105 protein-coding genes (1 of these 105 running past the window's edge) are annotated in these 110,867 nt (G+C 71.5%); 42 read left to right on the forward strand and 63 right to left on the reverse strand.

Annotated elements, in window-relative coordinates; genetic code table 11:
• Both FOF48_RS16995 and FOF48_RS17000 read right to left on the reverse strand, forming a co-directional pair.
• Window positions 1-677: HAMP domain-containing protein (locus tag FOF48_RS16995; protein ID WP_370456590.1), on the reverse strand; the 677-nt coding region annotated here is incomplete at its 3' end.
• A 338-nt stretch (window positions 678-1,015) separates the two neighbouring features.
• Complete coding sequence (locus FOF48_RS17000; RefSeq protein ID WP_143902942.1) at window positions 1,016-1,915, reverse strand: hypothetical protein; 900 nt, start codon at window positions 1,913-1,915, stop codon at window positions 1,016-1,018.
• A gap of 349 nt (window positions 1,916-2,264) precedes the next feature.
• Between FOF48_RS17000 and FOF48_RS17005 the strand changes: the two genes are divergently transcribed.
• A complete protein-coding gene (locus FOF48_RS17005; protein WP_143902944.1) occupies window positions 2,265-3,008 on the forward strand; it encodes a hypothetical protein in 744 nt (247 codons plus the stop codon).
• Between the two features lie 59 nt (window positions 3,009-3,067).
• Here the strand turns inward: FOF48_RS17005 and FOF48_RS17010 are convergent, their stop codons facing one another.
• Both FOF48_RS17010 and FOF48_RS17015 read right to left on the reverse strand, forming a co-directional pair.
• Window positions 3,068-4,054, reverse strand: a complete 987-nt coding sequence (locus FOF48_RS17010) for an alpha/beta hydrolase fold domain-containing protein (RefSeq protein ID WP_143902946.1) — start codon at window positions 4,052-4,054, stop codon at window positions 3,068-3,070.
• Window positions 4,055-4,149: 95 nt separating this feature from the next.
• Window positions 4,150-4,887 carry a MerR family transcriptional regulator gene (locus FOF48_RS17015; RefSeq protein WP_143902947.1) on the reverse strand — a complete coding sequence of 246 codons (738 nt, stop codon included), beginning with the start codon at window positions 4,885-4,887 and terminating at the stop codon, window positions 4,150-4,152.
• Window positions 4,888-5,256: 369 nt separating this feature from the next.
• Between FOF48_RS17015 and rsgA the strand changes: the two genes are divergently transcribed.
• Window positions 5,257-6,348, forward strand: a complete 1,092-nt coding sequence (gene rsgA, locus FOF48_RS17020) for a ribosome small subunit-dependent GTPase A (protein WP_143902949.1) — start codon at window positions 5,257-5,259, stop codon at window positions 6,346-6,348.
• A 37-nt stretch (window positions 6,349-6,385) separates the two neighbouring features.
• Here the strand turns inward: rsgA and FOF48_RS17025 are convergent, their stop codons facing one another.
• Together FOF48_RS17025 and FOF48_RS17030 are read right to left on the reverse strand one after the other, a co-directional pair.
• On the reverse strand, window positions 6,386-6,946 hold the full coding sequence (locus tag FOF48_RS17025) for a hypothetical protein (RefSeq protein ID WP_143902951.1): 561 nt from the start codon (window positions 6,944-6,946) through the stop codon (window positions 6,386-6,388).
• A gap of 93 nt (window positions 6,947-7,039) precedes the next feature.
• Window positions 7,040-7,645: a TetR/AcrR family transcriptional regulator gene (locus FOF48_RS17030; RefSeq protein ID WP_143902953.1), complete on the reverse strand. Its 606-nt coding sequence runs from the start codon at window positions 7,643-7,645 to the stop codon at window positions 7,040-7,042.
• 144 nt (window positions 7,646-7,789) lie between these two features.
• On the opposite strand from FOF48_RS17030, the gene FOF48_RS17035 reads away from it, so the two are divergent.
• Complete coding sequence (locus FOF48_RS17035; RefSeq protein WP_143902954.1) at window positions 7,790-8,539, forward strand: SDR family oxidoreductase; 750 nt, start codon at window positions 7,790-7,792, stop codon at window positions 8,537-8,539.
• A gap of 19 nt (window positions 8,540-8,558) precedes the next feature.
• On the opposite strand, the gene FOF48_RS17040 is transcribed toward FOF48_RS17035, so the two are convergent.
• Together FOF48_RS17040 and FOF48_RS17045 are read right to left on the reverse strand one after the other, a co-directional pair.
• Window positions 8,559-8,792, reverse strand: a complete 234-nt coding sequence (locus tag FOF48_RS17040; RefSeq protein ID WP_143902956.1) for a hypothetical protein — start codon at window positions 8,790-8,792, stop codon at window positions 8,559-8,561.
• Between the two features lie 28 nt (window positions 8,793-8,820).
• Window positions 8,821-9,663, reverse strand: coding sequence for a 2-oxo acid dehydrogenase subunit E2 (locus FOF48_RS17045; protein WP_143902958.1), 843 nt, complete (start codon window positions 9,661-9,663; stop codon window positions 8,821-8,823).
• A 124-nt stretch (window positions 9,664-9,787) separates the two neighbouring features.
• On the opposite strand from FOF48_RS17045, the gene FOF48_RS17050 reads away from it, so the two are divergent.
• On the forward strand, window positions 9,788-10,738 hold the full coding sequence (locus tag FOF48_RS17050; RefSeq protein ID WP_143902960.1) for a DUF1684 domain-containing protein: 951 nt from the start codon (window positions 9,788-9,790) through the stop codon (window positions 10,736-10,738).
• Window positions 10,739-10,818: 80 nt separating this feature from the next.
• Here FOF48_RS17050 and FOF48_RS36770 read toward each other — a convergent pair whose 3' ends face one another.
• Window positions 10,819-11,691, reverse strand: coding sequence for a hypothetical protein (locus tag FOF48_RS36770; protein ID WP_235685895.1), 873 nt, complete (start codon window positions 11,689-11,691; stop codon window positions 10,819-10,821).
• Window positions 11,692-12,076: 385 nt separating this feature from the next.
• On the reverse strand, window positions 12,077-12,655 hold the full coding sequence (locus FOF48_RS17060) for a type 1 glutamine amidotransferase domain-containing protein (protein WP_143902963.1): 579 nt from the start codon (window positions 12,653-12,655) through the stop codon (window positions 12,077-12,079).
• A gap of 165 nt (window positions 12,656-12,820) precedes the next feature.
• Here FOF48_RS17060 and FOF48_RS17065 point away from each other — a divergent pair, with 165 nt between their 5' ends.
• Entirely contained in the window at window positions 12,821-13,987 is a 1,167-nt protein-coding gene (locus tag FOF48_RS17065) for a sorbosone dehydrogenase family protein (RefSeq protein WP_143902965.1), read from the forward strand.
• An 8-nt stretch (window positions 13,988-13,995) separates the two neighbouring features.
• Here the strand turns inward: FOF48_RS17065 and FOF48_RS17070 are convergent, their stop codons facing one another.
• A complete protein-coding gene (locus tag FOF48_RS17070; protein ID WP_143902966.1) occupies window positions 13,996-14,799 on the reverse strand; it encodes an ABC transporter permease in 804 nt (267 codons plus the stop codon).
• Window positions 14,796-15,566, reverse strand: coding sequence for an ABC transporter ATP-binding protein (locus FOF48_RS17075; RefSeq protein WP_143902968.1), 771 nt, complete (start codon window positions 15,564-15,566; stop codon window positions 14,796-14,798). Before FOF48_RS17075 ends, FOF48_RS17070 begins: the two co-directional genes overlap by 4 nt.
• Window positions 15,567-15,746: 180 nt before the next feature.
• Here FOF48_RS17075 and FOF48_RS17080 point away from each other — a divergent pair, with 180 nt between their 5' ends.
• Genes FOF48_RS17080 through FOF48_RS17090 form a run of 3 tightly spaced genes read left to right on the forward strand, consistent with a single transcriptional unit; the run spans window position 15,747 to window position 19,562 of the window.
• A complete protein-coding gene (locus FOF48_RS17080; RefSeq protein ID WP_143902970.1) occupies window positions 15,747-17,336 on the forward strand; it encodes a sodium:proton antiporter in 1,590 nt (529 codons plus the stop codon).
• The gene (locus tag FOF48_RS17085; protein ID WP_143902972.1) at window positions 17,333-18,469 is read left to right on the forward strand and encodes a cyclic nucleotide-binding domain-containing protein; all 1,137 of its coding nucleotides are present in this window, start codon (window positions 17,333-17,335) and stop codon (window positions 18,467-18,469) included. Before FOF48_RS17080 ends, FOF48_RS17085 begins: the two co-directional genes overlap by 4 nt.
• A gap of 31 nt (window positions 18,470-18,500) precedes the next feature.
• Window positions 18,501-19,562 carry an SDR family oxidoreductase gene (locus FOF48_RS17090; protein ID WP_143902974.1) on the forward strand — a complete coding sequence of 354 codons (1,062 nt, stop codon included), beginning with the start codon at window positions 18,501-18,503 and terminating at the stop codon, window positions 19,560-19,562.
• On the opposite strand, the gene FOF48_RS17095 is transcribed toward FOF48_RS17090, so the two are convergent.
• From FOF48_RS17095 to FOF48_RS17115, 5 genes are all read right to left on the reverse strand, one after another.
• Entirely contained in the window at window positions 19,549-20,097 is a 549-nt protein-coding gene (locus FOF48_RS17095; RefSeq protein ID WP_143902976.1) for a hypothetical protein, read from the reverse strand. The genes FOF48_RS17090 and FOF48_RS17095 overlap by 14 nt on opposite strands.
• A gap of 72 nt (window positions 20,098-20,169) precedes the next feature.
• Window positions 20,170-21,342 carry a tetratricopeptide repeat protein gene (locus FOF48_RS17100; protein ID WP_143902978.1) on the reverse strand — a complete coding sequence of 391 codons (1,173 nt, stop codon included), beginning with the start codon at window positions 21,340-21,342 and terminating at the stop codon, window positions 20,170-20,172.
• Between the two features lie 51 nt (window positions 21,343-21,393).
• Window positions 21,394-23,109: an aldehyde dehydrogenase gene (locus FOF48_RS17105; RefSeq protein WP_143902980.1), complete on the reverse strand. Its 1,716-nt coding sequence runs from the start codon at window positions 23,107-23,109 to the stop codon at window positions 21,394-21,396.
• Between the two features lie 85 nt (window positions 23,110-23,194).
• Window positions 23,195-25,501 carry a M56 family metallopeptidase gene (locus FOF48_RS17110; RefSeq protein ID WP_255442294.1) on the reverse strand — a complete coding sequence of 769 codons (2,307 nt, stop codon included), beginning with the start codon at window positions 25,499-25,501 and terminating at the stop codon, window positions 23,195-23,197.
• Between the two features lie 5 nt (window positions 25,502-25,506).
• A complete protein-coding gene (locus FOF48_RS17115; protein WP_143903246.1) occupies window positions 25,507-25,887 on the reverse strand; it encodes a BlaI/MecI/CopY family transcriptional regulator in 381 nt (126 codons plus the stop codon).
• A 253-nt stretch (window positions 25,888-26,140) separates the two neighbouring features.
• On the opposite strand from FOF48_RS17115, the gene FOF48_RS17120 reads away from it, so the two are divergent.
• Window positions 26,141-26,593, forward strand: coding sequence for a hypothetical protein (locus FOF48_RS17120; RefSeq protein WP_143902982.1), 453 nt, complete (start codon window positions 26,141-26,143; stop codon window positions 26,591-26,593).
• Window positions 26,594-26,691: 98 nt separating this feature from the next.
• Window positions 26,692-28,047, forward strand: a complete 1,356-nt coding sequence (locus tag FOF48_RS17125; RefSeq protein ID WP_143902984.1) for a hypothetical protein — start codon at window positions 26,692-26,694, stop codon at window positions 28,045-28,047.
• A 12-nt stretch (window positions 28,048-28,059) separates the two neighbouring features.
• On the opposite strand, the gene FOF48_RS17130 is transcribed toward FOF48_RS17125, so the two are convergent.
• From FOF48_RS17130 to FOF48_RS17175, 10 genes are all read right to left on the reverse strand, one after another.
• Window positions 28,060-29,727, reverse strand: coding sequence for a phospholipase D-like domain-containing protein (locus FOF48_RS17130; RefSeq protein ID WP_235685585.1), 1,668 nt, complete (start codon window positions 29,725-29,727; stop codon window positions 28,060-28,062).
• Window positions 29,727-29,963: a chaperonin gene (locus FOF48_RS17135; RefSeq protein WP_143902986.1), complete on the reverse strand. Its 237-nt coding sequence runs from the start codon at window positions 29,961-29,963 to the stop codon at window positions 29,727-29,729. Before FOF48_RS17135 ends, FOF48_RS17130 begins: the two co-directional genes overlap by 1 nt.
• 626 nt (window positions 29,964-30,589) lie before the next feature.
• Window positions 30,590-31,042: a hypothetical protein gene (locus tag FOF48_RS17140; protein WP_143902988.1), complete on the reverse strand. Its 453-nt coding sequence runs from the start codon at window positions 31,040-31,042 to the stop codon at window positions 30,590-30,592.
• The gene (locus FOF48_RS17145) at window positions 31,039-31,695 is read right to left on the reverse strand and encodes an anti-sigma factor (protein WP_143902990.1); all 657 of its coding nucleotides are present in this window, start codon (window positions 31,693-31,695) and stop codon (window positions 31,039-31,041) included. The genes FOF48_RS17140 and FOF48_RS17145 overlap by 4 nt, the downstream gene beginning before the upstream one ends.
• Before the next feature lie 84 nt (window positions 31,696-31,779).
• Window positions 31,780-32,394: a sigma-70 family RNA polymerase sigma factor gene (locus FOF48_RS17150; RefSeq protein WP_186001949.1), complete on the reverse strand. Its 615-nt coding sequence runs from the start codon at window positions 32,392-32,394 to the stop codon at window positions 31,780-31,782.
• Window positions 32,395-32,457: 63 nt separating this feature from the next.
• On the reverse strand, window positions 32,458-33,549 hold the full coding sequence (locus tag FOF48_RS17155) for an Immediate early protein ICP0 (protein ID WP_143902992.1): 1,092 nt from the start codon (window positions 33,547-33,549) through the stop codon (window positions 32,458-32,460).
• 173 nt (window positions 33,550-33,722) lie between these two features.
• Complete coding sequence (locus tag FOF48_RS17160) at window positions 33,723-34,247, reverse strand: hypothetical protein (RefSeq protein WP_143902995.1); 525 nt, start codon at window positions 34,245-34,247, stop codon at window positions 33,723-33,725.
• Window positions 34,247-35,146, reverse strand: coding sequence for an oxygen-dependent coproporphyrinogen oxidase (gene hemF / locus FOF48_RS17165; RefSeq protein ID WP_143902996.1), 900 nt, complete (start codon window positions 35,144-35,146; stop codon window positions 34,247-34,249). The genes FOF48_RS17160 and hemF overlap by 1 nt, the downstream gene beginning before the upstream one ends.
• Window positions 35,147-35,189: 43 nt before the next feature.
• Window positions 35,190-35,924 (reverse strand): hypothetical protein, encoded by a 735-nt coding sequence (locus FOF48_RS17170; protein ID WP_143902998.1) that lies wholly within the window; start codon window positions 35,922-35,924, stop codon window positions 35,190-35,192.
• 100 nt (window positions 35,925-36,024) lie between these two features.
• Entirely contained in the window at window positions 36,025-36,318 is a 294-nt protein-coding gene (locus FOF48_RS17175; RefSeq protein ID WP_143903000.1) for a DUF3467 domain-containing protein, read from the reverse strand.
• Window positions 36,319-36,367: 49 nt separating this feature from the next.
• Here FOF48_RS17175 and FOF48_RS17180 point away from each other — a divergent pair, with 49 nt between their 5' ends.
• A complete protein-coding gene (locus FOF48_RS17180) occupies window positions 36,368-37,210 on the forward strand; it encodes a carboxylesterase (RefSeq protein ID WP_255442300.1) in 843 nt (280 codons plus the stop codon).
• On the opposite strand, the gene FOF48_RS17185 is transcribed toward FOF48_RS17180, so the two are convergent.
• Window positions 37,164-39,281 (reverse strand): ATP-binding protein, encoded by a 2,118-nt coding sequence (locus tag FOF48_RS17185; protein WP_161664989.1) that lies wholly within the window; start codon window positions 39,279-39,281, stop codon window positions 37,164-37,166. The genes FOF48_RS17180 and FOF48_RS17185 overlap by 47 nt on opposite strands.
• 222 nt (window positions 39,282-39,503) lie before the next feature.
• Between FOF48_RS17185 and FOF48_RS17190 the strand changes: the two genes are divergently transcribed.
• From FOF48_RS17190 to FOF48_RS17200, 3 genes are read left to right on the forward strand one after another with little or no spacing between them, the layout of a single operon-like run.
• On the forward strand, window positions 39,504-40,232 hold the full coding sequence (locus tag FOF48_RS17190) for an ABC transporter ATP-binding protein (RefSeq protein WP_143903004.1): 729 nt from the start codon (window positions 39,504-39,506) through the stop codon (window positions 40,230-40,232).
• Window positions 40,229-42,769 (forward strand): FtsX-like permease family protein, encoded by a 2,541-nt coding sequence (locus FOF48_RS17195; protein ID WP_143903006.1) that lies wholly within the window; start codon window positions 40,229-40,231, stop codon window positions 42,767-42,769. Before FOF48_RS17190 ends, FOF48_RS17195 begins: the two co-directional genes overlap by 4 nt.
• 3 nt (window positions 42,770-42,772) lie before the next feature.
• Window positions 42,773-43,972 (forward strand): lipocalin-like domain-containing protein, encoded by a 1,200-nt coding sequence (locus FOF48_RS17200; RefSeq protein WP_143903008.1) that lies wholly within the window; start codon window positions 42,773-42,775, stop codon window positions 43,970-43,972.
• A gap of 1 nt (window position 43,973) precedes the next feature.
• Here the strand turns inward: FOF48_RS17200 and FOF48_RS17205 are convergent, their stop codons facing one another.
• On the reverse strand, window positions 43,974-44,390 hold the full coding sequence (locus FOF48_RS17205; protein WP_143903009.1) for a Dabb family protein: 417 nt from the start codon (window positions 44,388-44,390) through the stop codon (window positions 43,974-43,976).
• A gap of 111 nt (window positions 44,391-44,501) precedes the next feature.
• On the opposite strand from FOF48_RS17205, the gene FOF48_RS17210 reads away from it, so the two are divergent.
• Window positions 44,502-44,909: a helix-turn-helix domain-containing protein gene (locus FOF48_RS17210; protein WP_143903011.1), complete on the forward strand. Its 408-nt coding sequence runs from the start codon at window positions 44,502-44,504 to the stop codon at window positions 44,907-44,909.
• On the opposite strand, the gene FOF48_RS17215 is transcribed toward FOF48_RS17210, so the two are convergent.
• Complete coding sequence (locus FOF48_RS17215) at window positions 44,845-45,738, reverse strand: NmrA/HSCARG family protein (RefSeq protein WP_143903013.1); 894 nt, start codon at window positions 45,736-45,738, stop codon at window positions 44,845-44,847. The genes FOF48_RS17210 and FOF48_RS17215 overlap by 65 nt on opposite strands.
• A gap of 76 nt (window positions 45,739-45,814) precedes the next feature.
• Between FOF48_RS17215 and FOF48_RS17220 the strand changes: the two genes are divergently transcribed.
• Window positions 45,815-46,432 carry a TetR/AcrR family transcriptional regulator gene (locus tag FOF48_RS17220; RefSeq protein WP_143903015.1) on the forward strand — a complete coding sequence of 206 codons (618 nt, stop codon included), beginning with the start codon at window positions 45,815-45,817 and terminating at the stop codon, window positions 46,430-46,432.
• A gap of 65 nt (window positions 46,433-46,497) precedes the next feature.
• The gene (locus tag FOF48_RS17225; protein WP_143903017.1) at window positions 46,498-47,481 is read left to right on the forward strand and encodes an SDR family NAD(P)-dependent oxidoreductase; all 984 of its coding nucleotides are present in this window, start codon (window positions 46,498-46,500) and stop codon (window positions 47,479-47,481) included.
• A gap of 6 nt (window positions 47,482-47,487) precedes the next feature.
• Here the strand turns inward: FOF48_RS17225 and FOF48_RS17230 are convergent, their stop codons facing one another.
• A complete protein-coding gene (locus FOF48_RS17230) occupies window positions 47,488-47,904 on the reverse strand; it encodes a nuclear transport factor 2 family protein (RefSeq protein WP_143903019.1) in 417 nt (138 codons plus the stop codon).
• 242 nt (window positions 47,905-48,146) lie between these two features.
• Here FOF48_RS17230 and FOF48_RS17235 point away from each other — a divergent pair, with 242 nt between their 5' ends.
• The 6 genes from FOF48_RS17235 (at window position 48,147) to FOF48_RS17260 (ending at window position 54,957) form a co-directional block, all read left to right on the forward strand.
• Window positions 48,147-49,466 carry a leucine-rich repeat domain-containing protein gene (locus FOF48_RS17235; protein ID WP_143903020.1) on the forward strand — a complete coding sequence of 440 codons (1,320 nt, stop codon included), beginning with the start codon at window positions 48,147-48,149 and terminating at the stop codon, window positions 49,464-49,466.
• A gap of 196 nt (window positions 49,467-49,662) precedes the next feature.
• The gene (locus FOF48_RS17240; RefSeq protein WP_143903022.1) at window positions 49,663-49,890 is read left to right on the forward strand and encodes a hypothetical protein; all 228 of its coding nucleotides are present in this window, start codon (window positions 49,663-49,665) and stop codon (window positions 49,888-49,890) included.
• A gap of 210 nt (window positions 49,891-50,100) precedes the next feature.
• Complete coding sequence (gene glpK, locus FOF48_RS17245) at window positions 50,101-51,585, forward strand: glycerol kinase GlpK (RefSeq protein WP_143903024.1); 1,485 nt, start codon at window positions 50,101-50,103, stop codon at window positions 51,583-51,585.
• 74 nt (window positions 51,586-51,659) lie between these two features.
• Window positions 51,660-51,971, forward strand: a complete 312-nt coding sequence (locus FOF48_RS17250) for a 4a-hydroxytetrahydrobiopterin dehydratase (RefSeq protein WP_143903026.1) — start codon at window positions 51,660-51,662, stop codon at window positions 51,969-51,971.
• Entirely contained in the window at window positions 51,968-53,224 is a 1,257-nt protein-coding gene (locus FOF48_RS17255) for a hypothetical protein (RefSeq protein WP_143903028.1), read from the forward strand. Before FOF48_RS17250 ends, FOF48_RS17255 begins: the two co-directional genes overlap by 4 nt.
• Window positions 53,225-53,415: 191 nt before the next feature.
• A complete protein-coding gene (locus FOF48_RS17260) occupies window positions 53,416-54,957 on the forward strand; it encodes a hypothetical protein (protein WP_186001951.1) in 1,542 nt (513 codons plus the stop codon).
• A gap of 73 nt (window positions 54,958-55,030) precedes the next feature.
• Here the strand turns inward: FOF48_RS17260 and FOF48_RS17265 are convergent, their stop codons facing one another.
• The 8 genes from FOF48_RS17265 to FOF48_RS17300 all read right to left on the reverse strand — a co-directional run bounded on the left by FOF48_RS17265 (window position 55,031) and on the right by FOF48_RS17300 (window position 64,013).
• Window positions 55,031-56,431 carry a family 2B encapsulin nanocompartment shell protein gene (locus tag FOF48_RS17265; protein WP_143903031.1) on the reverse strand — a complete coding sequence of 467 codons (1,401 nt, stop codon included), beginning with the start codon at window positions 56,429-56,431 and terminating at the stop codon, window positions 55,031-55,033.
• A 33-nt stretch (window positions 56,432-56,464) separates the two neighbouring features.
• A complete protein-coding gene (locus tag FOF48_RS17270) occupies window positions 56,465-57,862 on the reverse strand; it encodes a family 2B encapsulin nanocompartment shell protein (protein ID WP_143903033.1) in 1,398 nt (465 codons plus the stop codon).
• 53 nt (window positions 57,863-57,915) lie between these two features.
• The gene (locus FOF48_RS17275; protein ID WP_143903035.1) at window positions 57,916-60,180 is read right to left on the reverse strand and encodes a family 2 encapsulin nanocompartment cargo protein terpene cyclase; all 2,265 of its coding nucleotides are present in this window, start codon (window positions 60,178-60,180) and stop codon (window positions 57,916-57,918) included.
• Window positions 60,181-60,400: 220 nt separating this feature from the next.
• Window positions 60,401-60,793 carry a cell envelope biogenesis protein TolA gene (locus FOF48_RS17280; RefSeq protein WP_143903037.1) on the reverse strand — a complete coding sequence of 131 codons (393 nt, stop codon included), beginning with the start codon at window positions 60,791-60,793 and terminating at the stop codon, window positions 60,401-60,403.
• A gap of 166 nt (window positions 60,794-60,959) precedes the next feature.
• The gene (gene dapE / locus FOF48_RS17285; protein ID WP_143903039.1) at window positions 60,960-62,048 is read right to left on the reverse strand and encodes a succinyl-diaminopimelate desuccinylase; all 1,089 of its coding nucleotides are present in this window, start codon (window positions 62,046-62,048) and stop codon (window positions 60,960-60,962) included.
• Between the two features lie 45 nt (window positions 62,049-62,093).
• On the reverse strand, window positions 62,094-62,729 hold the full coding sequence (locus FOF48_RS17290; RefSeq protein WP_143903041.1) for a dimethylsulfonioproprionate lyase family protein: 636 nt from the start codon (window positions 62,727-62,729) through the stop codon (window positions 62,094-62,096).
• A gap of 79 nt (window positions 62,730-62,808) precedes the next feature.
• Window positions 62,809-63,636, reverse strand: coding sequence for a 2,3,4,5-tetrahydropyridine-2,6-dicarboxylate N-succinyltransferase (locus tag FOF48_RS17295; protein ID WP_143903043.1), 828 nt, complete (start codon window positions 63,634-63,636; stop codon window positions 62,809-62,811).
• 14 nt (window positions 63,637-63,650) lie between these two features.
• A complete protein-coding gene (locus tag FOF48_RS17300) occupies window positions 63,651-64,013 on the reverse strand; it encodes a hypothetical protein (RefSeq protein ID WP_186001952.1) in 363 nt (120 codons plus the stop codon).
• A 197-nt stretch (window positions 64,014-64,210) separates the two neighbouring features.
• Here FOF48_RS17300 and FOF48_RS17305 point away from each other — a divergent pair, with 197 nt between their 5' ends.
• From FOF48_RS17305 to FOF48_RS17315, 3 genes are all read left to right on the forward strand, one after another.
• Window positions 64,211-65,671 (forward strand): aminotransferase class I/II-fold pyridoxal phosphate-dependent enzyme, encoded by a 1,461-nt coding sequence (locus tag FOF48_RS17305; protein WP_143903044.1) that lies wholly within the window; start codon window positions 64,211-64,213, stop codon window positions 65,669-65,671.
• Between the two features lie 57 nt (window positions 65,672-65,728).
• Window positions 65,729-66,448, forward strand: a complete 720-nt coding sequence (locus tag FOF48_RS17310; protein ID WP_143903046.1) for a glycosyltransferase family 2 protein — start codon at window positions 65,729-65,731, stop codon at window positions 66,446-66,448.
• 256 nt (window positions 66,449-66,704) lie between these two features.
• Window positions 66,705-67,739, forward strand: coding sequence for a rod shape-determining protein (locus tag FOF48_RS17315; RefSeq protein WP_014400170.1), 1,035 nt, complete (start codon window positions 66,705-66,707; stop codon window positions 67,737-67,739).
• Window positions 67,740-67,784: 45 nt separating this feature from the next.
• On the opposite strand, the gene FOF48_RS17320 is transcribed toward FOF48_RS17315, so the two are convergent.
• The 7 genes from FOF48_RS17320 to FOF48_RS17350 all read right to left on the reverse strand — a co-directional run bounded on the left by FOF48_RS17320 (window position 67,785) and on the right by FOF48_RS17350 (window position 77,234).
• On the reverse strand, window positions 67,785-70,151 hold the full coding sequence (locus FOF48_RS17320; protein WP_143903048.1) for a hypothetical protein: 2,367 nt from the start codon (window positions 70,149-70,151) through the stop codon (window positions 67,785-67,787).
• A 135-nt stretch (window positions 70,152-70,286) separates the two neighbouring features.
• Complete coding sequence (locus FOF48_RS37115) at window positions 70,287-71,111, reverse strand: c-type cytochrome (RefSeq protein ID WP_235685584.1); 825 nt, start codon at window positions 71,109-71,111, stop codon at window positions 70,287-70,289.
• A gap of 23 nt (window positions 71,112-71,134) precedes the next feature.
• Window positions 71,135-72,253 carry a metallophosphoesterase gene (locus tag FOF48_RS17330; protein WP_143903050.1) on the reverse strand — a complete coding sequence of 373 codons (1,119 nt, stop codon included), beginning with the start codon at window positions 72,251-72,253 and terminating at the stop codon, window positions 71,135-71,137.
• Window positions 72,254-72,265: 12 nt separating this feature from the next.
• On the reverse strand, window positions 72,266-73,576 hold the full coding sequence (locus tag FOF48_RS17335; RefSeq protein ID WP_143903052.1) for a cytochrome-c peroxidase: 1,311 nt from the start codon (window positions 73,574-73,576) through the stop codon (window positions 72,266-72,268).
• 150 nt (window positions 73,577-73,726) lie between these two features.
• Entirely contained in the window at window positions 73,727-74,755 is a 1,029-nt protein-coding gene (locus FOF48_RS17340; RefSeq protein WP_143903053.1) for a hypothetical protein, read from the reverse strand.
• A 199-nt stretch (window positions 74,756-74,954) separates the two neighbouring features.
• A complete protein-coding gene (locus FOF48_RS17345; RefSeq protein WP_143903055.1) occupies window positions 74,955-75,797 on the reverse strand; it encodes a hypothetical protein in 843 nt (280 codons plus the stop codon).
• 51 nt (window positions 75,798-75,848) lie between these two features.
• Complete coding sequence (locus FOF48_RS17350) at window positions 75,849-77,234, reverse strand: DUF2156 domain-containing protein (RefSeq protein ID WP_143903057.1); 1,386 nt, start codon at window positions 77,232-77,234, stop codon at window positions 75,849-75,851.
• A 203-nt stretch (window positions 77,235-77,437) separates the two neighbouring features.
• Here FOF48_RS17350 and FOF48_RS17355 point away from each other — a divergent pair, with 203 nt between their 5' ends.
• Both FOF48_RS17355 and FOF48_RS17360 read left to right on the forward strand, forming a co-directional pair.
• Window positions 77,438-78,151, forward strand: a complete 714-nt coding sequence (locus tag FOF48_RS17355; RefSeq protein WP_143903059.1) for a hypothetical protein — start codon at window positions 77,438-77,440, stop codon at window positions 78,149-78,151.
• Window positions 78,148-78,732 carry a hypothetical protein gene (locus FOF48_RS17360; protein ID WP_143903061.1) on the forward strand — a complete coding sequence of 195 codons (585 nt, stop codon included), beginning with the start codon at window positions 78,148-78,150 and terminating at the stop codon, window positions 78,730-78,732. The genes FOF48_RS17355 and FOF48_RS17360 overlap by 4 nt, the downstream gene beginning before the upstream one ends.
• A gap of 61 nt (window positions 78,733-78,793) precedes the next feature.
• Here FOF48_RS17360 and FOF48_RS17365 read toward each other — a convergent pair whose 3' ends face one another.
• The 3 genes from FOF48_RS17365 to FOF48_RS17375 form a co-directional block, all read right to left on the reverse strand.
• Window positions 78,794-79,678 carry a biosynthetic peptidoglycan transglycosylase gene (locus FOF48_RS17365; RefSeq protein WP_235685583.1) on the reverse strand — a complete coding sequence of 295 codons (885 nt, stop codon included), beginning with the start codon at window positions 79,676-79,678 and terminating at the stop codon, window positions 78,794-78,796.
• 13 nt (window positions 79,679-79,691) lie between these two features.
• Window positions 79,692-80,396 (reverse strand): CHAP domain-containing protein, encoded by a 705-nt coding sequence (locus FOF48_RS17370; RefSeq protein WP_143903063.1) that lies wholly within the window; start codon window positions 80,394-80,396, stop codon window positions 79,692-79,694.
• A 155-nt stretch (window positions 80,397-80,551) separates the two neighbouring features.
• Complete coding sequence (locus FOF48_RS17375) at window positions 80,552-81,394, reverse strand: hypothetical protein (RefSeq protein ID WP_143903065.1); 843 nt, start codon at window positions 81,392-81,394, stop codon at window positions 80,552-80,554.
• A 297-nt stretch (window positions 81,395-81,691) separates the two neighbouring features.
• Between FOF48_RS17375 and FOF48_RS17380 the strand changes: the two genes are divergently transcribed.
• Window positions 81,692-84,244 (forward strand): M1 family metallopeptidase, encoded by a 2,553-nt coding sequence (locus FOF48_RS17380; protein WP_143903067.1) that lies wholly within the window; start codon window positions 81,692-81,694, stop codon window positions 84,242-84,244.
• Window positions 84,245-84,263: 19 nt separating this feature from the next.
• Window positions 84,264-85,622 (forward strand): phosphoenolpyruvate kinase, encoded by a 1,359-nt coding sequence (locus FOF48_RS17385; RefSeq protein WP_186001953.1) that lies wholly within the window; start codon window positions 84,264-84,266, stop codon window positions 85,620-85,622.
• On the opposite strand, the gene FOF48_RS17390 is transcribed toward FOF48_RS17385, so the two are convergent.
• The 5 genes from FOF48_RS17390 to FOF48_RS17410 form a co-directional block, all read right to left on the reverse strand.
• Complete coding sequence (locus FOF48_RS17390; RefSeq protein ID WP_143903071.1) at window positions 85,614-86,699, reverse strand: zinc ribbon domain-containing protein; 1,086 nt, start codon at window positions 86,697-86,699, stop codon at window positions 85,614-85,616. The genes FOF48_RS17385 and FOF48_RS17390 overlap by 9 nt on opposite strands.
• Before the next feature lie 144 nt (window positions 86,700-86,843).
• Window positions 86,844-87,917, reverse strand: a complete 1,074-nt coding sequence (locus FOF48_RS17395) for a DUF2804 domain-containing protein (protein WP_143903073.1) — start codon at window positions 87,915-87,917, stop codon at window positions 86,844-86,846.
• 94 nt (window positions 87,918-88,011) lie between these two features.
• A complete protein-coding gene (locus FOF48_RS17400) occupies window positions 88,012-89,184 on the reverse strand; it encodes an ABC transporter permease (protein ID WP_143903075.1) in 1,173 nt (390 codons plus the stop codon).
• The gene (locus FOF48_RS17405; RefSeq protein ID WP_143903077.1) at window positions 89,181-89,915 is read right to left on the reverse strand and encodes an ATP-binding cassette domain-containing protein; all 735 of its coding nucleotides are present in this window, start codon (window positions 89,913-89,915) and stop codon (window positions 89,181-89,183) included. Before FOF48_RS17405 ends, FOF48_RS17400 begins: the two co-directional genes overlap by 4 nt.
• Before the next feature lie 15 nt (window positions 89,916-89,930).
• The gene (locus FOF48_RS17410) at window positions 89,931-91,493 is read right to left on the reverse strand and encodes an alpha/beta hydrolase (RefSeq protein WP_370456591.1); all 1,563 of its coding nucleotides are present in this window, start codon (window positions 91,491-91,493) and stop codon (window positions 89,931-89,933) included.
• A gap of 87 nt (window positions 91,494-91,580) precedes the next feature.
• Between FOF48_RS17410 and FOF48_RS17415 the strand changes: the two genes are divergently transcribed.
• The 5 genes from FOF48_RS17415 to FOF48_RS17435 all read left to right on the forward strand — a co-directional run bounded on the left by FOF48_RS17415 (window position 91,581) and on the right by FOF48_RS17435 (window position 95,452).
• On the forward strand, window positions 91,581-92,426 hold the full coding sequence (locus tag FOF48_RS17415) for an LEA type 2 family protein (RefSeq protein WP_143903079.1): 846 nt from the start codon (window positions 91,581-91,583) through the stop codon (window positions 92,424-92,426).
• Window positions 92,427-92,525: 99 nt separating this feature from the next.
• Window positions 92,526-92,918, forward strand: a complete 393-nt coding sequence (panD, locus tag FOF48_RS17420) for an aspartate 1-decarboxylase (RefSeq protein ID WP_143903081.1) — start codon at window positions 92,526-92,528, stop codon at window positions 92,916-92,918.
• Window positions 92,919-93,034: 116 nt separating this feature from the next.
• The gene (locus tag FOF48_RS17425) at window positions 93,035-93,472 is read left to right on the forward strand and encodes a hypothetical protein (RefSeq protein ID WP_143903083.1); all 438 of its coding nucleotides are present in this window, start codon (window positions 93,035-93,037) and stop codon (window positions 93,470-93,472) included.
• A gap of 37 nt (window positions 93,473-93,509) precedes the next feature.
• Window positions 93,510-94,142: an EcsC family protein gene (locus FOF48_RS17430; protein WP_143903085.1), complete on the forward strand. Its 633-nt coding sequence runs from the start codon at window positions 93,510-93,512 to the stop codon at window positions 94,140-94,142.
• Between the two features lie 770 nt (window positions 94,143-94,912).
• A complete protein-coding gene (locus FOF48_RS17435) occupies window positions 94,913-95,452 on the forward strand; it encodes a MarR family transcriptional regulator (RefSeq protein ID WP_143903087.1) in 540 nt (179 codons plus the stop codon).
• Between the two features lie 96 nt (window positions 95,453-95,548).
• Here FOF48_RS17435 and FOF48_RS17440 read toward each other — a convergent pair whose 3' ends face one another.
• Both FOF48_RS17440 and FOF48_RS17445 read right to left on the reverse strand, forming a co-directional pair.
• Complete coding sequence (locus tag FOF48_RS17440; RefSeq protein ID WP_143903088.1) at window positions 95,549-97,261, reverse strand: carboxypeptidase regulatory-like domain-containing protein; 1,713 nt, start codon at window positions 97,259-97,261, stop codon at window positions 95,549-95,551.
• A 6-nt stretch (window positions 97,262-97,267) separates the two neighbouring features.
• On the reverse strand, window positions 97,268-98,131 hold the full coding sequence (locus FOF48_RS17445; RefSeq protein ID WP_143903090.1) for a deoxyribonuclease I: 864 nt from the start codon (window positions 98,129-98,131) through the stop codon (window positions 97,268-97,270).
• A gap of 231 nt (window positions 98,132-98,362) precedes the next feature.
• Between FOF48_RS17445 and FOF48_RS17450 the strand changes: the two genes are divergently transcribed.
• The 6 genes from FOF48_RS17450 to FOF48_RS17475 all read left to right on the forward strand — a co-directional run bounded on the left by FOF48_RS17450 (window position 98,363) and on the right by FOF48_RS17475 (window position 103,069).
• Window positions 98,363-99,100 (forward strand): hypothetical protein, encoded by a 738-nt coding sequence (locus FOF48_RS17450; protein WP_143903092.1) that lies wholly within the window; start codon window positions 98,363-98,365, stop codon window positions 99,098-99,100.
• Entirely contained in the window at window positions 99,097-99,702 is a 606-nt protein-coding gene (locus FOF48_RS17455) for a hypothetical protein (protein WP_255442308.1), read from the forward strand. Before FOF48_RS17450 ends, FOF48_RS17455 begins: the two co-directional genes overlap by 4 nt.
• Before the next feature lie 118 nt (window positions 99,703-99,820).
• Entirely contained in the window at window positions 99,821-100,465 is a 645-nt protein-coding gene (locus FOF48_RS17460; RefSeq protein WP_143903094.1) for a hypothetical protein, read from the forward strand.
• A 124-nt stretch (window positions 100,466-100,589) separates the two neighbouring features.
• A complete protein-coding gene (locus tag FOF48_RS17465; protein WP_143903096.1) occupies window positions 100,590-101,339 on the forward strand; it encodes a putative metal-binding motif-containing protein in 750 nt (249 codons plus the stop codon).
• Window positions 101,340-101,446: 107 nt separating this feature from the next.
• Entirely contained in the window at window positions 101,447-102,418 is a 972-nt protein-coding gene (locus FOF48_RS17470) for a hypothetical protein (protein ID WP_143903098.1), read from the forward strand.
• 114 nt (window positions 102,419-102,532) lie between these two features.
• Window positions 102,533-103,069, forward strand: a complete 537-nt coding sequence (locus FOF48_RS17475) for a Uma2 family endonuclease (protein ID WP_143903100.1) — start codon at window positions 102,533-102,535, stop codon at window positions 103,067-103,069.
• A gap of 16 nt (window positions 103,070-103,085) precedes the next feature.
• Here the strand turns inward: FOF48_RS17475 and FOF48_RS17480 are convergent, their stop codons facing one another.
• The 3 genes from FOF48_RS17480 to FOF48_RS17490 are packed head-to-tail and all read right to left on the reverse strand — an operon-like array spanning window position 103,086 to window position 107,232.
• Window positions 103,086-103,934, reverse strand: a complete 849-nt coding sequence (locus FOF48_RS17480; protein ID WP_143903102.1) for a hypothetical protein — start codon at window positions 103,932-103,934, stop codon at window positions 103,086-103,088.
• Between the two features lie 41 nt (window positions 103,935-103,975).
• Window positions 103,976-104,797, reverse strand: a complete 822-nt coding sequence (locus tag FOF48_RS17485; protein ID WP_186001954.1) for a hypothetical protein — start codon at window positions 104,795-104,797, stop codon at window positions 103,976-103,978.
• Window positions 104,794-107,232 carry a TonB family protein gene (locus FOF48_RS17490; protein ID WP_143903104.1) on the reverse strand — a complete coding sequence of 813 codons (2,439 nt, stop codon included), beginning with the start codon at window positions 107,230-107,232 and terminating at the stop codon, window positions 104,794-104,796. The genes FOF48_RS17485 and FOF48_RS17490 overlap by 4 nt, the downstream gene beginning before the upstream one ends.
• A 118-nt stretch (window positions 107,233-107,350) precedes the next feature.
• Between FOF48_RS17490 and FOF48_RS17495 the strand changes: the two genes are divergently transcribed.
• A complete protein-coding gene (locus tag FOF48_RS17495) occupies window positions 107,351-108,238 on the forward strand; it encodes a hypothetical protein (protein ID WP_143903106.1) in 888 nt (295 codons plus the stop codon).
• A gap of 37 nt (window positions 108,239-108,275) precedes the next feature.
• On the opposite strand, the gene trxA is transcribed toward FOF48_RS17495, so the two are convergent.
• The 4 genes from trxA to nadE form a co-directional block, all read right to left on the reverse strand.
• Window positions 108,276-108,659 carry a thioredoxin gene (gene trxA, locus FOF48_RS17500; protein ID WP_143903108.1) on the reverse strand — a complete coding sequence of 128 codons (384 nt, stop codon included), beginning with the start codon at window positions 108,657-108,659 and terminating at the stop codon, window positions 108,276-108,278.
• Between the two features lie 10 nt (window positions 108,660-108,669).
• Window positions 108,670-108,993, reverse strand: coding sequence for an FKBP-type peptidyl-prolyl cis-trans isomerase (locus tag FOF48_RS17505; protein WP_143903111.1), 324 nt, complete (start codon window positions 108,991-108,993; stop codon window positions 108,670-108,672).
• 180 nt (window positions 108,994-109,173) lie between these two features.
• Window positions 109,174-110,319, reverse strand: a complete 1,146-nt coding sequence (locus FOF48_RS17510; RefSeq protein WP_235685581.1) for a hypothetical protein — start codon at window positions 110,317-110,319, stop codon at window positions 109,174-109,176.
• Window positions 110,320-110,510: 191 nt separating this feature from the next.
• On the reverse strand, window positions 110,511-110,867 hold the 3' portion of the coding sequence (gene nadE, locus FOF48_RS17515; protein ID WP_143903113.1) for an NAD(+) synthase. Its footprint extends 1,536 nt past the window's final position; only the last 357 of its 1,893 coding nucleotides appear in the window; its start codon lies off the right edge, out of view; the stop codon is at window positions 110,511-110,513.

The following is a 110,867-nucleotide window of genomic DNA, read 5'->3' on the forward strand; positions in this document are numbered from 1 at the left end:
GTGAGGTTGCCGGCGAGGACGTTCACGTTGTCCGTGAGGTCCTTCCACACGCCGGACACGCCCTTCACGTCCGCCTGTCCGCCCAGCTTGCCCTCCGTGCCCACCTCCTTCGCGACGCGCGTCACTTCCGCGGCGAAGCTGTTGAGCTGATCCACCATCGCGTTCACGGTGGTGCCGATGCGGAGGAACTCGCCCTTCACGGGCTGGCCGTCGATCTCCAGCGCCATCTTCTGGGTGAGGTCGCCTTCGGCCACCGCCACCAGCACGCGGGCGACCTCCGTGGTGGGCTGCACCAGGTCGCCGATGAGGGCGTTGATGGACTGGACGCTGGTGGCCCAGTCGCCGCGCACGTCGCCCAGCGTCACGCGCTCGCCCATGCGGCCCTCGCGGCCGACGACGCGCTCCACGCGGACGATTTCGTGGGTGAGCGTGGAGTTGAGCGTCACCACGGCGTTGAACGCGCGGGCGATCTCATCCATCACCACGTCCTGCGCGCCCGACGGCAGCCGCACGGAGAAGTCACCGGCCTGCACCGCTCGGAGCGCCGCCAGCAGCTGCTGGAGCGGTGAGGGCCCGCCGGCGCGAAGGCCGTCGCCGGAGCTGGCGCGGCCCCGGGCGGAGGGACGGCGGGTGGGCGCGGGCTCGGCGGTGGCACGGGAGCTCCCAGTGGCGCTCACCTGGTTGGCCGCGGTGTTGCCCGGCGTCCGGACCGAGGGATGGCCTGCTTCCCGAACCGCGTCTGCCCTCGCTGTCTTCTGGCCTGGGGCGCGCTTGCGAGGAGCTGAGGAGTTGGAAGCCTTGGTGTCGTCCACGAGTGAAACCCCTGATCGGCGAAAGCGTTGCGACTGGCGCTGGGAGAGCAGCCCGCGATCTCAGGAACGTCCAATGAGGTCGCGGGTTTGTCGAATGCAAAGCCGGGGCGTGAAGAGCCCTTGTGTCGGGCACTGAACGCCGCGCCTGGATGCAGGACTCGCCATCCCCGGAAGCCCGGGTTGAAACCATCCGAATAACAGTTTCAGGGGGGCGTGGCCGTGCAGGGAAACCCGTCGCACCCCTGCACATACAGCGCTCGCCCCGAGAGCCGCCGGGCAGGCGCGCGCGTCCGTGCGGGCAGCGGCTCACGGGTCCCCGTGCGGACCTCGACGCGCAGCGCGGCCGGCGACGGAGACTCCGGGGAAGCGGACGCGCCGCAGGCCAGCAGGACCTGATCCTCGGCGTCCAGCCACCACAGGAACTCCACGGCGCAGGGGGCCTCCGCGCGGACGAGCTCCAGGGTGCGGGCGTCGTAGATGATGAAGCCTCCACCCCACTCCACCGCCGCCAGCACGCCACCGGGTCCCACGGAGAGCCGACCTCCAGGCCCCGGCACCTGCGCCTGCCCCAGCACCTTGCCGTCCGGTGCCACGGAGATCAGCTGCCCGGTGGCATCGAGCGCGACGACGCCGCCCGCGTGACCGATGAGCCATTCGGGCGGAGCGATGTCGCCCACCGTCTGGAGCACGCCGTCCTGCTCCCGCAGCAGGTGACCTCCCGCGGCGACCCAGAGGTGGCTGTCTCCGTCGAAGGCGAGCGCGGTGACGCCGGGGACGTCCAGCCGCGCGTGCGTGCCGTCCTCGCCGCAGACGGCGACGACGCGAGGGCCGAACACCGCCGCCCGCGACGCATCCGGCGCCACGGCCCAGCCCAGCCGCGTGACCCCGGCCAACCGCCGTGAGAGGCAGTCGTTGAGCGAGCCCAGGTGTGCGTCACCCGAGGGTGAGGCGATGAGGTACGGCAGGCTGGTGGTGGCGACGTAGAGGAGCAGGCCCAGGCCCGCGGCGATGACGAGCGTGAGCGGCCAGACGCGGGCGACCGCGCTTCGCGTGAGCCACGCGCGCTTCCGGCCCGCCAGCAGCAGCCCTTCCCGTCCGACCACGCACGCTCCCTTCTGAAGCGGAGGACAGCACAGAACCGGCGCGAAGGCTCCCCGCCGCGTGGAGGAGGCCCGTCCGCTGGACAGCACCCGACACCGGCCGCCCTGGCCCGGGGCCTGCAATCCGGGGAGGGCATGCCATTCCCAGCTCGATTCCGCCGCCGGGTGCGGCACCGGGGCCTCGGAGTGTGCGGGCTGGGCCTCGAGCGCGAGCGTGCAATCCCTGCCATGCGCGCTTCGGCCCACGGGCGTCCCTCCAGGCTATCGGTTGTGCGCCGTGGGTTGCCCTGTCGGGTGAAGCCCACACCTTTACGCCTCTAGGGATTCAAGAGACGGGAAAGGACCTCCAGACATGCGACGCTCCATCACCGCGGCGGCATTGGCTTTCAGCTTTCTGCTCTCCACCAGCACGTTCGCCCAACAGGCGGGCGGCGGGTCGAGCGCTGGGACGACGTCCGGCTCCACGGGCAGCTCGTCGGGGACGACCACCACCGGTCAGACAGGCAGCACGGGCACCACCGGTACGGGCTCCACGGGCACGGGCACTGAGACAGGCAACACCGCGACCGGCACGGGCGGCTCCGGCACCGGCGTGAACACGACTCCGGGCACCACGGGCACCGGCACCACCGGCACGGGCACCACCGGCATCGGCGGCTCCGACACCAGCGGCGTCGACACGGGCTTGCCGCCGAGCACTGGCTCCAGCTCGAGCACCTCCTCCGGCACGGGTACGTCCACGCCGCCGGCCTCGGGGAGCAGCACGGGTACCTACGGCGGCTCGGGCACCAGCAACGGCACCAGCACCGGGACCACCGGGACCTACGGCGGCTCGGGCTCCAGCACCACGGGCAACACGGGCACCAACGGCAGCACCGGCACCTACGGCGGCACGGGCACCGGCACCACCGGCTCCACCGAGCCCGGCACGGAGGGCAGCGGCTCGACCAACGTCAACCCGGGTGGCACCGGTACGGGAGGCACCGGCACCAGCGGCGTCGGGGGCTCGGGCACCGGCGGCTCCAGCGGCACCGTGGGTGGCACCAACAGCAACGACACCAATGGGTCATCGACTGGCACCACCGGCGGTCAGTAGGACCTGAACGCGTTCCGCCTGCCTCCGCTTGAAGGGGCAGGCGGAGCCCGTCACCTCCATCACGTCGCGCGCTTGCTCATCGCACCGCGGGCAAACATCCTCGCGAGCCACGCGTCGCGCGTCGCGAGGCAGGCCCGCGCCACGTCGGATTGTGGGGCGATGTCATAGAAGCCGTGGAAGGCTCCGCCCCAGACGTGCAGCTCGCACTCGCCCCCTGCCGCCAGGATTCCGCGCGCGTATGCGACGGCTTCATCTCGAAACGTCTCCGCCGCGCCGACGTCGATGAAGGTCGGTGGCAGCCCCCGGAGCTCCGTTGCTCGCGCGGGCGCCGAATACGGAGACACGTCAGGTCCCCCGCAGCGGTCCCCCAGCACCGCCCGCCATGCGGTCACGTTGCTGGTGCGGTCCCAGATGCCGACGCCGTCGTACCGATGGGCGGACTCGGTCTCATCGCGGTCGTCCAGCATCGGGCACTGAAGGAGCTGGCCCAGCAGCCGAGGGCCGTTCCGATCCCGGGCCAGCAGGGTGGTCCCCGCCGCGAGGCCGCCACCGCCGCTCCCGCCGAAGATCACGAGCTGGTTCGGATCAAACCGCAGCAGGTCGGCGTGCGCCGCCATCCACACCAGCCCCGCGTAACAGTCCTCCACCAGGGTGGGCGCCGGATGCTCGGGCGCCAACCGGTATTCGACCGTCACGCAGACCGCGTCATGACGAAGCGCCCAATCCACGAGCGGCTTCGCCCCCGCGAAGCGGGTCCCCATCACCATCCCGCCGCCATGGATGTGATAGATCGCGGGACCTGGAACCGTGTGGTCTCTTCGGGCAATGACCGAGACGACGATCTCGGCGCCCTGATACCCGGGGATGCTGTAATCCATACAGCGGACCTCCGCATCTCCGATCAGGTCCTCCCGGGTGACGCGGCTCAACCCGCGGAAGTGCTCGAGCTGCTCCAGCGTCATCTTCAGGGGAACAAATCCCGCCAGCGAGGGCAGGAGGGCGGCCAGCTGGGGATCGAAGTCGGGCGATGCGTTCGGGCGATTCATGGGAGTTCCTGGGTGTGGGTTCACGCCGAGTGCTGTGCCCCGACCGGGAAGTGGGCCCGGGCGGGGCTGACTGGCTCGCGTCACCCGTCCTTAGCTCACCCCGGCGCATCCAGGCAGGCCATCGCGCGGCCCACGTACTCCATCAGCTTGGGGTCGCGGCCCTGGCGCTCCGCCAGCTGGGGCTCCTGCTGGTGCATCGTCTCGAGCGACTTCGCGATGCCGGGGTTGCCGCCCGTGAAGGCGCGGACCAGCTCGCGCCAGCGCGTGGCCAGCGCCTGCACTGTTTCGGACGCGGGGTCCGTGCCCCGCTCCATCTCCTCGCGCATGCGGGCGATGAGGCGGGGCCACTCGGCCTCCACCTCCTGGATGGCGTCGTCGCCCATCCGCTGGCGGCGGGCCTCCAACTCCTTCAATTGCTCCGGGGTGTAATACTTCTCGAACATGGTCATGGCCTCGATGGTCTGAAGGAAGGCGTCGGCGGAGACGGGCTCCGCCGCGCGCAGCTGTCGTGCGATGGCATCCAGGCGGTCGCAGAGCTGGCGCTGCTCCGCCAGCTGCTCCCGGGCCCGCTGGAGCCGCAGCTCCACCACGCGCAGGGCGGAGAAGTCCGCCCGGCCCAGCGTCCCGGCGATCTCCTCCAGCGAGAACCCGAGCTGCTTGAGCGACAGGATGTGACTCAGGCGGGCGATGTCCGCCGCCGTGTAGAGCCGGTGCCCCGACGCCGTGTGCGCCGAGGGTTTGAGCAAGCCAATCTCGTCGTAGTGGTGCAGCGCTCGGACGGACAGCCCCGTGCGCCGGGCCAGCTCCCCCACCTTCAGTTCCGTGTGCTGCATGCCTCACCCCTCTCCAGCCACCGTCGTTCGCGTGACTGGATGTGATGGGTACAACCTCACGTCGCGTGAGGTTCAAGGGGGAAAAAGCAGGGGGCGTCCACGGGGGTCGCCAACCGTCGACTGGAGTTGATAGGGTCCCGGACCGGTCCGGCGATGAACGCCGGGGTCCGCGCCCCTCCAGGAGGTCGTCCAGATGAACCCGCCCCTTGTCGCCGTCGCGGTCCTGTCCGCCCCTCGGGCGCTCCTCCGCTGAAGCCGGTCGCGGTCGCATCCTTCCGTCGCAGCGCGAGCCCCGTTTCCTTCCGCCCGGCGCCCCCGGAGTCTTCTTCCGGCCACGCCCCAGGCACCGCTCTGCCCGGAGTTCCTTCCGTGTCACTTGAAACCCTCGGCTGGGGTCCCGATTTCGACCTCGCGCTGTCCCAATCGCAGCCGTCCTCCACTCCCTCTCTCGTCCCCGGGCGCGTCGTGCGCCAGCAGCGGGGACTGCTCACCGTCCAGACGCAGGGCGCCGCCTTCCTCGCCCGCGCCGCAGGACGCCTCCGGCATCAGGCCGTGGACGCGGAGGCCCTGCCCACCGTGGGCGACTGGGTCCTCTTGCAGCCCCCCGCCTCCGGTGACGGCGAAGCGCTGATGCACACCGTGCTGCCCCGGCGCAGCGTCCTGAAGCGGCGCGAGGCCGGCAGCGAGCACGACGGCCAGCTCATCGCCGCCAACGTGGACGTGGTGTTCCTCGTGGTGGGGCTGGACGGCAACTTCAACGCGCGCCGCATCGAGCGCGCCCTCACCGTGGCCTGGAACAGCGGCGCCACGCCCGTCGTCATCCTGAGCAAGGCGGACCTCGCCAGCGACGCGGACGAGCGCGTCCGGGAGGTGGAGGCCCTGGCCCCCGGCGTGGACGTGCTCGCGGTGAGCGCGAGGACGGGCCTGGGCGTCGAGGCGGTGCGCGCGCGGATTCCGGCCGCGAAGACGGGCGTGCTGCTGGGCTCGTCGGGCGTGGGCAAGTCCACGCTCGCCAACCGGCTGCTGGACGCCGCGCGGCTCGTCACCCAGCCCGTGCGGCCCGAGGACGACAAGGGCCGCCACACCACCACACACCGCGAGCTGTTCGTGCTGGAGCACGGCGGGCTCATCATCGACGGGCCCGGCATGCGGGAGCTGGGCCTGTTGGGCGGAGAGGACGAGGGCCTGGCGAGCGCCTTCGCGGACCTCTTCACCCTGGCGGAGGGCTGCCGCTTCAACGACTGCGGCCACCAGGCTGAGCCGGGCTGCGCGGTGATGGCGGCGGTCCAGGCCGGGACGCTCTCCGAGGAGCGGCGCGCGAGCTTCGCGAAGCTCCAGCGCGAGCAGGCCTTCCAGCACCGTCAGGCGGACGCCAACGCGCAGCGCCAGCACAAGCGCATGCAGCGCACCCAGTCGAACGCTGGGTGGGCTCGCACACGCGCGAAGCGCCGCGGCGAATAGACAGACGCGCCCCCGTCCGCGCCGCGGCCGGGAGGCGTCAGAGGCCGGGATTCGTGTCCGGCACCGCGCCAGACGGAGGGAGCGGCGGCGGGGTCGGCGTCCCGGGCCCCGCCGGAGCGCCCTCCTCCGGGCCGGCTTCCTCATCCGGCACGCGGGCCGGCGACCCGTCACGCCGGCCCGCTCCGTGCGGCATGAAGGACGTCGCGCCGTCCGCGACACAGGCATACGCCACCGAGCGCGAGCCCGCCGCGAGGCCGGTGATCAGCCCGCCCGCCGCCGCGCAGTTGCCGCGCTGCTCGTCCGTCCGGTTGCCGCCAGCGCACACCGCCGCGCCCACCAGCGTGCCGGCGACGATGAGGCCCGCCTGGATGAAGAAGTCGGCGGCCGTCGTCCGGCTCTGCGCCCACGCCACGCCGTTCTCGCACTCGCTGCCGGGGGCCTTCGTCAAGGGCACCAGCCCCGCCACCGTGAACCACTGCCGCTCCTGGTGGACCGTGGGCTCCGGCCTCAGGTTCGTGACGATGCTCGTCCGATAGCAGCCCGTCTGCCCCAGCAGCAGCGCCGCCATCGACGCCGCGACCCCGTGTGCCTTTCGCATGACCACCCCATCCCGATGAATGGCCGCGTGGATTCCGGCCCTGCCCCGTGCCTAGCCCGAAGGCGGGGGTCGCAGGAAGGGGGCGCGCCCGCTTCAGCGACGGCGCTTCGCGCTCACGGGCAAGGCCCCCAGCGCCGTCTCCACCATGCCGCGCAGCGTGGGCTCGTCCATGCCCGCCTTGCCCACAGCCTCCAGGCCCCGGAACACCGCGAGCAGCATCGCCCCCCACTTCCGAGGGTCCACCTGGGGCGCCACGTCCCCGTGCGCCTGGGCCTGCTCCAGGCAGCGCACGAACGCGGCCTCCAGCCCCTGGAAGGTCTTCAGCGCCCGCTCCGCCACGGCCCCGTCCCGCGCCGCCAGCTCCGCGGTCCCCCGCGCCAGCAGGCACCCGCGCCGGTTCGCCTGCGCCGCCGACGCGGTGGCCGCGCCCAGCAGGTACTGGCGCAGCCGCTCCAGGGCCCCGGCGTCCGGGCCCTCCAGCGCCTTCTTCACCGACTCCACCGAGCTCACGCAGTACGCGTCGAAGACCTTCAAGAAGAGCTGATGCTTGTCGCCAAAGGCCCCGTAGAGGCTGCCCTTGCCCAACCCCGTGGCCTGCATCAAGTCATCCATGGAGGTCGCCGCGTAACCCTTGCTCCAGAACTGCTCGCGCACCGCGCGCAGCACCTGGGCTTCATCGAATGTTCGGGGCCGAGCCATGGAGCGAAATTAAAAGTTATTGACCGTCCGGTCCACCATTCTTAGATATGGACCATCAAGTCCATAACACCTCGCTGGAGCGGGGAGCGGATGGGCAGGCGCATCGCGGGACCCACGGCGTTCACGGGGACAAGGAGCAGGACCATGGGCAGGCTCGACGGGAAGGTGATTGTCGTCACGGGTGGAACCACGGGCATCGGCTTCGCCTCCGCGAAGCGCTTCGCGCAGGAAGGGGCGAAGGTGTTCCTCACCGGCCGCCGGCAGGCGGAGGTGGACCGGGCGGTGAAGGAGCTCGGGCACGGCGCGGTGGGCTTGCGGGGGGACGTGTCCGTGATGGCGGACCTGGACGGGCTCTACGCGCGGGTGAAGGAGGAGGCGGGGCACCTCGACGTCGTGTTCGCCAACGCGGGCCTGGGTGAGTTCGCGCCGCTGGGCGCCATCACGGAGGCGCACTTCGACCAGACCTTCAACGTCAACGTGAAGGGCACGCTGTTCACGGTGCAGAAGGCCCTGCCGCTCCTGAAGGATGGGGGCTCGGTCATCCTGACGGGCTCCACCGCGGGCTCGGACGGCTCGGCGGCCTTCAGCGTCTACGCCGCGACCAAGGCCGCCATCCGCTCGTTCGCGCGCACCTGGGCCACGGACTTGAAGGCGCGCCGCATCCGGGTGAACACGCTCAGCCCGGGCCCCATCGACACGCCGGGACTCAACGGGTTGGCGCCCGACGCGGCGGGGGCGAAGCAGCTCAAGGAGTACCTGACGGGCCTCATCCCCCTGGGGCGCATGGGGCAGCCGGACGAGGTGGCCAAGGTGGCGGTGTTCCTCGCCTCGGAGGACAGCAGCTTCGTCAACGGCGCGGAGCTGTTCGTGGACGGCGGCGCCGGGCAGGTCTGAGGCCCGCGCCAGGAGGGCTTCAGCCCTCCTTGTCGCCGTCCGGGGTGGACGCGGCCAGCTTGCGCAGCCTCGCGGCGAAGGGGCTCTCGCCGTTCACGGGCAGGGGGCCGCCGGCCATGCGCTGGCGGCGGTCCATGGCGAGGGGGCCCTCCGGAGGGCCTTCCAGGGCTTCCTTCTCGAAGCGATCCTGTCCGCTCAGCACGCGCCCCACGGGGCGGGACGAACCGACACGGCGAAAGGGATCCACGGACATGGCGTGACCTCCGGATGACGGCCCTGTTCTACCGCGCTTCGCCCCCGGGTGCATCCCACCCCTGGGGGGCCTCCAGCGCCTCGCCGATATGGCGGAGCACCCGGGCGGCCAGGTCCACGTCGATGACGCGCGCGTCCCACGTGCAGGTGAGCGTCAGGACCTTGCCGGGGACCAGTCCGCCGGCCTCCACGACGGGCACGTCCCGCACGCGCCCGGGGGCCAGGAGCAGCGGCACGCGGGTGTAGGGCACCATCGCCACGAAGCCCTGCTCCAGCCCCAGCGAGCCCAGGTTCGTCACCGCCACGGAGCCGAACGGGTCGAACGGCATGCCCACCCGGCGCAGGTCCACGTTCAGCCCGTACCAGACGAAGGACAGCAGCCGCAGCGCGGAGCCCATCAGCCAGCCGGGGAGCCGCGACGAGCGGCGCTTGCCCCGTTCGATCTCCACGTCCGCGCGGGCGCGGACCCGGGACACCCTCGACTCCAGCGCGTCCGCCAGGGCCTCCAGCGGCATCGCGTCCGCGCGGTGCACGGTGGCGGTGGTCAGGTCCACCCGCGACGCGCCCGTCGCCGGCTGCACCACCAGCACGCAGACGCCCACGTCCTCGCGCAGCCAGGGCCGCTGGCCGCGCAGCACGACGTTGGCCTCCGGGTAGCGGCGCAGCGCGTCCGCCGCGGCCTTCGCCACCAGGTGCGTCACCGTCAGCCGGCGGCCCGTGCGCGTGCGGTGCGAGGCCATGAACGCGAGCGCCGGCTCCATGCGGACGTCCAGCGACGCATAGGCGGTGGGGTCGCGAGGCGAGCGCCACGTGCCCAGCGCGAGCTTGCGGAAGGCACTGGCCGGGGGCGCGGGATGGAGGTCCAGGTTCACGGGTGGTCCAAGCCTTCGCACGCGGGCGGACACGGCGCAACCCGGGGACGCTGCGCCCGGGGGGCGGCCCCTGTTAGACACCCGGGCGCCGGTTCCTTCCCTCCCGCGCTTCGAGGCACCCCCCATGAGCACCCTCGCCCTGGTCCTGTCCCTGGCCCTCCAGGCCGCGCCCCCCGCGAAGCCCCCTCCCAAGCCCGCCGCCCCCGCGGCGCAGAAGAAGGCCGCTGAAGCGAAACCCCAGACGGCGGCGCCCGAGGACGTCGCGGCCTCCACCCAGGCGTGGCACGCCGAGCGGCTCCAGCGGCTGACGGCGGAGGAGGGCTGGCTGACGCTGGTGGGGCTCACCTGGCTGAAGGAGGGCGAGCAGACGGCGGGCTCCGCGCCCGGCAGCGCCGTGCCGCTGCCCGCGCCGGTGGCGGCCCACGCGGGCACGTTCGTCCGTCAAGGAGACACCGTGAGCTTCAAGCCCGCCGACGGCGCCGCCTTCACGCGCGAGGGCCAGCCCTTCACGGGGGGCGCGCTGAAGACAGACGAGAAGGGCGACCCGGATGTGCTGCGCTCGGGCACCGTGAGCTTCCAGGTCATCCGCCGCGGAGACCGGCTGGGCGTGCGGGTGAAGGACTCGCAGGCCCCGGCGCGCAAGCAGTTCCACGGCATCCCGCTGTACACGCCCGACGCGGCGTGGCGGGTGGAGGCCCGGCTGGTGCCGAACGGCGAGGCGCGCACCCTCAGCGTGCCCACGGTGCTGGGCACCCAGGAGCAGATGCCGTCCCCCGGCGCGCTCGTCTTCACGGTGGCGGGCAAGGAGTACCGCCTGCTGCCGGTGCGGGAGGAGGGCTCGGACGAGCTGTTCATCATCTTCGGCGACGAGACGAACCGCGACGCCACCTACGGCGCGGGCCGCTTCCTCTCCGCGCCGCTGCCGGACCCGAGCGGACGCGTCGTGCTGGACTTCAACCGCGCCTACAATCCGCCGTGCGCCTTCTCGCGCTTCGCCACCTGCCCGCTGCCCCCGCGTGGCAACCGGCTGGCCCTGCGCGTGGAGGCCGGTGAGCAGCGCGCGGGAGACCACTGACACCCCCCGGAACGCCACCGCCCGCTCCCCTGCTGGAGGGAAGCGGGCGGCGCGACGGCGTCCAGGGCCGGGCGCGGACCTCAGAGCTGGATGGTCTTCTCCAGCTCCGCGAGCCGGAAGCGCGCCATGGCCAGGTTCGCGCTCACGCGGTACAGCGCGATGTAGAGGAACAGGCCCTCGCGCGTCGCGAGCGGACGGATGATGTGGTACTGCTCGCCCAGGGTGATGAGGATGTCCTCGATGCGGTCCTTGATGCCCAGGGCCTTCATCGTCTTCATCTTGGCGCGCACCACCTCCGTGTTGCCCGCGGCCGCCGCCTCGATGTTGAACCCCGCGGCCCCCACGCTGCCCAGCGTCATCCCGCTGCTGGCGTCCGCCAGACAGACCGCGAACGCACCGTCGATCTTCAGAGCTTCTTCCAGGGCCTGCTTCACGTTCGCCATTGCTTCACTTTCCGGGAGGAGTGGAGGAATCGGAGTGGACTGCGACTGCGGGACCGCGGCTTGCGGCGCGGGTGTGGCGGAAGTCAGTTCGTCCAGGTCGAACGTCAGCTGGCTGGAGTAGGAGCGCGGCTGCGGCACGAAGAGGGCCTGCGCCTCCGTCAGCGCCAGCAGCGCGTCCAGCTGCGTCCCCAGGTGCCGGCACAGCAGGTCGCGCAGCGCGTCCCGGGCCACCAGGCCCCACGCCACCAGCGTCTCGCAGAAGTTGCCGCCGCTCTTGCGGCACTCCGCCATCACCTGCTCGACGTCTTCCCGGCTCACCAGCCGCGCGTCGATGAGCGCCGTGGAGAAGCTGCGCGCGCCGGGCCCCGAGAGCACCGTCCACGCCACCTTGCGCTCCACCACGAAGATGCGCCCGGACACCGTGGTGGACTTCACCACCACCTCTCCGCCCAGCTTGCTCTCCAGGGCCTCGTTGAGCACCGCCCGGACAACCTGACGGGGCTGGGACATGGCGGTTCGGGGGGCCGGATTCATGAAGGGGTCCGCCGGGACCGCCGGGTTCGGCGCGGTCCCTTCTGGGTCGCAGTGGCCTCGAAGAATAAACAACAACACTGAATAATAGCAACTCAGTTGCAAAATTCAGGGATAAATTGACTCTCCTGGGGTTGGAGAAACCCACTAAAGACGCATCGCCGCCTGCTGTGCAAGGGTAAGAGCATCAGAACAATTCCATACGAATGAAAATATTTAGAATGACAGGGGACGCGCTGCCCCTTCACCCCCCTACCCGCTGGGGAGGGGAGGGCGAGGTGGGAGGCCGCGCCTGAAGGGAGAAAGCCCTCGAAGCGCGCGGGGCGCCCCGAGGGCCTGGCGGCGGCCGGAAGGTGCCTCTTGCTCAGTGCACGGGCGGGGCGCGATCCGCGGTGGCTTCGGGAGCCAGGGGCGACTCCAGGCGGGGGGCGATGCCGTCCTTCAGCTGGCGCAGGAGCGCGGCGGTGAAGGCCTGCAGGTCATCTGGCTTGCGCGCGGTGATGATGTTGCCGTCCTCCACCACCTCGCGGTCCACCCAACGCGCGCCCGCGTTGATGAGGTCCGTCTTGATGGAGGGGAACGAGGTGACGGTGCGCTCGTCCGCGATGTCCGCCTCCACCAGCATCCACGGCGCGTGGCACACGGCGGCGATGATCTTGTCCGCCTTGAAGAAGTCGCGCACGAAGCCGACCATTCCAATGTTCATGCGCAGGTGGTCCGGCGAGTAGCCGCCGGGAATCACCAGCGCGGCGAAGTCCGCGGCCTTCACGTCCTTCACGGCCTTCTCCGTGCGCAGCTCCGCGCCGCGCTTGCCCTTGAGGGTCTTGCCTGCCTCCACGCCGATGACGACGGGCTCGTGGCCCGCCTGCCTCACCTTGTCGAAGGGGACCTGGAACTCGGAGTCCTCGAAGTCATTGGCCACGATGAATGCGATGCGCGCCATGGAACGGCCTCCCGCTGGGCATGGATGGTGGTGAACCCGCCCGAGCAAGGTGCCCACGACGGGGGCCGGGACAACGCCATCCAGGACCGCATCCCCCGCGCGGACATGCCCGCCTGCCCCCCTTCCAGGTCGGTGGCCCGCGTTCACCAACGCTAGATTGCGGCCATGCGCTCCCACCGCCTGCTCCTGTCCGCCCTCGTGGCGCTCACCGCCTCCGCCACCGCCTGCCGCAAGAGCCAGGCGCAGGGGACGGCCTCCTCCGCGGACTGCCTCCTGGTGGAGGACGGCTGGGGGCAGGACGGCGCCGTGCCGCTCACCGTGGACGTGGTGGCCGAGGGGCTGGAGGTCCCCTGGGGCGTGGCCTTCCTCCCGGACGGCGACGCGCTCATCACCGAGCGGCCGGGCCGCGTGCGCCTCTTGCGCGGGGGCCAGCTGCAGGCGAAGCCCGTGGCCACGCTGCCCATCGCGAGCAGCAGCGAGGGCGGCCTGCTGGGCATCGCCGCACACCCGGACTTCGCGACGAACCGCCAGTTCTACCTGTACGTCACCACCGACGTGGACGGGAAGGCGCAGAACCGGGTGGAGCGCTGGACGCTGGGCGCGGAGGGCACGGGCGCGGCCTTCGAGCGCGTCATCCACGGCGGCATCCCGTCCGCGACGTACCACGACGGCGGCCGGCTGCGCTTCGGGCCGGACGGCATGCTCTACGTGGGCACGGGCGACGCGCGCGACCCGGACCTGTCCCAGGACCCGGCGAGCCCCGCGGGCAAGCTCCTGCGCCTGACGCCCGACGGCGCGGTGCCCCAGGACAACCCCTCTCCCTCTTCGCCCGCGTTCCTGTCGGGCCTCCGCAACACGCAAGGCTTTGACTGGAAGGACGCCACCACGCTGTATGTCACCGACCACGGGCCCAGCGGTGAGACGCTGCGCCGCGCGCACGACGAGGTGAACGTGGCGAAGGCGGGCGACAACCTGGGCTGGCCCGGCATCTATTCGTGCGAGACGCAGGAGGGCCGCGTCACCCCGTCGCTCACCTTCGGCGACGCCATGCCCCCGGGCGGCGCGGCCGTCTACACCGGCACCGCGATTCCGGAGTGGAGGGGCTCACTGCTGGTGGGCACGCTGAAGTCCCGGCACCTGCACCGGGTGGAGTTCGACGCGCGGGCGCCCCACCGCGTGGCGCGGCATGAGGTGTACCTGCGCGACACCTACGGCCGCCTGCGCGACGTGCTGATGGGCCCCGACGGCCACCTGTACGTCACCACCAGCAACTGCGACGGCCGGGGCGACTGCGGCGCGCGCAAGGACCTGCTGCTGCGCATCCGGCGCTGACGCGCGCCTCAGTTCACGCTCTCCGCGCTGTAGCGGGCCAGCAGGCCCGTGCGCACCGCGTAGCGGTAGACGCGGTGGAAGACCCAGCCCGCCAGCACGATGTCCAGCACCGCGAGCGCGAAGCCCCACCCCAGCAGGGCGCCGGAGAACTCGCCTCCGGCCACCAGCGTGCGCACGCCCTCGAAGACGTAGGAGGGCGGCAGCGCGCGGGACACCCACTGCATCCACTCCGGCAGCGTGGACAGCGGGTAGAAGACGCCCACGAACGGCGACAGCAGGCTGGGGATGGGCCAGACGAACCACTCCGACGCCGGGCCCAGCCGCAAGACCATCGCGCTGCCGAGGATGCCCAGCGCGATGCCGAAGAGGAACAGCACCAGCACGAAGGGGATGAACAGCGCGCCGTAGGCCGCGAAGGACAGGCCGAACACCGCGGTGGACAGCACCAGCATGACGACCAGGCCGATGGCGCTGGTCGCGATGCTGGTCAGCACCAGGCCGCACACGTACTCCGGCAGCGTGAGCGGCGTGGCGAAGATGTTGAGGAAGTTGCGCGACCAGACGTCCTCGAAGAAGCCCGTGGTGAGCCCCTGCATCACGCGCGCGAAGAAGTCCCAGAGCAGCACCGCGCCCAGCAGGGCCGGCACGAAGTTGTAGCCGGCGTTCGTCACGCTGTTGAGGTAGCGGGTCATGAACCCCCACAGCACCATGTCCACGGCCACCCAGGCGAACAGCGGCACGAGGCGCGCGAAGTTGCCCCGGTAGAGGTAGTACTGGCGCACCGCGACGCCCGCGACGTGACTGGGGTTCATGGGGCTTCGTGCCTTTCCAGCGCCACGGGCTCGTGGGCCACGGCGATGAACAGCTCCTCCAGCGTCGCCTTGCCGTGCTCGCGGGGCAGCGTCTTCGGGTCGCCCTGGAGCAGCACCCGGCCGTGCGCCAGGAAGAGGACGCGGTCGCAGACGGCCTCGACCTCGTACATGTTGTGGGACGTCCACAGGACGCTGCTGTTCCCCTTCGCGGCGAAGGAGCGGATGCGGGTGCGGATGTCCGCCGCCGTGGCCGGATCCAACGACGCCGTGGGCTCATCCAGCAGCAGCAGGCGCGGCTCGTTGAGCATGGCCTTGGCCAGGGACACGCGCGTCTGCTCACCGGAGGACAGCACGCCGCACTTGGTGTCGCGGAAGTGCTGGAGGTCGTACTCCTCCAGCAGGACCTCGATGCGCGCGGACAGGCCCTTCACGCCGTAGATGAGGCCGAAGACGCGCAGGTTCTGCGCCACGGTGAGGTTGCCGGGCAGGGGCGAGTAGACGGCGGCGAAGTTGGTGCGCGCCAGGGCCTGCACGCGGCGCGACGCCAGGTCCGTGCCCTCGATGAGGATGGTGCCGGAGGTCGGCGCGAGCACGCCCAGCAACATGCTGATGGTGGTGCTCTTGCCCGCGCCGTTGGGCCCGAGCAGGCCCACGATTTCATTGCGGCCCACGTCGAAGGAGATGCCGTCCACCGCCACGCGGTCGCCGTACGCCTTGCGCAGCGCCGTGACGGAGAGCACCGGGGTGGAGAGGGAGGAGCCTTTCATCGCGGCCCTGCTGTACCACGCGGGCGCCCTCCCGCCAGGGTGCACCTCCGACGGGGGAGCCCGACGGGCAAGGCCCTGGACATCCCACCGGATGGGATGACGAAAAGGGTACGGTGCCCGTGCACCTGACGCGCGAATCTGGAAAGCTCCGCGCCCTCCCCTGGCACCCACGGAGTCTACGTGCTGTTGGAAGTGCCCATCCTCATCGGACTGATGGTGGCGGCCATCGCGCTTGCCATCGCCGCCAAGCGGGCCAGCGTGCCGTACAACGTCGCGCTGGTGCTTGGTGGCTTGCTCATCTCGGTCGCACACCTGCTGCCTGGGGTTCCACCGCTCAATCCCCAGCTCGTGTTCCTCATCTGCCTCCCCCTGCTGCTCTTCGAGGGCGGCATCACCGCGGACCTCAATGGCATCCGCGCCAACGCCGTCCCCATTGGCTTGCTGTCCACGCTGGGGATGATCCTCGCCATTGGCGCCACCGGCACCGCGCTGCACCTGCTGCTGCACCTGCCCTGGGGCCCCGCGCTGCTCCTGGGGTCCATCCTCGCCGTGACGGACACGGTGTCCATCCTCTACGCCTTCCGCCGCGCGCCGGTGCCAGGGAGGCTGGCGGGCATCATCCAGGGAGAGAGCCTCTTCAACGACGGCACCGCGCTGGTGGCCTACACGGCCATCGCGGCGGTGGTCGCGGGCGGGGCGGCGCCCTCGCTGGGGTCGCTGGGCGGCCACGTGCTGCTCGCGTCGGTGGGCGGCGCGGTGGTGGGGCTGGCGCTGGGCCTCCTGGGCGGGTTCATCATCCGACGCGCGGAGGACCCGCTCGCGGAGATCATGGTGACGACGGCGGTGGCGCTGGCGTCCTACGTGCTGGCGGAAGAGGTGCACCTGTCGGGCGCCATCTCCGCGGTGGTGGCGGGGCTGGCGGTGGGCGTGACGCTGCGGCGCGAGGTCCCGCCGCAGAGCCAGGTGGCCATCCACTCCTTCTGGGAGTACGCCACCTTCGGCGTCAACACGTTCCTCTTCCTCTCCGTGGGCCTGGACACGCGGCCGGAGACGCTCCAGGGGCACCTGCCGGGCGTGGGCATCGCGGTGGTGGCGGTGGTGCTGGGGCGCGCGGTGGCCATCTACCTGCCGTTCCTGTTGCTGAAGCTGTTCAAGCCCGCGGAGACCATCCCGCTGCGGTGGCAGCACGTGTTCCTGGTGGGCAACATCAAGGGCGCGCTGTCCATTGGTCTGGCGCTGGGCCTTCCGGAGTCCACGCCCGCGCGCGAACAGATTGTCGCCATCGCGTTCGGCGTCACGCTGGTGTCCATGGTGGGCCAGGGGTTGATGCTCACGGGCGCGCTCAAGGCGCTGGGCCTGTTCCAGCAGGACGCGGTGGCGCTGGAGATGGCGGGGCAGCGGGGCAAGCTCATCGCCAGCCGCGCGGCGCACGTGGAGCTGGACGCGCTGCACACGCAGGGGCTGTTGCCGCGCGCGGCCTATGAGCACCTGCGCAGCGAGTACCAGGTGAACATCGCGCGGGCGGAGCGGGAGCTGCGGCGCATCAGCGAGCAGCACCTGGCGGAAGGGGCGAAGGACCTGTTGAGCATGCGGCGGCGGCTCATCGACGCGGAGCGCACGGCGCTGCAGGGCGCGCGGCGCAACGGGCTGATTCCGGAGGCGACGGCGGAGGAGATGCTGGCGCACCTGGACGCGCGGATGTTGGACCTGGAGAAGGTGCTGCACGGCGGCCACTCGGCCAAGGACAGCAAGGAGCTCAAGGCGTCATGAAGATCGTCATCGCGGGGGGAGGACGGGTGGGCGGCGCGCTGGCGGCGCGGCTCGTGTCGGAGCAGCACACGGTGACGGTCATCGAGCGCGATGCTGGCATCTGCGCCCGCCTCTTCGAGGAGGTGGGCGTGGTGACGGTGTGCGGGGACGCCACCAACCCGCGCGTGCTGGAGGCGGCGGGCATCGGGACGGCGGACGTGGCGGCGGCGGTGCTCGCGCACGACCCGGCGAACCTCGCCTTCGCCATGCTGGTGCGCTCCATGTCCAGCGCGCGCCTGATGGTGCGGATGCTGGATACAAACTACCGCGACGCGTACCGGCTGGCCGGCGTGAAGGAGCTGGTGGCGGAGGCGGACGTGGTGGTGGCGAAGATGACCACCGCCATCGACTTCCCGCAGGTGTCCGGGTCGCTGCCGCTCACCAGCAGCGACGCGCTCCTGTTCGAGCTGACCATCCCCTCCCGCGCCCGGGTGTCCGGGCAGACGGTGGCGCAGGTGCGCGGCATGGAGGGCTTCCCGCGCGAGTGCATCTTCATCGCGATGGTGGACCCGCAGGGCCACACGGCGATTCCGGAGGGCAACACGCAGCTGCGCGCCGGGTACACGGTCATCCTCGTGGCCCGCCGCGCGCACGTGGCGCAGGCGGTGGAGTTCCTCACGGCGGAGCCGCCGCTGGGCGCGGGGCTGGCGTCCACGCTGGCGCAGACGCTGCGCAAGCTGGACTTCCTGGCGCCCCTGAGTGACGACGAGCTGGAGACGGTGGCGCGAGGCGCGGAGCTGCTCCAGACGCCGGCGGGCACGGAGCTGTTCCGCCAGGGAGACGCGGGCGAGACGTTCTACGTGGTCGTCTCCGGCGAGGTCGCGATGAAGGACGGCGCGCGGCAGACGGTGGCCACGGTGAAGCCGGGGGGCTTCTTCGGGGAGCTGGCCCTGCTCACGGGCGAGCCCCGCAACGCCACCGCCGTCACCAGCACGCCGTGCGAGCTGGCCGCGGTGGGCCGCGACGACTTCCGCGGCGTGATGATGGCCAACCCCGCCGTCGCGCTGGAGATGAGCCGCATCCTGGGCCAGCGCCTGTCGCGGCTGGGCGGCCAGGCCTCGCAACCCAAGCGGCGCGGGCTGTTCGGCCGCTGAGAAGACAGACCCCCACCGGAGGCGCCTCCCCATGACGACGAAGCACACCGCGCTGGTGCTGGGCGCCACCGGCATCATCGGCCGCAACCTCCTCACGCACCTGGACACCCGGCCGGACTGGACGGTGAAGGCCGTGTCGCGCCGCGCGCCGGACTTCCCCACGCGCGCGCAGGCGCGGTCGCTGGACCTCTTGTCGCCGGACTCGCTCGCGGGCGCGGCGGCGTGGCTCCGCGACGTCACCCACGTCTTCTTCGCCGCCTACCAGGAGCACGCGGACCCGGCGGAGCTTGCGCGCATCAACGTGGGCCTGCTGCGCAACACCGTGGAGGCCCTGGAGAAGTACGCGCCGGGCTTCCGCCACGTGTCCTTCATCCAGGGCGGCAAGGCGTACGGCGCGCAGTTCGGCCTCTACAAGACGCCCGCGAAGGAGAGCGACCCGCGCCACTTCCCGCCCAACTTCTACTACGACCAGGAGGACTTCCTGCGCGACGCCTCCCAGGGCCGGCGCTGGAGCTGGACCGCCCTCCGGCCCGACATGATGATGGGCCTCGCCGTGGGCAACCCGATGAACCTGGGCAACCTCATCGGCGTCTATGCCTCGCTGTGCAAGGCCTTGCGCGTGCCGCTGCGCTTCCCCTCCACGCCGCGCGCGTACTCCATCCTGGCCAACGTGACGGACGCCACGGTGCTGGCCAAGGCCCTGGAGTGGTCCGCCCTCGACGAGGCCTGCGCGGGCGAGGTCTTCAACATCACCAACGGCGACGTCTTCCGCTGGAGCCAGGTCTTCCCGCGCATCGCGGACGCGTTCGGCATCGCGTGCGCGGACCCGCAGCCCTTCTCCCTCGCGGAGGCGATGCGGGACAAGGCCCCCGTCTGGGACGCGCTCACCCAACGCCACGGCCTGAAGCCGCATGGCCTGAAGGCCCTGGCCCACTGGGCCTTCGGCGACTTCATCTTCCACGTGGAGAACGACGCGTTCTTCGACGTGAACAAGGCCCGGCGCTTCGGCTTCCAGGAGATGCACCTGGACAGCGCGGACGCCATGGTCGCGCTGATGCGTCAGCTCCAGGCGGAGAAGCTCATCCCCGCTTGAGGCGCCCGCACACCGCGGAGGCCACCAGGAAGCCCTGGCTGAACGCATCCCGGAAGGCGTTGTAGAGCGTCCCCACGCCGGGCACGTTGGCGATCATGTCGCCGAAGCTCCACATCTCCTCGTGCGCGTGGATGAGCGGCAGCACCTCTCCGCCGGCCTCGCCGCGCTGGAGCGTGAAGTCGAACACCAGGAGGGTGCGCAGGGGATAGGTATACAGCCAGGCGAACTGCTTGAGGTTCATCACCCCATCCACGATGGCCCGGCCGCGCTTCCCATCCGGCTCCAGCTGGACGTTGAGCTGGAAGATGTCGAAGTCGAAGCGGAACATGCAGTGGAAGCCCGCCGCGCCCTTCAGGTACGTCCGCTTGCCGCCGCCCTTCTGCCAGGGGTCGACGAACGTGACCTCCTCCGCCAGCAGGGGCAGCAGCTCCGCTTCCAGCACGCGGGCGGGGATGGACGTGTCGTAGAGCAGCCGCGTCACCTCGCGGAAGCGTCCCTCCAGCTGCTCAATCAATGCCTGCTCCGCCTTGCGCATGCGCCCCCCTGCCCGCCTTCGAGCCGTGCCTGAAGGTAGGCACGGGCGCGGGCCGGGGGAAGACGGGGTGCGTCAGCCGCCCAGCTCCGTCAGGAGCTGGGCCGCCTGGTCCTTCACGTCCGAGCCGCCGCCCAGCGACTGGGCCTGCTTCGCGTGGCGGGTGGCCTCCGCCCGGTCGAAGGGCTGGGTGGCCCGCGCCAGGTTCAGGTGCGTGAGCGCGTCCTGGGGGTTCGCGGCCAGCACCCGCTCCAGCAGCACGCGGGCGCGCGCATGGTCCTGGTCCCCCATCAGCAGGCGCACCAGGTCGTTGGTGGGGCCGGGCTCGTTGGGCGCCGCCGCCACGGTCTCCTCCAGGAGCTTGCGGGCCTGCTCGCGCTCGCCCAGCGCCTCGTGGGCCTGCGCCAGCGAGTGGCGGATGTCCCATTCATGCGGCGCGCGGCGCAGGGCCTCCTCGAAAAGGGCCTTCGCCTCCGGCAGCTCCCCGGCCAGCATGCAGGCCAGGCCGTGCAGGTGGACGTAGCGGACCTGCTCGGGATCCAACTGGCGCAGCTCCAGGATGGTGCGCTTCGCCGCGTCCTGGCTGCCGGCCTGGAGGTACAGCCGGAAGAGGTCCTGGAGCACCGCCACGCGCGTGCGGCCCTGCGCGTGCTCCAGCGCCCGGGTGGCCGCCGCGATGGCCGCCCCGAGCGCGCCGTTGGCCGCGTGCGCGCGCGACAGCATCAGGTGCGGCAGGGCTTCCTGGGGCGCCAGCGACGCGGCCTGCTGGAAGTGCGTCGCCGCGGCCACCGGGTCCTTGCGCTGCACCGCGATGCGGCCCAGCTCGAAGTGCGGATAGACGCTGTGCGGGGCCACCACCTGGGCGGCCTCGAAGGCGGCCTTGGCGCCGTCCAGGTCTCCGCGCTCGGCCAGGAGCGTGCCCAGGTTGAAGCGCTCGAAGTAGCCGGCGGTGGGCGCGGCGGCCAGCGCCTTGAGCGTCACCAGCGCCACCGGGTCCCCGGCCTGCGCCTTGAGCATGGCCAGGTGGGCCTGGGCCTCCGTGTTGTCCGGCTGCACCTGCAACAGGCGCGTCACGGCCCCTTCGGCCTCCTTCGCCGCGCCGGTGCTCAGGTGGGTGCGCACCAGGCCCATCAGACAGTCCACGTCCTTCGGGTCGATGGAGAGGCCCTTCTGGAAGCTCTTCACCGCCTCCACGGGCTGGCCCTGCTGAAGCAACTGCCCACCCTCTTGCGCGTACCTGGATGCCATGGTCCCCCTACCTACCACGAGCCTCCGGAAACCCCGCCTCCCCGCCCGCCCCTAGCGGCGCAGCGCGGCCAGGGCGACACCCGGCACCTTCCACCAGGACGGGGACTGCTCGAATTCCGTCAACCGGCGGCCCAGCTCCGCCAGGCCCCGGTGCCCCGGAACCCACGGGGGGGCGGGCATGGACGTGAGCGGGGCGCGCAGCACCGCCTTCTCCACGGACTCCAGCATGGACGTGTTGTGCACCCAGCCCTGCCCGCTCTGGATGTCCCGCAACGACGCGGACGGGTGGCCGCCCCAGGGCAGGCTGCCCAGGGCGTACGCCGCCGCGGGCCAGGTGTTGAGCGCCACGGTGCCGTAGCGCAGCTCGCGCACCGCCTTCTCCACCGCCGCCCGCACCTTCGGGTCCTTGAGGGACTTCGGGTGGACGATGAGCGTCGCGTTGAGGGTGCCCCACACCTTGCCGTTGAGGAACGCCACCGCGGCCTCCAGGAAGGCCACCGGGTCATCGGACCCCGGCAGGCCCGTCTCCGACAGCACCGTGCACCAGGGTTCGTTCCGGAAGACGCGGTCCTGCGTGTTCGCGGGGTCCACGTCCGGAATCAGCGCGTAGGCCAGGTCGCCCTCGCCGGGCTGGCCCACGAGCCGCAACCCCGCGCGCCCCTCGGTGAACTGGCGCCAGCGCTCGTCCGCGCCCGGGTAGTACGCGCGGCGCAGGGGGGCATGGCCCAGGCTCGCCTGGATGCGGTCCACCAGCGCGCCGCGCCGGCTCCAGTCCTTCGGCTGCACCAGCAGCTTCGCCGCGTTGCAGTTGAAGGACGCGTTGTTGGCGACCATGCCGGCGACGTCGTCCGCCTGGAAGCGCAGCTCGCCGTCCGAGTACGGGCCCGGCACCACCACCACGGGGGAGATGTTGCCCAGCTCGCTGGACACGTGCTTCGTGAGCAGCGGTTCGTTCCGCTGGCGGCGCGCGTCGGACTCCGGGCCGGGCGGGCCCCACACGAGCGCGTCGTGGGTGCGGTCGCTGCCGGTGATGTGCACCTCGTCCACCGCGTCGTGCTCCACCAGCTGCGCGCCTTCTTCCGCGCCGCCATACACGAGGGCCAGCGCGTCGCGCGCGATGAGCGGGGCGAAGGCCTGCTCCAGGAACGGGCCCAGGTACGCGTTGACGGGGTTCATCTTGAGCACGCAGACGGTGCCCTCGACGAAGAGCTTGGAGAGGCAGTCCAGCGGCGGGATGGAGTTGACGTTGCCGCCCCCCAGCACCGCGCAGACGCGGCCCTGGTGGGGCTGGCGGTAGAAGGACGCCTGGTGTTCGCGCAGGTTGTCCGCGGTGACGCCGGGCTGGAAGTAGACCTCGCCCACGTTGCCGGGCAGCAGCACTCCCTCCAGCGCGTCGCGGGGGTACAGCCGAGCGGCGAGCCGTCCGTCCTCCAGCGTGCGCAGGTGCTTGCGGGGGATGACGGGCACGCCGTGCCGCTGGATGTCCTTCAGCGCGTCCGACAGCAGACGCAGGCTGCGCACCACCACCATGGGCCCGGCGAGCCACTCCTCTCCCGCGAGCGGCCCGCCGGGGTCGATGCCCTTGGCCTCGCAGGCCGCTCGAACGCTCGGCTCCGCGATGGCTGCGTACGCGTGGCGCAGGTCCTCCAGGAGCCGGATGCGCTCCGTGAGGGCGAGCCTCACCCACGCGCCCGAGCCCTCACGGACCCGGCGCACCAGGATGTCGATGGTGGTGCGTGACGTTGACTGCGGGACGGCGGCGGACATGGCGACCTCCGGGACAGGCTTCACCACGGGTCCCGGTATAGGGAACCCCGCGTGCGCCGTCACCGAGGGGCCGCGCCCTCCGTCCTCAGGTGGGCAGAGGCTCGGCCAGGCCCTTGCGGATGGCCTCGTCGATGAGGTCCCGGATCTTCTTCAGCTGCACGCGGCTCCGGGCAGCCTGCTCCTCGCCCAGCTTCGCCTGCTGCTCGCCCAGCTTCGCCTGCTCCTCGCCCAGCTTCGCCTGCTGGTCGCCCAGGGCCTCCATCTTCCGGCCGATCTCCTCCTGCTGCTGGTCGAGCCCCGCGCCCTCCTTGTCGAGCGCCTCGTCGCGCTTGTCGAGTTCGGCCTCCTGGCGGTCCTTCTCCGGCCCGTCCTCGAGCATGGCGATGCGGGTGCGCTCCATGGCGATGTCGGCGCGGCGGGACGCGATGGCCATGTGCTTCGACACGAGCTGCGCCTGGGGATAGGCGAGCTCCGCCTGCTTCTGCCCCAGCGCGGCCTGCTGCTTGCCCAGCGCGGCCTGCTGCTTGCCCAGCGCGCCCTGTGAGTCGCCGATCTTGCGCTCGTCGTTCATCAGGTCGCGCACCTGCTCGAGCGTCTTCGCGTCGCGGATCACCAGGGGCTTGTTGTCGCGGCGCACGAAGAGGAGGTCCTTGCCCGGCTGCTTGAAGGTGCGCGCCAGGTACAGGTCCTCCGTGGAGCCGGACATCATCGTCCGGCCATCCGAGAGGTACGCGAAGGTCTCGCCGTCCTCCAGGTCCGGCGGCTCGGGCGGAGGACTCGGGGGCCGAGGCGCGGCCGCGAGACTGGGCGTCGCGGGCATCGGAGGCGGCGCGCTGGCGATGCGCGGGCTCATGGGCGGCGCGGGAGGGACCGGGGCCACGGGAGCGGGCGGAACCCGGGCCACGACGGGAGCAGGCGGCGCGGGAGGGACCGGGGCCACGGCGGGAGTGGGCGGAACCCGGGCCACGACGGGAGTGGGCGGCGCGGGAGGCACGACAGGAGCAGGAGGCGCCGGAGGCGCGGTCCTGGAGCCCGCCGTGATCGGAGCCGGGGCACGGGGGACGGTCGGTGCATTGACGTTGGCGGAGTTCGAGCCTGTCCCCGCGTCCTTCGCGGGTTGGGTGGTGTCCGCGGGCGCCTTGGCGACGACCTGGAAGGGCAGCAGGGCCACGGCGCCGAGGACGAACACCGCTCCCTTCAACCACCAGCGGGGACGGGTGGGGACGACATCGACATGTTCCAGCATGCGGAGCCTCCTGTGCAGCGCGTGAAGGTGGGCCGACGCCCCGAGCGCCGCTGCGCTGCCCGGAGGCCGGGTGATGCCAAAGGCGATGAGCAGCTCGCCGTAGTCCGCGGGCTCCGCGCCGGTGAGGCGCAGGGCCTCCGCGTCGCATGCCTCTTCTCGTGCGAGCGCGTACTCCCGGGCCGCCTGACGCGCGAGCGGGTGGAAGAAGAGGACCGTCTCCGCCAGCGCCGGCACCCAGCCCAGCCACAGGTCCCCCCGCCGCAGGTGCGCCACTTCATGCGCGAGCGCCATGCGCAGCGCGGCTTCGGGCAGGTCGCGCAGCGCCTTCGCGGGGAGCACGATGACCGGCGACATGAGCCCCGCGGCCAGCGGGCTCACCACCTCATCCGAGACGAGCAGCGTGGGCGGACGGCGCAGGCCCGCTTCCATCGCGAGGAACTCCGCCTCCTCCTCCAGCACCGGGTGACGGAAGGGCCGCGCACGCTCACGCATGCCCTGCACCTGCCGCCATGCACGCACGTGGCCCCGCACCTGCCAGACCACGCCGGCGCCCCAGGCGAACAGCAGCGTCCACAGTCCGCCCACCACCCACGGGTGCGCTCGGAGCGACGCCCATGCTCCCGCCATCAAGGACGCGACCGCGTGGAGCGCGTTCGCCACTCCGGCCATGAAGGACGCACGCGGGCCGCGCGCTTCCGCATCCGCCGTCCCCGCCATCAAGACCCCGGCGCCCGCCGCCCGCGACGGGCGCGCATCCTCCAATGCAGCCGCGCCGCTCCCGGTGCCTGACACGGTCACGGCCGGTGTCACCGCCGCTGGCGACACGGTGTGGGCCGCGGATCCGGACGTCCGCCCGTCCAGGGACACGGGGCCCGGCGTCCCGGTGCGCTCCAGGGTCGCCCCACCCTCCGCGGGCAGCAGCGCGATCGGCATCGGCCGGGGCCACCCCAGCGTGAGCACGAACTTGAGCGCCACCAACCACCACAGGCCCGCGCGCAGGGACGCGGGCAGGCGCGGCAGCGCCCGGGCCACGCCCCACACCAGCAGCGCGCAGAGCGCCCCCTGCCACGAGGCGCGCCACAGCGACTCCGACCAGGACGACCACCACGGCTGAAGCCAGTCTCCAAAGGTCATGGGGGAGGTCATGGCGCTCACTCCTTCCGCTTCTGGCGCAGGCGGGCCACGACGTCCTGGAGCTGCTTCAGCTCCTCGTCGGACACGTCCTCGGTCTCGGACAGGTACGTCACGAACGGCGACAGCGACCCCGAGAGCGTGCGCTGCACGAAGGTCCCCACCACGTCGCGCAGCAGCTCCTGCGTCGCCACCGGCGAGGCGTACTGGAACACCCCGTCCACCTTGCTCCGGGTCAGGTGCCCCTTGAGCCGCAGCCGCTCCATCACCGTCAGGATGGTGGACCGCGCCAGCCCTTGCGCCTCACCGAAGCGCTCCGCCACCTCTCCCACCGTTACGGGTCCGTGCTCGGCCACGTACCGCAGCACCGCCAGCTCCTGCTCTCCCACCGGCTTCTTCATGCCACCCGCCTTCTTCATGACGACACCTGTAGTCAGGCAGCAAGGTACGACTGACTACAGGCGTAGTCAAGCGGGTGTCGCGTCCGGTTGGGTGGGAGCGACAAGGGGCCGCGGGTGGGAAGGCCCGCTGTGCCTGCCTCCCTGCTTGCCCAGGAGCGGGCCAGGTAGCGACGCCTCGTGTGCGTCCTTGTCCCTGTCGGCGGGGCAACCAGATTTCCGGAAGACGAAACCCGACATGCATTGGAGAGTCCCCATGAAGCTTTCACTGATGGCGGCGATCGCCGCCCTGTCGCTGTACGGCTGCGCCAGCCACTCCGCGAACACGCGCGAGGCCTCGTCACCGGAGGCCGGTGCCGTGGGCGGCTCGGGCACGGCGGGCACCCCCTCCGCGAGCCCGGACGCCCAGGACAGCGAGGCCACCGGCGGCTCTGGCTCCGCCAACGAGGCCGTGAAGGTCCAGGACGGACAGAAGTGGGACGTGCAGCAGAACACGCCCACCGACCTGGACGCCCCCCAGGGCCCCGCGGGCGCGGTGAACCCAGACCGCAACGTCCGTGAAGAGGACGGCACCGGCGGCTCGGGCGACGTGAGCATCGACGGCAAGCGCGACGTGGCCGACGAGCCCGGCGCGCTCGACAACGGCGTGGACGATTCCCGCTCGGACTCGCGGGTGGACACGGACGCCACACCGACTCCCGCGAACTAGCAGCCCGCGCGAAGGCGGATACCCGGTAAGCCCCGCGCGTGGGCTTCACCGGGTATTCGTCTGTCCAGCCTTCGTCGCGCCAACTAGAGTGAGCACCAATGACTGGTGCTCCCTTCGTGGCCCTCCTCGCCCTGCTTCACACCCAGTCCTCGACCCTCGAGGAGGTGCCGAATGATCCGCAGGAGGAGTCCTCCGGATCCCCGTCGTCAACGAGCTCGGGGGGCATCGGCTTCCGGGCGCTGCTGGAGGTGGGGCCGCTGAGCTTCCCGTCGGGGACGCGGGGCGGAGAGCAGGACCTGTTCGCGTACGCGTACCCGTCGCTGGGCGTGGATGGCGGCGAGGACTTCGCGTTCATGCTGGGCGCGCCGCTGCGCTTCCGGCTGCTGGACAACCCGCCCGAGCAGAAGGACGAGGACTACGGCGCGTGGCTCCGGCGCGAGGACTGGGATGAGCGCAGCGACTACGGACAGGTGGTGCGCCTGCTGCGCATTGGCGACGAGTCGGGCCGCTTCGGCCTGCGCGTCCAGCCGTTCCTGGAGGAGTCCCTGGGGCGCGGCTACCTGGTGAACCGCTACGACAACCAGCTCAACCCGAACTACCACCCGGCGGGCGGCACGCTGTCCTTCACGGCGGGGCCCGCGCGCGTGCAGCTGGTGGCCAGCGACGTGCTCGCCGCGCGCATCTTCTCCGGGGAGCTGTTGCTCGACCTGGGCCGCATCGCCAGCGGCAGCGAGGGAAACTTCGACCGCTACCTGGTGCGCGCCTCCGCGGCGCACGACTTCGGCGAGGCCGGCGGGGTGACGCCGGAGGCCACGGTCGCCTCCGTGGGCGGCGAGGTCGCCATGTACAAGGGCGAGCGGCTGCGCTCGTGGGCCATGGCCGCGGGCGGCGCGCGGCTCAACGCCGGCGCGCAGGACCTGGGCGGCCTGCTGGGCGTCGCGTTCGAGGGCACCTTCAAGGGCACGCAGCTCAGCGTCACCTTGCAGGGGCGCCGTCAGGGGGGCGGCTTCCGCTTCGGCTTCTTCGGCGCGGGCTACGAGCTGGCGCGCTTCTCCGCCGTGGGCCTCTCCGAGGAGCCCCAGGCCGACCAGCGCGTGCCCAAGGACTTCTCCGGCTACATGGAGGTGTCGGTGGCGCAGGGCGACGGTCCGGACTCGTCGGAGGTCGTGGCCAGCGGCGCCGTGGAGTACTCCGCCTTCGGCCGCGCGGACGGCGACGTGTCCCTGAGCGTCAGCAGCCCGGGCGGCGAGACTCGCGGCATCGCGCGCGTGGTGGTGATGGGGCTGGGCGACCGGCCCCGCTACTCGGTGGCGGCGGAGTTCCGGCAGCGCGTGCTGCCCGCGATGTACGTCTGGGCTTCCGGCGCGACCCTGCACTTCCCTCAGCCGGACGGCTCGCTGGTGCGCGGGGTGAGCGCGGGCGCGGGCGTGGGCGTGGACTTCGCCCGGCGCTGACCGAGCCGCGCGTCAGGGCCCCAGCGTCCCGCCCTCGTCCGGGTCCGGAGCGCAGGGCTGGATGGCGCGGTGCGGGGGCGCGTCGCAGGACTTGCCGACGAGCCAGCGCGACAGCAGGCGGACTCCGGAGGCGAAGAGGCCGTCGTCGCCCTTGTGGAGGGCCTCGAAGAGGGACTCGTCCAGCACCGACTCCTCCGGGTCGATGAGGAGGTCCTCCGGCTCCAGCGGCTTGAAGAGCGGGTTCTGGTCGAACACCGTCTCCAGCGGGTGTTGGCGCAGCCGGTGCTGCCCGTCGTGGGCCAGCCGGTCCAGCGTCTCCACCAGGGCCCCGGTCTCCACCAGCGGGCGCAGCGCGGTCACGCCGGCGAGGCCCGCGTGCTCGGCCATCAGCGACACGCGCACCCGGCGGATGGCGCGCGACGCGGCGTCGCCCGGCGCTTCCGCCTCCCAGCTCAGGTTCAGCTCCGAATCCAGTCCCAGGCTGCGGTTGGTCGTGTTCGCGGAGCCCACCGTGAGGAAGGTGTCGTCCACGATGAGGACCTTCGAGTGGATGTACGTGAAGACATCCTCCCCGTCCTCGCCCTTCGCCGCGGAGCCATACACCGCGAAGCCGTGGCCCGTCTCCGCCGCCACGTCGCGCAGCGCGCGCAGGAGTCGCACCTGGGCCACGCCCATGGCGAGCTGCTCGCGCAGGGCCTCCGGCTGACGGGGCAGCACCAGCATCACCTGGAGCCGGGGCCGCCCCGCCGCGCGCATGCGCATGACGAGCGCGTCGTGGATGGCGCGCGAGGAGAAGTACTGGTTCTCGATGTAGATGAAGCGGTCGGCCGCGTGGATGGCGTCCACGTACAGCGCGCGGATCTCCTGCACCTCCTCCTGCGGAGGGAGGATCGTCTTGCCGAAGGTGCGGCTGATGGCCACCGGGCCCGGAGGCGCGGGCATCGTCGCTTCGAAGGAGAGGTCGTCGCGGGCCACCGGCTCCAGGTGGAGCTCGCCGCCGCCCGAGTGCGCCCAGCGCGCCTCGAACAGCTCCGCGAGCGGCTTCACCGCGGGGCCCATCAACACCGTCTGCACGTCATGGTAGGGCCCGTGCGGGTCGCGGCCGGAGTCGCAGCGCAGCGTCGAGCTCGCGGGATGGTCCCGGTCGTCCCAGCGACAATCACAGACGTCCATGCCCCCGGTGAACGCCAGCACGCCGTCCACGACGACGAGCTTCTGGTGGTGGGCGCCATAGAGCGGACTGGACGAGTCGAAGCGGAACTTCAGGCGCTCGTTCGTGGTCCAGTTGAACAACAGGTGCTGCATCCACTCGCGCTCCATCGCGAGCAGCATGCTGAAGTCCCAGGCGAGGATGTAGACGTGCAGCTCCGGGTTCTCCCGGCACATCTGATCCAACAGCGGCAGCAACCGCACCTCGCCGCCCTTCGCCTCCTCCAGGTCCTCACCGCGCAGCAACGTCACATCGCTGTCGAACTGCCAGCCGGTGATGACGATGGAGCGGCGAGCCTTCCGGATGGCTCGATACAGCTCTCGGTAATAGTCCCGGGCGTCCACCAGAACGCCCGCGTCATGTGTTTCCGTCCGCGTCCAGCAGTTGCGTCCGGGGATGAGGATGCGTGTCACGCTGATCACCTGGCCCTGGAGTGGAAACAGCGTGTCCGCGCCCGGCCGACGGAACATCACCCCACGAAGACAATGTGCTTTCCGGTCGCGAGCGTCATGTCGGTCGAGGAGACGACCCGAGCCACCTTGCGAGCCTCCCCTCCCACGGTGTCGAAGGCCGCGGCGATCAAGTCACCGAGCGTCACCTGCACGCGCTTCGCCTGCTTCCCCGCGTTGGACACCACCTTGACGGTCTTCGCCTTCATCTGACGGGCCTTGCGCTGAATGGTCTGCTTCTGGGTCTTGGTCGCCATGGTCTTCGTGCTCCGTGGTGGATGAAGGTGTGTGCCCGTCTGCGTGATGCGCCGTGCTGCCCCGTCCTGCCGTGCTGCCCCGACCCGCCCTGCCCCGTCCTGCCGTGCTGCCCCGACCCGCCCTGCCCCGTCCTGCCTGCTGCCCCGACCCGCCCTGCCCCGTCCAACCCTTGCTGCCCCAACCCCATCCCGCCCGTACCGCCCGCCCCGCCCCGCCGCCCTGCCCGCCCACCGTCCCGCCCGTCCTGCCCTCAGACCCAAGAGCAACTGCCGTGCCGTCACCCAACTCCGCGTCTTCCGAGGGAAGAAACCCCGGAGCCCCCCAAGCACCCAGGGCAGGACTGACTTTCTTTCAGCCTGCTTGCAGGGAGTTCCGCCCTCTTTCCTGCCCTCCGGTCGTAGACCTACCCGCGCGCACGTCAGGCGCGGGACGCGACCCTCCAACGCCAGGACAGCGCGCTGGTCAGGTCCACACATGTGTGGATGTGCGAGGAACGGCGAGGATTCAGGAGGACGCGAAGCCCTGACGCGGGGCCGCCTGGAGAGGAGGGGGCCCACCCGGCGTCAGGGAGGAAGCTCGCGGACGGCGCCTGCCCTGAAGGCGGCGCGCATCCGTCACACCGGCGCTACTTGGAAGGCGGGCCCAGGACGAGGATGAGCTCCCCGCCCACGTGCTTGCCGGCCTTCTGGTACACGGCGCCCTGGCGGCCCAGCTCCACCTCCACGGACGACTGGTTCGGGATGATGACGCGCAACGTGGCGCTGCCGTCCTTCATGCCCAGCAGCTGCAGGGACGCGTTCGTCCCGTTGGGGAGCTTCACTTCCGTGGGCTTCTGGGCGCCCACCTCCACCGTGTCCAGCGACATGCGCTTGAAGGAGGTGAAGCTGAAGTTCTGCTTCTGGAACGCCTCCTTCATCTTGTTGAGCTCCGGGGGATCCACCGCGGTGCCCTTGTTGGAGGCCAGCACCACCTCCACCTGGACCCTCACCTTCTGGTCCTGCGCGAAGACCGCCGTCGGCGCCAGCGTCAGGCCCACGGCGAACAGCAGTGCCAGCACCGCCCACTTCGGCTTCGTCATAACGCTCCTCCCGTGGGCCGCGGCGGGGCCGCCGGCTGCTGTCCACCCTGGCTGTCCGGCGTCCCGCCCAGTTCCTCGGATTCCGCCTCGTCCGGCTTCTTCTGCTGCCCGGTGGCGGCGCCCTTCACGGCCTCCGGGGCCTGCTCCTGCTCATCCACCATCCAGATGATGGAGCCGCCACCTTCGGTCTCCATCACCACCGGGGCCACGCGGGCGCCCTGGTAGGACTGGATGGACTTCACCGTCATGCGCTCGGCGGCGTAGCCCTCCGGGGCGCTGTCGCGCAGCACCAGCGGCAGGGCCACCAGCACCACCACGGCGGCCGTGGCCAGCGAGGAGATCATCGCGGTGCGCTGGTAGAGGAACATCTCCGACAGGGCCAGCCGCATCCGCTCGATGAGCGGCGGCTTCTCCGGCGTCACCCGGGCCATCACCTTCTGGGCGAAGTCCTTGAAGTCGACGTCGTCCACCGCCATGTCCAGGCCCACCCGGAGCAGCCCGGACTCGGCGCGCAGGTCCGCCGCGCGACCCGTGCAGTCCCGGCAGGCGGCCAGGTGCCGCTCGACGTTCACGCGCTCCCCAGGAGCGAGCTCGCCATCAATGTAGGGAGACAGGAGCGGAACGAAACGCTCACACGCGGGATTTCCGGCCATACTCTTCACCCTGCGGGCTGGTGGGAATTCGTCGGTGGGACGCGCTGCCCCCCACGGATATTCGAGGGGGTCTTCAAAGCACCCTCACTCATTGCCCACTCCGCTCTTGGCTTCGTCCAGCTCCAGATAATCCCCCAGGATTTTCTGCACCTTGGCGCGCGCGTGGAACAGGCGGCTCATCACCGTGCCCTTGGGGATGTCCAGCGTGCGGGACAGGTCCTCGTAGGACATTCCCTCGATTTCGCGCAGCAGGAGGATGGCCCGGTGCTTCTCCGGCACCGTGGCCAGGGCCTCTTGAATCTTCTCCGCCAGCTCCTTGCGCAGCGCGCTCTTCTGGGGATTGGTCCCCAGGCGGCTGCCGAGGGCGCCGATGCGGGCCTCGGACAGGTCCACGTCCTGGTTCTCGTCGAACTCGACCGCCTCCCCGCCGCCACGGCGCTTGCGCAGCACGTCGATGCAGATGTTCGACGTGATGCGATAGAGCCACGTGTAGAAGGACGCGTCGCCCTTGAAGTGGTCCAGGTACTTGTAGACCTTGACGAACGCCTCCTGGGAGACGTCCATCGCTTCCTCCTTGTCCTTCAGCATTCCGAGCGCGACGGCGTACACCTTGCGCTGGTAACGCTCGACGAGGAGCTTGAAGGCGCGCTGGTCCCCGCTGCGGACGCGCTTGACGAGTGTAAGGTCGTCGGTGGCCAAGAGAGTGCGGCACCGTAGCACAGGCCGCGCGAACCCCAAGGCTTTCGACACACCCCGCTGCTCCTAGAGCGAGCTGACGAGCGCGATGGCCGCCAGCGCCAGGCCCACCATGGCCAGCACCGCGCCGAAGATCATCCGGTCCCACTGGGCCTGATTGAGGGCGGAGTCCTCGTCCTCCCGGCCGGAGCGGAAGGTGTGGAGCACGTTCCAGAACATCCGGCTGCCCAGCCTGCGGTCGGTGCCGTGGCGCTCCAGGGGGTCATGCGGGAGGGGGCGGCCGTGCTCGTCGCGGCGCACGAAGGGGCCGGGCAGGGGCTGGTAGAGGCCCGGGGTCAGTGGGGCGGCCTGCTCCGAGTGGCGCACGTCCGGAGGGGGCTCCAGCCGGACGGCGTCCGCGCGCTCGCGGGCCTCCTCGGGCGTGGGCGCGTCCATCACCCAGAGCCCCGCCTCCACCCCCGTCTGGCCGGTGTGGGCGTCCTGGAGGCCGGCGAAGCCCTGGTCCTTGAGGGCCTGCTCGAAGGCGGCCCTGCCCTCCGGCCCGGGCGGGTGCTGGGCGGCGGCCTCCGCGTAGGCGGCGAAGAAGGCCCACAGGCGGGCCACCCGGTCGGAGGACGGCAGCGACGAGGGCCGCACCTGCGCGGCCAGCAGCGCGCCGTCCGACGCGAAGCGCTTGCCCACCGCGAGCTGGCTCTCCAGGTCCTTCAGGTCGCCGGGCACCAGCGACTCCACGTCCAGCACCGGGCCGCGCGCCTCGCCCGCGCCCAGGTAGGGGCTGGCTGCGGAGGGCGCCGAACCGGGCGTCCGGAAGCCGTCGCCCGCCTTGCGGCGCGGGGCCTGGGAGCCGGGGGACTCGAAGCCCGTGCCGGCGTCCGCGCGGGGGGCCCGCGTCGCCGCGCCGCCCCTGTCGGAGCGGGGGGACGTGGGGAGCCCGGGCTTGGGGACGCCGACGCGGGTCGAGCGCGTGCCCACGTCCTGGGCCGCGCCGTCGGCGCTGGCGCCCTCCGGGGACGTGCCCGGCTCCAGCCCCTCCCCTCCCGGGTCGCCTCCTTCAGCGGACTCCTGCGAGGAGCCGTCGGCCTCCGGCGGCAGGCCCACGGGCGGCGCGCCGATGCGGGTGCGCTCCCCCGGAGTGGTGGTGGGGGTGGAGGTCTCCATCCCATCATCGCGGAAGGGGGAGGCCGGCGACGACGGGGCGGGCGCCGAGGCTCCACCGCCGGAGCGGGGGCCTCCCGGGCCGGAACTTCCACCCACGCGGGGGCCGCGGATGTCGCCGACGTTTCCCATCGCCGGGATTCTCTCACAACGAGAACCCGGAGTTGCATGGGGGGCTACTCGCCCTCGCGCTCCACCTCCACGGGGCTGGTCATCCCGTTGGCATCCAGACGGATCCGGTACACGGCGTTGAGGCCGTCGCCGTTCTCGTCCACGCGGGCGAGGCAGGACACCTCCGGCTCTCCCACGGGGCTCTCCTCCACGCGCACCTCGTACTGGAGGTGCACGATGGGGCCCGGGTCGAAGCCGATGCGGTGGAAGTCCTCGTGGTCCTGCGCGAAGGGCACGCCCTCGCCATGGCGCGGCACGGGCACGGGATAGGGCGCGATGGGCACGTAGTCGCCGTGCTCATCCCGGAACGCCTGCACCGCGTCGCACAGCGCCAGCACCTGGACGCGGGCCTCGTTGGCCACCCGCTCCGGCGACGCGTGGGTGCGGGCCGGCGCCATCATGGGCAGGTACGCGACGTACAGGCCGCTCAAGGCCAGGGCCACGAACACCGTGACCGCGACGCCCACGCGCACCGCGAGGTTGCGGGGGCGCGCGGGGCCAGTCGGGGACTCCGGTGGCGCAGAGGCCATCAGGCCCACTCCCGGGGGGCGCGGAGCACCTCTTCCAGGCGGGCCTCCGGGGTGCCGGGCTCCGGGTGGTAGTCGTAGCGCCAGCGCACGCGCGGCGGCAGGGACATGAGGATGGACTCCGTGCGCCCCTGCGTCTCCAGGCCGAAGATGGTGCCCCGGTCGTAGACCAGGTTGAACTCCACGTAGCGGCCCCGGCGCACCTCCTGCCAGAAGCGCTGCGCTTCGGTCACCGGCGTATCCTTGCGCCGCTCGGCGATGGGCAGGTACGCGGGGAGGAAGCTGTTGCCGCACGCCTGCACGAAGGCGAACTCGCGCTCCAGGTCGCCGCCCATGTTCTCGAAGAAGAGCCCGCCCACGCCGCGCGCCTCGCCGCGGTGGCGCACGTGGAAGTACGTGTCGCACGCGGCCTTGAAGCGCGGGTAGTACGTGGGGTCGTGCGCGTCGCAGGCCGCCTTGTGCACGCGGTGGAAGTGCGCCGCGTCCTCGTCGTGCAGGTAGTACGGCGTCAGGTCCGCGCCGCCGCCGAACCACGCACGCCCGCCCTGCTGGATGAAGCGGTAGTTGGCGTGCACGGTGGGCACGTGCGGGCTTCGCGGGTGCAGCACCAGCGACAGGCCGCCGGCCCAGAAGGTGCGCCCCTCGCCCTGGAGCTTCTTCGCGAAGGCCTCCTCCAGCTCGCCGTGCACGATGGAGGTGTTGACGCCCGCCTTCTCCAGGACGGCGCCCTCCTCCAGCACGCGGCTGCGGCCGCCGCCGCCGCCCGGACGGGTCCACGCGTCCTCGCGGAAGCGCCCCTGCCCATCCAGCGCCTCCAGCGCGCCACAGATGTCGTCCTGGAGCTTGTGGATGAAGGCGGCCATGCGCCCCTTCATGCCTTCCACGTCCGCCGTCGCCGTCATGCCCGTTGTCTCCCTGTCGTGGGTTGACCGGGCCGGCATGCTACTAGGGGCCCTTCGCGGACGGGGCCTCGAAGTCCACCGGCGGCGTGGAGGGCGCCAGGTTGCCCGCCGCGTCGAAGGCCTCGATGCGCGCGCGGTAGCTGCGCCCGTCCTCCAGCGCGAAGGCCCCCCCGCAGGCCTCATGGCCCAGATAAGCGGTGTTGGACTGCACCGGCAGCAGGTACTGCTGGGGGCTGATGCCCAGCCGGCGCGGGGACAGCTTCACCACGAGGAAGGCGGGGCTCTCCTCGCGCAGGGCGAGGTTGAGCTTCACGAAGCGCGCGATGCCCTGGGGCGAGCGGCGCACGAAGCCCTCCGACACGGCGGGGCGCTTCACCCACTTGGGCGCCTTGGTGTCCGGGCCCTTGCCGCTGAGCCACGAGGGCTGCGCGCCGGGCTGCCCGTTGAGGATGGGGACGTTGGGGAGCACCTCGCCCAGGCGCAGCGTGTAGCGCTTGTCGGGCTGCATCGGCTCCGACGGCTTGAGGATGATGACGGCGCGGCCCAGGGTGCTCTCCCAGCCCTTGGTCACCTTGAGCGTCACCTCGTGGTCGGACGCCACCAGCTTCAGCGGCTTGCCGACGAGCGCCAGCACCGGCGAGCGCGCGGTGCCCACGCCCTCCAGCAGCAGGCGCATGTTGGTGGGGACGATGCCCCCGGGGGATGGATACAGCTGCACGCCGTCCCCGGTGCACTGGGCGGAGGCGGTGGCGGCGGACAGCAGGGCAGCGACGAACACGCAGGCTCGGAACACGATGCCGCGCAGTGTGCGCCGGGAATGGCCGCAGGGAAAGTCCCCGAAGACCCGGGGGCCCTTTCCCGCCGCGGTGGGGGGGCCCTCAGTGCCTGGGGCCTTCGTCGTCGTTCAGCACGATGGGGCCGAAGCGCGCCTCGTAGCGCTGCACGTTCTCCTGGAGGGCCTGCACCAGCCGCTTCAGGTGGCGCGGGGTGGTGATGATGCGCGAGCGGACGCGGGCCAGGGGCTGCTGCGGCTGGACGTAGAGGAAGTCGAGCACGAACTCCGCGTCCGTGTGGTTCACCAGGGCCAGGTTGCAGTACTGGCCATTGGCGACCTCTTCGGTCATCTGCACCTGGAGCTGCATCTCGGGGGGCTTCGTCGGAGTGTCCGCCATGAGTCAGGCGGCATAGCGCCTGGGGCCCTCCGTGACCAGTGTCTCCCCTGTGAGCACGCGCTGGAGGGACATCGGCGGGGAGTCCACCGCGGCCTTCGCGCTGGGGCGGGGGCCGGACGCCTGCCTGCTCCTGCACGGCTTCACCGGCAGCCCGTGGGAGGTCCGGCCCCTGGGCGAGGCCCTGGCGGCGCGGGGCCTGCGCGTGGTGGCGCCCCGGCTCCCAGGCCACGGCACCACCCCGGAGGCGATGCTGGACGTGGACCTCCACGACTGGCGGGCCTGCGCGGACGAGGCGCTGGCGGCGCTGTCCGGTCACCGCCGCGTCTTCGTGGCGGGGCTGTCCATGGGCGCGCTGCTGGCGCTGCGGCTGGCCGCGCACCACCCGGAGGCGGTGCACGCGCTCGCGCTGGTGGCGCCCGCGGTGCGCTTCCGGGGGCCGCGCATGGCCCTGGTCCGGCAGCTGTGCCGCACGCCCCTGCTCGAGTGGACCACGCCGTGGGTGGACAAGGACGGCGTGGACATCTCCGACCCTTCGGCGCTGGCCCAGGCGCCGGTGCTGCCCGCGTTCCCGGTGGCCCGGCTGAGGGACCTGTGCACGCTCCAGGACCAGGTGGCGGTGGACGCGCCCCGGGTGCGCTGCCCGGTGCTGGTGGCCACCGCGGCGCAGGACCACGTGGTGGATCCCCAAGGGGGGCGCTGGCTGGTGCGGCGGCTGACGGCGGCCCCGGCGGTGCGGCTGGTGACCTATCCGGAGGGCTTCCACATCATCCCGCGCGACGTGTCCGGGCCCAGGCTCGCGGCGGAGGTGGGGGACTTCCTGGAGCGCTGGCGCGACGAGGGCCGCGTCAGGTGCGGGCAGGAAGAGGCGGCGCCAGACGCGCCACCGCCGTGAGCAGCTCCACCGCGTCGAGCGGCTTGGTGACGAAGGCGCTGAACCCCGCGCGCAGGGCCCGGTCGCGGTCCTCGCGGCGCGCGGCGGCGGTGACGGCGAGCGCGGGCACCCCGCCCCCGGCCTCCCACGGCAGCGCGCGGATCCGATACAGGAGCGAATAGCCGTCCTCACCGGACAGCGACACGTCCGTCACCACCACGGTGGGCGGGGAGCGGCGCATCTCGTCCATGGCGTCGGTGACGTTGGTGGCGGTGAGCACGTGGGCGCCCACGCGGCTGAGCAGCACGGACATCCACTCGCGCGCGTCCGGCTGTCCGTCCACCACGAGCACGCGCTGGCCCTCCAGCTCCGGGAAGCGCGGCAGCGACAGGCCCTCCACCGGACGCGGCTCCCGCACCGACCCCGGCGTGGAGCCCACGCGCGAGCGGGGCAGGAAGACGGTGAAGGCGGAGCCGCGCCCCGGGCCGTCGCTGGTCGCGGACACGGTGCCCCCGTGCAGCTCCACCAGGTGACGGACGATGGACAGGCCCAGGCCCAGCCCGCCGTGCTGGCGGCTCACGCCGGTGTCCGCCTGCTGGAAGCGCTGGAAGAGGAAGGGTTGGAACTCCGGCGGGATGCCCTCGCCGTCGTCGCGCACCACCAACTCCGCGCCCTCGTCGCGCGTGCGCGCGGACACCGTCACGCGGCCTCCGGGCGGCGTGAACTTGATGGCGTTGGAGAGCAGGTTCCACACCACCTGCTGCAAGCGGTCCGGGTCGCCGAAGAGCGGCACGCCGTCCTCGCCCACGGAGACCTCCAGCGTCAGCTCCCGCGCGAGCGCCGTGGGCCGCACCGCGTCCAGCGCCGCCTCCACCACGCTGCCCAGCTCCAGCGGCACCGGCTCCAGCCGCAGCCGGCCGCTGGCGATGCGGCCGATGTCCAGCAGGTCCTCGATGAGCTGGCGCTGGGCGCGGGCGTTGCGCTCGATGGCCTCCACCGCGCGCTGGCGCTTGTCCTCCCCCAGCAGGCCCTGCCGGAGCATCTGCGACCAGCCGAGGATGGACGTGAGCGGCGTGCGCAGCTCGTGGGACACGGTGGCGAGGAACGCGTCCTTGGCGCGGTTGGCGGCCTCCGCGGCGCTCCGGGCCTCGCGCTCCTCGTCGAACAGCCGCGCGCGGTCCAGGGCCTGCGCGCACTGGCGCCCCACCGTCAGCAGGAAGGCCTGCTCCGCCGCGTCGAAGTCGCGCGCGTCGCCGAAGCCCAGGCCCAGCGCGCCGAACACGCGTCCGCCGCTCACCAGCGGCACCGCGGCCCACGCCACCAGCCCCCGCTCCCGGGGCAGCAGCGCGAGGCGCGGGTAGCGCGCCATGCACTCCGTCCAGGAGCCCAGGGCGCACGGCTCCCCGGTGCGCGTCACGTCCGTCAGGGGGCACGTGGCGGAGACCTCGAAGCGCCGCCAGTCCTCCAGCTCCCCCGGGGAGAAGCCATGCGCGGCGGCGCGCTCGAAGACCTCCGGGGACTCCGGCACGGGCACCACCACCAGGCTGGTGACGGCGCCCAGGGCGATGGCCCCCTCGCGGGCGGCCACCTCCACCACCTGGGCGGGGGTCAGCGCCTCGGAGAGCGCGGCGGTCATCGCCTGCAGGCGCTCGGTGCGCCAGGAGGCGGTGGTCCACGCGGCGCGGCGGGTGCGCACCAGCTCCGTCACGTCCACCGCGAAGGCGAGCACCCCCTCCACCTGACCCCGCGCGTCACGGCGGGGCAGCAGGGAGAGGTTGAAGAAGCGTTCGTCCTCGGCGGGGCTCGCGCGGTCGGACGTCTCCCGCAGGTGCAGGGCGTCCCCGGTGGTGAAGACGCGGTCCCAGGCGTCATGCCAGCCAGAGGCGTTCAATTGGGGGCAGGCCTCCCGCAGGGGGATGCCCACCTGACCGCGCGTGTCGAGCAGCGTCAGCTGCGTGGCGGTGCTGAACTCGATGTGGTGGCCCGGTCCACGGTAGAGGCCGAAGAAGGCAGGGAGCTGCTGAAGCAGCTCGTGGAGTCGCGGGGGGTCGCCGCCGGGCGCGGCCACCCACCCGGCCTGGGCTTCGTTCATGGGGTGCCCCCTCCCTTCCCAGGCGAAGACGAGGGCTTCCGGGAAGAGGCGGCCATTAAACGCCGGGACGTGCGTCCTGGCACGAAAAGCAACCGGGCCGTGAAGGCAGGTGTCCAGGGCTGAGCGGTCCCTGGCGCTGTTGGCGTCCAGTAGAGGGCATCCCTTCTCCGGGGCGGGGGACCGCTCCCCGGCGCCGGGCATCGGCTATGTCGGGGGTCCGGCATGCCTCCCTCTCCTCCTGAATCGCAGCCTCTCGTCGAACTGCGCGCCGTCACCAAGTCCTACGCGGAAGGCGACTCCGTGCGCGAGGTGCTCTCCGGCACGTCGCTGACCCTGCGCCGGGGCGAGTTCGTGGTGCTGCTGGGCCGCAGCGGCTCCGGCAAGTCCACCCTGCTCAACCTCATCAGCGGCATCGACCAGGCGACGCACGGCGAAATCCGGGTGGAGGGCCGCGACCTGGGGCGCCTCTCGGAGCGCGAGCGCACGCTGCTGCGCCGCGAACGCGTGGGCTTCATCTTCCAGGCGTTCAACCTGCTGCCCACGTTGACGGTGGAGGAGAACGTGCGGCTGCCGCTGGAGCTGCTGGGCAAGACGGGCGCGGAGGCCGGCGCCCGGGCGCGGGAGCTGCTGACGCGCGTGGGGCTGGCCACCCGCGCGGGCAGCTTCCCGGACCGGCTCTCCGGGGGCGAGCAGCAGCGCGTGGCGGTGGCGCGAGCGCTGGCCCACGCACCGCCGCTGCTGCTGGCGGACGAACCCACGGGCAACCTGGATGAAGAGACGGGGGGCCAGGTGCTGGACCTGCTGGAGGGACTGACGCGGCAGGGCAACGCGTGCGCGCTCATCGTCACGCACGAGCCCGCGATGGCGGCCCGCGCGGACCGCGTGCTGACGATGGAGGGGGGCCGGTTGGTGGAGCGGCCCGGCGGCGCGCGCGGCCAGGGGACGCCATGAGGACGCTGCTCGCGCGCTCCAGCCTGCGGCACCTGGGCGGGCACCCGTGGCTCACGGCGCTGTCGCTGCTGGGCATCGCGATGGGCGTGGCGGTGGTGGTGTCCATCGACCTGGCGAGCGGCAGCGCGCTGCGCGCCTTCGAGCAGTCCACGGACGTCGTCGCGGGCCGGGCCACGCATCAGCTCACGGGCGGCGCGTCGGGCCTGCCGGAGGCCGTCTACACCGCGCTGAAGCTGCGGCCGGACGCACCGGACGCGGCCCCCGTGGTGCAGGGCTTCGTGCAGGTGGAGGGCGGCAACCACCGCACGCTCACGCTCCTGGGGTTGGACCCCTTCGCGGAGGCCCCCTTCCGCGACTTCTCCGCCAGCGGCGCGGTGGGGGACCTGGGCGCGCTGCTCACGCGGCCGGGCACGGTGGTGATGGGCGCGAAGACGGCGCGGGCGCTGGGCGTGAAGGAGGGTGACACGCTGCCGGTGACGGTGATGGGGCTGCGCCGGGAGCTGCGCGTGTCGGCCCTGCTGTCGCCGGGGCAGGAGACGACGGAGCGCGCGCTGGAGTCGCTGCTCATCTCGGACATCTCCACCGCGCAGGAGGTGCTGGGCCAGGAGGGACGGCTGACGCGCGTGGACCTACGGCTGACGGGCGGAGAGGCCCAGGCCGCGCGGCTGCGGGCGACGCTGCCCACGGGCGTGGAGCTGGTGACGACCTCCGGGCGCGCGGGCACGGTGGAGCAGATGACGCGGGCGTTCCGCACCAACCTCACCGCGCTGTCGCTGCTGGCGCTCGTGGTGGGGATGTTCCTCATCTACAACACGATGACGTTCTCCGTGGTGCAGCGGCGCGGGATGCTGGGGCGGCTGCGCGCGGTGGGCGTGACGCGCGGGGAGCTGTTCGCGCTGGTGCTGGGCGAGGCCCTGCTGCTGGGCATCGTGGGCACGGCGGCGGGCCTGCTGCTGGGCATCCTGATGGCCAGCGGCCTGGTGGGGCTCATCACCCGCACCATCAATGACTTGTACTTCGTGGTGAACGTGCGCCGGCTGTCCTTGGAGCCCTTCACGCTCATCAAGGGCCTGGGTCTGGGCCTGGGGGCCACGGTGCTGGCGGCGCTGGTGCCCGCGTGGGAGGCGGCGCGGGCGACACCGGTGACGGCGCTGCGGCGCTCCACGGAGGAGGACGTGTCGCGCGACCGGGCGCCCCGGCTGGCGGTGCTGGGGCTGCTCATCCTGGCGCTCGCGACGGCGGTGCTCGCGTGGCCCACGCAGGCGCTGCTGCCAGCGTACGCGGGGCTCTTCGCCGTCCTGCTGGGCAGCGCGCTGCTGGTGCCCTGGGTGACGGAGCGGCTGACGGTGGCGGCGGCCCGGCCCCTGGGCGCGCTGTTCGGCCCGCTGGGGCGCATGGCGGCGCGCGGCGTGACGGCGAGCCTGTCGCGCACGGCGGTGGCGCTGGCGGCGCTGATGGTCGCGGTGGCGACGACGGTGGGCGTGGGCCTGATGGTGTCCAGCTTCCGGGGCACCGTGGCGTCGTGGCTGGAGTCCGCGTTGCAGGCGGACGTGTTCGTGTCACCGCCATCGCTGGTGGCGCGGCGTGGGGACTCCGCGCTGGTGCCGGGGCTGGCGGAGAAGCTGCGCTCGACCCCTGGCGTCGAGACGAGCGGCTCCATCCGCGTGGTGCACGTGCGCATCAACGACCTGGACACGGACCTGCTGGCGGTGGAGTTCGCCAGGGGCCACGAGCGGACGTATCGCTTCAAGGAGGGGCGCGCGGACGACGTGTGGCGGCAGCTGGAGGCGTCCCCTGACGCGCTCATCGTGTCGGAGCCCTTCGCGTTCCACCGGGGCGTGCACGTGGGCGACACGCTGCGCGTGGCCACCGACAAGGGGCCTCACGACTTCCGCGTGGCGGGCGTGTACTTCGACTACGGGTCGGACGTGGGGACGGTGCTGATGCCCCGGCCCACGTATGAGCGCTGGTACGACGACCGGAGCGTGACGGGCCTGTCCCTGTACGCCGCGCCGGGACAGGACGTGGATGAGCTGGTGTCCCGGGTGCGCGACCGCGCGGGCGGTGAGCAGGCATTGAACGTGCGCGCGAACCGGGCCCTGCGGCAGGCGTCGATGGAGGTGTTCGACCGCACCTTCACCATCACGCAGGTGCTGCGCCTGCTGGCCATTGGCGTCGCGTTCGTGGGCGTGCTCAGCGCGTTGATGTCGCTGCAACTGGAGCGGGCCCGCGAGTTCGCGGTCCTGCGCGCGACGGGGCTCACGCCTGGGCAGCTCTGGGGCATGGTGTCGTTGCAGACGGGGTTGTTGGGATTGCTCGCGGGGTTGTTCTCCATCCCGCTGGGTCTGGCGTTGGCCTACGTGCTGGTGCACGTCATCAACCAGCGCTCGTTCGGGTGGACGTTGCAGCTGGTGGTGTCGCCCGGCGTGGTGGGTCAGGCGTTGGTGCTGGCCCTGGTGGCGGCGGCGCTCGCGGGGCTGTACCCGGCGTGGCGGATGGCGCGCGCGAACCCGGCCATGGCGCTGCGGGAGGAGTGAGACATGGGGCGGGGACTCGTCATCGGGGTGGTGCTGGTGCTCGCCGCGCTGGGTGTCGCGGTGGGCGTGGTGCTGCGGGACACGGAGGACTCAGGTCCGGCGAACACCGGGGGCCTGACGGTCGCGTCCGCGATGGGGGGCCCGGGCGACACGGCGGGCTATGCGCACGCGGTGGAGCCCCGGGCCTTCCACTTCCCCGAGGACCACGGCCCCCACCCCGACTTCCGCACCGAGTGGTGGTACTGGACGGGCAACCTGGAGACGGAGGACGGGCGGGCCTTCGGCTACCAGTTCACGCTGTTCCGCAGCGCGCTCGCGCCGGAGGAGCCCCAGCGGGAGTCCGGCTGGGCGACGCGGCAGGTGTTCATGGGGCACTTCACGCTGACGGACGTCAGCGCCGGACGCTTCCACGTCAGCGAGCGCTTCAGCCGCGGGGCCCTGGGATTGGCGGGCGCGCAGGGGGTGCCCTTCCATGTCTGGCTCCAGGACTGGGACGTGCGCGCCGAGGGCACGGCCAGCACGTGGCCCATGCACCTGCGCGCCCAGGGCGACGGCGTGGCGCTGGACCTGCTGTTGGACGAGGGCAAGCCGCCGGTGCTCCAGGGTGACCAGGGCCTGAGCCAGAAGGGTCCGGAGCGGGGCAACGCGTCCTACTACTACTCCCTGCCCCGGATGCCCTCGCGAGGCACGGTGTCGGTGGAGGGCAAGACGGTGCAGGTGAGGGGCCAGAGCTGGATGGACCGCGAGTGGAGCACCAGCGCGCTGGGGCCGGACCTCGTGGGCTGGGACTGGTTCGCGCTCCAGCTCGCCGACGGCAGCGAGCTGATGGTCTACCAGCTCCGCAGGAAGGACGGCACCGCGGACCCGTTCAGCGCGGGCACGTATGTCCCCGCGACCGGTGACGCCGTGCACCTGCCCCAGGGCGACATGAAGCTGGAGCCCTTGGGCCAGTGGAAGAGTCCTCGCGGGGGCGAGTACCCGGCGCGCTGGCGCGTCCAGGTGCCCCGCTTGTCATTGGACCTCACCGTGACGCCGAAGCTCGCGGACCAGGAGCTGCGGGTGATGGTGCGCTACTGGGAGGGCGCGGTGTCCATCCAGGGGACGCGCGAGGGACAGCCCGTGCAGGGGCGCGGCTATCTGGAGATGACCGGGTACGCGGACGCCCCCCGGAGCGCCGAGACGGTCCGCAGCCGCGCGCCGTGACTCAGCGCGGGGCCGTCGAACCCACGTTGTGGAGGTCGGGAATGGCGGTGAGCAGCGCCGCCCATTCGGGGTCGCTTGCCATCTTCGCGGCGTGCATGGCTTGAATCTTCTCGCCCAGCGCGGGGTCCGCGTCATCCGTCATGGCGATGCGCCGGAGCCTCTCCACGAGTGGCAGGAACAGGAGATCGCCCGCGCGGTGCAGGGGATCGTCGAAGTACCTCCGCAAGGCCCTCAGGTCCGCGATGCCGACGCAGTAGGCATGCGTGAACCCTTCGGAGGGCTCCCCCAGGTCCCGTCCGACGACCGAGAAGGAGACCGCCTCTGACTTCGCGGTGCGGGAGATGGCCTCCAGGGCCCGCGCCTTCTCGGCTTCCGACACCCCGTCCTTGAAACGGAAACGCAGCAGATTGATGAACATGGCTTCACCTCTCGCTCGAAGATAGCGGTGCGCATGCGCCAGGGCAGGAGGTAACTTCAGGTAACCACCACAATGTGGTTTCCCTTGGGTTACCGCTCCGGATGACGCGCCATGCTCCGCCGCCGCAAGAACAAGACGCCGCCGCTTCCGCCCCTCTGCCCCCTCACCGAGTGCATGAAGCTCCTCGGCGGCGCCTGGACCGCGAACCTCGTCTGGCGCCTCAGCGGAGAGCCGCGCCGCTTCAGTGAGCTGCGCTCCGACATTCCGCGCATCTCCGCGAAGGTGCTCAGCGCGAAGCTGCGTGCGCTCGAGAAGAACGGCGTGCTCACGCGGCAGGTCGTCGCGAGCTCACCGCCCTCGGTCGAATACGCGCTGACCGCGCTGGGCCGGGAGCTCATCCCGGTCATTGAAACCATCGTCCAGGTGGGGATGAAGCTCCAGCGCATGCAAGCAGCTAGACCGCGAAGCGCGCCTGGATCTCCGCCGCGCCCCCTCGCTCGAGCCACGCGTCGAACGTGAGGAGGCCCGGCGACAGCCGCCTCAGCGCCGGGATGTCCGCGTCCCCGACCAGCATCCCTTCGTCGACGACCTCGACGAGCCGGCGCAAGAGCGCGCTCCGCGCCAGGAACTCCGGGGGAAACCGCGCGTAGGAGATCGACGTGTGGGTCGCCCGCCCGATCTTCTCCGCGAGCTGATTCCCGGTGAGCTCGTCGCCCGCCAGCTCCAGGGTGGTGCCCACGTGCGCGTGCGGATCCGCGAACACGCGCGCGACGAGCACGCCGATGTCGTTGCTCGCGATGAACTGCATCCGGCCCTCCGGCTGGAGGAAGAACCTCAAGGCGCGCTCCGCCAGCCCCATGTGCGGCTCCAGCAGCAGCTCCATGAAGGCCCCCGGCCGCACGATGGTCGCGCGGAGGCCGCTTGCCCGGACGTACTCCTCGATCCGCCACTTGCTCTCGAAGTGGCCCACCCCCGTGCCAGGGCGCAGTCCCGCCATCGACGTGTAGACGAAGTGCTCGACCCCGGCGGCCTTCGCCGCGTCCACGACGCCCGCGCCGAAGCGGAACTCGTCCTCGTCCGTCACCCCATACTGCGGCTGCCCCGAGCTCGGCTGGACGCTGAAGACGCCGTACGCGCCCTCCAGCGCGCGTTCGAGCGACACGCGCTCGCCCATGTCCCCCCGCACCAGCTCCACGCCCCCCGCCTCCAGCGCCCGGGCCTTCGCGCTCGAAGGGTCGCGCACCAGCGCGCGGACGCGCCAGCCGTCCCCCCGCAGCGCCCTCGCCGTCGCGCCCCCCTGCTGTCCCGTCGCACCGAGTACCAACACGCACTTGTCTTGGGTCGCCATCACATCTGCCTTTCTTCGGATAAGCGGATGGTTGCTCCGTTTAAATACGGAGCTATGCTCCGCTTATCAAGTGGCAATGAAGCTCCCGAAGACATCGACGGACGACGCGACCGGCGGCGCCATGCGCGCGGATGCGCGGCGCAATCGCGACAGGCTGCTCGTGGCGGCCGACGCCGTGTTCTCCGAGCGCGGCGCGGACGCGTCGCTCAATGACGTGGCGAAGGAGGCGGGCGTCGGCATCGGGACGCTCTACCGCCACTTCCCGACGCGCGAGGCGCTGCTCGGCGCGACCTGTGACGAGCGGTTCCTGAAGCTCGCGCAGGAGAGCCGCGAGCGGTCGGCTTCCGTGTCGGCGCTCGAAGCCCTGCGCCTCTTCCTGGAGGAGCTGGTGCACTACGCGGGCATCTACCAGGGGCTCGCGGCGTCGCTGGGCATCGTGCTGCGGAGCGGCACCGTGGGGTGTCACGCGACGACGGAGGAAGGACAGCGCCTGCTGGAGGCCGCGCAGCGCGCGGGAGAGGTTCGCGGCGACATCTCCCTGGATGACGTGGTGTGCATGGCGATGGCGATCTCCCTCTCCGCCGCGCAGGACGCGTCCGGGCCCAAGCGCATTCCACGCCTCACCGGCATGTTCATCGATGGGCTCCGCCCCGCGCGCGAGGCGGCCGTCACGCATGGCGCGCGGAAACGTTGACCGGTCGGGTCCACGAAACCGGTCCCCTCCAGGAAACCCGGCGACCCGGCTAGATTGCCGGGCCCATGAACGTCCTCGTCACCGGGGCCACCGGCCTCATCGGCAACGCCATCGCCCAGCGGCTCGCGAAGCAGGGGGACTCCGTAAGCGCGCTCGTGCGGGACCCGGCCCGGGCCGCGAAGCTGCTCCCCGCCTCCGTGCGGCTCATCCCCGGGGACATCACCTCCCCGGGCACGCTGCCCGCCGCGATGCAGGACGTGGAGCTCGTCTTCCACGCCGCGGGCATGCCGGAGCAGTGGCAGCGCGATGACAGCATCTTCGACCGCGTGAACCGCCAGGGCAGCGTGAACGTCCTGTCCGCCGCGCACGCCGCGAAGGTGCGCCGCGTGGTCTACACCTCCACCATGGATGTCTTTGGCGCGCCCCGGGGCGGGGAGCTCACCGAAGCCAACATCGACCACCAGCACAAGCCCACCGCCTATGAGCGCTCCAAGCAGGATGCCGAGCGCGCCGTGGAGGCCATCCGCCAGCAGGGCCTGGACGTCGTCTACGTCAACCCGTCCGCCGTCTACGGTCCCAGCCCCGTGCACGTGGGCCTCAACTCCTTCTTCATCCAGCTGCTCAACAAGAAGGCCCCGCTGCTCCCGCCGGGCGGCATGTCCGTGGTCTACGTGGACGGCGTCACCGACGCGCACCTCGCCGCCGCTGGACGCGGCGTCAACGGCGAGCGCTACCTCGTCTCCGACCAGTACGTGAGCAACGCGGACCTCGCCCTCGCCATCCATCAGGCCGCGGGGGCCGGCAAGCCGCCCGCCGTGGCGCCCGTCTTCCTGATGGAGGCCCTGGCCCGCGTGTCCGCGCCGCTCGCGCGCGTGTTCCCCTTCACGCCGCTCGTCGCTCCGGGCCAGCTCTCGTTCATGCGCTGGGAGGCCCACGTGAACGCCTCCAAGGCACAGCGCGAGCTGGGCTTCCGCCCCACCCCGCTCACGGACGGCGTGGCGCGCACGCTGGCCTTCCTGCGCGACCAGGGGCTCGTCCCCCGGGCGTAGGCCCGCTCACACCGGGCCGGGAGCGGACTCGTGGTAGTGGATCGCCTTCCACGTCCCGGCCTTGCGGTGGAAGACGAAGCTCACGCGCCCGTCGTTCGCGTACGGGCCCTCGATGTCCACCCGCGCCCCCTCGTAGTGATAGGTGAGGAAGGCGAAGGCCGTCTCCCCCATCACGTCGAGCCACACGTCCGCCAGGGACATGCGCGCGCCCTTCGCCAGATGGTCCCGGAGGCCGTCGTAGTACTTCGCGATGCCCACCCAGCCCTGCACCGGCTTCGCTCGCTCCTGCGGGACGTAGACGAGGTGCGGGTACTCGCGATCCCAGAGCGCCTGGAGCCGGGCGACGTCCAGGGCCTCGAAGCCCGCGCGGTACTGCTCCAGCAACGCCATCAACTGCTGCCTGTCCGTGTCCACCGACGCCATGCACCGCTCCCTGTCGTCCCGCGAAGAACGCGGGGGTCCGTCCCGAGGGGATGACGGCCCCCCGCGCGTGATGGGGTCCGCCCTACCTATCACCGACGCCTCCGCGGGCTGCGCCCTCCCCAAACCGTCCGTGCCCTGCTGAACCCCCGGCCGCGCTCCCGTCGAATACACTCCCAGCCGCGCCAGGACCTGGAGCCATGCGAGCACACGGCCTCCATGCGAAGAGGGGGAGTTCCAGCGACATGGTGGAGAAAAAGGACGCGGCGGAGGTGTGGGGACGAGAGGTGTCCGCGAAGGAGCTGTGGCCCCGCGTGGAGGCGGCGGCGGGCCCTGGCTGGTCGGCGCGACTGGCCCCGGGGTGGCAAGGCACCGCGGAGAACGGCGTCCTCTTCCACGAAGGAGACCTGGAGGCGGACTCGCTGGTCATCGGGCCCAGGCCGCTCGTCGTCTCCGGCAACGTCCGGATCAACGGCCTGCTCGAGGACGGACACGCGGCCGACCACACCCTCCTGGTGGTGCTGGGAGACCTGGAGGCGGAGAACATCGCGACGTTCTCCACCCTGTTCGTCGCGGGCGACGCGCGGATCCACGGACTCCTCTTCGGCGCCTCGCTGAATGACGACCTCTTCTGCGTCGCGGGGGGGCTGACGGCGAACACCCTCGCCGAGGGGGGCCACCACCTCCTGGTCCAGGGAGCGCTCGACGTGGAGGTGCTCGTGGGCACCAACCTCACCACCGCGGGCGCCCCTCGCCAGCGGCTCGCTCCGCACGACGCGCTCCTTCCCGGCACCTGGCGCGCGGTGGAAGAAGACGAGGATGGCGTCCTCGAATCGACGCTCGACCCGCAAGGGCTCCTGGCGAAGCTGCGCGCGGGGGAGCCCGTGCTGGAGGACACGCGGATCAGCCCGGCGGACAAGGCCATCGCCGCCGTGAAGGCCAAGGCGGCGCGTGGCGAGCAAATCCCTCGGCTCGGGCTCCCGCTGAAACAACTGAAGACCCTCCCCGAGGCGCTCTTCTCGCTCACCTGGCTGGAGGAGCTCACGCTCGACAGCAACGACATCGAGGCGCTCTCCCCTCGCATTGGCGAGCTGAAGGCGCTGCGGGTCCTCTCCCTGGAGTCCCTCCCGCTGACGACCCTCCCCGTGGAGCTCTGCCGCCTCCCCGCGCTCCAGTCGCTGAGCCTGCGGTATTGCGACAAGCTCACGCGGCTCCCGGACGCGTTCAGCGAGCTGGAGACGCTGGAGGAGCTGTACCTCGACGCGATGGCGCTGGAGGACTTTCCCCAGGTGCTGCTCCGGCTGCCGCGACTCAAGAAGCTCTGGTGGTGGCGCTTCTTCCAGACGCCACCCGCGCGCCTTGAAGCGCTGGTGGCCGGCATGGCGCGGATGCCCGGGCTGACCCACGCCGGGTTCTTCCAGGGGAACCTGACCGCCCTGCCTGGGAACCTCTCCCGGCTCGCCGGACTCAAGCAGTTCAAGCTGGGACTCGACCGCGTCCCCCCGGCGGAGGTGAAGCGCCTGGAGGCCGCGCTGCCACCGGGCTGTCTGCGCGTGGGCTACTGAGTGGGCGCGGCGGCCGTTGCCCCGGCCGCCGCGCCCGGGCAACGGCGTCCGCGAGGATGTCTGTGATTGCGCCTGGCCGCCCGCCCTCCTTCCGGTGAGACAGCGGTTCGGGCGCGCCCTCCTGGACGTGGGGTGTCGCCGCGCCGCGTGAGGCCCAGTTTAGAAAGCGCACACGCCCTCATCACGGAGTGACACCATGCCATTGCTATCGAACCTGCTGGGCGGCCCCCGTCGGAGCGTCTTCAGGGGAAGGGGTTGGAACCGGGGACGCAGCGCGTACGGCCGTCATCCCATCGGCTACGGATACCGGGGGCGCCGGTCCGCGGGCCCGGGCAGCGCGCTCGGGCGGCTCATCCTCGCGGGGCTGGGCGCCTACGGCCTGCGCCGCTTCCTCAACAGCCGCTCCCACGCCGCGGGGTATTGAGCGGGCCACCGTGACGGGAGGCGCTGGGAAGTACCGTGGACTTCCCCCGGCAAGGCGCGGCCCGCATCGGTCCCTCACAGGCACGGGAGCGTTCCACGGACATCTCCTGGTGCCTGACATCCCGCACGCGGCCCCCCTGCGCGCGGCCCCGCTTGGGGTAGGGTCCTCCTCCGTGTCCGGCCACCGGCCGACGAAAGAGGATTCGCACGCATGGCGAAGGCGAAATACGTCCTGGCGCTGGACCAGGGCACCACTGGCACGCACGTCTCCATCCTCGATACCCGGTTGCAGGTGGTGGGGCGCTCCTACAAGGAGCTGCCCCAGCACTTCCCCAAGCCGTCGTGGGTGGAGCACGACCTGAACGACATCTGGGCCAGCAGCGAGTGGTGCATCGCCCGCGCGCTCAAGCACGCGGGCCTCACCGGCCGAGACATCGCCGTGGTGGGCATCACCAACCAGCGCGAGACGACCGGCCTGTGGGCCCGCGACACGGGCGAGCCCCTGGGCCGCGCCATCGTCTGGCAGGACCGCCGGACGGCCGACATCTGTCAGCGGCTCAAGGCCCAGGGGGTCGAACCGCGCGTGCGCGAAGTCACGGGCCTCGTGCTGGACCCCTACTTCTCCGGCACCAAGCTCACCTGGCTCTTCAGCCACCTGAAGGGCGCCCGGAGGCGCGCCGAGCGCGGCGACGTGTGCTTCGGCACCATGGACTCGTGGCTCGTCTACAAGCTCACCGGCGGCGCCGCCCACGTCACCGACGTGTCCAATGCCAGCCGCACCCTGCTGATGGACCTGCGCACGCTCGCGTGGGACGACGAGCTGTGCTCGCTGCTGGAGGTGCCCCGCGCGTGCCTCCCGGAGATCCGCGGCAACGCGGAGGTGTACGGCACGACGCGCGGCATGAAGAGCCTGCCGGACGGCATCCTGGTGGCGGGCATGGCCGGCGACCAGCAGGCGGCCCTCTTCGGGCAGGCGTGCTTCAAGACGGGCGAATCCAAGTGCACCTACGGCACCGGCGCCTTCCTGCTGATGAACACCGGCACCCAGCCGGTGCGCTCCACCGCGGGCCTGCTCACCACCGTGGCGTGGAAGCTGGGCAACACCACGCACTACGCGCTGGAGGGCAGCTCCTTCATCGCGGGCGCCGCCGTGCAGTGGCTGCGCGACGGGCTCAAGGTCATCAAGAAGGCCCCGGACGTGGAGGCGCTGGCCGCCAGCGTGAAGGACTCCGGCGACGTCGTCTTCGTCCCGGCGCTCGCGGGCCTGGGCGCGCCCCACTGGCGCCCGGAGGCGCGGGGCCTGTTCGCCGGCATCGACCGGTCCACCACCGTGGCGCACCTGGCGCGCGCGACGCTGGAGGGCGTGGCCCTTCAAATCCACGACCTGGCGGACGCCATGCGCCGCGACAGCGGGCGGGACATCCCCACCTTCAAGGCGGACGGCGGCGCGGCGGCCAACAACCTGCTCATGCAGTATCAGGCGGACCTGCTGGGCGTGCCGGTGGTGCGCCCGCGCAACCTGGAGACCACGTCCCTGGGCGCGGCCTTCCTGGGCGGCCTGGGCGCGGGCGTGTGGACCAGCCCGGACGCCATCCGCCGCGCGTGGAAGGCGGACCGCACCTTCAAGCCGAAGATGAAGCCCGAGGTGCGCGCGCGCCACCTGGAAAAATGGAAGCAGGCGGTTTCGAAGGCATGAGGTGAGCCCCCCAAGCCGGGCACCCTGACGCGCCGGGGCTTCCATCGGGCGGAGGAGCGGGTAGAACGGCCGTCATGGCCTACGACCGCACGTTGCTGACCCCGGATGCGCTCCAGACCTTCCTCTCCAACCACCCCGCCTGGAAGCACGAGGGCGGGATGATCCGCCGGACCTACGAAGCGCCCTCCTTCCTGGAGGGCATCGCCTTCGTGGACCGCGTGGCGAAGGCCGCGGAGGCCGCGGACCACCACCCGGACATCGACATCCGGTGGCGCAAGGTGACGCTGGCGCTGGTGACCCACGACGCGGGCGGCCTCACCTCCCGCGACACCGGCCTGGCCGCGGAGGCGGACCGCCTCTTCAGCGAAGGGGCCGGCGGTCGGTGATTCACGGCTTGCGCGGGACGGCGGCGGCCCTGGCGTGCGCGGCGCTCCTCGCCGCGCTCCCGGCCTCCGCCCAGGACGACACCCCCACGGAGCCCCGCCCGGAGCGGCTGTACTTCAACTCCGGCGCGCTCCTGGGGTCGGCGCGCGTGGTGGGCCTGGGCGGCGCGTACGTGGGCATCGCGGAGGGCGCCGCGGGCTTCCCCAGCAACCTCTCCGCCCTGGCGCAGCGCAGCGCCTCCCTGGACCGCGACTGGGACCTGGGCGTCACCCTGTCCTGGCTGGACCTGCCCTTCACCGGCACCCAGCGGCGGGACGTGGACAACGACGGCCAGGCCGATGAATCCGTGGACAGCCGGCAGCTGCTGGGCGCGCTGATGCTGCAATACAAGCGCTTCGGCATCGGCTTCCTGTGGCGCAACAGCCGCACGGGCTACTGCATCACCACCGCCTGCCGGGGCGAGGGCGGCAAGCTGCGCGTGTCCCTCACCCAGTCCGTGCTCGCGGGCTCCGTGGCCTTTGGCCAGGATGACTTCATCCTGTCGCTGGGCATCTTCTCCGCGCAGGCGAGCTTCAGCGAGCTGGGCGACGAGTCCTGGCGCTACGGCGACACCGGCGTGGCGGTGGACATGCTGTTCCGTCCGCACGGGCGCCCCTACCGCATTGGCGTGGCGGTGCGGCCGGAGGTGGTGGCCGGCTGGCGGCGCGACGACGGCCAGAGCCCCTTCATCGCGGGCCGCCGCATCTACGCGGCCGTGGTGTCCCCCGCGGTCCTCTCCCTGGGCGCCAGCTGGCGGCTGGGCGAGGGCGCGCACCGCTACAACCGGCTGTCCCCGGCCGCGCGGCGGCAGCTCCAGGTGGAGGGGGACGCGCTGCCGGTGCCGGAGGAGGAGCCGCGGGACGCGCTGGCTGGCCGGTGGCTCATCACCGCGCAGGTGGACCTCATCTCCAGCGTGAGCAACGCGGTGCCGTCGCGCTCGTTCGCCTCCTCGGCGGAGCCGCAGCGCGTGGGCGACAAGGCCACCTTCCAGCCGCGCCTGGGCACCGAATGGGACACCTTCCCGGGCCTGCTGCGCCTGCGCGCGGGCACCTGGCTGGAGCCGTCCCCCTTCCCGGGCCGCAACCCCCGGCCGCACGTCACCGGCGGCTTCGAGCTGTTCGTGCTGCGCTACTGGGAGGACTGGGCCATCACCGCGTCGTTCGACCTGGCGAGCCGCTACTCCAACTGGGGCGTCTCCATCGGCTTCTGGCGGTAGTGTCTGGCTTTGAGCGCTGGGTGGGTAAACGCGACGGCCTTCCTGGGCGGTCGCGGCGCCCGTCCACGGCGCCGCGTCCCCCACGCACGTGACGCGCGGTGTGTTGAGCAGCGGGCGGCCGAGCAGCCTCCTGGACTGTATTTGCGGGTGTGGGATGGCGTGAGAACCCTGCCGTACACGGAGGGGATTCCATGTATCTGGGGCGGGGGTGGCGCCAGACTGTCTTGGGTGCGACGGTGCTGGGTTTCGCGTTCGGCGGAGCGTGGGGGTGCGGGCGCGGGGCGCCGCCGCCCGACCCCAACAACTGCGAGGACTCGAAGGCGGGGTGTCCTCCCAAGGAGCAGCCCTCGGTGCCCGGCGACGCGCCACCGCCGGGCACGGGCTCCAACCAGACGCCGCCTCCGACCACGCAGCCGGAGCAGCTGCCGCCCGCGTCGGGCGTGACGCTGTGGCTGGCGAAGGAGGGCACCGCGCAGGACGACCTGGCGCTGGACCTGGCGGTGGACCCCACCGGCGACCTCTTCACCGCGGCGGCGTACGGCTACGACGACCTGGGCGCCCGCGTCCCCACGGATGACGGCGTGCAGCTGGTACTGACGCGGCGCTCGGGCGCGGGGCAGACGCTGTGGACCCATGCGTACGACGTGCGCGTGGACCCCACGCCCGTGGACCTTCGCGCCGACGTCCACGCCCGCGTGGCGGCGGACGGGACCGGCGCGCTGCTGGTGGCCGGGAACCTCCAGGGCACGACGGACCTGGGCACGGGCAAGCTCGGCGATGGCGCCTTCGTCGCGAAGCTGTCCGCGGACGGCGTCACGCTCTGGGCGAACCGCGTCCCCGGCGAGCTGACGGTCACGGACGTGGCCGCGGACGCGCAGGGCCGACTGTACGTGGCCTATACCGCGCCGGGCACGGTGGACCTGGGCGGCGAGGTGAAGGGCGCCCCCGGCGGGGTGGCGGTGTTCGCGGCGGACGGCACGCCGGTGCTCGCCATCGCCGTGGGCAGCGCGGAGTCCGACGGCGCGGCCGTGGAGCCCCTGTCCCTGGCGACAGGCGCGGACGGCGGCGTGGTGGTGGCGGGGCGCTTCCTGGGCACGGTGCGCTTCGGCACCAACGCCGTGCAGGGCTCCAGCGAGGGCAGCCCGTTCGTGGCGCAGTACCGGGCCACCGGCGAGCTCGACTGGGTGAAGGTCCGGCCCAGCGTGAAGGGCCGCGTGCGGGACGTGAGCCGCGACGCCGCGGGCGACGTGGTGCTGGGCGGCGACTTCCAGGGCGGCTTCGCCTGGGCGGGCGCGTCGCTGAAGGGCGCGGCGACGCCCAGCGCCTTCGTCGCGGTGGCGGCCGCGGACGGCACCGAGCGCTGGGCGCACGAGCTGGGCGTGGACGCGTCCGTGCAGGGCGTGGCCCTCCAGGACTCCGGCGAGGTGCTGGCGGTGGGCTACACGTACTCCTGGCTGGAGAACGGCACCACCGGACAGGACGGCCTGGGGTCCGCGCAGCTCTTCACCCAGCGCTTCGACCCCACCGGACAGCCGCTCGCCTCGCGCCTCTTCCTGGCCGCCCCACCGGAGGCCCGGGGTGAGCTGTACGGGCTGGAGGCCGTGCCCGCGGTGGCGCTGCTGCCAGACGGAGACGCGGTGCTGTATGGCGATTCCGACCGCGTCACCGACTTCGGCGTGGACAAGCTCACGCCCCAGCGCGCGGACATCTTCCTCTTGCGCGTGAAGGACTGACCCCGCGCTGGAAGAAAGACGGGCCCGGCGCGCGCGGCACCGGGCCCGTCAGCGTCTTCACGGCGCGGAAGGCTCAGCCGCCGAGCGCCACGTTCTCCAGCACGCCCAGCGCGTCGGGGACGAGCACGGCGGCGGAGTAGTAGGTGCTCACCAGGTACTGGGCCATGGCCTGGCCGTTGATGTCCATGCGCTTCACGGTGAGGCTGGGCTCCACCTCATCGGGAATGCCGGCGTTGTGCAGGCCGATGACGCCCTGGTCGTCCGGACCGATGCGCATCGCCAGGATGGCGCTGGTGTTCTCCCGGGTGATGGGCAGCTTGTCGCAGGGCAGCAGGGGCACCCCGCGCCATGCCTGCATCTTCTGGCCCTCCACGTCCACCACCGTCGGGTAGAGGCCGCGCTTGTTGCACTCCCGGCCGAACGCCGCGATGGCGCGCGGGTGGGCCAGCATGAAGCGCGTCTTGCGGCGGCGCGACAGCAGCTCGTCCAGGTCGTCCGGCGTCGGCGGACCGGAGCGCGTGTTGATGCGCTGCTTGAGGTCCGCGTTGTGCAGCAGGCCGAACTCCGGGTTGTTGATGAGCTCGTGCTCCTTGCGCTCCTTCAGCGCCTCGAGGGTCAGACGCAGCTGCTCCTGGGTCTGGTTCATCGGGTCGTTGAAGATGTCCGACACGCGGGTGTGCACGCGCAGGATGGTCTGCGCCACGCTCAGCTCGTACTCGCGCGGCTTCAGCTCGTAGTCCACGAAGGTGCCGGGCAGCACGGGCTCGCCGTGGTGGCCGGCGGCCAGCGCGATGGAGGCCTGCCCCGCCTTGTCCTGGGGCCGCTTCAGCTTCGCCTTGAAGCGCTCCACGTGCGCCGCCAGCACCGGCGACTGGCTGATGAGGGACTCGAACACCTCCTGCGGCAACGCCATCACCGTGCAGGCGGTGAGCGCCTTCACGGTGAAGGGCCAGACGTCGTTCGACTCCACCACCGCCTGGTCGCCGAAGTGGTCGCCGTCCGCCAGCGTGTCCAGCACGACGGGGTCGCCGTACTTGCCCGCGCCCAGCTTCTGCGCCTTGCCGTGCGCCAGGAGGAACACGTGCTCGGCGGACTGGCCCGCCTCCACGATGTTCTCCCCCGGCTTGTACTGACGCTGGGTGAAGCGGCTGGCCAGCGTGCGGATGAGCAGCCCATCCACGTCCTCGAAGCCCCGCATCAGCGGCAGCTTGAGCAGCTCCTCCGGGATGATCTCCACCTTGACGCCGATGTTGCTGAAGTTCAGGCGGTCGTCACCCACGGTGTAGGTCAGCCGGCGGTTGACGCGGAACGTGCCACCCGACACCTGCACCCAGGGCAGCACGCGCAGCAGCCAGCGGGGCGAGATGCCCTGCATCTGCGGCTGCGTCTTGGTCGTCGTCGCCAGCTGACGCGCCCCGGCCGTGCTGAGGCTCTGGCTTTCGTGCGCCGCGACGTTCTTCTCTGAGTTCGCCATGAAAGAACCTTCCGATTGCGTGCGGGTCCGGGACTACGAGCGGCCGATCTCCACGCTCTCCAGGATGCCCAGCGCGTCCGGCGTGAGCACCGCCGCGGAGAAGTACGCGGTGACCAGGTAGTTCATGATGGCCTTCTCGTTGATGCCCATGAACCGGACGTTGAGGCTGGGCTCGATCTCATCCGGGATGCCCGCCTGGTGCAGGCCGACGACGCCCTGGTTCTTCTCACCCGCGCGCATCAGCATGATGGAGCTGGTGCGCGACTCGGAGACGGGGATCTTGTTGCAGGACACGATGGGGATGCCGCGCCACGCGGGAATCATGTTCCCGTTCATCTCCACGCTGGTGGGGTAGATGCCGCGCTTGTTGCACTCCTGGCCGAACGCGGCGATGGCGCGCGGGTGGGCCAGGAAGAACGACGGCTCCTTCCACACCGTGGCCAGGAGCTCGTCCATGTCGTCCGGCGTCGGCGGGCCGGAGCGGGTGTGGATGCGCTGCTTGAGGTCCGCGTTGTGCAGCAGGCCGAACTCGCGGTTGTTGATGAGCTCGTGCTCCTTGCGCTCCTTCAGCGCCTCCACGGTCAGACGCAGCTGCTGCTGGGTCTGGTTCATGGGGTCGTTGAAGAGGTCCGCGACGCGCGTGTGAATCTGGAGGACCGTCTGCGCGACGGCCAGCTCGTACTCGCGCGGGCGCGTCTCGTAGTCCACGAAGGTGCCGGGCAGCACGGGCTCGCCGTGGTGGCCGGCGGCCAGCTCGATGGCCTTCTGGCCGGAGGTGTCCTGCTTCTTCTTGGTGCGGGCCTTGAAGTTGTCGATGTGCTTCTGGAGCGACGGCACCTGCGCCACCACCGCCTCGAAGGCGGACTGCTGGAGGACGAGCGCGATGACGGGCGTCACGGCCTTGGCCGTGAACTGCCAGTAGTCCTGCGACTCCAGCAGCGCCTGGTAGCTGTAGTGGTCGCCGTCCGCCAGCGTCTCCAGCACCACGGGCTCGCCGTACTTGCCCTTGCCAATGCGGTTCACCTTGCCGTGGGCGATGAGGACGATGGAGTCCGCCTCCTTGCCGGCCTCGGTGATGACCTCACCGGCCTTGTACTCCTTCTGCTCGAAGCGGTTGGCCAGCGCGGTCAGCGCGTCCACGTCCTCGTAGCCGCGCAGCAGGGGCAGCTCGCCCAGCTCCTGCGGGATGACCTGCACCTTGGCGCCGGTGCTGGTGAAGGTGACGCGGCCGTCGCCCACCGAATAGGTCATGCGGCGGTTGACGCGGTACGTACCGCCGGACACCTGCACCCACGGCAGCAGCTTGAGCAGCCACCGCGAGGAGATGCCCTGCATCTGGGGCTCGGACTTGGTCGTCGTCGCCAGCTGGCGTGCCGCCTGGGTCCCAAGGCTCAGGTTGTTGTCGTCGTGCTTCTTCGTGTCATTGGACATGGTTCACCCTTGTCTGGTTTGAGGAAAGCAAAGCCTGCTCACTGCCGTCGAACTCAGGACCTGCCGCTGCCGAACAGCGCGGCGACCCGCGTCGCGGCCATGCCCAGCCCGGAGAGGTTTCCGGTCTTCAACTTGGGCGTCGCCGCGTCGATCAACTCGAACTCCTTGTAGCGGTCCACCGCCGCGTGCCACTGGGGGATGCCCGCCATCCACTGCTGCAGCTGCTCCACGTACTTGTGCAGCTTCTCCTGCGCGTTCGCGTCCAGGTCGAAGGAGCGGATGACCACCGGCAGTTCCTTGGCCACCAGGTGCTCGAACTGCTTCATCCGCGCCGTCATCAGCGCATTGACCACGAGGACGGCCGCGTCCTTGTCCAGGTCCAGGAACTTCTGCACCACCAGCACGCAGTTGTTCAGCTCGCCCTCGAACTCGATCTCCTTCTGGTAGGAGAAGATGTCGTTGACGAAGCAGGCGTAGTCCGCGGCGGAGTTCTCCAGCCCGCGCAGGGTGCGGGTGTTGAAGACGTCCTCCGGGACGGCGTCGCCCTTGGACAGCCGCGACAGGCTCATGGTGAGGTCCGAGCCGAACGTCTTGCGGCGCATCTCCACGTAGTCCACCGGGTCCGGCACGCGGTTGAGGATCTGGTTGTTCAGCTCCCAGACCCAGCTCTCCGTCATGTCCTGGATGGCCTTGCGGAACAGCATGCGCCCGCGGGGCGTCAGGGGACCGGCCGTGCGCTTCCACAGGTCCGCGAGCCCCACCTCCACCGGGTTGGTGGGCACCGCGGCGTTGGCGACCTCCACGTCGTCCGGCATGAACTGCGTGAGGCGGGCGTTGAACAGCTTCGCGCCCGGCATGTCGCGGGTGTGGGCGTAGAGCGCGGGGAAGTAGTCATCCGCGTAGGTGCCCCACACCAGCCAGCACGCGGTCAGGTCCAGCTGCTCCGGGGTCGCGTCCGGGTGGATGAGCGCGCCGCAGAGGGCCACGTCCGCGACGTCGAACTTGTGGTCGTCCCAGATGGAGAGCCCCACGCCGGGCAGCTCTTCCAGCATGCCCATCCGGCGCGCCCAGTCCTTGGAGTTCCGGCGCGCGCGCTCCAGGTGGGGGCTCAGGTAGGTGCTGTACGGCATGTAGAACTTCGGCAGCTTCACCGGCCCCACGTGCTGGCGGGGCACGTGGCTGAAGGACTTGGAGCGCGGCCCCAGGCCCAGCGCGCCGGACGTCAGGGGCAGCCGCAGGGCGGAGGTGCCCAGGCCGGCGGGCACGGGGATGGACAGCTCCGGGCGGCGCTCCGCGTGCTGGTTCATGTAGCGGTTGGAGCGCATGTGCCATTCGTGGCCACCGGACTGCCAGTCCTGGAGGCCGCGCAGGTACGTGAGCACCTGCGCCTGCTCCACCGGGTTCAGCCCGTACTCGGCGAACAGCCAGGGCAGCTCCGTGGCGGCGGTGTTCTCGAACTGCTGGAGCCGCGACGTCAGCAGGTCGTTGACCAGGTCCGCCGCGCGCTGGGTCTCACAGTCGAGGAACTTCTCCACCACCAGCACGCCGTTGGACAGCTCGCCCTCCTCCAGGATCTCGCGCTCGTAGGAGAAGAGGTCGTTTCTCAGGTGCACCGCGTCCGAGAACGTGTCCTTGAAGACGCGCATGGGCCGGCTCTTGACGACGCGGGCCGGGATCTCCGCGGCGACGGCGTGCTCCACCAGGTCCGACGACCAGGGCGCGCCACCCACCTTGCGGCGCATCTCGATGTATTCGATGGGATTGGAGATGCGCGCTTCGCTGATGTTCTCGATCTCCCACATCGACTCATCGAGCAGGTGCTTGGTGTTCTCGAAGAAGCGGCGGCGCCAGTCCATGGACATGGAGGGCACGGTGCGCTGCCACAGGTCCCACAGCGCGCGCTCCACCGGGTTGACGGGCTCCGGCGGCGTCTGGCTCAGGTCCAGCGGCATGAACAAAGGCAGCCGGTCCAGGTACGCCTGGCCGCCCTTCACGTCGCGCGAGTACTTGAAGACCTCCAGGAAGTGGTCGTCGAAATAGAAGACCCAGACGTACCAGTCCGTGATGAGGTCCAGCTCCGGCCCCGGCGCCTCCGGGTGCGTGTACGCGCAGAGCAGCGCGTAATCCATGCCGTCGAAGCGGCGCTCGGACCAGACCTCCCGCTCCGTCCCGTCCCGCGGCGGGCCCAGGATGCCCATCTGGTATGACCACGCCTTCGTGTGGACGCGGGCCGCCTCGACGTTCGGGTTCAGGCGCGCGGGCCAGGGAACGTAGAAATCCGGCAGCTGGAACGGTTGCTTCTGTCGCGCCTTCGACATGCGTGCCCCTCGTTGAACTGAGGCACGTTTGTACTGTCGTCCAGTGACCAGCTCCACGAATAACTGGTTACACAGACAGATTCGTGTAGTCTCGGAAACTAGAAATCGCCGGACTGGGTGATCAATTACCCCACGCCCTGGCGAGCGCACGGCGGTGCGGGGAGCCACGCATCCCGCTCCGGGACGGCCGCATCCCCGCTTTACTCCGCCAGGGGCGGGCCTAACGGCGCGTCGAGCGGCGCGACGGGCTCTTCCGGGTGGACGACTTGCGCGCGGGAGACTTGCGCGCGGTGCGGCCCGAGGCGGCGCGACGGACGGGCGACTTGCGGGCGCCGCGCTTGGCGGTGGCGCGCTTCGCCGTCCCCCGCTTCGCCGTGCCGCGCTTGCCCGCGGCCTTCTTCGCGGTGCGCTTGCCCGCGGCCTTCTTCGCGGTGCGCTTCGCGGTCGCGCGCTTCGCGGTGCCCGTGCGGCGGGACGAAGCCTTGCGAGCGCCCTTGCGCGCACCGGACGCGCGGCGGCGCGACGGCGTGGCGGGCGTCGCCTCACCGACCGGCAGCATCGTGTGGGACGACGGGGTCAGGTTCGGGTCCTGCATGTTCGACTCGGCGTGCATCAACAACCTCCAGGGATGACGACTCCCGCAAGGCTATGCGCAACCGCGTGAAGACCCTGCATGCCCCCGGCTCGCAGATGCACTCCACCTGACGAATGCGCGCGCGGTGGCGCCGCGCGGGGCCGACAATCCGGCCCCGGAGCGCCGGGTCCGGACGCGCCCCGCGCTACGCCGCGCCCCTCAGGAACGCGGCCAGCTTCTCGTACGCCACCGCGAGCGGAGGAATGGGCGCGCTCTCGTGGAGCTGGTGCGCCTGCGCCGTCTCACCGGGCCCGAAGTTCACCGCGTCCACGCCCCACTCGCCGAAGCGCGCCACGTCCGTCCACGCCTGCTTCGACGCGGCCGGCAGGCCGGTGAGCGACATCAGCCGCTGGAACAGCGGGTTGCCCGCGGCCACGGGCCCGCTGGGCGACGCGTCCGTGAACTCCACCTCCGCGCGGCCCGCCACCAGCGCCAGCACGTCCTCCTTCGCCTGGGCCACGCTCTTGCCCGGGGCGAAGCGGTAGTTGAGGTTGAGCTCGAACGCTTCCGGCACCACGTTGCGCGCCCGGCCGCCCTTGGCCAGCGTGGCGCTCATCACTTCGTAGAAGGGGAAGCCCGCGACGTTCACCTCCACGCGCTGGCGCCCCAGCAGCTCCGTGAGCAGCGGGCCCGCCTTGTGGATGGCGTTCTCCCCCTGCCACGGCCGCGCCGAGTGCGCGCTGCGCCCGGTGAAGCGCACCGCCACCTGCATGCTGCCGACGCAGCCCACCTGCACCACGCCGTCCGTGGGCTCCATCGCGATGCCGAACTTCACGTGCGACAGGTCCGGCCGCTTCGCGTACAGCGGGATGAGGCCGCTCTCCGCGTAGGCCCCCTCCTCGCGCTCGTACAGGAGGAAGGCGACGTTGACGGGCAGCGCTTCGCGCTTCAGGTCCTCCGCCAGCGCCATCATCACCGCGACGCCGCCCTTCATGTCGGAGGCGCCCAGGCCGTGCACGCGCTCGCCCTCGATGCGGGGCGCGCGGCCCACGTCCCCGGGGTGCATGGGCACCGTGTCCAGGTGGCCGATGAGCGCGACCGTGGGGCGGGGGTCCTCCAGCGAGCCCAAGAGCAGCGTGTGCCCGACGCGGAAGACCTCCTCGCGGCGGAAGTGACGGAGGGCCCAGCCCTCCACGTGGTCCGCGATGGGGCCCTCATGACCAATGGGGCTCTCGATGCGGCACAGCTCGAGCGTCGTCTGGGCGAGGCGGGTGGCGAGGTCGGTGGAGGCCATGCGCGAAACACCATACTCCCCGCCCGCGCCCGGCACACCGTCCCGTCAGGCGCCTGCGTCCAGCGGCTCCTCGAACGTCGTGGTGCCCTCCAGCACCGCGAAGCAGATGCACGCGGGGCCTTGCAGCGCCGTGAAGTCGTGCAGGGAGCCGTCCGCCTTCTCCAGCTCCTCGCCGGGCCAGACCTCCTGGCCGGAGTCCTCGCGGAAGCCGCCCTCCAGCACCAGGTTCCACTCGCGGCCCACGTGCGCGTGGCGCGGGTAGCGCACTCCGGGCCCCAGGCGCACGACGGCCGCCATCATCCCCTCGCGCGCGGGCCCCGTCTCCACGGGCATCATCTCCACGCCGTCCGCCGGACCGGGCAGCCAGTTGCCTGGCTCCGCCATGGACTCCAGCACGTCGCGCGCCCGCGCCTCCGTCACGTCCAGGAACGCGGCCACCTTCCCGGCCCAGCGGGCGAAGCGGCCGGGGCCCTCCATCCGCTCCATCAAGCGCGTGAGCGCCGCGGCCGGGGGCTCCACCGGAGGGACCAACGCCCCGAGCGCATCCACGGCCGGCGCCAGCCGGTCCAGCTCCGCCCGGCACCGCGCGCAACCCTCCAGGTGCCGGGCCACGGCGTCGCGCCGGGCGGGCTCCAGGGTCCCGAGCAGCCACTCGGGGAGGATGTCGTCGAGGTGTTCCATGAGCTCCCGGGTTGCGTGAGACAGCTTGCGTCACCCAAGGCCTATACGCGCCCCCGGTGACAGCGGATTTTCGCGCCCGTTACACCGGGACCGCGAACTCCCGCAGGGCGGCGTTGAGGCTGGTCTTCTGGTCGGTGGACGCCTTGCGCTGCCCGATGATGAGCGCGCACGGGACCATGTACTTCCCGGCCGGAAACTCCTTCTCTCGCATTCCAGGAATCACCACGCTCCGGGCGGGCACGCGGCCCTTGTGGACGACCTCCTGGGGGCCGGTGACGTCGATGATCTGCGTGGACGCGGTCAGCACGACGTTGGCGCCGAGCACCGCCTCCTCCTCCACGACCACGCCCTCCACCACGATGGAGCGGCTGCCCAGGAAGGCCCCGTCCTCGATGATGACCGGCGACGCCGCGGGCGGCTCCAGCACGCCCCCCAGCCCCACGCCGCCCGAGAGGTGGACATGCCGTCCCACCTGCGCGCAGGACCCGACCGTGGCCCACGTGTCCACCATGGTGCCCGCGCCCACCCGGGCGCCGATGTTCACGTAGCCGGGCATCACCACGGCGCCCTTCTCCACGAAGGCGCCGTAGCGCACGGTGCCCGGCGGCACCACGCGCACGCCCGCGGCCTCCAGGCCCTTCTTCAGGGGCACCTTGTCGAAGAACTCGAAGGGGCCCACCTCCATCACCTTCATCTCCGACACCGCGAAGAACAAGAGGATGGCCTCCTTCACCCAGGCGTTGACGCGCCAGCCGTCCGGGCCCTTCTCCGCGACGCGCAGCTCGCCGGCATCCAGCCGCGCCAGCGTCTCGCGCACCGCCGCCACGGTGTCCGCGTCCTTCAACTTCGCCCGGTCCGCGAACGCCGCGGACACGCGCTGGGAGAGTTCTTCGATGGAGGTCGCCATGGTCCGGAGTTGAATCACACTTCAGGTACCCGCGCCGCTCCAGAGTGTTCACCTTCGGACGGCCCCGCGCCGTGCGGCTCCTCCGTCGCCAGGGTGAACGGCAGGGTCTGCGTCGGGATTTCCCCGTGAAACGACGGATCCGCCTTCGCGAGCGGCCCGGTGCCCTCCTTCAGGACGACGTCGCCGTGGAGCAACCCGCCCACGGCGGACAGGGGGACCTCCTTCCAGTGGCGGTGGCCGATGAAGGGCGAGCTCCGGACATAGAGGTGCTCCTGTCCGATGAGGACCACGTAGCCCAGGAGCGTCCCGTCCGCCGCGCGGACGTGCATGCCTCGGATGATGGAGCGCCGCTCGAACGGCGTGTCGTCGAAAGCCATCGGTCGCCACCTCCCATGAGGAGGAAAGGTGGGGACGGCCCGCGCGCGCCGCGACCGGCCCGGCCCACCGCCGGGCCCCTGTCCGCCCGGCCCCTCGAGGAAGCCACGGCCCTCCGGCCGTCCCGCCCGGAGCCCGCACGCCCCTCCCGCGCGTTTCCCAGGCTGGCGCCGCCCGCACCCGCTAGCCTGCGCGGGCCATGACGTCCTCCGTTCCCGCCCCCCTGCGCGACGCCTACGACCCGGAGGCCTTCCGGGCCACCGCCCACGCCCTGATGGATCAGCTGGCGGACTACCTGAAGGCCGCGCTCGCGGGGGGCGCCATGCCGGTGCTGCCCTGGGCCCCGCCCGCGGTGAACCACGAGCGCTTCGCCACGTCCTTCCCGGAGGAGCCGGCGCGGTCCGACGCCTTCGCGGCGCTGATGGCCCGCGTGCTGGAGGGCTCCCACCACCTGCACCACCCGCGCTACGTGGGCCATCAGGTGACGGCCCCCGTGCCGCTGGCGGCGCTGTGCGACGCGGTGTCGTCGCTGCTCAACAACGGCATGGCGGTGTACGAGATGGGCCCCGTCGCCACCGCCATGGAGCATCAGGTGCTGGCGTGGATGGCCTCGAAGCTGGGCCTGCCGGCGAGCGCCCGGGGCGTGCTCACCTCCGGCGGCAGCGCGGGCAACCTCACCGCCCTGCTCGCCGCGCGGCAGGCGAAGGCCGGCTACGACGCGTGGAACGGCGGCGCGCACGCGGGGCCTCCCCTGACGGTGCTGGTCCCCCGCTCCGCGCACTACTGCCTGGCCCGCGCGGTCCGCATCATGGGCTGGGGCGAGGGCGGCCTCACCCCGGTGGACGTGGACGCACACTTTCGCGTGCGGCCGGACGCGCTGGAGGAGGCGCTGGCGAACGCCACCCGCGCCGGGCGCAAGGCCATCGCGGTGGTGGCCAGCGCGGGCTCCACCGCCACCGGCGCCTTCGACCCGCTGGAGCCCGTGGCGGACTTCGCCCAGCGGCACGGCCTGTGGTTCCACGTGGACGGCGCGCACGGGGCCGCCGCGTCCCTCAGCCCCAAGTACCGCGCGCAGGTGCGCGGCATCGAACGCGCGGACTCCGTGGTGTGGGACGCGCACAAGGGCCTGCTCATGCCCGCGCTGGTGACGGCGGTGCTCTTCCGCGACGGGGCGCGCTCCTTCGACGCCTTCTCCCAGGAGGCCCACTACCTCTTCCACGGCGACGGCGACGACGCGCGCCCCTACAGCGACGTGGGCCTGCGCACGCTGGAGTGCACCAAGGAGATGATGCCCCTCAAGGTGTACGCCTGCCTGTCCGTGCTGGGCACCCGCGTCTTCGAGGACGCCATCACCGCCTCCTACGACCAGGCCCGGCGCTTCGCGGACCACCTCACCGCCGCCCCGGACTTCGAGCTGGCCGTGGCCCCCGACTGCAACATCGTCTGCTTCCGCCACACGCCCGCCCACGTCCCCCCGGACGGCTGGGATGCCCTCCAGGTCCGCCTGCGTGAGGCATTGGTCACCAGCGGAAACTTCTATCTGGTGCAGACACGGCTCCCTGGCGGGGTGTACCTGCGCACCACCCTCATCCACCCGCTGACCGGCGACGCGGACCTGGAGGCGCTGATGGAAGCCATCCGGAGCGCGGCACGGCCCTGAATTTTGTGTGCAAGGGAGTCGCCCGGATGGGGGAAATGCGATAGGGGCGACAGCGCCATGCTCGTCTCGCTCGTCATTCCCGTTTACAACGAGATTCCCACCCTGGCGGAAATCCTCCGCCGCTGCACCGCCGTGGACTTCCCGAAGGAGCTCGTCCTGGTGGACGACTGCTCCAAGGACGGGAGCCGCGAATTCCTGCGCCAGCTGTCCGAACAGGGCCTGGAGGTGCTGGGGGGCACGCCGAAGAACCGCAATGAAATCCGCGTGCTCTTCCAGGAACAGAACCAGGGCAAGGGCGCCGCGCTGCGCCGGGGGTTCGCGGAGGCCACCGGGGACATCCTCCTCGTGCAGGACGCGGACCTGGAATACGACCCGAAGGACATCCCGCGCGTCATCCAGCCCATCATCGATGGCGAGGCGGACGTCGTCTTCGGCAGCCGGTTCATCGGGTCGCCGCGCCGGGTGCTCTATTACTGGCACACGGTGCTCAACAACATGCTCACCACGCTCTCCAACATGACGAGCGGGCTGAACCTCACCGACATGGAGACCTGCTACAAGGCCTTCCGTGCGGAGGTGCTCCGGTCCGTGCACGTGGAGGAGGACCGGTTCGGCTTCGAACCCGAAATCACCGCGAAAGTGGCGCGCGGCAACTGGCGCGTCTTCGAGGTGCCCATCAGCTACCATGGGCGCACCTACGAGGAGGGCAAGAAGATTGGCTGGAAGGACGGCGTGCGCGCCCTCTACGCCATCGCGAAGTACTCGGTGAAGCGCTGAGCGCCAGGGGCGGCCCGCTGAAGGCCGCCCGGCCGCTGTCCTGGGGAGGATGCGGCCTGTTTTTCCAGGGGGAGCGCCTCCGAATCGTGAGGAGAAGGGAACAGAGGGGCTGGCGTGGTTGGTTGTCCAGCGAGCGGCGCCCGAAGAGGGCTCCGGCTTTTCTTCCTCCGTATTGCGGCGCGTAGTAGTTTCGACAACGCACTCCGTCTGAAGGGCGGGGAAGTTTCGCGGCCCTTCCGAAAGTTTCCGCCCCCGTATGTTCGACTGGCTCCACACCCTGTTTTCGCGCGACCTCGCCATCGACCTGGGTACGGCGAACACGCTCATCTACATCCGCGGCCAGGGCATCGTGTCCAACGAGCCCTCGGTCGTGGCGGTGCAGCAGGACTCGCGCGGGGGCAAGAAGGTCCTCGCGGTGGGCAAGGAGGCCAAGGAGATGCTCGGCAGGACGCCGGGCAACATCGTGGCCATCCGGCCCATGAAGGACGGCGTCATCGCCGACTTCGAGATCACCGCCGCGATGCTGCGCTACTTCATCCAGAGCGCGCACAACCGCAAGACGCTGGTGAACCCGCGCATCATCATCGGCATCCCGTCCGGCATCACGGAGGTGGAGCGCCGCGCGGTGCGCGAGGCGGCCGCCAACGCGGGCGCGCGCGAGGTCTACCTCATCGAGCAGCCGATGGCCGCGGCGATTGGCGCGGGCCTGCCGGTGACGGAGCCCAGCGGCAACATGATCGTCGACATCGGCGGTGGCACGTCCGACGTGGCGGTCATCAGCCTGGCGGGCATCGTGTTCGCCAAGTCGGTGCGCATCGGCGGCGACAAGCTGGACGAGGCGATCATCCAGTACGTCAAGCGCAAGTACAACCTGCTCATCGGTGAGCGCACGGCGGAGCTCATCAAGATGGGCATCGGCACGGCGTACCCGACGGACGAGGTCATGACCATGGAGATCAAGGGTCGCGACCTGGTGGCCGGCGTGCCGCGCACGCTCACGGTGTCCAGCGACGAGGTGCGCGACGCGCTCGCGGAGCCCGTCAACGGCATCGTGGAGGCGGTGAAGCTGACGCTGGAGCGCACCCCGCCGGAGCTGGCCGGTGACATCGCCGACCGCGGCATCGTGCTGGCCGGTGGCGGCGCGCTGCTCAAGAACCTGGACACGCTCCTGCGCGAGGAGACCGGCCTGCCGGTGTTCCTCGCGGAGGATCCGCTCTCCGCCGTGGTGATTGGCGCGGGCAAGGCGCTGGAGTCGCTCGACATCCTCCGCCAGGTCTGCCAGCCGGGCTGACCGGCGGCCCGCCTTGGGCAGCACCGTGACGGCGCCGGACCCGCTTCAGGGGTCGGCGCCGTTCGCGTTTCCAGGCGTGGACGGAGTGGCGCGGGGCAGCGGCAGCCCGGTGGGCGTCACCACCCGCGCCTCGCAGCGGGGGCGGCGCCCCTCGCGGTCGTTCTCCTGCCGCTCGATGGCCTGCGCCAGCGAGCCCGTCAACTGAGACATCAAGCCGCTGGGGAAGACGTGCGGCACCTTCGTGTCCATGCACGCGTCGAAGGCGGAGCGGATCCACGGGGGGGCCGCGCGGACCGCGAAGCCGCCGAGCGCATCCATGCGGGACAGCCCGTCCAGCCGTTCGGTGAACACCCTGTAGCCCTCCCTCGCCTTGTCGCGGGCGCGCACCAGGAGGGCGGCGGCGCGCAGGCCCGGGGCCAACCGGGCGAAGGACCTGGGGGCGCTCCGGGTCTGGCTGATCCGGAAGCCCCTCAGCGCCTCGCGCGAGAGCATCAGCGGCAGCGAGGCATTGAAGAGGCGCCTCGCCCGCGCATCGCCCGCGCGCTCCAGCTCCAGGGCGAGCAGCGCGGCGACCTCTGGCTCCAGCCGGGACAGCACCGCTTCGGATTCCCCCGCCGCCTGTTCCATGGCGCGCGTCGGGTTCTCCAGCACGTCCCGCGTGAGCCCCAGCACGGCGCGGTCGACGGGGGACGTCACCTCCATGCGCTCCGCCTCCTTCAGCGAGCGCTGGCCGGTGAGCAGCTCCAACAACCGCATCCGCTCCGGCTGGCGCGCCAGCGCGGGGGGAACCCAGTCGCGCATCACGTAGGGCGTGTGCTCGGGGCCCGCCACCTCGGCCGTGCGCCCCGCCAGCACCAGGAAGTCCCAGGTCCGGTTGCGCGGGTCCTGCCCGAAGCGGTGCACCAGCCCTGTCGCCGCGTCCCGGCGACGCGCGTCCAGGTAGATGCGCACGAGCACCTCCAGCGCACCCACCGTGGTGGGCGGGTGCTTCGCCACCAGCACCTCCGCCTGCCGCGCCGTTTCGAGCGCGTACGCCGTGGGCGCTCCCTCCTCCGACGAAGCCCCGGGGTCGCGCAGCTCGAACCGCAGCCGCGCCTCCAACCAGGCGAGGAAGACCTCCGGGGAGTCCGGGAAGCGCGGCACCAGCTCCTCGTACGCGAGGACCTCCTGCTCGGCATCCAGGGACGGCGTGTCCGCGCGCAGCAGGTAGAGCGCCGCGAGTGGGGAGTCCGGGAACTGCTCCGCGTGCTCCGCGTACCGGGCTCGGGCCTGGGGCCCCTGACCGATGAAGACAAGCAGGTCCTGCGCCAGCGATTGCGCGCCCAGGTCCTGCTGCCAGCGGTTCATCAACATCCACGCGAAGTCGCGGGTGTTCCGCCAGCGCAGGGCGTCTGGGAGGTTCACGGGCGCCTGGAGGTCCAGCTGGAGGACGGCGCGCGCCGCCAGCTCCCGCGCCAGCGTGTTGCCCGGCTCCACCTCCGCGACGGCGGCGGCCACGTCGGCCGCGAGCTGCCATTTCCCTGCCTCTGAATGGAGGCGCGCGGTGGACTCCCAATTCCTGCTCACGGCCTGGACGGTCTCATCCTCGAGCAGCACGGAGACGCTGCCCCGCAACGGCCCCAGGTTCTGGAAGTACTGCTTCGAGCCCCACCGGCGATCCAGCAGCGCCGCGCCCTTCACGTTGTAGACGAAGTGCGCGCCGGACGCCGGGAGCACCACGTCCTCGATGGGCTTCTCGTCCGCTCCAGGCCAGCGGGCTATCGCGTGGAGCCATTCGTCCTCCTGCTTCACGCTCCCCTGCTCCTGCGCGCCGGGCGCCACCACCCAGTGCTGGTCACCGATGCGCACGTCCACCGGCCGGGACAGCCCGTTGACGACCGTCACGATGCGCACCTTGCGCGACTCCCACCACACCTCCCCCACCCCCGCCGCGGCGCAGAGTCCCAGCACCACCCCTGCCACGGCGCCCGCGCGGTGTCGCGCCCTGCGCCGCGAGGGTGGCACGCGCCCGACGACCTGGAGCGGTCCCGCGCCATCCGCGCGCACGAGGTAGCCCTCCAGCGGCCACACCGGAACGCCCAGCACCGTCACGGTGCGGTCGGCCACGTAGGGCGCGCCAGGAGCATCCCCGGGAGGCGTGCCCCTCCACTGGACGCCCGTGCCCAGGATGGAGGGCGTGGCCGGAGAACGGGCCGCGATGACGAAGGCGGCACGGTCCTCCACCAGCTTCGCGAGCAGCTCCCGCGCGGGGCCTGGAGGCTCCTGCTTCAACCTGCGCTCCAGCACCGCGTACACGGTCCAGGCATCCCCCCGCGCCAGCGCCTCCGACAGCGCGGCGTCCGGCAACAGCTCCGCCAGTCGCGGCGCGCGCTCCAACAAGCCGCTGGGGTCCATGACAGGGGTGAGAGACATGGGCCGCATTAACCGGGTTCACCGAGGGTGGGGGCAAGCCCCCGCGCCTTGAATCCCTCCAGGCCCACGCGCCCGCGCCCGTGCGGATCCGTCTCCCCGTCGGCCGGGTGCGAGGCCCGCGGGCGCGCGGCGCCCTCAGTGCTTGCCGTACTCCAGCTTCACGCCCTTGCGCTGCGCGTAGATGTACGCCTCCATCGCGCGCATCTTCGGGTCCCCATCCGCCAGGGGCTTGCCGCGCACCGGGTTCTCGATGCACCAGTTGATCATGTCGCGCAGCAGCGCCACGCGGCCCAGCTGCACCTGGTACTTCGGGTAGGTCTCCGGGTGGGTGTTGGCCGCGTCCGGATGGCACATGTCGCACGACACGCCCACCGTGCCGCCCAGCGCGTCCGCGTCGTGGAACACGCGGTGGCCCTCCTTCACGAACGCCTGCGTGGAGTCCGCCCAGATCCGCTCGTCGCGCTCGGAGAAGGCGCCGTAGGTGTGGCCCGTCTGCACGTTCGCCTTCTGTTGCTGGGGTACCTGCTTCGCGTCCGTCTGCGCGCCGACGCCGCCCTCGCGCACGTCGCCGCCCGCGGGCCTCGAGCCCGGGTTGGGCTGGGGCGCGGGCGTGGGGGACTTCTTCGCGTCGGGCGCGGTGGCCTGCGCCAGCACCGGCGCGTCGTCCCAGTTCGCGTCCGGGTTCTTCTGGCGCCAGTCCTCCATCAACTTCGAGGTGGCGGCGAAGGCCTGCGCGCGCGTGAGCTTCTGGCCTTCCTTCACGCCGGGCACCTCCATGGACGTCTCTCCGTCGCACAGGCCCAGCACCAGGTTGCCGTCCTTCGACGGGGGCAGCACGTGCTGGGGCAGGGCCTCCGCCTTGGCGGCGGGCTTCGACTGGGGGGACGTGGCGAGCGCCACGCCGCCAGCGAAGGACAGGGCCGCGCACGGGACCACGAGCAGCTTCATTCGCAAGGTCATGGGAGGGCGTTCCTCTTCCGGTCCTAGTAGGTGGGCAGCTTGGGCTTGGGGGGCGGAGCCTGCCTGCCGCCGGAGCCCAGGTAGCTGGAGCGCACGACGATGGGGTCGCGCTGCCAGAGGTTGTAGACCTTGTCCACGAGCCCCGACTCCAGCACGTCCATGCGGCCGTCGCCGCAGCCGTCGAACTGGCTGAACGGATCCGCGCGGTTCATGGGCACCGTGAGCGAGGGCAGCCCCTCCGGCGCGTACGGCCACGGCCACGCGGTGGACAGCATCCCGTGGAACTGGATGTTGCCAATGCGGTTGCTGAGCAGCTGGTGCGTGTGGCCGTGGATGACCGTGACCTTCTCGTACGGCTTGAGGATGGCCTGCACCTCGTCCGCGTCGTCGGTCCAGAAGTTCCAGGGCTTGTAGTACTTGTAGAGCGGCGAGTGGCTGAAGACGATGAGCGGCGTCGTCCTGGCCACCTTGGACAGGTCGTTCTGGAGCCATTGGCGCTGCTCGGCGCCGACCTCGAAGCGGGACTGGATGCCATTGTCCAGGCCGGCGACGATCTTCATCCGCTCCAGCGGCGTGAGCTTGCGCTCCGTCCAGAAGTCCTTTTCGTGGATGGAGTTGAGCACCACGAAGTGCACGCCCTTGTGGTCGAAGGAGTAGTTGGGCGCGCCAAACAGGTCGCGCCACTGCTCGCCCATGTCCAGGAACCAGTCGTGCTCGCCCACCATCATCCGGAGGGGGGCCTTCACGGCCTTGAGGATCTGGGCGCCCAGCTTGAGCTCCCCTGGCTGGCCCAGCTGGGCCAGGTCCCCGCCGAAGAGGACGAAGTCCGGCTGGGGGTCCAACGCGTTGACGTCATCCACGGCCTTGAGGATGGCGCGCACGAACCGGTCGTTGAGCTTGTTTTCATACAGGTGCGTGTCGGAGATGTACGCGAAGGAGAACCTCGGCTTCTCCCCCTGCGCCTCCGCCACGTTGACCAGCTGGAAGCTGTGGGGCGTGAGCTTGCCCATGCCCGCCACGATGCCCGCGGAGACGCCGGCGACGCGGAGGAAGGCGCGGCGGTCCAGCCGCTTCAGGCCCTCGAAGAAGGCCTCGCGTTCGGCGTAGTGCTTCGTCTCGATGCTCTGGAACTTGTTGCCCATGGCGCGCCTCCGCTACTTCCGCTGGGTGGTGGTGACCGGGGTGACGTCGCCGTAGATGCCCAGGTCCGCCGGGTTCTTCACGGCGAGGTCCGGGTTGGGGGCCAGGTCCCCCAGGTTGCCCTTCTTGCCCATGGCGATGGCGGTGTCCCGCTCCGGCCGGGTGTTCTTCCGGGCGCGCTGCTTCGCGAGCTGCTCCTTGTTGAGCGCGTCGAACTTCGTGTCCGTGAGCGCGAAGAGGAACGCCACCAGGTCGTCGATTTCGGGCTCGGTGAGCCCCAGCCGCTGCATCCCTCCGTCCAGATAGGGATTGGCCACGCCGCCCTTGTTGTAGTGGTCCATCACGTCCCACAGCGTGGGGAGCGACCCGTCGTGCATGTACGGCCCGGTGATGCCCACGTTGCGCAGGGTGGGCGTCTTGAAGGAGCCCACGTCGTTCTCCTGCTTCGTCACCAGGAAGCGGCCCAGCTCGGAGAACTCCGAGTTGAGCGCCAGCTCGTCGATCTGCTTCTCGTCCCCGGTGCGCACCACCTGCACGCCCTTGCGCGCCAGGGTGACGAAGTCCTGCTTGTGCGCGGCGACGCCGATGTTGTGGAACTTCTGGTCGCTGAACAGCGGCGACACGGCGTTGCCCGCGTGGCAGGAGTTGCAGCGCGCCTTGCCATTGAAGAGCGCCCAGCCGTTCTTCTCCGACGCGGTGAGCGCCTTCGAGTCCCCCGTGATGAACTGGTCGAAGCGCGCGTTGCCCGAGTACTGCGTCCGCTCGAACGCGGCGATGGCGGCGGCCAGGTCGTCGTAGTTGACCTCGCGGCCGAAGACCTGCCGGAACTCCGTGACGTATTCGGGGATGCCGCGCACCTTCCTCACCACGGTGTCCGCGTCCGGCATCCCCATCTCGCGAGGGTTGAGGATGGGCAGCTTCGCCTGGTCCTCCAGCGTGCCCGCGCGGCCGTCCCAGAACTGGGTGGCGTTGAAGAGCGCGTTGAGCACGGTGGGGCTGTTGCGCGTCACCTTCTGCTGGCGGACGCCCTCTGACAAAGGCTTGCCGTCGGTGAAGCCCAGCTCCGGCTCATGGCACGTCATGCACGCCACGGTGTTGTCCACCGACAGGCGCTTCTCCCGGAAGAGCTTCTCTCCCAACGCCACCTTCTCCGGCGTGGGCTCCGAGCCCGGCGGCACCGACAACCGCCACAGCGTCGCGGAGACGCCCGGCGGCAACTTCGGAGGCGTGGCGAGGGTCTGCCCCGAAGGCGGGGACGCAGCCAGCCCCACGCCAGAGTGCAGCACCACGGCGAGCACCGTGACGACGCCCGAAGGCAGCCGCATGACACGCCTCCCACCCGTTCTCTGGAGCGGCGGCGGGACCTCCGCCCGGTCCGAGGCCGGCAGCCCGCATTTCACGCACACCCAGCAAGTCCTTCAACTGTCACTAGGGCGCTGGGGTGCGTGAAGTGTCTGGGATTGGAAGCTTGGGTGTCAGCGGACGCGTCCGTTGGTATCCGCGATGCCGGCGTCCTTCAGCGTGGAGAGCAGCGAGGAGTTCCCCTGGGCGAGGACGACGGGGACCTGCTGGGTCCCGAACGGGACGGTGCCCCGTCCAGCCGCGCCCGCGGTCCGCTGCGCGCCGTTCATCCCCATCAGCGTGTCGAAGCTGGCCTGGGACGTCACCACCATTCCCTTGAGGTTTCCCTGGAGGGGGACCTTCTCCCAGTGCAGCTGCTCGTTGTTCGCCTGGATGGGCCTGCCGTTCACGGTGTCGTTGAAGGCGCGGTTGCGGCCCGACTCGGTCTGGCGCGACCAGAGCGGAGCGCGGCCGAGCGGATCATTGCTGGGGAGGCCCGCCTGATGGGCGGTGGTGGAGCCCGGGACCTTGCCCATGTTGTCCGTGGAGGACGCCCGCCACCCATGGTTGGGGGTCTGCAACACATTGGGGCTGAGGATCATCTGCACCTTGCTGTCATTGCTCCCCACGCCATGGCCCTGGGACTTCCAGCTGGTCTGCTGCGTCCCCACGGCGCGCGTGTAGACGGCCAGCGCGCCGCCGCCGTTCTTGTCCGCCTCCCGCGAATAGTTGCCGTTCTGGCCCAGCCGGCTGTAGGCGGAGTTGAGCTGGCCCTGCTGGAGGGCGCCCTGCACGTGCTCCGGCGCCATGCCATGGGTGAGGCAGGAGGCATTGCTCAGGTTGAGGGCGGCCTGGGGGCGGCCGGCGGCCGGAGGGGCCAGCGGGGGGCAGGGGCCCTGAGGATGGTTGACGCCCGTGTTGGAGCTGCCCACGGCCTGCGTGGAGGAGGTCGCCGGGGTGTTGAAGGTGCTGACGCCCTGATGGGATTGGAGGGCGGTCTGGGTGCGATTGGCGGGGACCGGCCTGGGCAGCTTGCTCTGGTTGACGACGTTCGAAGTGTCGGGGAGCGGCGTCGAGAGGTTCGGAGGGGGGCGCGGTCCCTCCGGGCGAGCATTGTAGCGGGAATTGGCGGGCGTGCTGACGGGCTTGGGGATTCGGGTCATGGCTTCGATGCTCCAGTCTCCGAATGGCGTCGGAGGGTGCTTGGAATTTCAGCCCCTCACTAACGACCCACGCCATCGGATGTTGGGCCCATCACCCTCCCGTGCCCGGCGCGACGTCTGATTTCCAATCCGGGCCGCGCTCCCCTTGGGGAGCACGGAGCCCGCTGTCTCCTTTCGGACAGTGATTCGCCCTGGAGGCTCAGTACTCGAGCTGCTCCACCTCGATGTCGGCGTAGCGCGTCTGTGTATTTCCGACGCCTGTGTAGAACATGTATCGCTGGCTCCAGAACTGCCACTCTCCCCTGTCGCGCCAGCCGACGACATTGGCGACGGTCCCGGAGGCGGTGAAGCCCGGGACCGCCGTGGCGCTCCCCTCCAGCGCGCTCTTGTACTGCCGCTCCTTGCCGTAGAGCGTCAGGGGGGAGGCGCGCACCCCCACGGGAAGCGACTTGGTGAGGTACGCGAGGTGCTCCAGCGTCCGCGCCGCCCGCTTCGCCTCCCCGCCGACGTTGCTGTGCAGGACCACGGGCCTGCGCGGATCTCCGCCCACGCCAAACGTGCAGCCCGTCATCGAGTCGGTGAAGAAGAAGTCGGCGCTGTCGCCCAGCTGCGTCCAACACACCGAGTTCTCCTGCCAGGGCAGGAGGTAGGCCCTTCGGCCCTGGCCTCCTTCATTCCCCGCGAGGTTGAAGTCGTGCGCGGAGAGGAAGATGTCGGGCGGTGGGGAGATGATCGTCACGGCGTTCAAGGCCGTCCAACCGAAGGTCCCGGGCTGGGCGACGTATGCGCGCAGCGCCTGCAGCTCGGCCTTCTCCGCCTCCCATTCCAGGTCCACCTCCTCATCCGAGTCCGGCTCCGCGTCCTCGTAGAACCATTGCTTCACGAAGACCCGGTAGCGTCCCTCCGTGGCGCCGAAGCCGAGCAACTGTCCTTCCCAGTTGACCAGGTCCCCCTTCCGGGCATGGAGATAGTGCGCGCCAATGGCCCCCCCGAGTTTGATGATCTTCTGGCTGATGAACTGGGCCGGATTGGAAATGAACACGTTGCCCCCCAATGAGAGCGAGCATCGTAACAGGAACTGGCGAAGGCCCCTTCAGTGCTCCGGGACGCGCAGGTCCCGCGAGCGCAGCAGCATCGCGGAAGCGGTCGCGGGCGCGAGCACCGACGCGACGATGACGCCCCAGTCCCCCGGCCCGCGCGCACGCGCGGCGTTGTAGGCGAGGGCCTGGACCAAGGTCAGACATGCATCCGCGGTGGTGAGCCGGCCCAGGAGCGTGGCCAGCCCATCCCGCCAGCGCCGCATCAACACGAGCAGGCCGGCGACGAGCCCCACGTCGAACGCCACCCAGCCGTGCTGCACCCACGGCGAGGGGAACCAATGGGCGTTCATGGGCAGCGCGAGCAGCACCGTCCAGGGAATCAGCAGCGCCGTCAGCGTGCGCACGAAGAAGCGCGGCCGGCGCAAGAGCGTGACCAGGCCGAACCGCACCAGGCTGCCGCGCGCGAAGGCCCGGAGCGCGTCGTACACCGCCCAGGCCGCTGGCTCGTCCTTCGGGTGGGAGAGGAACAGGGGCACCCAGGCGTCGGGGCGGAACTTGGCCTTGAAGGAGCGCAGGCCCTCGAAGTCGAAGAGGGGCCGGCCGACGGCGCGCGCGAACCGCAGCCACGGCCGCACCGGCCCCGCCAGGGGCGCCAGCCCCAGCGTCACGTACCGGCGCCCGTTCGCCGCGGCGGCGCGCATCGCCGCGTCCACCAGGGTCTCCGCGGTGCCGTTGGGCGCGGAGCGTTCGCGCAGCAGGTCCTGGAGGAACCAGCCGTCGCGCGCGTACACGGGCGTCACCGACAGGAAGCCCACCACGCGGCCCTCCACCTCCGCGACGAAGGCCCGGCGCTCGCGGGCGAAGGCGTCCGGAGCCAGCCCCACCAGGAAGCCCATGGTCGCCATGCGGCGCGACGCCAGCCAGTGCTCGGCCAGCACCTCCACCGCCTCGCGCAGCGGGTGGCCCGGCGTCTCCATCACCTCCGCGGGCACCTCCCGCACGCGGACGCCGTGCGCCCGGGCGCGGCGGAGCTGTTCGCGCAGGCTGCGACTGCCGCGCACCACCGCGTCCCACTTCGCCGGGTCCCACACCGGCTGCTCGCCAATGGGCAGCTCCTGGAACGGCACGAGCCGCGAGAAGCGCGCCTCCGTGGCGAAGAAGCCCACGCGCCGTCCCGCGCTCCGGGCCGCCTGGTGGAAGCCCTCCACCACGGCGCTCACGCGCTCCGGCGCCGCGATGGGACCGCCCCCCGCGACCCACGCACCGCCCGTGTCCACGTAGGCGATGCACGCGTCCCCCTCCTCCGCGAACCAGTAGAGGAAGCCCGGCTGAAGAATCTGGAAGGACGTCGCGTTCCAGCCGTGCTGCTTGAGCAGCACCAGCACCCGCTCGCGCACATCTCCCGCGTCCCGCGCGGCTTCGTGGTGGAGGGCAGCCATGTCGTTTGCGTTCAAGCTACGTCCCGCCGGGCGCGCTCGCCAGCCAAAGCCTCCCAGAGGACGGGGCCCTTCCGGGACGGCTGGTGGCCCGGACGGGCTGTGCAGGAGGGAACGCCGCCGCGTGGAGCGGGGGGGAAGAGATCCAATCCGGCCGCTTTCACGCACTAATGGGGGGACGTCCCCCGCCTCTGGAGCCATGAGCCGTGACCCCACCCCGCCCCGCCGGCCGCCGCCGGTCCTCCTTTCCCCGCTGGTTGCTGGCCCTGTCGCTGCTTCCGGCAGCGGCCTTCGCGCAGGTGCGCACCAACGTCGCGCGGCTGCTCACCACGGACGCGGCGGAGGTCATCGACGCGCCGGTGTTGGGGCTTCAGCGCACGGCGCTGCCGCTGTTCGGTGGGCTGTCGGTGGACACGTCCCTCTACGCGGACGCGCTGCTCGCGCCGAACCTGGGCCTGCGGTGGGCGGTGGCCGCGGGGCCGCACCGGGTGGCGCTGGGCGCGCGCTACACGCACTTCGTGGGCGCCTCCGCGTACTCCAGCCGGGTGGAGTCGCAGGAGCCCGCCATCCAGAGCTTCACGCCGGAGCTGTCCGGCCCGGCCTTCTATGCCGTGTATGGCCTGTCCCTGGGTCCGGTGCTGGTGCAGGGCGAGGCGCGCTACGCCCGCTATGACTCGGACTACCTGGCCTTCACGGGCGCGGTGGCGTGGAACTTCACCGACGCGTGGTCGCTCATCGCGGAGGGCGGCATGCGCGTGAAGGGCGGCGCGAAGCTCAAGGCCGCCGCGGGCGTGCGCTACGGCGGTGAGCACTTCGGGATGGCGCTGGGCGCCGCCTACGTGGACCTGAGCGACCCGGCGCTCCCGGGAAAAGACCTGCCGCTGCTGCCCACCTTCGACCTGTCCTGGAGCTTCCGATGATTCGCCGGTTCGCGTTGTGCGTCTGTGGCCTGCTGCTGGCCTCGTGCTCGGCGGAGATCAACGTGTCCACGGCCCCGTTCACGCAGACGGTGCCGGTGACGTCGGTGCTCGCGCCGGTGTACGCGGAGGTGGCGCTGGACCTGCCGGAGGAGACGCGGGACCTGTCGGTCGTCACCGTCAACACGGTGCAGGCCGCGCTGACGGTGGTCAATCCCTCTCAAGTCCTGACGCTCCAGATGAGCGCCCGGCTGTCCTTCACGGGGCAGGCGGAGCCGGGCACGCCCAAGACGTACACGGAGGCCAACCTGCCCCCGTACTACGCCACCGCCACCCAGCTGTTGCCGCCGCGCTCCTTCGCGCCCAACAGCCGCACACCGCTCACCGTGGACAGCCCCGCGCTGAAGCAGGCCCTGGGCAAGCAGCGCGTGTGGCTCATCCTGGACAACACCGTCACGCGCACGACGGGACTGCCCACGGGTGGGCTGCCGGTGAACATCGTGCTCCAGGACATCGTCTTCAGCGCCAACGTCACCAAGACCTTCCCGGGGTTGGGAGGGGCGCTGGAGGTGGGCGGGCTTTAATGCAGGGCCGGACCTCCATGGGACGGCCCTCCCATGGGGGTCCGGCGGGAAGTACGCCCGCTCAGGGCCCGTCGTCGTCCGCGTCGTCCCCGCCCGCGGGCGCGCGTCCGAGCAGCCGGTCCACCTCCGCGTGCGCGGCCTCCGCCTGCGCCGCGCTGATGCGCCGGGTGACCTTGAGCGCGTCCACCACGCGGTGCGCATGCTTCCACAGCGCCCGCGAACCACTGGCCGGCGAGCGCTTGCGCGGAGACGGCAGCATCGCGGCGAGCACCGCGCCCTGCGCCACGGAGAGCTGGGACGCGGACACGCCGAAGTGCTCGTGCGCGCCCGCCTCAATCCCATACACACCGTTCCCCCACTCCACCACGTTGAGGTACAGCGTGAGGATGCGCTGCTTGGTGAGCGCCTCCTCCAGCCGGTGCGCCAACACCAGCTCCTTCAACTTGCGCAGCAGGCTGCGGTCCGTGGACAGCCAGAGGTTCTTCGCCAGCTGCTGCGTCAGCGTGGACGCGCCCCGGCCCAGCTTCCCCGCCTCCACCGCCTGCCCCACCGCCCGCGCCAGCTCCACCGTGTCCACGCCGTCGTGCAGGTAGAAGCTCGCGTCCTCGGAGAGCAGCACCGCGTCCACCGCGGACTTGGAGACCGCCGACAACGGCACCCACTGCTGCCTCCGGCGGGGCCTGTGGCCCGCCTCGCGCGCCTCGGTGGCCCGCTGCTCGATGAGCGCCGTCGTCTTCGGGTTCTCCTTCGCCAGCGGCCCCGCGTCCGGCAGCCCGGCGAACGTCCAGGCGGCGGTCGCCACCCCCAGCAGCAACACCCCGCCCAGCACCCAGCGCCGCCACTGTCCCCGCCGTGGCGGCGCGGACGGGACCTCCGGTGGGGGTGGGCCCGGAGGCGCGACAGGCTCGGGGAGCGGGGCTTCGGAGGGACCTTCGACGGTGGACATCGCGCGGCCGTGTCTAGCGCCGCGCGCCCCGGGCGTCATCCTTCACGGCGAGCCGGGCGGAGGCCACGCGCTGGGGCTCGGGCGAACGCCAGCGCTCGTCCACCGCCGCGAAGCCCGCCACCAGCTCACCGGCCAGGTAGCCGCGCGTCTTCTTGCCCTGGCGGCGCAGCCAGTCGTTGAGCACCTGCCCCTTCGCGTCGCGGCGCACCTCCGGCTGCTGGAGGTTGAAGCGGGAGCGCTTCACCCGCCCGCCCGACTTGTGCACGAACGTCACCGTGCCGTCCGCGCCCACGCGCTCCACGATGCCAATGTGCGTGAGCCCGTCGTTGAGCAGGCCGTCGCGGTTGCGGTCGAACGTGTTCTGGAAGAACACCAGCGTGCCCGGCGTGGGCGTGTCCGTGAGCATTCCCAGGGCGCTCGCCTTGCGGTGGATGGCGGTGACGCCGTTCTCGTCTGGCGACACGTCGTCGGGCAGCAGGTCCAGCCGGCGCTGCTGGAACGCCAGCCGCGTCATCCCGGAGCAGTCATCGCTCACCGTCGGGTTCACCGACGCCAGCGTCGTCAGCCCCACCCAGGACCTCGCCCGCCACAGCGCCCGATCCGCCAACACCACCGGCGCGGCCTTCTTCGTCGCCGGTGCCCTGTTCGCGGCCTGCGCCGCGCCCCCCCACATCAACAGCGCGCTCACCCACGCGCCGACCCACACGCCTCTTCCCATGCGCCCGCGACAGAGCAACCGCCGTGCCCGGCCTGCGTGGCGTTGCGCGTGTCCGCCTCACGACGGACGGCCCTTCCGCCCCTTCACGCGCTGGGCAAGGAATTTCCCACCCACGGCAACCGCGCGCCTTGCCCCTCGGGGCTGGAGGATGGGCGCTACGGCACAGGGGGGCAGTCGTTGTCGGAGGGCGACACCCGCGCCTGGAGCCCCATGGACCGCGACCTGCTGGAGAACGGATCGCACCGAAACACGTTCGTGCGCGGAACCGAGTGCATCCGGGCCTCCACGCAGATCATCAGGGGCACCGCCAGCCCCAGGAGCGCGAACTGGGCCAGGGCGCCGGGCATCCGCGACCCCGGGCCGGGCAGCACCTGCGAGCGCACGCTGGAGAAGATGAACGCGCCGCCAATGGCAATACACAGCGCGAGCGCCATCACGGTCATGCCCTGCGCCATCAAGAAGACGGTGTCCACGGTCCCGCCCCGGTGGGAGTGCACGGCCTGCACCAGCGCGCGCTCCCGCCAGGCCGCCGCGGGCCCCGCCAGACCGAACCCCACCGTGCAGGCCGCCACCCAGACCACCGCGCCGTGCACCTCTCGCCGCAGGATCAGCCACTGCGCCGCCCCCAGCACCACGCCCATCCCCACCGGGGCCATCATCTGCGGCCACCCCATGCCCGTGGCCAGGATGCGCGACCCCAGCATCCCCACCGCGTAGCCGAGCGTCGTCACCAGCACCCAGCCCGGCACCCGCAGCCCCAGATGGTTCAACACCCGCGCCTGCCCGGCCCCCAACAGCAGGCCCGTCAGCGTGAACGCCCCCAGCTCCGCCAACCGGCGCACCACCCCCAGCTCCACCAGGGACAGCGGATGGACGGCCGCCAGACGCAGCCCTCCGTCCAGCAGGCCCACGGAGAACTCCGCCAGCACCTGCCCGAAGGACAGCGCCAGCACGGTGACGGCCGCGAACAGGACCACTCGGAAGGAACGGGAGCCCATGAACCCCAGTCTGCGCGAGAGCCCAGGTCCAAAGCCATCCACCCGGGCACCCTCCTGCTCGCCGGACAACGGCCGTGTCGCCGGGTGGAGGTGGATGTATGGCGCCACATGGGCGCTCCATCCGGGGCCACCGGGCCTGGGCCTGACGTCTTCCACGCGGTGGGCGCCGTCCCGCGCGAGCCGGGTCCACTCGGGGCCGTGGGGCCCCTGCCAGCCGGGGCGTGACCCCGTGAAGCGGCGGACACTGGGAAATGGAGCACGAGCACAAGGCGCGGCCGGCGCTAGATTGCCGCCCCTATGGCGCATCCGACCGACGACAAGAACTTCCGCCTGCCCACCTCCCTCCGCCCGCGCCGCTACTCGGCGACGGTGACCCTGGACCTGGAGGGGCGCACCTTCACGGGCGAGCAGCGCGTGGAGCTGGAGCTGTCCCAGCCCACCACGGAGATCATCCTCCACGCCAACGCGCTGGAGCTGGGCGACGTCACCTTCCGCGCCGGCAAGGACACCCGCAAGCCCGCGTCCAAGCGCGTCGCCCCGGTGAGCGAGACGGTGGTGCTCACGTTCGACGCGCCCCTGCCCGTGGGGAGCGCCACGCTGGACGTGCTGTGGACGGGGCACTTCAGCGACGGCCTGCGCGGGCTGTACGCGGCGGGCCAGGTGGCCGCGACGCAGTTCGAGGCCGCGGACGCGCGGCGCCTGTTCCCCTGCTTCGACGAGCCCGCCTTCAAGGCCCGCTGGGCGCTCACGGTGCGCGTGCCGCCGGGCCACACGGTGCTGGGCAACGGCAAGGTGGTGAAGGACGAGGCGGACGGCGCCCTGCGCAAGGTGACGTTCCAGGAGACGGAGCTGCTCAGCTCGTACCTGGTCGCGCTGGTGGTGGGCCCGCTGGTGGGCACGCCGGAGGAGCAGGCGCAGGGGGTGCCGGTGCGCACGTGGGCGCTGCCGGAGAAGGCGCACCTGGCGAAGTTCGGCCAGGACGTGGCGCTGCAGGTGCTGCCCCGGCTGCAGGACTACTTCGGGCTGCCGTATGCCTTTGGCAAGGTGGACCAGGTGGGCATCCCGGACTTCGAGGCGGGCGCGATGGAGAACGCCGGCCTCATCACCTACCGGGAGGTGGCGCTGCTGCTGGACCCGGCCACCGCGCCCCTGTCCGTGCAGAAGCGCGTGGCGGAGGTGGTGACGCACGAGCTGGCGCACCAGTGGTTTGGCAACTGGGTGACGATGGTGTGGTGGGACGACCTCTGGCTCAACGAGGCGTTCGCCACGTGGATGGCGTTCAAGATTGTCGACCAGTGGCGGCCGGAGTGGCGCATGTGGCTGGACTTCGACTCGCACCGCGCCAGCGCCCTGGCGCTGGACGCGCTCAAGTCCACGCACCCCATCCACGGCGAGGTGCGCAACGCGGGCGAGGCGGGGGAGAGCTTCGACGCCATCACCTACGAGAAGGGCGGCGCGGTGCTGCGGATGATTGAAGGGTTCCTGGGCGAGGGCCCCTTCCGCGAAGGCATCCGGCTGTACATGCGCAAGCACGCGCGCGCGAACGCGGTGAAGGACGACCTGTGGAACGCGCTGGGTGAGGCGGCGAAGCAGCCGGTGTCGGAGCTGGCCACGGCGTGGATTGGCCAGAGCGGCTTCCCGCTGGTGGCGGTGAAGGTGGAGGGGCGCCAGGTGTCGCTGTCGCAGCGGCGCTTCTATTCGGAGCCCGGGGTGAAGAGCGCGGAGACGTGGCCGGTGCCCATGGTGCTCCGGTTCGAGGACGGCGCGGGCGTGCGTGAGCAGCGCGTGCTCTTGCGCGACGCGCGGACGACGGTGACGCTGGACGGCGCGGGCGAGGTGAAGTGGCTGTGCGCCAACGGCGGCTCCACGGGCTTCTACCGGGTGGCGTACGAGAAGCCGGCGCTGGACCGGCTGGCAGCGAACCTGGGGACGCTGGCGCCGTCGGAGCGCATCTCGCTGCTCGCGGACACGTGGGCGCTGGTGCGCGCGGGGCAGGCGCCGGTGGCGGACCTGCTGGACCTGGCGGCGCGCTTCGGGGACGAGGAGGACGAGGCGGTGCTGGACGAGCTGGTCGGGCGGCTCGGGTACATCGAGAACCGGCTGACGGAGGGCGCGGACCAGGAGCGCTTCCGCCGGTGGGTGGAGCAGCTGCTCGGCGGCGGCCTGAAGAAGCTGGGCTGGCAGTCCGCGAAGGGCGAGCCGGACCGGGTGCGGCTGCGCCGCGCGGCGCTGGTGCGCGCGGTGGGCGGCCTGGCGCGCAGTCCGGAGGTGCTGGCCCAGGCCCGGCCGCTGGTGGCGCGGATGCTCCAGGGGGACAAGTCCGCGCTGGACGCCAACCTGCTGGACACGGCGGTGGGCATGGTGGCGCGCGCGGGCGACGCGGCGCTCTTCGACGACCTGTCGCGGCGGATGCCCAAGGAGCCGGACCCCGCGACGCAGCGCCGCTACCTGATGGCGCTCACGTCCTTCGAGGACCCGAAGCTGACGGCGCGGGCGCAGGCGCTGTTGTTCTCGGAGACGGTGAAGACGCAGGACGTGGCGAGCTTCGCGACGGGCCTCCTGGGCAACCGCGCCGGGCGCGACGCGTGGTGGGAGCAGCTCCAGAAGCGCTGGCAGGACCTGGTGACGCGCACGGGCGCGGCCCCCATGCTGCTGCGCCGGGTGGTGGAGGGCCTGGGCCTCTTGCGCACGCGCGAGCACCTGGAGCAGGTGAAGGCGCTGCTCCACGCGAACCCGATCCCGGAGGCGCAGCAGGCCACCGCGCAGACGCTGGAGCGGCTGTCGCAGGACGTGGCGCTGCGCGAGCGCGTGGCCCCGGAGGTGGCCGCGTGGCTGAAGCGCCAGCCGTGATGATATCCGGCGCGCCATCATGAAGACCTCGCTCACGCCCGAAGCCTCCGCCGCCTCCCGCGAAGCCCTGCGCCGCGCCAACGTGGCCTTCAGCCACGCGTACCCGGGCGACGCCTCCCGGCGCCAGCCCGTGCACACCGTGTACGGCGGCGCCCACCTCTTCCGCGCCGGCACCGCGCGGAAGATGGGGGACCTGGCGCTCGCGGCCCTCCGCGAGTACGCGCCCGACGGGGCCGCCCTGGCCCACGGCCTGGGCCTGCCCCAGCGCGGCGCCTTCGCCCAGCGCGTCCACGCCCGCGTCATGGACAAGCTCCAGCGCGAACCCGTGGAGGACTTCCGCATCGACTTCGAGGACGGCTACGGCCACCGCCCCGACGCGGAGGAGGACGCCCACGCCGTCTCCGCCGCCACGGAGCTGGCCCGCGGCCTGGAGCAGGGCGCGCTGCCCCCGTTCATCGGCATCCGCGTGAAGTCCTTCACCGAGGAGCTGTACGCCCGCGCCTCGCGCACCCTGGACCTCTTCGTCACCGCGCTGCTGGAGCAATCCGGTGGCAGGCTGCCGCCCTCCTTCGTCGTCACCCTGCCCAAGGTCACGGTGCCCGAACAGGTGACCGCCCTGGCCCACCTGCTGTCGGGGCTGGAGTCAGCCCACCACCTGCCCTCCGGCGCGCTGGCGCTGGAGCTGATGGTGGAGACGCCCCAGGCCCTCTTCGACGCGCGGGGCCGGCCCCACCTGCGCTCGCTCGTGGAGGCGGGCGAGGGCCGCTGCTCCCACGTGCACCTGGGCGTCTACGACTACACCGCCGCGCTGGACGTCAGCGCGCACGCGCAGAGCATGCTCCACCCCGCCTGCGACCACCTGCGCGACACCGTGCAGGTGCTGCTCGCGGGCAGCGGCGTGCGCCTGTCCGACGGCGCCACCAACGTCATGCCCGTGGGTCCGCACCGCAAGCAGGGGGATGCGCCGCTGCTCCCCACGCAGCAGCGGGAGAACACCGACGCCGTGCACCGCGCGTGGCAGGTGGCCTACCGGCACACGCGGCACTCGCTGGAGCGCGCGTACTACCAGGGCTGGGACCTGCACCCCGCCCAGCTGCCCGTGCGCTATGCCGCCGTCTACGCCTTCTTCCTGGAGGGCCTGGAGCCGGCGTCCCAGCGGCTCAAGGCCTTCGTGGACAAGGCCGCCCAGGCCACCCTGCTGGGGGACGTGTTCGACGACGCCGCCACCGGCCAGGGCCTGCTCAACTTCTTCCTGCGCGGCCTCGCGTGCGGCGCGCTCACCGAAGAGGAGGCCCGGGGCAGCGGCCTGACGCTGGAGGAGCTGCACAGCCGCTCCTTCCGCGCCATTGTCCAGGGCCGCGCCGCGCGGTCACGCTGACGCGGGCGGCTCCGGAGGAGGCGCCTCCCTCCGGGGCCCCAGCCCCTCGCGCGCGACGGCCACGTCCACCGCGAGGATGCCCAGCAGGAACAGCCACGGTCCCGGCCGCGCGGACAGGCCCGTCAGGGCCCAGAGGGTGATGAGGCCCGCGAGCAGCGCCGGCAGCGCGGAGGGCACCGCCTCCCGCGCGCGCCGCACGGACGCCAGCACGCCCAACGCCAGGAGCCCCAGCACCACGCCCGTCGCGCCCAGGCGGCCCCGCCCGGTGCCCGCGCCGGGCGTGGAGGCCGGGAACACCAGCGTGTTGAACTTCCACGTGTGGTGCTCCTGGATGTCCCAGGCGAAGTTGTTGTCGATGGTGATGTCGCGCTGGCGCTCCATGCGGGCGGTGGGCACCAGCGAGCCGGTCCACGACGCGCTCCACGGCAGGAGCATCCCCAGCGCGCACGCGGCCACGCCCGCGAACACCCACCGCTTCAGCCGCACCTCCCCGGGCCGCCGGGGCAGCGACGCCTCCCCCATGGGCGAGGCGCGGAACGCCCGCCATTGCACCGAGCCCAGCACCACCGCCGCCAGCACCCACAGGAGGGGCGCCACGCCCAGCTCCAGCGACAGGAAGGCCTGCGTCACGGTGAGCGCCGTGAACAGGGGCAGGAACGCCGGGTGCTCGGCCCACTTCACCACCGGGGCCAGCGCGGGCGGCAGCGCGCGGCCCGCGGCGCTCCACTCGCGCGCGCCCAGCATGCCGCTGGCCACCAGCATCAACGCCGCCCACGACAGGCCCAGCCCTCCACCGACGAAGGGCAGCACCGGCACCAGCACCGCCGCCGCGACCAGCCCCGCGCCCAGCAGCGGCAGCGAGCCCCCCGGCAGCCGCTCGCGCAGCCGGGGATCATCCAGCACGGTGCGCACCGCGCGGCCCGCCGAGTCCGCCGCCCGCTGGGCCTTGTCCGCCACGTCGTCCATGACGGGTGACTCGGGCGCGTCCCCGGTCCGCGTCACGTCCCGGCCGCAGTGGGGACACGTCCGCGACGACAGGCCTTCAGGGAGCGGCTGACCACAGTGCGGGCAGGACATGGCGCGGAGTCCTCCTCTGACGAACAGAGCGCGAAGCCTACACCGCGCCCCCGCCGCATCCATGAACCATCGCGCCGCGTCCGGGGCTCCACGGCCTTCGCACGCACGGCCGCTTCCTGGCGGGACAGGCCGCGCGGGGCCCTGCTACCAGAGCATGTCCTGGTCCTCGGTGACGCCCGGGACATTGGACAGCCGCAGCTCCTGGCCAGCCACGCGCAGGGTGCCTTCGAAGAAGCCCACCGGCTGGGCGAAGTGGCTCACCACGAGGCGCAGGTTGCGCTCATCGCGGTGCACGTAGATGGGCTTGAAGCGCAGGTCCACCGCGCCGTCCGCCGTCGTCAGATGCCACGGGTCCAGGAGCTCCTTCGCGTCGTAGTCGAAGCGCGCGCGCCCCACGGGATAGAGCCGGTCCCCCAGCCAGATGGCGTTCTCGTTGGCTTCGGTGACGCCCTCGTTGAAGCCCTCCACGAGGTTGAGGCCCACGGGCGTGCCATCCGGGAGCCGCCCGGCCGCGAAGGCCCAGCGCCACGCGGTGTGCCGCGCCAGGTAGCCCTGCGTGTAGTCCATGCCACCCACGCCGCCATCCAGCCGGAAGCGCTTGCCGCCCGCCTCCAGGCTCCCGAAGGCCAGCAGGCCGCTGCGCTTCTGGGTGACGTTGACCAGCCCGTCCCCCTCCACCGGCGCGATGACGGTGAGGGCCGGCGGGCCGCCCGCCACCAGCAGCTCGCCGTTCCACTGGAAGCTCTGGAGCGACTGCGTGCGCATGCGGCTGACGTCCACCTCCACCTGGTAGCGCTCGTCGGCGGCGCCGCGCTTGACGGACATGCGCCCGCCCAGCGTGCGGAAGGCCGCGACCAGCCCCGCCCCCGGCTTGTCGCTCACCTCCGCGAGCGGCCCGGGGACCCCCAGGAAGCTCACGTCGCACAGGGGCTTCATCTCCTGGAGGTCCACCGCCACCGCGAAGGCGTTGGCCGTGTAGCCCAGGTCCACCACCGCGAAGAGGGCCGCCACCTCCTGCGTGGCGACGAAGGTGTAGTGCCAGCGCTTGCGCTTGAGCAGGCGCGTGGCGCGCCCCGGCGCCCACTTCCCCAGCAGGCGCGGCAGGTCCACCTCGGGCAGCTCCCCCTGGTACGTCCCGAACCGGGGCTCTCCTTGCGTGGAGGCCACCGAGGCCGGGGCGAAGGGCAGCAGGGATTCTTGTTCTCGCTCGGGTGTCATCTCGAAACATTGGACGGCACTTCGCCGCCCCTGTCACGAGAACATGCTGCGCATGCGGCGCCCCGGCGACAGTCGACGCGCGCGTGCCTGCCTGCTAGCTCCGTCCGAAGATGATGCGCTCCTGGGAGAGCAAGCGCGTGGTGAAGCGCAGGGCCACCGCTGACACCCCCACGCAGGACAGGAGCGCGAGCACGAAGGGCACCGGGCCCAGGGACTCGCCGCGCATCACCTCGCCCGCGAGCAGCTCCTGCCCCAGCACCGGCACCGCGAACATCCACGTCCGCGTCTGGATGGGCGACAGGGCGAGCATCATCCCGGGCAGCGTGGGCAGCACCATCAGGAGCGACAGGTACGTCTGTGCTTCCTTGAACGACCGCGCATAGGTGGACACCCACATCTGCACGGCGGACGCGGCCAGCACCAGCGGCAGCACCGCGGCGAGCATGCCCAGCGCGGCGGGCGCGTCGAACCGGGCGCGCACGCCCAGGTCCTCCAGCGGCACGCGCTTCACCACCAGGAAGTAGCCCACGAGACACAACACCACCCCCGTGGCCGCCATGGCGCACGTGGCCAGCCACTTGCCCGCCACCAGCGCGCCGCGCGGGGCGGGGTTGAGCAGCAGGGGCTCCAGCGAGCCGCGCTCGCGCTCGCCCGCCATGGTGTCGCTGGCCAGCTGCATGCCGCCCGCGAACGCCGCCATCACCAGGAACAGGGGGATGGTGGTGAGCACCGTGGCCGCGGTGCGCTCCGGCGTGGACAGGTCCAGCTCGTCCACGCGCACCGGCTCCGCCAGCTCCGGGGACACGCCCCGCGCGAACAGGCGCTGGTTGCCCATCTGTTGCGCATACGCCGCCAGCATCCGCTGCGCGCGCTGCACGGACTGGCGCGCCTTGTTGCGCGAGCTGTCCATCACCAGCCGCACCGCGGCGGTGTGCCCCCGGGCGAAGTCCCGTGAGTAGTCCTCCGGCACCACCAGCACCAGGTCCAGCGTGCCGGCCTGCACCAGCGCCTCGTAGTCCTTCGGCGCCTCCGACAGCTTCGCGCCGTAGCGCTCCAGGAAGGCCATCAGGCTGGGCGCGTGCTCGCGGCCCACCACCGGCACCTCCAGCGGCCGGTCCTGCCGGTACCAGGAGGCCATCATGTTGAACATCACCAGGAACACGAGCGGGCCCAACAGCGGCCACATCACCGCGGAGCCCAGCGTGCGCCGGTCCCGCAGGTGGTCGCGCACCTCCTTGCGCAGCACCGTCCCGACCTGCCCCCTCATTCGCGCAACCCCTGCTCGCTGCCAATCACGCTCACGAAGGCTTCCTCCAGGCTGTCCTTGCCAGTGCTCGCGCGGAGCGCGTCCGCCGTCCCGTCCGCCACCACCCGCCCGCGCGCCACCACCACGATGCGGTCACACAGCGCGGCCACCTCCTGCATCACGTGGCTGGAGAACACCACGCAGCAGCCCTGCGCCTTCAGCTTGCGCAGCAGCGTGCGCACCGACCGCGTGGCCATCACGTCCAGCCCGTTGGTGGGCTCGTCCAGCAGCACGTTGCGCGGGCCATGCACCAGCGCGCGCGCCAGCGCGACCTTCACGCGCTCGCCCTGGCTGAAGCCCTCCGTGCGCCGGTCCGCGATCTCCTTCATGTCCAGGAGCTCCACCAGCTCCTCCACGCGCGCGTCCAGCGCGGCGCCGGACAGCCCGTGCAGCTCCCCGAAGTACCGGGCGTGCTCGCGCGCGGTGAGGCGAGGGTAGAGCCCGCGCGCGTCGGGCAGCACGCCCAGGGCGCGGCGGGCCACCTCCGGCCGTTGGGCCACGTCCACGCCGTCCACGGTGGCGGTGCCGCCGTCGGGGCGCACCAGCGTGTAGAGCATGCGCAGCGTCGTCGTCTTGCCGGCGCCGTTGGGGCCCAGCAGGCCGGTGATGACGCCGTCCTCCGCGGTGAAGGACACGTCGTGCACCGCCGTCACGGCGCCGAAGCGCTTGTGCAGGTTCCTGGCTTCAATCATGGCGCCTGGGGTTCCTCAAGGCACGGGGCCCGCGAAGGAGGTGAAGAAGGGCGGCCGCTTCAGGCCCGCCCCACAGTCGGGCGTCAGGCCCTCCACGCCGCCGCGCGCGAGCACCTCCGCCATCAGCGTGCGCGCGCAGTCCGCGCCCACCGTGTTGTGCCCCAGCCCCGGCACCACCACGTGCAGGCTGCGAGACAGGGTGCGCTTCGCCTCCTCGCCCCAGGCGGGCGGCGTCACCGGATCCAGCTCCCCGGACAACAGCAGCGTGGGGATGTCCGACGTCACCGGGTCGCGGAAGCCCTTCGGCACGTTCGCCTGGGGCCACTTCGCGCAGGCCCGCTTCACGTCCAGCGCCATGCGCGGGCCGAACCAGGTGCCCTTCGCCTCGCGCTCGGCGTCCTCCTCCGTGAAGAAGGGCGCGTCCTCCGCGCACACCACCGCCATGAACATGCCCCGGCTGGTGGTGCGCGCGACCTCGTCGGTGAGGCCCAGCGACAGCGCCACGAAGGGCGCCCAGTCGTCCTTCGCCGCGCGGTCCAGCATCAGCGGCACCAGCGACGCGACGTCCGGGCTGTAGAGCAGCGAGAAGAGCTCCGACAGGAAGACGCGCCGGGTGAGGGTGAAGCCCTCCGGCACGCCCGTGCGCGGGTGCGGCAGGCGCACCTTCGCGGGGGTGGCCTCCAGCTTCGCGAGCAGCGCCTCCGTGCGGGCCCGGAGGTCCGGGTACGCCGTCGCGCAGACGGAGTCCTTCGTGCACGCGTCCAGCAGCAGGTCCAGGGCGCGCTGGCCATCGCGCGCGGCGTACAGCGGCAGGTACTGCCCCATGGGGGCGACGCCATCCAGGATGGCGGTGCGCACGTGGTCCGGGTGCTGGCGCATGTACACCAGCGCCGCGCGCGTCCCGTAGGAGATGCCCCACAGGTTCACCTTCGCGTAGCCCAGCGCCGCGCGCACGTCGTCCAGGTCATCCATGGCGATGGACGTGGTGTAGAGCCGCTCATCCGCGTCCCAGCCCTTCCTGCACTGGGGGATGACGTCCGCGTCCTCGCGGTCCTCGAAGCGCTCCGCCAGCGACGCGCGCGAGGGATTGAGCGCCTCGCAATCCAGCGGGTGCGAATCCCCCGTGCCCCGCTGGTCCACGAAGACGATGTCGCGCTGACGCCGGATGCGCTCCAGCGCGGGCAGGATGCGCGTGCGCGACGCCGCCTGTCCGGGGCCGCCCGCGAGGAAGAACAGCGGATCCTCCTTGGGCTGCGACGCGAGCGCTGGCACCACCACCACGCGCAGCGACAGCTTGCGCCCCTGCGCCCGGGCCCGGTCCTCGAAGACCTCCAGCGTGCCGCACAGCGTCTGCGCGGCCACCCCGTCCAGCCGGCACGGCGTCAGGGCCATCCGCCGCACCGGCCCGGCCTCCGCGCTGGGCGACCGGGAACAGCCCGCCAGGGACAGCGCCGCCACCACCGCCAGCGCGAGCCAGCTCCCCGGGCGGGGGGCCTGTGGGATGGCGGGGGGGTGAGACAAAGTGCCACCTGTCACGGCGGGCCAACCTCCTGCACGGGGGAGTCCTGCTGGCCGCATACCATTGGAGTGCCGAAGGTGCACCCGCCGAGGCCCCGCCGCGCGCGATTGAATCCGCGCGAACGTGGGGCGTCCTCTGCTACGCCCATGCCCACCATGAAGAAACGCGCGTTCCTGGTCCTGTTCGCCCTGTCGCTCACCACGCTCAGCGGCTGCGCCGCGCTGCAGAGCCTGCTCAACGGAGCCTTCAAGAAGCCCACGCTGCACTTCAAGACGGCCCGGCTGGCGGACGCGTCCCTGTCCGACGCCACGGTCGACCTGGTGTATGAGTTGGACAATCCCAACAGCCTGGGGCTGAAGCTGGCGTCGGTGGACTACGCCTTCTTCGTGGAGGGCAAGCAGCTGGTCGCCGGCAAGCCCCGGAGCGGCCTCAACCTCAAGTCCAACGGCAAGAGCGAGCTGGTCTTCCCCGCCAACGTGAAGTTCGCGGACATCGCGCCGGTGGTGACCACGTTCCTGGACAAGGACGCGGCCAGCTTCAAGGCCCAGGGCAGCATCGGGGTGCAGACGCCCATCGGCGTCATCCGGTTCCCCTTGGAGAAGGAAGGCACGTTCCCCATCCCCAAGATTCCCCAGGTGCAGTTCCAGGCGCCGCGCATCACGAACGTCACGCTGAGCGGGGCCACGGTGGAGTTCCCCCTGGCCATCACCAACCGCAACAGCTTCCCCCTGCCGGTGGCGGGCATCACCGGGGCGCTGAAGGTGGCGGGCGCGAACGTGGGCAACCTGTCCACGGGCAACCTGGGCACGCTGGACGGCAGCGGGACGAAGCAGGTGACGCTGCCGTTGACCATCCACTTCGCGAGCGCCGCGTCCGCGGCCATGGCCCTGCGTTCGGGGGGCAACGCGCAGGTGAGCCTGACGGGCAACCTGACGTCGGACGCGCAGTCCGTCCCCTTGAACCTCAGCCAGCTCGTGAATTTCACGAAGTAGCCGGAGGGCATGCAGGGAGGCAGGCGGTGCATGGGCCACCGGGGATGTTGTCCCCGGCCAGGGGAGCCGTTACGGTTGCGCCGCTTCCCGAGGGCCCCCATGCGCCGCATTCTCTTCAAGTCCAAGATCCACCGCGCGACGGTGACCCAGGCCGACCTCGACTACGAAGGTTCGGTGACCATCGACCGAGACCTGCTGAAGGCGGCGGACATCCTGCCGTTCGAGAAGGTCGCGGTGTGGAACGTCACGCGCGGCACCCGGCTGGAGACGTACGCCCTGGAGGGCGAGTCCGGCAGCGGAGTCATCTGCATCAACGGCGCCGCGGCGCACCTGAACCAGCCGGGCGACCTGGTCATCCTGGCCACCTTCGCGGAGGTCGAGGAGTCGGAGCTCGCCCACTGGAAGCCCAAGGTGGTGTTCGTGGACGGCAAGAACCGGGCGGTTCCCGGCATCACCGAGGAAATCCCCGGGCCCGCGCGCCGTATCGCCTAGGGCGCGGGGCGCTCCGGCACCTTTTGCCGCCTCCCATCGTGTCTGCCATGCTTCCCGCTCTTTCCCTGTTGGAGCGGACGCGCGGAAGGAACCCGCGTCCCGGAGGAGACGACGCGATGAGGTGGACGTGGGCGGGCCTGCTGGCCCTGGCGGTGGTGGGGTGCAAGTCGGTGGGCCCGTATCAGCGTGACCCCAACGACGAGGACGCGGTGAGTTCGAACGTGCCCGTCATCCGCGCGCCCTCGCAGGACCGCTGCGCGGCGCTGGGGAAGGCGTCGGTGCGCGGCGGCTGCGACGACGCGCTCTATCTGGCCAGCGAGTACACGCGGCGCCTGGCGGTGGGCGACGAGGTGTGCCTGGAGGGTGGCTACGGCGACGAGCCCGGCGCGGCGTGCAAGGCGCGCGCGGCGGTCATCGACACGGGGCCCAACCGGGTGAAGCTGGAGGTGCGGCAGGCGCGCCCGGACTCGCGGTGGTTCAAGTCGGAGATGCGGCACGCCTGGTACGAAGAGGGCGCGCTGGTGGACCTGTATCTGGCCGAGCGGGGTTACTAGAGACGACAGGCCGCGAGCGCGGCCCAAGGAGAAGGACATGGCCTTCTACGACAGCGTGACGGAGCGGCTGGGCTTCATGAAGAAGCTGTCCCCGGCGGAGCTGAAGAAGCTGGGGGCGCTGCGCCTGTCGGACCTCATCCAGGGGGAGATTGGTCGGGCGCGCGTGCGCGTGGCGGCGCTGGAGAAGCGCTACCCGTCCGCGACGACCAAGGAGCTGGCGCAGCGGCTGGTGGATGAGAAGAAGAGCCTGGCGGGGATGGTGGGCGGCGTGAGCGGGGTGTTCGGGCTCATCTCGCTGCCCGCGGACCTGACGTTCATGGCGTATCTGCAGCTCGTCCTGCTGACGGACGTGGCCACGCTCTACAAGGCGAACCTCAAGACGGAGCGCGCGAGGGGGGAGCTGCTGGACCTGTTCGGCTACGCGAACGGGCTGGGGCCGCTGCACCGCTCGGGGCCGAAGGTGCTGGGGAAGCTCGCCGCGCTGCTGCTGCACAAGGGCGGCATGTCCACGCTGGGCCGGGCCATGCCGCTGGTCGCGGCGCCCATCACGGCCTACCTCAACAACCAGCACATCCAGATGGTGGGTGAGCAGGCCGTGCGCTTCTACGAAGGCTTCGACAAGGCACACGCCAAGGCCCGGTCCGCCCAGCGCAAGGCGAGCGGGAGCTGAGCATCGGCCGCGCCCCGCGATGGACAGCGTTCATGTCATCGCCAGGGGCCGCCGCGTCGCGGCTCAAGGAAGCAGATACCGCCCTCCTCAAGGAGAGCGGGGCCCTGTCCCCGTTCCACGACGACACACACGCCTGCGCGTTCCGGGGACTGGAGAGCGCCTTCGCTGACGAGGGCCTCCACGCGTGGCTGCGCGAAGCGACCCCGGCCCGCGAAACCACCCCTCCTCCAGCAACTGACGAAGGGCTTCGAACACGTCGTGGACCGGCTCACCACCGCCCTGCCCTTCGAGCCCACCTGCGAAGTGGACTGCAACCGCCTGCTGATCCACGACGGCAAGGCCTGGAAACGACACCGCACCTGGGGAAGCCCCGGGGCCTGTCCGGCTTCGGACGGGCGCACTCGATGGCCGTCTTTCAAGGTCACGTCTTCGTCAGCGTGCGTGACCGGGTCCTTCGGGTGGAGGGAAGACGACCCATCCCGCTGGAGGTCCCCAGTCCCGCCCCCGGCTTCGCTCGCCTGAAGCGCGGGCGGGAGGCTGTGGGCGGTATTTCCCCACCACCTCGCCTGCTCCGCCGACGGGGGCTCCTTTGGGGCCGTGACCTTCCGCTGAGCCCGGGCGGCGGCGGGAAATAATCAGGTCAGCAACCAGGGCGATATTCCCGTCGCGTATTCCCGTTGGACTCTTCGCGGGATGGAAGCCCGCGGGATGCCCTGGGCGCCCCATGCGAGGCCGGACGCGGATTCGCGCCCACGGGATGGAGGGGTGGAATGACGGAGCTTTCAGTGGATGTGCGCGTGCAGGTGGCACGGTGGCGGAACCTCCTTGTCGACGCGGCCCGTTGCGGCGCGCTGGCAAGCCCCCTGGCGGCCCTGACCCATCCCCACTGGGAGCCCCTGGAACTCCAGGCCCTCTGGTGGCTGCGCTCGGAGAGCCTGCTACCCGTGGGCGTGCTCGCCATGCGCCTGGGAGGGCTCGCCATGCCCCGCCTGAGCCGGCTGGTGGATCGCCTGGAACAGGGCGGCCTCGTGCGCCGGGAGCGCTCGGTGCGGCACGACCGCCGGCGCGTGCGCGTGCGCCTCACTGACACGGGCCGTGCGCTCGCGGAAGAGACCGACGCCCAGGTGCGGGAGCGCATGGCGAAGCTGCTGTCGCCGCTCCAGGGCGAGACGCGCAGCGCGCTGATGGACATCCTGGAGCTGTGGGTGCAGGCCCTGACCGTCCAGGCCCGCGCCGCCGAGGAAGCCGGCGAAGAGGCCTCCGAGCCCAGCCCGCCCAGCGACGAACTTCTAACGGCTTCGGCCGCCTGACGGACGACGACGCCCCTGGGCCGCGCCGGGTCCGCGCGCTCCAGACCGCGGGCTCGCCTGGGATGCGGGTCACGGCTGGCGCTAAACGGTGAGGGACTACAGCGCCACCTCGACGACGCCCGACCGGCGGCACGCCTCCGCGCCATCGCCCTCCCAGGACTCGCCTTCCGCGCCCTGCACCCACAGCAGGAGGAGCTCGGACCGCACGGGCCCCAGCCGCCATCGTCCCGCGGTGTCCGTCTCCCCGTGGACGGGTGGCATCGAGCGGGCCCTCCCGCTCGCGGTCACCCGCGCTCCGGACACCGGTAGGCCCTGGCGGGTGACGTGGACCTCGCAGGAGGCCCCGGAAGTGCCTTCTGGCGAAAGGCTCACCTCCACGTCTCCATCCCCTTCTCCCATCCGTGCCACGGAGCTCGGACGCGACGCATATGGCGACGACGCCACCTGGATCCGGTACGTGCCGGGCTCCGTCAGGGACACCGCGACGCTGTCACCCTCGGGGATGAACTCCTGCGTGGTCACTTCGCTCCACCCGCCCCGCTCGTCACGACGCTCCAGCAGGTACACCGGATAGAGCGGCAGGGAGCGCTCCTTCAGTTGTGCCCGCGTGAAGCCATCCATCCGCAGGACCAGCCACTGGTACGCCGGCACACGCCATTCCACGTCCACCGTTCCCTGCATCGCCACCGCTGGCGAGAAACCAAAGTCCCAGATGGAAGGCGCTACGGGCCGCCCCGCCTCCTCTTCCTGCTCCCGCCGCACCGAGAAGGCGGTCTGCTTCCAGGTCGGCACGCCCTGCATCGTGAAGCGCCCGTCCGCATCCACCCGGACCTGCTCGCCGTCGTCTCGAATCAACACCGCGGGCCCCAGGGGACGCGCGCCGCTGCCCAACAGCACCCGGCCCCGCAGCGTGACCGAGCCTCCCACCCCTTCGGGGAACACCTTCGCCACGTCGAGCGACACCGGCTCCACGGAGCCCTCGCGCAGGGGCACCTCCACCGGCAGGCCCCGCTTTCCCGACGGCGCGCGCAACCACAAACGCAGCGACCGGTCCGGCGGCAGCGGCGCCAGTCGCGTCTCCCCATCCGTCACCAGCGGGATGAAGTCATCATTCTGGACGGCGTGCATCAGCTCCGGCGCCGCCATCGCCAGCACGGACAACAGGGCGCTGGCCTGCTCCACCTCCGCAGGCTCCACGACGCGTTGGAGCCGGACGGAGAAGGTCCCCTGAACGTCCCGCGCGCCTTCCAGCCGCACGCGCACGCCCGTGGGGCGCTGCTCACGCAGCACCCCCAGGTCCACCGTCCCCGTCACCGGCTGCGTGGCGGGCATGTGGTCCGCCCACCAGATCGTCCCGTCTGGCTCGAAGGCGGCCAGCAGGTAGCGCGGCGCGGACGGGACCTCCACTGGCCCGACCCTGCCTCCCTGCTCGGATGCGATGACAGGGGCCTTCACCCACTCCCGCACGTTGGCCAGCTCCTCCAGCCGCGAGGGCCCCGTGCGCGCGAAACGCCGACGCCCCTCCTCCTCCCACCACCCGCGATCCTCGTCCGAGATGAACGCCGCCCCCACTCGCGCATCCCCGCTGAACGGATGCGCCCCCATGAGCGTCGCCGTCAGCCGCAGGCCCGCGTCCGCGACCTCGACCGGGGGAACGGCCTCGGGCACGACCGCGTCCCCGTCACGCGAGGACAGGGGCGGCGGTGATGGCGACAGGCGAGGTGCGGACGCCGTGCTGGACACCGCCCACCACGCCACGCCCAGGAGCACGACGGCCAGCACCCCGGCCAGGATCCGCTTCAGGCGCATGTGGCGTCAGTCCGTGTCGCTGGTGGAGTACAGGGACAGCCACACCGGCGCGTGGTCCGACAGCCGGGTGACGTAGTCCTTCGTATCCGCGATGTAGTCGCGGCCCGTGCTGGAGAACTCCGTCACGTAGGCGTCCTGCATCCAGAAATGGTCATACGCGTTGGCGAAGCCCCCGGACGTGTTCAGCGTGGTGGGCACGTCCAGCTTGCACGTCACCGCGGGTGACACGGCCTTCAGCTGGCTCCAGGACGCATGCGTGCAGGGCATGTTGTGGTCGCCCACCAGGATGACGTCCTGGTCGGTGCTGCTGTCGGACTGCACGGCCGTAAACACGTCGTCGATGGCCTGCGCCTCCAGCTGACGGTCCGCCGCCGTGCCCCACACCGTGTGCCAGTTGAGGAACGTGTAGTCCGCGCCCGTGTTCAGGTGGCGCACCTTCACCACCTGCGGCTCGCGCTCGAACAGATCCGCCGTGTCGTTCCACACCGTGGAGGACAGCAGCGACACCGTGTCCGTCCGGTACAGCACCGCGTACGACTCCTTGTAGGACGAACGCCCGAGGAGCGGCGTCACCACCGCCGTCCACGCCACCCCCGACACCTGCGTCAGGTTCTGCGCGATGGCCTGCGCCGCCGCCGTGCTCATCACCTCCTGAAGGAACACCAGGTCACAGCCGTTGTTCGACGTGCTGTTCGAACCGAACTGGTTCCAGATCTGCCGCGCGTCATCCAGGTACGTCTGCTCCGCCGCCCATCCCTCGTGACGCAGGTTCCAGCTCACCACCCGCAGATAGGAACCCGCCTGCGCCAACGCGGGGAGCACCAGCACCGTCAACACCAGCACACGCGACACGAAGGACGACCCTCTCATTTCACGGCACCTCGGGGCCTGCGGGGTGAATGGCGCCCCATCTACGACAAACCCGGGTGGCTGGAGCGGCTTTCCTTCATGGACTCCAGGCCCCCATGGCTCCCACTCCTGGACACTCCCTCATTAAACGCAACTTGATTGCATTTGACTCTTTGTGGCATCTATCCCGGGCCGCTCGCGGGAAGGCGTGGCGGCCCACGCACCGCCACAGGTGCGTCTTGAGGGGACGCCATGAGCCGCATCGTCTGGAGTGTCGGGGGCACGGGGGTGGTGCTGTCGTGCATCGCGCTGGCCTGGCTCCACCGGCCCGTGGCGGTCCACCTCGAGACCGTCCCCACCGCGTCGGTCAGCTCCCGGCGGACCGCGCCTGCCCCGCCTGATTCCCGAGGGGTACGGACGGCTCCGCCCGCGGACCTGTCCGCGCAAGAGCCCACGTCCACCACCCAAGGAGCCGAACCCTCACCGGAGGCGTTCCTCGACGCGGCGCTGGCGACCCAAGGACCGCTCCAGCCAGAGCTGCGGGGCCGTGCGCGCCGCGTGCTGCCCGACACACGCCTGCGGCTGGTGGCGGCCCTGCGCGCGGACCATCCCAGCGCCCAGGCCCGCCGTGACGCGGTGCTCGCGGAGCTCACCGCGTCCGGCGTCAGCACGGAGCCCTGGACCCGGGGAGCGCGCGCCGCGCTGGACGCGTGGCAGGCCCGCATCCATCAGGACGTGCGGACCCTCCAGGCGGAGCCTGCCCGCTGTTACGCCGCCGGCTGTCTGACGCGCGTCACCTTCCCGGACGAGGCGTCGTTCCGCGACGCGTGGGCACGGACCTCGGAGCTCACCCCCAGCGCCGACAGCGCCCACCTCCAGCTTCCGCCCGAGCACCTGCCCTCGGGCGAGGTGCGCGTCCCGTGGCTCGTCCTGCGCCCGGACCGCCCCCAGCCCTCACCCGCAGCACCCCTCCAAGGAGTCACCCCATGACGCAGCACCTGTCTTCCCGTGCCCTGCTGGCCGCTGGAGCCGTCCTCCTGCTCGCCGGCTGTGGCCCCACCGAGCAGCCCGCTCCCGAGCCCCAGGCCCCCGTCACCCAGCAGTCGGAGCTGCTCGCCGCCTGCCAGGACACGGAGGCGCTCGCGGAGGTCGCCGAGCACTCCTGCACCCACGCCGAATACGGCCCCTTCGAGTCCGTCACCGCGGCGCCCTTCGGCGGCCCGTCCTTCGTGGACGTGAGCGTCGAACACACCGCGTACAACGTCAGGCTCCCGGCCATCACCTTCAAGAAGTGGACGCTCGGCTACGCGGGCTCCCTCATCTTCACGCCCGAGGAGTCCACCGAGTACGCCTTCCTCACGTCCGCCTACCGCGCCCTCCGCGTCGTCAACGCCGCCACCCACGAGGAGGTCGGACTCGAGTGCCGCTACACCATCCCGCGCGAGGTCTGCGGCGCGCTGCGCACCGCCGTCACCGCCGACCTCGAGGGCGGCGTCGACTACCGCCTGGACTTCGCGGCCGTCGTTCCCCAGTCCGACTCGTTCCTCCTCGTCATCGAGGAGACCGCGCACGAAGGCCACTCCGGCGAATAGGCCGCTGAACCCGGGCCCGTGGGCACCTCCAAGGTCCACGGGCCCTTTCGCCATCCAGCCACTCCTGCAGCTCCGTGACATCCCCATCACCCTGACCGCTCCGGTGAGGAAGCCCTTCATGCGCTCCCCGTTCCGTCCCCTGCTCCTGGCCAGTTGCGTCGCGGCGCTGACCGCCTGTGGCGGTGACGCCGCCCCTCCCGCTCCGGATGAGACACCCCAGGAGCAGGCCGACCCGTGCGCGCCCCACGGCCACCTCCACCGCGAGCCTGACGCGGACTGGTGCCACTGCGACCGGGGCTACCTGGCCACCGAGCAGGGCCTGTCGTGCGTGACGGACCCCCACTACGTGCCGCGCGACGGCTTCGACTTCGGCGACAACGGCGCGCACGCCTGCTGGCACGTCGCGAACGGTCCCTTCGCCACCGTCACCGCCACCCCGGAGCGGCAGCCGCGCGTGGATGACTTCCACACGCACTACACCGTCCAGCTGCGCCCGGAGCATGGACTGTCCGTGGGCACCTTCAGTTTCAAGGCGTGGGCCACCGGCGACTTCGTCCTCTACCTGAGCACACCCGACATCCCCGTCACCGTGAAGGAAGGCGAGCGCGTCCTGGAGCCCGTGGGCACCCAGGCCACCGGCCCGTTCTGCGACGGCCTGAAGCAGATGGTCGGCTACGAGCTGACCGACAAGGTCCAATACACCGTCACCTTCGGACCCACCGCGAACACCGGGCTCGGGCTCGTCATCGAACACCTCCAGTGATGGCCTGACTCGCACGACCATTATTGCAACTCAGTTTCATTTAAGGCATGAGTGGACCACCGGGCGCACCGGCGGCTTCAAGCCGCCTGGCACCCCGCGTCCGGCATCCCGAAAGGAATCACCCATGTTGAAGAAGAAGCGCATCGCGCTGGGCGCGTTGTGGGCGCTCGGCCTGACGGCCTGCGGACCGATGGAGGAGGCTCCCGAGGCCCTGTTCGAGGCCCAGGACTCGCAGGAGTTGGAGGCGGGCTGCACGTCGCTGGGCACGGGCATCACGGCGCACGCGTGCGTCCACTCCAGCAACCCGACGGATCACGTGTCGCTCACGGCGGGCGCCACGCGCTCGACGAGCGCGCCCTCCATCAGCACGAAGCACAAGGCCTATGACCTCGCGCTGCCGTCCGGCGCGGAGGGCTCGGTGACGTACGTACCGGCCACCACCGGCTCGTACGCGTTCTACCGGACGCAGAACGTGGCCTTCACCGTCATCAACGGCGGCACCAGCGCCACGGTGCCCGCCGCGCTGGGGCACACCGTGTCGTCCTCCGGCTGCACGCTCACCCACGTGTCCGTGCATGACCTGACGGCGGGTACGACGTACATCGTCGCGACGGGCCCCGCGGCGGGCAACGCCCTCACCGTGGTGCCGGAGTTCCTCAACGACTCGCGCACGCGCTACTACCAGGACGCGGATGGCGACGGGTACGGCAATAACTCCGTGTCTGTCTATACCGCTTGCACGCCGCCCTCCGGCTACACGACGCAGCGCTTCGACTGCGATGACACGCCGGGCTCCGGCGCCAGCATCAACCCCGGCGCCACGGAGATCTGCGGCAACGGCATCGATGACAACTGCAACGGAGTGCAGTGCTGACCGCCGACCGCTGACGCGGACCTGAACCGGTCCGCTCCCGCGCTGGAGCACCTCCCTCGGAAGGGTGCTCCAGCGCGGGCCTCTCTCCACGCGAAGGACTCCCCACGATGCGCCTCTCCACCGCCGTCTTCCTTTTCACCGCCTGCGCCACCCTCACGCTGTCCGGCTGCGTCGACTCCCCCCCTGCCCCGGAGGTGGACGCGGGCTCCGACGCGGGCACGAAGCCCGACGCGGGCACGAACCCCGACGCGGGCACGACGCTGTCCAGCGCCACCGTCACCGCCTCCCTTCCCGCTGAAGGCGACAAGGACGTCTACCCGCTGGAGATGCACCTGGACACATCTGGAGAGAAGCCGCTCATCGCCTTCCGCAAGGTGCTGACGCTCACCTTCAGCGACACCATGGACACGACCGCGGCCCAGGTGACGCTGCATGACCGCACGGACACCACCGCGCCCGCCCGCGTGCTCACCGGCACCTGGTCCGAAGAGGCTCGCACGCTCACCGTCACCGTGCCTCGCACCGAGGAGAGCACCCGGCCGCTGGAGGTCTCCACGCACTACGCCCTGGCGCTGGACGCGCTGAGGGACGCGGCGGGACGCGCGCTGGCCCCCTCCACGGTGGGCCTGGGCGGTGATGTGTCGCTGGACTTCACCACCGGCGAGCGCGACCCGGCGCTGGAACACGCGTGCACGCACACGCTCGTCAACACGCCAGAGTCCGTCACCGCGGGCCGCACCCCCTTCGACTTCCCTCCCGATACGAACACCGGCCACGTGCGCTACGCCGTTACCCTGCGCCCGGGGGACCTGGGCTTCGGGGGCTACACCGGCTTCATCTCCGATCCGGAGAACCCGGAGCACGTCACGCTCTACCTGGACCAGGAGGTGGCCACGGCGGTGACGAACGACACGGCGGGTGGAGCGCCCGTCCCGTCGGTGCTCGCGCCCGCGCGGTCCATCTGCGCTGGCATCACGCACACGGTGACGTTCACGTCGGAGCCGGGCGATCAAATCCATCTGCTCCGGTTCGGCCCCGTGTCAGCGGAGACCTTCCGGTTCGTGCTGGAGCGCGAGTAGCCCGCCCAGCGGGGAGGTACCTGCGTCCACCAGCACATGGTCTCCCTCCCTGGCGGCCCACTGCCGTGAAGCGGTGCCCCCGTTACGGTGGAGGTCTCTCACGGAGGCCTCCGCATGCGCCACGCCGCTCCCCGCAGGACGCTCGACCCCCACGAGGAGGTGCGGACGCTGCCGCACTATCTGGTGGGCGAGGCGCTCGATGGCATCCTCTACGTCTCCTCGCCCCCCATCGCGCGCAAGCAGGGCCTGACGCCGCTGCTCGGACGCGCACCCGAGGGCTGGTGGTGGACCGCGGAGCCCCGGCTGCTGCTGGGCCAGGATGTGCTCGTGCCGGACCTCGCGGGCTGGGTGGGGGGACGGCCTCGGACGGCGGATGCCGGCGCCTTCATCGAACGCGCGCCGGATTGGGTCTGCGAGGTGCTGACCCCCGCCACCGCGAAGCTGGACCTCGGCATCAAGCTGCCGCGCTACGCCCGCGCCGGCATCGGCCACGCATGGGTCGTCAACCCGGTGCACCGCGTGGTGGAGGTGTTCCGCCAGGACCACGAGCGCTGGGTGTTGCAGCGCGCTTTCGTGGATGAGGAGCGCGTTCGCGCGGACCCTTTCGGCAACGTGGAGCTGATGCTGTCGCCGTTCTGGACGCAGGGCTGAGGCCCCGCGCGTCCACTCAGCGCCCGAAGAGCGCGGACACCCTGCCGATGAGCAACCCGCACCCCACGAGGGTCGCGGCGACGGCGATGAGGAACCCGGCCGCGAGCCAGGCCTGACGCTTCACGCCCAGCACGGTCTTCCGCTCCACGCGAAGCGGCTTCCCCCGCTGCTCCGGGTGGCCCGACGCGGAGTAGCGGGGGGTGCCCCCGATGAGCAGGTCGATGAGGCCTTCCTCGGGAGCCGGGGCGAGGAAGGTGGCGTAGCGCCTGGACTCGTCACCTCGCAGGAGCGACTGGAGCTTCGCGTAGCCGTCCGCCCCCGCGGCGGACAGCGCGGCGGACAGGGCGCGGCCCTCCACGGGAGCAAGGCAGCGGGCTCCCGCTTCGAGCGCGAACTGGCGCGCGGGGGCGGGGATTCGCTCGAAGTGCCGGTCCATGTCCGACCGCGAGGCCTTGGCCAGCAGGAACCCGAGCAGGTCCAGGTCGCCGTAGCCATGGATCAGCTGATCCACCCAAGCGGAGTAGCGGAAGGGGTCCGTGTTCCACTGGAAGGAGAAGCCACCGACCTGCTGACCGCCCAGGGCCACGAGCAGCTCCGGCACGCCGGGGCTCTCCCCCCACACACTCGTCAGCCGGGGCAGATAGGTGCCAGCCCGCTCCCACGGCTCCGGAAAGGGTCCGAAGACCTCCGGATCCCCGAGCGTCTTCGCCAGGACCTGGGGCATGACGACAAGCGTGTCGAGCACGGAGGGCTCGGGCGACAGGGCGGGGTCGGGCGCGTCGAGTCCCAGGTCCTCCAGGGCAGCGGAGGACAGGACGACGGGGCGCGTGAGCGCGGAGAGCGGGAAGCGGAAGTGGAGGGGCATCGCGGAGGTGCGACGACTCTATCAAGCCTCCCCTGACGGATTCACGCGGGAGGCTCCCACGCCCCCGTGAAGGCATCGAAGCGCCGCATGTTGACGCTCAGCGCGCGGTACACCTGGGTGTCCGTCCCCACGTCCACTCGCGCTCCGTCCGCGGGCGGTGGCAGCCGGTCGAACCGCGCGCCCGCGAACCAGCGGTGCGGCTGCGCCTCCAGGACGAAGAGGCCCTCGTCGTCCAGGTCCACCTGGATGGGGACGAAGTCCACGCGCTGGAGCTCCACGGGCGGAGGGAAGTCCATCGCGACGCGGAAGGGCACGCGCGCCCCCGCTTGTGTCGCGATGCCCTCCAGCACCAGGGAGCGCCCCTCCATCACGTCCGCCTCCGCGCCCAGGGCCCGGGAGGGCGGCTGGAGCAGCAGCGACAGCGAGCGCGCCACGCCCGCGATGCCAGGGGAACGCCCCAGCACCCGCGCCCGCGCGCCCTCCGCGAGCAGGTCGAACACCACCTCCCGGTCCCACTCGCCCAGCACGCGACCGCCGGAGAAGAAGTCCCCTTCGTGCGCGTGCGCGGTGGGCAGCAGCACGCTCCCCAGCCGGCGCAGCAGGGCCTGGGGCTGGACGGGCGAGGCCTTCTCGAACAGGTAGATGGGCCCCAACACCAGACGCGCGGTGGTGAGCTCCACGCGCCAGCCGGTATCGGAGGTGAAGGCGCCGGCCCGGGCCTCGTCGGGCGCGAGGGCCGTGCGCAGGCCCATGTGGAAGGTGATGCTCCGGCCCCCGGTGCCGGATCCCCCGCAGGCGTGGACGCCCGCCGCCAACGCTCCGCCCAGCATCCACGTGAAGGCACGACGGGTGTGGCGCATCATGGCCGCTCCTCCTGGAGGTCCAGGTACACGGTGAGGGTGCCCCGCACGATGCGCGGAGCACCGGCGGAGAAGTGACGCGTGGCCAGCAGGGACGCGGGCGCGTCCGGGCCCCGGAAGTTGGACACGTAGTTGAACTCCGACTCACGCCAGCGCGCGTCCAGCAGGTTCTCCACGGACAGGCCCAGCTCCACGGCCCGCCAGCGCGCCCGCGCCGCCACGTCGAAGAGGAAGATGGATTCGCTGAAGCGGTCCAAGGGCAGCGGCTTGGGCCCGATGGCGCTGTGCCCCAACGCCACGCTCCACCCCACCGGCTGGTGGGCCACGGTGACGGAGCCGCGCCACGCCGCGTCCACCCGGCCCAGCACCTGGGGGATGTACGGCAGCACCGTGCCCTCCCACAGCCGCCGCGGCGATGCCCCGGGCAGGGGCTGCGTGGCGCGCGCCCACGCGAGGCTCGCCTGCACGTCCAAGCGCTGCTCCCACTGAAAGCGCGCGCTGCCAAAGGCCCCCAGCCGCTGCGATGGCCCCATGGGCTGGTTGCGCCCCGTCGTCTCGCTGAAGACCAGGTCCTGCGACACGCGCGTGGCGAACACCGCGCCCCGGAGCTCCAGCGTGGAGGGGCCTTCCCCCCAGCGCCAGCCCAGCCCCGTCTCCCCCGAGGCCACGCGCGCGTACGGCGCGAGCTCCGCGTCGGACAGGCCGGCCGCGTCGCTGGAGCGCGCACCCAGGCCCGCGCTGGTGAGCCACGTGAGGCGCGGCGACAGGCGGATGTCCACGCTGGCGCGAGGACTGGCGAAGAAGCCATATGCCTCCACCGCCTCCTCGGGGATGCGCGCGCCCTGCCGGTCCGAGTCCGGACGGTTCAGGTCCTCCACGCCGAACAGGAAGGTGTCCACGCGCACGCCCCCTCGGAGCGTGAGCCAGTCCAGCGGCGCGCCGCGCAGGGACAGGTACGCGCCCAGGTTCGTCGTGCGCACCTGGTTGTCGAAGACGGTGGCGTACGGCGCACCGCCCTTGTCACGCAGGCGCCGCGCGCGGGTGTGCACGGCGTCGTAGCGGGCCACGTAGCCCAGCTCCACTGGCCCGGCGAGGCCCGGCGTGTAGCGCCCGCGCAGGCCCACGGTGGTGCCCTGGTAGGACTGCTCCGTGTCGTCGCCGCGCTGGGCCTCGCCCACTGGAGGCGTGTCCTGGAGGAAGCCGGTGAAGTTCTCACGGCCGCGCATCTGGCGGGCGATGGCGAAGGCCTGCTGGACGAAGCGGCCTCCGCGCTCCAGCCGGGACGTCAGCTCCACGGAGGCCAGGTGCCGCTGGCTGGCGCCGCCCTGGTTCGCGTCGTAGAGGCAGAAGAACTGCGAGTCGGCGTCCCGGGCGCACGGCATCCGCGCATCCACGACATCCGTCTCCCGCACCACGCCCGCGGTGGCGTAGCGCGCGCCGTAGCTCGCGCCGAACAGGCGCAGCCGCGTCTGCGGCCCCAGCCGCCACTCCGTCTGGGCCATCAGGCCCGCGTTCGCATAGGCGCGGTTGGGGCCAAAGCCGTGCCCCTGCCGCACCAGCACGCCCACGAAGGTGGCTTCGGACATCCCGGCAGGCCCCCACACCAGCGACAGCCGGCGCGACGCGAAGCTCCCGGAGCTGACGGACGCGGTGATGCCCCGCCGCTCCAGCCCCAGCTGGTACTCCACCGTGCCCGCCACGCCGAAGTCGCCTTGTGACGGGTCGTAGGGCCCCTCCGTCACGCGCAGCGACCGCACCAGCTCCGGGATGATGAAGTACGTGTCCGCGTATCCATGGCCGTGGGCGTGGGAGACTTCGTTGAGGGGCACGCCGTCGAGCCGCAGCTCCACGTCCTTGCCCTCGCCCGCGTCGAAGCCGCGCAGGTAGAGGGTGTCCGCGTGCCCCTCACCTCCGTGGTTCGCCAGCATCACCCCCGGCGCCAGCAACATCAGGTCCGTGGCCGAGCCGCGCGGCACGTCCGCGAGCTGCCCCACCTGGATGTGGAAGTCCCCCACCGCCACCGGAGGCGGCGCCACCGAGCGGTCCCGCACCGTGGTGGAGAACCCGCGCGGCTCCGGCTTCGCGGGTGGCTCGGGGCTCGCCACCTCCTCCTCGCCGGGCCTCGGCTCGAACGTCACCGGCACGTCCACCCGCACCTCCAGCGGCTCATCCCCCCGGCGCGCGGGCTCGAAGCGCCACCGCGTGGCCGCCGCCATCGCGGCCCGGTCGAACACCGCGCCCCCTGACTCGAGCACCTCCACGAAGGACACCGCGCCCCCCGTGTCCAGGGTCAGGCGCAGCAGCACCCGCACGGCGTCCTTCAACGCGGGCGCATCCGGGGGCAGCACCGGCGGCGCCGCCTCCACGGGCACGGGCGGCGTCACGGGCACTTCGGGCGACGCGCCCAACAGCCAGAGCACCAGCGTCGGGATGAACACGGGCGGAGACCTCTGCCGCCCACGTCCTCCCGGCACGGGCGGCCCTCACGAACGGCGGCCGGTGGATATCGCAACCCAGGCTTGACTTGCAACTTAGTTACAAATACCAACCAACTGCATGAGAATCCGACACAAGTGGCTTCGGGGCCTGCTGCTGGGAGCGCTCGGCCTGGGGGCGTCCGGCTGCGGCGACACCGTGGCCCGGGGGGACGTGCGGGTGTCGCTGAGCGGCGGGGACGGCACGCAGCGAGGCTACGCGGACCACCTCTTCCAGGACGGCTGGTCCGTGCAGTTCACGAAGTACCTGGTGTCCCTGGGCGACTTCACCCTCACCTCCGCGGGCGGGGACGTCCAGGCGACGGCGGAGCACGTGGTGGTGGACGTGCAGAAGGGGGACGTGCCGCTCACGGCCCTCACGGGGCTGGCGGCGGGGCGCTACTCGGTCGCCTTCCAGGTCGGCCCCCCGGAGGCGCGCACCGTGGCGGGGGACTCCGTGTCCGCGGGCGATCTGGAGCTGATGCGCGAGCGCGGCTTCAGCTACTTCGTGGAGGGCCGCGCGCAGAACCGGGACCCCACCCTGGGCCTCTACACGTTCCGCATGGGCTTCCCCGTCCACGCCCGGATGGTGGACTGCATCAACGGCGTGGACGGCACCCAGGGCATCGTGGTGCCGGAGGGCTCCGTGGCGGAGGCGGAGGTCACCATCCACGCCGAACACATGTTCTATGACCGGCTGGGCACCCACCGCGGCGTGCAGCTGCGCTTCGAGGCCATCGCCGCCACGGCGGACGCGAACCACGCCATCACGCCGGAGGGGCTGGCGTCCCAGGAGCTCCTGGACCTGCGGGGCCTGGACGGCGGCGAGCTCCGGGATGCCCAGGGCCAGCCCGTCGTCTACCAGCCCGGCGCCCACGCCATCCGCACGCTCCAGGAGTTCGTCACCCAGAGCATCGTGGATCAAGCGCACCTGAACGGCGGCGGCGTCTGCACCGTCGCCGCGCCGTAGGGCCCTCCCCTTGCGAGGGGAAGGCCCCGGCGGAACGTCAGGCCTTGGGGGCTTCCTTCGCGGCGCGCTGCGCTTCGACCTCGCGCCGCACGTCGTCCATGTTCAGCGCGCGCACCTGCTTGAGCAGGTCCTCCAGCGCGGCCTGGGGCAGTGCTCCCGGCTGCTCGAACAGGAGGATGCCGTCGCGGAACACCATCAGCGTGGGGATGGAGCGGATCTCGAAGGCGCCGGACAGCTCCGGCTGCGCGTCGGTGTCGATCTTCCCGAACGCGATGTCCGAGTGCACCTCGGAGACCTTCTCGAAGACGGGCGCGAACGCCCGGCACGGGCCGCACCAGGTGGCCCACCAGTCCAGGACGACGATGCCGCCCTTGCCCACCGTCTCCTTGAAGTTGTCCTTCGTGATTTCGAGCGTCGCCATGAACAGCCTCCTAACGAACGTCCAACAGCTCCACCTCGAACAGCAGGGTGGCGTTGGGGGGAATCACACCGGCCGCGCCGCGCGCGCCATAGCCCAGCTCCGGCGGGATGGTGAGCTTGCGGACGCCGCCCACCTTCATGCCAGCGACGCCCTGGTCCCAGCCCTGGATGACGTGGCCCGCGCCCAGGGGGAAGGCGAAGCCCTGGCCCCGGTCCCGGCTGCTGTCGAACTTCTTTCCGTCGGTGAGCGTGCCCACGTAGTGCACCGTCACCCGCTTGCCCGCGACCGCCTCGGCCCCGGTCCCGACCTTCACGTCTTCCACCTTCAGACTCATGCCCGGCTCCTTGGCGGGAATCCGCCATGGAAAAATGGGCACTCTAACGCCAGCCGCAGCCTCCTGCCTCCCTGAATGCCCAGCCCCCGCCGGAAACAAAAAGAGTGACGGCGGGCGCCCGGTTGTTTCCGGACACCCGCCGCCAGCGCCTGCCATGGATGTTTCAAGCAGGGTTCAGCTTCAGAACGTACCGCCCACGTTCAGCGAGGTCGTGTAGCTACCACCGCCCGACGGATTGCCGTTGCTCTTGATGTCCGGAGCGAAATCCTTGTCGAACAGGAAGTTGTAGTAGCCACGCAGGTCGGCGGTGAAGTGGCCGATGTGGCTGCGCAGACCCACGCCCGCCGGCACGTTGCCCACGGTGTCGTCCTTGTAGCCCAGCGATTCACCCCCTCGGAAGTGGTAGTTGCTGATACCGATACCGCCCATCAGGTACGGCTGGATGGCCGTGGGCGCGACGGCGAGCGTCATGGCCGCCTGGCCACCGTTGCGCACCAGGTCCGGGCCGCTGGAGGCGCCCGCGTCACCGGCGTGACGGATGTTGTTCAAGGCGCCGGTGTAGCCGACCTCGATGCCCAGCACGGACGTCGGCTTGAGCGACGCCGTCACGCCCGCGGTAGGACCCGGCGAGAGCTGCGGAGCCAGGGCGCCGGTGTAGCCTTCCACACCGCCACCGATGAGCACCGTCAGGCCCTTCTTCGCGTTCTTGCTCTTCTTGTTCTCCACCTCCAGCGGCTGGATGTCCTCATTGGACGACGCCGAGGGGCGGTAGTCCGAGGACGGCGGCGGCGTGGAGAGGCCACTGCCTCCCGTGGCGTCCGCACTGGACGACGTGCCGGACAGCCCGCTGTCGCTCTGGCTCATGCCGCCGTTCGCGGGAGGCGGAGGCGGAGGCGCGGGTGGCGTGGCCGCGGGAGGCGGAGGCGTGGCCGCGGGAGGCGGAGGCGTGATGCCACTGCCGCCGCTGCCACCCATGCCAGACTGATCCACCGGCTCGCAGCGCAGCGGCATGTTCATGTAGACCGCGCCGCTGCCACCCGTGGCCCCGCTGGGGCTGCTCAGGCCCTGCTCGCTGCTGCCAGACGACCCGCTGCCCCCCGTGCCCTGGGAGTTGTCCACGGGCACTTCCTCGATGACGAGGTCCTCTTCCTGGACCGTGCCAGGAGACGCCTTCGCCGAGCTGCTCGAGCTGCTCTTGTGCGTCTTGTTCTTGTGGACCGCGGTCTGTCCAGGAGGGCACTCCTTCTGCCCCTCCGCCTCCTCCGCCACCGCGCCCGTCCCGTACATGAGCGCCGCGATGGCGCCCGCCAGAATTTTCGCTTTCATTCAACCCTCCTCCGTCGACTGACTGACATGAAGGTTGTCGTGCGAGGGACATCCGGCAAGCCGTCCGTGGGTCATCAAGGAAAGCCGAACCGCCCGTTCCCCCTCCAAGGGAGGAGGCGTGGTTTCAGAGCCACTTCACGGGGACGGAGGGCCTGCCCGCCCCCCTGTCCACCGTCAATGACAGACACGCATCAGGCGTCGCGCAGCCACGCTGAACCGGTGACGACAGGCAATTGCAATGCGCGCTCACGGTCCAGGTCCAGGTTGCCGATGTGCAGCGACAGCGGCGACTGCACCCACTTGTAGATGGACTGCTGGAACAGGCGCACGAAGCGGTCCACGTACCCGCCCAGCCGTTCGGCCTCCACCTCCGGGAACATCGCGGTGAGCGCGGTGCGCATCTCCGACGGCGTGAGCTTCTCGCCCGCGTGCAGGTAGAAGCACGCGTCCAGGATGGGGAAGGGCATCAGCTCCTCCTCGCCCACCTGGTCGTGCGCCAGCTCCGGCCCCGCGGGCTTGGCCAGCACCTTGCGGATGCCTTCCAAGCC

Source organism: Corallococcus sp. Z5C101001 (assembly GCF_007352635.1).
Classification (GTDB): Bacteria; Myxococcota; Myxococcia; order Myxococcales; family Myxococcaceae; genus Corallococcus; species Corallococcus silvisoli.

Excerpts from the sequence above, each read along its gene's own strand:
- FOF48_RS17465 (WP_143903096.1), top strand. The coding sequence starts at position 100,590 with ATGTTGAAGAAGAAGCGCATCGCGCTGGGCGCGTTGTGGGCGCTCGGC.
- glpK (WP_143903024.1), top strand. The coding sequence starts at position 50,101 with ATGGCGAAGGCGAAATACGTCCTGGCGCTGGACCAGGGCACCACTGGC.
- FOF48_RS17225 (WP_143903017.1), top strand. The coding sequence starts at position 46,498 with ATGAACGTCCTCGTCACCGGGGCCACCGGCCTCATCGGCAACGCCATC.
- FOF48_RS17440 (WP_143903088.1), bottom strand. The coding sequence starts at position 97,261 with ATGCGCCTGAAGCGGATCCTGGCCGGGGTGCTGGCCGTCGTGCTCCTG.
- FOF48_RS17430 (WP_143903085.1), top strand. The coding sequence starts at position 93,510 with ATGGCCTTCTACGACAGCGTGACGGAGCGGCTGGGCTTCATGAAGAAG.
- FOF48_RS37115 (WP_235685584.1), bottom strand. The coding sequence starts at position 71,111 with ATGACCTTGCGAATGAAGCTGCTCGTGGTCCCGTGCGCGGCCCTGTCC.
- hemF (WP_143902996.1), bottom strand. The coding sequence starts at position 35,146 with ATGACGGCGACGGCGGACGTGGAAGGCATGAAGGGGCGCATGGCCGCC.
- FOF48_RS17140 (WP_143902988.1), bottom strand. The coding sequence starts at position 31,042 with ATGACGAAGCCGAAGTGGGCGGTGCTGGCACTGCTGTTCGCCGTGGGC.
- FOF48_RS17105 (WP_143902980.1), bottom strand. The coding sequence starts at position 23,109 with ATGTCCGCCGCCGTCCCGCAGTCAACGTCACGCACCACCATCGACATC.
- FOF48_RS17455 (WP_255442308.1), top strand. The coding sequence starts at position 99,097 with ATGACGCAGCACCTGTCTTCCCGTGCCCTGCTGGCCGCTGGAGCCGTC.
- FOF48_RS17335 (WP_143903052.1), bottom strand. The coding sequence starts at position 73,576 with ATGCGGCTGCCTTCGGGCGTCGTCACGGTGCTCGCCGTGGTGCTGCAC.
- FOF48_RS17130 (WP_235685585.1), bottom strand. The coding sequence starts at position 29,727 with ATGTTCCGTCGGCCGGGCGCGGACACGCTGTTTCCACTCCAGGGCCAG.
- FOF48_RS17120 (WP_143902982.1), top strand. The coding sequence starts at position 26,141 with ATGAAGCTTTCACTGATGGCGGCGATCGCCGCCCTGTCGCTGTACGGC.
- FOF48_RS17510 (WP_235685581.1), bottom strand. The coding sequence starts at position 110,319 with ATGAAAGCGAAAATTCTGGCGGGCGCCATCGCGGCGCTCATGTACGGG.
- FOF48_RS17030 (WP_143902953.1), bottom strand. The coding sequence starts at position 7,645 with ATGGCTCGGCCCCGAACATTCGATGAAGCCCAGGTGCTGCGCGCGGTG.
- FOF48_RS17415 (WP_143903079.1), top strand. The coding sequence starts at position 91,581 with ATGCCCACCATGAAGAAACGCGCGTTCCTGGTCCTGTTCGCCCTGTCG.
- FOF48_RS17395 (WP_143903073.1), bottom strand. The coding sequence starts at position 87,917 with ATGACACCCGAGCGAGAACAAGAATCCCTGCTGCCCTTCGCCCCGGCC.
- FOF48_RS17035 (WP_143902954.1), top strand. The coding sequence starts at position 7,790 with ATGGGCAGGCTCGACGGGAAGGTGATTGTCGTCACGGGTGGAACCACG.
- FOF48_RS17280 (WP_143903037.1), bottom strand. The coding sequence starts at position 60,793 with ATGCACGCCGAGTCGAACATGCAGGACCCGAACCTGACCCCGTCGTCC.
- FOF48_RS17065 (WP_143902965.1), top strand. The coding sequence starts at position 12,821 with ATGCGCTCCCACCGCCTGCTCCTGTCCGCCCTCGTGGCGCTCACCGCC.
- FOF48_RS17040 (WP_143902956.1), bottom strand. The coding sequence starts at position 8,792 with ATGTCCGTGGATCCCTTTCGCCGTGTCGGTTCGTCCCGCCCCGTGGGG.
- FOF48_RS17145 (WP_143902990.1), bottom strand. The coding sequence starts at position 31,695 with ATGGCCGGAAATCCCGCGTGTGAGCGTTTCGTTCCGCTCCTGTCTCCC.
- FOF48_RS17060 (WP_143902963.1), bottom strand. The coding sequence starts at position 12,655 with ATGGCGCGCATCGCATTCATCGTGGCCAATGACTTCGAGGACTCCGAG.
- FOF48_RS17205 (WP_143903009.1), bottom strand. The coding sequence starts at position 44,390 with ATGTTCATCAATCTGCTGCGTTTCCGTTTCAAGGACGGGGTGTCGGAA.
- FOF48_RS17115 (WP_143903246.1), bottom strand. The coding sequence starts at position 25,887 with ATGAAGAAGCCGGTGGGAGAGCAGGAGCTGGCGGTGCTGCGGTACGTG.
- FOF48_RS17185 (WP_161664989.1), bottom strand. The coding sequence starts at position 39,281 with ATGAACGAAGCCCAGGCCGGGTGGGTGGCCGCGCCCGGCGGCGACCCC.
- FOF48_RS17015 (WP_143902947.1), bottom strand. The coding sequence starts at position 4,887 with ATGCAGCACACGGAACTGAAGGTGGGGGAGCTGGCCCGGCGCACGGGG.
- FOF48_RS17445 (WP_143903090.1), bottom strand. The coding sequence starts at position 98,131 with ATGAGAGGGTCGTCCTTCGTGTCGCGTGTGCTGGTGTTGACGGTGCTG.
- FOF48_RS17005 (WP_143902944.1), top strand. The coding sequence starts at position 2,265 with ATGCGACGCTCCATCACCGCGGCGGCATTGGCTTTCAGCTTTCTGCTC.
- FOF48_RS17475 (WP_143903100.1), top strand. The coding sequence starts at position 102,533 with ATGCGCCACGCCGCTCCCCGCAGGACGCTCGACCCCCACGAGGAGGTG.
- FOF48_RS17300 (WP_186001952.1), bottom strand. The coding sequence starts at position 64,013 with ATGGCTTTCGACGACACGCCGTTCGAGCGGCGCTCCATCATCCGAGGC.
- FOF48_RS17480 (WP_143903102.1), bottom strand. The coding sequence starts at position 103,934 with ATGCCCCTCCACTTCCGCTTCCCGCTCTCCGCGCTCACGCGCCCCGTC.
- FOF48_RS17100 (WP_143902978.1), bottom strand. The coding sequence starts at position 21,342 with ATGGCATCCAGGTACGCGCAAGAGGGTGGGCAGTTGCTTCAGCAGGGC.
- FOF48_RS17155 (WP_143902992.1), bottom strand. The coding sequence starts at position 33,549 with ATGGAGACCTCCACCCCCACCACCACTCCGGGGGAGCGCACCCGCATC.
- FOF48_RS17190 (WP_143903004.1), top strand. The coding sequence starts at position 39,504 with ATGCCTCCCTCTCCTCCTGAATCGCAGCCTCTCGTCGAACTGCGCGCC.
- FOF48_RS17375 (WP_143903065.1), bottom strand. The coding sequence starts at position 81,394 with ATGGGCTCCCGTTCCTTCCGAGTGGTCCTGTTCGCGGCCGTCACCGTG.
- FOF48_RS17450 (WP_143903092.1), top strand. The coding sequence starts at position 98,363 with ATGAGCCGCATCGTCTGGAGTGTCGGGGGCACGGGGGTGGTGCTGTCG.
- FOF48_RS17370 (WP_143903063.1), bottom strand. The coding sequence starts at position 80,396 with ATGGGAAGAGGCGTGTGGGTCGGCGCGTGGGTGAGCGCGCTGTTGATG.
- FOF48_RS17265 (WP_143903031.1), bottom strand. The coding sequence starts at position 56,431 with ATGGCGAACTCAGAGAAGAACGTCGCGGCGCACGAAAGCCAGAGCCTC.
- FOF48_RS17215 (WP_143903013.1), bottom strand. The coding sequence starts at position 45,738 with ATGGCGACCCAAGACAAGTGCGTGTTGGTACTCGGTGCGACGGGACAG.
- FOF48_RS17315 (WP_014400170.1), top strand. The coding sequence starts at position 66,705 with ATGTTCGACTGGCTCCACACCCTGTTTTCGCGCGACCTCGCCATCGAC.
- FOF48_RS17365 (WP_235685583.1), bottom strand. The coding sequence starts at position 79,678 with ATGTCCACCGTCGAAGGTCCCTCCGAAGCCCCGCTCCCCGAGCCTGTC.
- FOF48_RS17095 (WP_143902976.1), bottom strand. The coding sequence starts at position 20,097 with ATGCGCAAGGCGGAGCAGGCATTGATTGAGCAGCTGGAGGGACGCTTC.
- FOF48_RS17125 (WP_143902984.1), top strand. The coding sequence starts at position 26,692 with ATGACTGGTGCTCCCTTCGTGGCCCTCCTCGCCCTGCTTCACACCCAG.
- FOF48_RS17090 (WP_143902974.1), top strand. The coding sequence starts at position 18,501 with ATGACGACGAAGCACACCGCGCTGGTGCTGGGCGCCACCGGCATCATC.
- FOF48_RS17270 (WP_143903033.1), bottom strand. The coding sequence starts at position 57,862 with ATGTCCAATGACACGAAGAAGCACGACGACAACAACCTGAGCCTTGGG.
- FOF48_RS17485 (WP_186001954.1), bottom strand. The coding sequence starts at position 104,797 with ATGATGCGCCACACCCGTCGTGCCTTCACGTGGATGCTGGGCGGAGCG.
- FOF48_RS17260 (WP_186001951.1), top strand. The coding sequence starts at position 53,416 with ATGTATCTGGGGCGGGGGTGGCGCCAGACTGTCTTGGGTGCGACGGTG.
- FOF48_RS17235 (WP_143903020.1), top strand. The coding sequence starts at position 48,147 with ATGGTGGAGAAAAAGGACGCGGCGGAGGTGTGGGGACGAGAGGTGTCC.
- FOF48_RS17425 (WP_143903083.1), top strand. The coding sequence starts at position 93,035 with ATGAGGTGGACGTGGGCGGGCCTGCTGGCCCTGGCGGTGGTGGGGTGC.
- FOF48_RS17330 (WP_143903050.1), bottom strand. The coding sequence starts at position 72,253 with ATGGGCAACAAGTTCCAGAGCATCGAGACGAAGCACTACGCCGAACGC.
- FOF48_RS17275 (WP_143903035.1), bottom strand. The coding sequence starts at position 60,180 with ATGTCGAAGGCGCGACAGAAGCAACCGTTCCAGCTGCCGGATTTCTAC.
- FOF48_RS17010 (WP_143902946.1), bottom strand. The coding sequence starts at position 4,054 with ATGAATCGCCCGAACGCATCGCCCGACTTCGATCCCCAGCTGGCCGCC.
- FOF48_RS17025 (WP_143902951.1), bottom strand. The coding sequence starts at position 6,946 with ATGCGAAAGGCACACGGGGTCGCGGCGTCGATGGCGGCGCTGCTGCTG.
- FOF48_RS17390 (WP_143903071.1), bottom strand. The coding sequence starts at position 86,699 with ATGTCCTGCCCGCACTGTGGTCAGCCGCTCCCTGAAGGCCTGTCGTCG.
- FOF48_RS36770 (WP_235685895.1), bottom strand. The coding sequence starts at position 11,691 with ATGTCCCAGCCCCGTCAGGTTGTCCGGGCGGTGCTCAACGAGGCCCTG.
- FOF48_RS17070 (WP_143902966.1), bottom strand. The coding sequence starts at position 14,799 with ATGAACCCCAGTCACGTCGCGGGCGTCGCGGTGCGCCAGTACTACCTC.
- FOF48_RS17460 (WP_143903094.1), top strand. The coding sequence starts at position 99,821 with ATGCGCTCCCCGTTCCGTCCCCTGCTCCTGGCCAGTTGCGTCGCGGCG.
- FOF48_RS17505 (WP_143903111.1), bottom strand. The coding sequence starts at position 108,993 with ATGAGTCTGAAGGTGGAAGACGTGAAGGTCGGGACCGGGGCCGAGGCG.
- FOF48_RS17250 (WP_143903026.1), top strand. The coding sequence starts at position 51,660 with ATGGCCTACGACCGCACGTTGCTGACCCCGGATGCGCTCCAGACCTTC.
- FOF48_RS17360 (WP_143903061.1), top strand. The coding sequence starts at position 78,148 with ATGATTCGCCGGTTCGCGTTGTGCGTCTGTGGCCTGCTGCTGGCCTCG.
- FOF48_RS17350 (WP_143903057.1), bottom strand. The coding sequence starts at position 77,234 with ATGGCTGCCCTCCACCACGAAGCCGCGCGGGACGCGGGAGATGTGCGC.
- FOF48_RS17075 (WP_143902968.1), bottom strand. The coding sequence starts at position 15,566 with ATGAAAGGCTCCTCCCTCTCCACCCCGGTGCTCTCCGTCACGGCGCTG.
- FOF48_RS17290 (WP_143903041.1), bottom strand. The coding sequence starts at position 62,729 with ATGGAACACCTCGACGACATCCTCCCCGAGTGGCTGCTCGGGACCCTG.
- FOF48_RS17175 (WP_143903000.1), bottom strand. The coding sequence starts at position 36,318 with ATGGCGGACACTCCGACGAAGCCCCCCGAGATGCAGCTCCAGGTGCAG.
- FOF48_RS17310 (WP_143903046.1), top strand. The coding sequence starts at position 65,729 with ATGCTCGTCTCGCTCGTCATTCCCGTTTACAACGAGATTCCCACCCTG.
- FOF48_RS17340 (WP_143903053.1), bottom strand. The coding sequence starts at position 74,755 with ATGACCCGAATCCCCAAGCCCGTCAGCACGCCCGCCAATTCCCGCTAC.
- FOF48_RS17240 (WP_143903022.1), top strand. The coding sequence starts at position 49,663 with ATGCCATTGCTATCGAACCTGCTGGGCGGCCCCCGTCGGAGCGTCTTC.
- FOF48_RS17495 (WP_143903106.1), top strand. The coding sequence starts at position 107,351 with ATGAGAATCCGACACAAGTGGCTTCGGGGCCTGCTGCTGGGAGCGCTC.
- FOF48_RS17230 (WP_143903019.1), bottom strand. The coding sequence starts at position 47,904 with ATGGCGTCGGTGGACACGGACAGGCAGCAGTTGATGGCGTTGCTGGAG.
- FOF48_RS17110 (WP_255442294.1), bottom strand. The coding sequence starts at position 25,501 with ATGACCTCCCCCATGACCTTTGGAGACTGGCTTCAGCCGTGGTGGTCG.
- FOF48_RS17135 (WP_143902986.1), bottom strand. The coding sequence starts at position 29,963 with ATGGCGACCAAGACCCAGAAGCAGACCATTCAGCGCAAGGCCCGTCAG.
- FOF48_RS17160 (WP_143902995.1), bottom strand. The coding sequence starts at position 34,247 with ATGGCCTCTGCGCCACCGGAGTCCCCGACTGGCCCCGCGCGCCCCCGC.
- FOF48_RS17050 (WP_143902960.1), top strand. The coding sequence starts at position 9,788 with ATGAGCACCCTCGCCCTGGTCCTGTCCCTGGCCCTCCAGGCCGCGCCC.
- FOF48_RS17410 (WP_370456591.1), bottom strand. The coding sequence starts at position 91,493 with ATGCGGCCAGCAGGACTCCCCCGTGCAGGAGGTTGGCCCGCCGTGACA.
- FOF48_RS17085 (WP_143902972.1), top strand. The coding sequence starts at position 17,333 with ATGAAGATCGTCATCGCGGGGGGAGGACGGGTGGGCGGCGCGCTGGCG.
- trxA (WP_143903108.1), bottom strand. The coding sequence starts at position 108,659 with ATGGCGACGCTCGAAATCACGAAGGACAACTTCAAGGAGACGGTGGGC.
- FOF48_RS17200 (WP_143903008.1), top strand. The coding sequence starts at position 42,773 with ATGGGGCGGGGACTCGTCATCGGGGTGGTGCTGGTGCTCGCCGCGCTG.
- FOF48_RS17295 (WP_143903043.1), bottom strand. The coding sequence starts at position 63,636 with ATGGCGACCTCCATCGAAGAACTCTCCCAGCGCGTGTCCGCGGCGTTC.
- FOF48_RS17380 (WP_143903067.1), top strand. The coding sequence starts at position 81,692 with ATGGCGCATCCGACCGACGACAAGAACTTCCGCCTGCCCACCTCCCTC.
- FOF48_RS17305 (WP_143903044.1), top strand. The coding sequence starts at position 64,211 with ATGACGTCCTCCGTTCCCGCCCCCCTGCGCGACGCCTACGACCCGGAG.
- FOF48_RS17400 (WP_143903075.1), bottom strand. The coding sequence starts at position 89,184 with ATGAGGGGGCAGGTCGGGACGGTGCTGCGCAAGGAGGTGCGCGACCAC.
- FOF48_RS17435 (WP_143903087.1), top strand. The coding sequence starts at position 94,913 with ATGACGGAGCTTTCAGTGGATGTGCGCGTGCAGGTGGCACGGTGGCGG.
- FOF48_RS17470 (WP_143903098.1), top strand. The coding sequence starts at position 101,447 with ATGCGCCTCTCCACCGCCGTCTTCCTTTTCACCGCCTGCGCCACCCTC.
- FOF48_RS17405 (WP_143903077.1), bottom strand. The coding sequence starts at position 89,915 with ATGATTGAAGCCAGGAACCTGCACAAGCGCTTCGGCGCCGTGACGGCG.
- panD (WP_143903081.1), top strand. The coding sequence starts at position 92,526 with ATGCGCCGCATTCTCTTCAAGTCCAAGATCCACCGCGCGACGGTGACC.
- FOF48_RS17385 (WP_186001953.1), top strand. The coding sequence starts at position 84,264 with ATGAAGACCTCGCTCACGCCCGAAGCCTCCGCCGCCTCCCGCGAAGCC.
- FOF48_RS17320 (WP_143903048.1), bottom strand. The coding sequence starts at position 70,151 with ATGTCTCTCACCCCTGTCATGGACCCCAGCGGCTTGTTGGAGCGCGCG.
- FOF48_RS17195 (WP_143903006.1), top strand. The coding sequence starts at position 40,229 with ATGAGGACGCTGCTCGCGCGCTCCAGCCTGCGGCACCTGGGCGGGCAC.
- FOF48_RS17220 (WP_143903015.1), top strand. The coding sequence starts at position 45,815 with ATGAAGCTCCCGAAGACATCGACGGACGACGCGACCGGCGGCGCCATG.
- FOF48_RS17210 (WP_143903011.1), top strand. The coding sequence starts at position 44,502 with ATGCTCCGCCGCCGCAAGAACAAGACGCCGCCGCTTCCGCCCCTCTGC.
- dapE (WP_143903039.1), bottom strand. The coding sequence starts at position 62,048 with ATGGCCTCCACCGACCTCGCCACCCGCCTCGCCCAGACGACGCTCGAG.